Source organism: Parasphingopyxis lamellibrachiae, assembly GCF_003385775.1.
Taxonomy (GTDB): domain Bacteria; phylum Pseudomonadota; class Alphaproteobacteria; order Sphingomonadales; family Sphingomonadaceae; genus Parasphingopyxis; species Parasphingopyxis lamellibrachiae.
This window is the reverse complement of the sequence record NZ_QRDP01000004.1, coordinates 2435892-2546134: the sequence shown is the minus strand read 5'-3', so window position 1 is coordinate 2546134 and position 110243 is coordinate 2435892. Positions and strand designations below refer to the sequence as shown.

Annotated in this window: 122 protein-coding genes and 1 tRNA gene (2 of these 123 cut by a window edge); 73 read left to right on the top strand and 50 right to left on the bottom strand. The window is 60.1% G+C overall.

All coding sequences use genetic code 11. The features are described from left to right. Positions 1–449: the final stretch of a PQQ-dependent sugar dehydrogenase gene (locus DFR46_RS12770; RefSeq protein WP_116236783.1), read on the top strand. It extends 919 nt beyond the left edge of the window; only the last 449 of its 1368 coding nucleotides appear in the window; its start codon lies off the left edge, out of view; its stop codon occupies positions 447–449. On the opposite strand, the gene DFR46_RS12765 is transcribed toward DFR46_RS12770, so the two are convergent. Continuing rightward, positions 446–871 (bottom strand): VOC family protein, encoded by a 426-nt coding sequence (locus tag DFR46_RS12765; RefSeq protein WP_116237346.1) that lies wholly within the window; start codon positions 869–871, stop codon positions 446–448. The genes DFR46_RS12770 and DFR46_RS12765 overlap by 4 nt on opposite strands. An 88-nt stretch (positions 872–959) precedes the next feature. On the opposite strand from DFR46_RS12765, the gene lnt reads away from it, so the two are divergent. Together lnt and metK are read left to right on the top strand one after the other, a co-directional pair. Beyond that, positions 960–2492 carry an apolipoprotein N-acyltransferase gene (lnt, locus tag DFR46_RS12760; RefSeq protein WP_116236782.1) on the top strand — a complete coding sequence of 511 codons (1533 nt, stop codon included), beginning with the start codon at positions 960–962 and terminating at the stop codon, positions 2490–2492. An 82-nt stretch (positions 2493–2574) separates the two neighbouring features. Continuing rightward, the gene (gene metK, locus DFR46_RS12755) at positions 2575–3807 is read left to right on the top strand and encodes a methionine adenosyltransferase (protein WP_116236781.1); all 1233 of its coding nucleotides are present in this window, start codon (positions 2575–2577) and stop codon (positions 3805–3807) included. A gap of 18 nt (positions 3808–3825) precedes the next feature. Here the strand turns inward: metK and DFR46_RS12750 are convergent, their stop codons facing one another. Beyond that, entirely contained in the window at positions 3826–4506 is a 681-nt protein-coding gene (locus DFR46_RS12750; RefSeq protein WP_162843474.1) for an endonuclease/exonuclease/phosphatase family protein, read from the bottom strand. Between the two features lie 172 nt (positions 4507–4678). Between DFR46_RS12750 and DFR46_RS12745 the strand changes: the two genes are divergently transcribed. The 3 genes from DFR46_RS12745 to DFR46_RS14965 are packed head-to-tail and all read left to right on the top strand — an operon-like array spanning position 4679 to position 7229. Beyond that, the gene (locus DFR46_RS12745; protein WP_116236779.1) at positions 4679–6187 is read left to right on the top strand and encodes an AMP-binding protein; all 1509 of its coding nucleotides are present in this window, start codon (positions 4679–4681) and stop codon (positions 6185–6187) included. Then, positions 6187–6870 carry a tRNA (guanosine(46)-N7)-methyltransferase TrmB gene (gene trmB / locus DFR46_RS12740; protein ID WP_116236778.1) on the top strand — a complete coding sequence of 228 codons (684 nt, stop codon included), beginning with the start codon at positions 6187–6189 and terminating at the stop codon, positions 6868–6870. Before DFR46_RS12745 ends, trmB begins: the two co-directional genes overlap by 1 nt. Next, positions 6867–7229: a GFA family protein gene (locus DFR46_RS14965; protein WP_116236777.1), complete on the top strand. Its 363-nt coding sequence runs from the start codon at positions 6867–6869 to the stop codon at positions 7227–7229. Before trmB ends, DFR46_RS14965 begins: the two co-directional genes overlap by 4 nt. Positions 7230–7231: 2 nt before the next feature. Here the strand turns inward: DFR46_RS14965 and DFR46_RS14960 are convergent, their stop codons facing one another. Next, positions 7232–7888: a Rieske (2Fe-2S) protein gene (locus DFR46_RS14960; RefSeq protein WP_245953849.1), complete on the bottom strand. Its 657-nt coding sequence runs from the start codon at positions 7886–7888 to the stop codon at positions 7232–7234. Continuing rightward, entirely contained in the window at positions 7888–9030 is a 1143-nt protein-coding gene (locus tag DFR46_RS12725) for a PQQ-dependent sugar dehydrogenase (RefSeq protein ID WP_211306427.1), read from the bottom strand. The genes DFR46_RS14960 and DFR46_RS12725 overlap by 1 nt, the downstream gene beginning before the upstream one ends. 187 nt (positions 9031–9217) lie before the next feature. On the opposite strand from DFR46_RS12725, the gene rimP reads away from it, so the two are divergent. From rimP to DFR46_RS12690, 7 genes are all read left to right on the top strand, one after another. Further along, entirely contained in the window at positions 9218–9745 is a 528-nt protein-coding gene (gene rimP, locus DFR46_RS12720) for a ribosome maturation protein RimP (protein WP_116236775.1), read from the top strand. Positions 9746–9751: 6 nt separating this feature from the next. Continuing rightward, the gene (gene nusA, locus DFR46_RS12715) at positions 9752–11395 is read left to right on the top strand and encodes a transcription termination factor NusA (protein ID WP_116236774.1); all 1644 of its coding nucleotides are present in this window, start codon (positions 9752–9754) and stop codon (positions 11393–11395) included. Further along, positions 11382–12107, top strand: a complete 726-nt coding sequence (locus DFR46_RS12710) for a DUF448 domain-containing protein (RefSeq protein ID WP_116236773.1) — start codon at positions 11382–11384, stop codon at positions 12105–12107. The genes nusA and DFR46_RS12710 overlap by 14 nt, the downstream gene beginning before the upstream one ends. A 14-nt stretch (positions 12108–12121) precedes the next feature. Then, the gene (infB, locus tag DFR46_RS12705) at positions 12122–14659 is read left to right on the top strand and encodes a translation initiation factor IF-2 (protein WP_116236772.1); all 2538 of its coding nucleotides are present in this window, start codon (positions 12122–12124) and stop codon (positions 14657–14659) included. A 232-nt stretch (positions 14660–14891) separates the two neighbouring features. Continuing rightward, positions 14892–15275, top strand: coding sequence for a 30S ribosome-binding factor RbfA (gene rbfA / locus DFR46_RS12700; protein WP_116236771.1), 384 nt, complete (start codon positions 14892–14894; stop codon positions 15273–15275). Between the two features lie 76 nt (positions 15276–15351). Then, positions 15352–15861 carry a DUF2239 family protein gene (locus tag DFR46_RS12695; RefSeq protein WP_116236770.1) on the top strand — a complete coding sequence of 170 codons (510 nt, stop codon included), beginning with the start codon at positions 15352–15354 and terminating at the stop codon, positions 15859–15861. Positions 15862–15899: 38 nt separating this feature from the next. Continuing rightward, positions 15900–16496, top strand: a complete 597-nt coding sequence (locus DFR46_RS12690; protein WP_116236769.1) for a thymidine kinase — start codon at positions 15900–15902, stop codon at positions 16494–16496. Here DFR46_RS12690 and DFR46_RS12685 read toward each other — a convergent pair. After that, positions 16493–16915, bottom strand: coding sequence for a GNAT family N-acetyltransferase (locus tag DFR46_RS12685; RefSeq protein WP_116236768.1), 423 nt, complete (start codon positions 16913–16915; stop codon positions 16493–16495). The two genes, DFR46_RS12690 and DFR46_RS12685, sit on opposite strands and share 4 nt — an antisense overlap. Before the next feature lie 35 nt (positions 16916–16950). On the opposite strand from DFR46_RS12685, the gene DFR46_RS12680 reads away from it, so the two are divergent. The 9 genes from DFR46_RS12680 (at position 16951) to DFR46_RS12640 (ending at position 24456) form a co-directional block, all read left to right on the top strand. Beyond that, on the top strand, positions 16951–17535 hold the full coding sequence (locus DFR46_RS12680; RefSeq protein ID WP_116236767.1) for a GNAT family N-acetyltransferase: 585 nt from the start codon (positions 16951–16953) through the stop codon (positions 17533–17535). Further along, entirely contained in the window at positions 17493–18416 is a 924-nt protein-coding gene (gene truB / locus DFR46_RS12675) for a tRNA pseudouridine(55) synthase TruB (RefSeq protein WP_116236766.1), read from the top strand. The genes DFR46_RS12680 and truB overlap by 43 nt, the downstream gene beginning before the upstream one ends. 48 nt (positions 18417–18464) lie before the next feature. Next, positions 18465–18734 (top strand): 30S ribosomal protein S15, encoded by a 270-nt coding sequence (gene rpsO / locus DFR46_RS12670; protein ID WP_116236765.1) that lies wholly within the window; start codon positions 18465–18467, stop codon positions 18732–18734. A 177-nt stretch (positions 18735–18911) separates the two neighbouring features. After that, entirely contained in the window at positions 18912–21194 is a 2283-nt protein-coding gene (gene pnp, locus DFR46_RS12665; protein WP_116236764.1) for a polyribonucleotide nucleotidyltransferase, read from the top strand. 168 nt (positions 21195–21362) lie between these two features. Beyond that, complete coding sequence (locus tag DFR46_RS12660) at positions 21363–22076, top strand: LuxR family transcriptional regulator (protein WP_116236763.1); 714 nt, start codon at positions 21363–21365, stop codon at positions 22074–22076. A gap of 234 nt (positions 22077–22310) precedes the next feature. After that, positions 22311–22724, top strand: a complete 414-nt coding sequence (locus DFR46_RS12655; RefSeq protein WP_116236762.1) for a hypothetical protein — start codon at positions 22311–22313, stop codon at positions 22722–22724. A gap of 105 nt (positions 22725–22829) precedes the next feature. Then, the gene (locus DFR46_RS12650; protein ID WP_147297687.1) at positions 22830–23540 is read left to right on the top strand and encodes a peptidase; all 711 of its coding nucleotides are present in this window, start codon (positions 22830–22832) and stop codon (positions 23538–23540) included. Between the two features lie 105 nt (positions 23541–23645). After that, the gene (locus DFR46_RS12645; RefSeq protein WP_116236760.1) at positions 23646–23882 is read left to right on the top strand and encodes a hypothetical protein; all 237 of its coding nucleotides are present in this window, start codon (positions 23646–23648) and stop codon (positions 23880–23882) included. Between the two features lie 58 nt (positions 23883–23940). Then, complete coding sequence (locus DFR46_RS12640) at positions 23941–24456, top strand: retropepsin-like aspartic protease family protein (protein ID WP_116236759.1); 516 nt, start codon at positions 23941–23943, stop codon at positions 24454–24456. Between the two features lie 78 nt (positions 24457–24534). Here the strand turns inward: DFR46_RS12640 and DFR46_RS12635 are convergent, their stop codons facing one another. Both DFR46_RS12635 and DFR46_RS12630 read right to left on the bottom strand, forming a co-directional pair. After that, positions 24535–25503, bottom strand: a complete 969-nt coding sequence (locus DFR46_RS12635; RefSeq protein ID WP_245953848.1) for a cell wall hydrolase — start codon at positions 25501–25503, stop codon at positions 24535–24537. A 293-nt stretch (positions 25504–25796) separates the two neighbouring features. Beyond that, on the bottom strand, positions 25797–26708 hold the full coding sequence (locus DFR46_RS12630) for a peptidylprolyl isomerase (RefSeq protein WP_116236758.1): 912 nt from the start codon (positions 26706–26708) through the stop codon (positions 25797–25799). Between the two features lie 78 nt (positions 26709–26786). Here DFR46_RS12630 and DFR46_RS12625 point away from each other — a divergent pair. The 5 genes from DFR46_RS12625 (at position 26787) to DFR46_RS12610 (ending at position 29379) form a co-directional block, all read left to right on the top strand. Further along, positions 26787–26877 (top strand) — tRNA-Ser (locus DFR46_RS12625). A 115-nt stretch (positions 26878–26992) separates the two neighbouring features. Then, positions 26993–28204 carry a tyrosine-type recombinase/integrase gene (locus DFR46_RS12620; RefSeq protein WP_342769840.1) on the top strand — a complete coding sequence of 404 codons (1212 nt, stop codon included), beginning with the start codon at positions 26993–26995 and terminating at the stop codon, positions 28202–28204. Beyond that, positions 28201–28872, top strand: a complete 672-nt coding sequence (locus DFR46_RS14720) for a hypothetical protein (RefSeq protein WP_147297686.1) — start codon at positions 28201–28203, stop codon at positions 28870–28872. The genes DFR46_RS12620 and DFR46_RS14720 overlap by 4 nt, the downstream gene beginning before the upstream one ends. 88 nt (positions 28873–28960) lie before the next feature. Beyond that, positions 28961–29134, top strand: a complete 174-nt coding sequence (locus DFR46_RS12615) for an excisionase family DNA-binding protein (RefSeq protein ID WP_116237342.1) — start codon at positions 28961–28963, stop codon at positions 29132–29134. Further along, a complete protein-coding gene (locus tag DFR46_RS12610; protein WP_116236757.1) occupies positions 29128–29379 on the top strand; it encodes a PC4/YdbC family ssDNA-binding protein in 252 nt (83 codons plus the stop codon). Before DFR46_RS12615 ends, DFR46_RS12610 begins: the two co-directional genes overlap by 7 nt. Positions 29380–30199: 820 nt before the next feature. Here the strand turns inward: DFR46_RS12610 and DFR46_RS15050 are convergent. Together DFR46_RS15050 and DFR46_RS14710 are read right to left on the bottom strand one after the other, a co-directional pair. Next, positions 30200–30610 (bottom strand): surface-adhesin E family protein, encoded by a 411-nt coding sequence (locus tag DFR46_RS15050; RefSeq protein ID WP_147297685.1) that lies wholly within the window; start codon positions 30608–30610, stop codon positions 30200–30202. 172 nt (positions 30611–30782) lie between these two features. After that, positions 30783–31184, bottom strand: coding sequence for a hypothetical protein (locus tag DFR46_RS14710; RefSeq protein WP_147297684.1), 402 nt, complete (start codon positions 31182–31184; stop codon positions 30783–30785). A gap of 464 nt (positions 31185–31648) precedes the next feature. On the opposite strand from DFR46_RS14710, the gene DFR46_RS12600 reads away from it, so the two are divergent. Further along, positions 31649–31831: a hypothetical protein gene (locus DFR46_RS12600; protein WP_116236755.1), complete on the top strand. Its 183-nt coding sequence runs from the start codon at positions 31649–31651 to the stop codon at positions 31829–31831. A gap of 200 nt (positions 31832–32031) precedes the next feature. Then, a complete protein-coding gene (locus tag DFR46_RS12595; RefSeq protein ID WP_116236754.1) occupies positions 32032–34314 on the top strand; it encodes a hypothetical protein in 2283 nt (760 codons plus the stop codon). Between the two features lie 17 nt (positions 34315–34331). Here DFR46_RS12595 and DFR46_RS12590 read toward each other — a convergent pair whose 3' ends face one another. After that, positions 34332–38345 (bottom strand): NACHT domain-containing protein, encoded by a 4014-nt coding sequence (locus DFR46_RS12590; protein WP_116236753.1) that lies wholly within the window; start codon positions 38343–38345, stop codon positions 34332–34334. 335 nt (positions 38346–38680) lie between these two features. Between DFR46_RS12590 and DFR46_RS12585 the strand changes: the two genes are divergently transcribed. The 3 genes from DFR46_RS12585 (at position 38681) to DFR46_RS12575 (ending at position 40629) form a co-directional block, all read left to right on the top strand. Further along, entirely contained in the window at positions 38681–39388 is a 708-nt protein-coding gene (locus tag DFR46_RS12585) for an endonuclease/exonuclease/phosphatase family protein (RefSeq protein WP_116236752.1), read from the top strand. A 66-nt stretch (positions 39389–39454) separates the two neighbouring features. After that, positions 39455–39706 carry a nitrate/nitrite transporter NrtS gene (nrtS, locus tag DFR46_RS12580; RefSeq protein ID WP_170136938.1) on the top strand — a complete coding sequence of 84 codons (252 nt, stop codon included), beginning with the start codon at positions 39455–39457 and terminating at the stop codon, positions 39704–39706. Then, entirely contained in the window at positions 39703–40629 is a 927-nt protein-coding gene (locus DFR46_RS12575; RefSeq protein ID WP_116236751.1) for a formylglycine-generating enzyme family protein, read from the top strand. The genes nrtS and DFR46_RS12575 overlap by 4 nt, the downstream gene beginning before the upstream one ends. Here the strand turns inward: DFR46_RS12575 and DFR46_RS12570 are convergent. The 3 genes from DFR46_RS12570 to DFR46_RS12560 all read right to left on the bottom strand — a co-directional run bounded on the left by DFR46_RS12570 (position 40626) and on the right by DFR46_RS12560 (position 44073). Next, complete coding sequence (locus tag DFR46_RS12570; protein WP_116236750.1) at positions 40626–42176, bottom strand: ABC transporter permease/substrate-binding protein; 1551 nt, start codon at positions 42174–42176, stop codon at positions 40626–40628. The genes DFR46_RS12575 and DFR46_RS12570 overlap by 4 nt on opposite strands. Further along, positions 42173–42949, bottom strand: a complete 777-nt coding sequence (locus DFR46_RS12565) for an ATP-binding cassette domain-containing protein (RefSeq protein WP_116236749.1) — start codon at positions 42947–42949, stop codon at positions 42173–42175. The genes DFR46_RS12570 and DFR46_RS12565 overlap by 4 nt, the downstream gene beginning before the upstream one ends. Before the next feature lie 68 nt (positions 42950–43017). After that, on the bottom strand, positions 43018–44073 hold the full coding sequence (locus DFR46_RS12560) for a serine hydrolase domain-containing protein (protein WP_116236748.1): 1056 nt from the start codon (positions 44071–44073) through the stop codon (positions 43018–43020). Between the two features lie 191 nt (positions 44074–44264). Here DFR46_RS12560 and DFR46_RS12555 point away from each other — a divergent pair, with 191 nt between their 5' ends. Beyond that, on the top strand, positions 44265–45059 hold the full coding sequence (locus DFR46_RS12555) for an SDR family oxidoreductase (RefSeq protein WP_116237340.1): 795 nt from the start codon (positions 44265–44267) through the stop codon (positions 45057–45059). Positions 45060–45071: 12 nt separating this feature from the next. Here DFR46_RS12555 and DFR46_RS12550 read toward each other — a convergent pair whose 3' ends face one another. Further along, positions 45072–45362: a 4a-hydroxytetrahydrobiopterin dehydratase gene (locus tag DFR46_RS12550; RefSeq protein ID WP_116236747.1), complete on the bottom strand. Its 291-nt coding sequence runs from the start codon at positions 45360–45362 to the stop codon at positions 45072–45074. A gap of 56 nt (positions 45363–45418) precedes the next feature. Here DFR46_RS12550 and DFR46_RS12545 point away from each other — a divergent pair, with 56 nt between their 5' ends. The 3 genes from DFR46_RS12545 to DFR46_RS12535 all read left to right on the top strand — a co-directional run bounded on the left by DFR46_RS12545 (position 45419) and on the right by DFR46_RS12535 (position 47184). After that, positions 45419–45829, top strand: a complete 411-nt coding sequence (locus DFR46_RS12545; RefSeq protein WP_245953847.1) for a metallopeptidase family protein — start codon at positions 45419–45421, stop codon at positions 45827–45829. Positions 45830–45955: 126 nt separating this feature from the next. Beyond that, the gene (ccmA, locus tag DFR46_RS12540; protein WP_116236746.1) at positions 45956–46540 is read left to right on the top strand and encodes a heme ABC exporter ATP-binding protein CcmA; all 585 of its coding nucleotides are present in this window, start codon (positions 45956–45958) and stop codon (positions 46538–46540) included. Next, positions 46537–47184, top strand: a complete 648-nt coding sequence (locus DFR46_RS12535; protein WP_116236745.1) for a heme exporter protein CcmB — start codon at positions 46537–46539, stop codon at positions 47182–47184. The genes ccmA and DFR46_RS12535 overlap by 4 nt, the downstream gene beginning before the upstream one ends. A gap of 12 nt (positions 47185–47196) precedes the next feature. Here the strand turns inward: DFR46_RS12535 and DFR46_RS12530 are convergent, their stop codons facing one another. From DFR46_RS12530 to coxB, 12 genes are all read right to left on the bottom strand, one after another. Beyond that, on the bottom strand, positions 47197–47547 hold the full coding sequence (locus DFR46_RS12530) for a hypothetical protein (RefSeq protein WP_116236744.1): 351 nt from the start codon (positions 47545–47547) through the stop codon (positions 47197–47199). A 68-nt stretch (positions 47548–47615) separates the two neighbouring features. After that, positions 47616–48479: a class I SAM-dependent methyltransferase gene (locus DFR46_RS12525; protein ID WP_116236743.1), complete on the bottom strand. Its 864-nt coding sequence runs from the start codon at positions 48477–48479 to the stop codon at positions 47616–47618. Continuing rightward, a complete protein-coding gene (thrC, locus tag DFR46_RS12520) occupies positions 48476–49873 on the bottom strand; it encodes a threonine synthase (protein WP_116236742.1) in 1398 nt (465 codons plus the stop codon). Before thrC ends, DFR46_RS12525 begins: the two co-directional genes overlap by 4 nt. A gap of 11 nt (positions 49874–49884) precedes the next feature. Continuing rightward, a complete protein-coding gene (locus tag DFR46_RS12515; RefSeq protein WP_116236741.1) occupies positions 49885–50238 on the bottom strand; it encodes a hypothetical protein in 354 nt (117 codons plus the stop codon). Beyond that, a complete protein-coding gene (locus tag DFR46_RS12510) occupies positions 50238–50816 on the bottom strand; it encodes an SURF1 family protein (protein WP_116236740.1) in 579 nt (192 codons plus the stop codon). The genes DFR46_RS12515 and DFR46_RS12510 overlap by 1 nt, the downstream gene beginning before the upstream one ends. Beyond that, a complete protein-coding gene (locus tag DFR46_RS12505; RefSeq protein WP_116237338.1) occupies positions 50813–51202 on the bottom strand; it encodes a DUF983 domain-containing protein in 390 nt (129 codons plus the stop codon). Before DFR46_RS12505 ends, DFR46_RS12510 begins: the two co-directional genes overlap by 4 nt. Before the next feature lie 33 nt (positions 51203–51235). After that, entirely contained in the window at positions 51236–52048 is an 813-nt protein-coding gene (locus tag DFR46_RS12500) for a cytochrome c oxidase subunit 3 (protein ID WP_116236739.1), read from the bottom strand. A 46-nt stretch (positions 52049–52094) separates the two neighbouring features. Next, positions 52095–52646 carry a cytochrome c oxidase assembly protein gene (locus tag DFR46_RS12495; RefSeq protein WP_116236738.1) on the bottom strand — a complete coding sequence of 184 codons (552 nt, stop codon included), beginning with the start codon at positions 52644–52646 and terminating at the stop codon, positions 52095–52097. Next, positions 52643–52774, bottom strand: coding sequence for a hypothetical protein (locus DFR46_RS15015; RefSeq protein ID WP_281270033.1), 132 nt, complete (start codon positions 52772–52774; stop codon positions 52643–52645). The genes DFR46_RS12495 and DFR46_RS15015 overlap by 4 nt, the downstream gene beginning before the upstream one ends. After that, positions 52771–53721 (bottom strand): heme o synthase, encoded by a 951-nt coding sequence (locus DFR46_RS12490; RefSeq protein ID WP_116237337.1) that lies wholly within the window; start codon positions 53719–53721, stop codon positions 52771–52773. Before DFR46_RS12490 ends, DFR46_RS15015 begins: the two co-directional genes overlap by 4 nt. A gap of 51 nt (positions 53722–53772) precedes the next feature. Continuing rightward, positions 53773–55431 carry a cytochrome c oxidase subunit I gene (gene ctaD, locus DFR46_RS12485; protein WP_116236737.1) on the bottom strand — a complete coding sequence of 553 codons (1659 nt, stop codon included), beginning with the start codon at positions 55429–55431 and terminating at the stop codon, positions 53773–53775. Positions 55432–55443: 12 nt separating this feature from the next. Continuing rightward, on the bottom strand, positions 55444–56502 hold the full coding sequence (coxB, locus tag DFR46_RS12480; protein WP_116236736.1) for a cytochrome c oxidase subunit II: 1059 nt from the start codon (positions 56500–56502) through the stop codon (positions 55444–55446). 193 nt (positions 56503–56695) lie between these two features. Here coxB and pyrE point away from each other — a divergent pair, with 193 nt between their 5' ends. The 6 genes from pyrE (at position 56696) to DFR46_RS12450 (ending at position 61663) form a co-directional block, all read left to right on the top strand. After that, positions 56696–57277 carry an orotate phosphoribosyltransferase gene (gene pyrE, locus DFR46_RS12475; RefSeq protein WP_116236735.1) on the top strand — a complete coding sequence of 194 codons (582 nt, stop codon included), beginning with the start codon at positions 56696–56698 and terminating at the stop codon, positions 57275–57277. After that, positions 57277–58365: a serine hydrolase domain-containing protein gene (locus DFR46_RS12470; RefSeq protein WP_116236734.1), complete on the top strand. Its 1089-nt coding sequence runs from the start codon at positions 57277–57279 to the stop codon at positions 58363–58365. The genes pyrE and DFR46_RS12470 overlap by 1 nt, the downstream gene beginning before the upstream one ends. After that, a complete protein-coding gene (locus DFR46_RS12465; protein ID WP_116236733.1) occupies positions 58362–59093 on the top strand; it encodes a pyridoxine 5'-phosphate synthase in 732 nt (243 codons plus the stop codon). Before DFR46_RS12470 ends, DFR46_RS12465 begins: the two co-directional genes overlap by 4 nt. 90 nt (positions 59094–59183) lie before the next feature. After that, positions 59184–59585: a holo-ACP synthase gene (acpS, locus tag DFR46_RS12460; RefSeq protein ID WP_116236732.1), complete on the top strand. Its 402-nt coding sequence runs from the start codon at positions 59184–59186 to the stop codon at positions 59583–59585. Between the two features lie 27 nt (positions 59586–59612). After that, a complete protein-coding gene (gene lepB / locus DFR46_RS12455) occupies positions 59613–60548 on the top strand; it encodes a signal peptidase I (RefSeq protein WP_425453164.1) in 936 nt (311 codons plus the stop codon). After that, positions 60545–61663: an AI-2E family transporter gene (locus DFR46_RS12450; protein ID WP_116236731.1), complete on the top strand. Its 1119-nt coding sequence runs from the start codon at positions 60545–60547 to the stop codon at positions 61661–61663. Before lepB ends, DFR46_RS12450 begins: the two co-directional genes overlap by 4 nt. Positions 61664–61734: 71 nt before the next feature. Here the strand turns inward: DFR46_RS12450 and DFR46_RS12445 are convergent, their stop codons facing one another. From DFR46_RS12445 to panC, 3 genes are all read right to left on the bottom strand, one after another. Then, positions 61735–62325 carry an FKBP-type peptidyl-prolyl cis-trans isomerase gene (locus DFR46_RS12445; RefSeq protein ID WP_116236730.1) on the bottom strand — a complete coding sequence of 197 codons (591 nt, stop codon included), beginning with the start codon at positions 62323–62325 and terminating at the stop codon, positions 61735–61737. 119 nt (positions 62326–62444) lie between these two features. Further along, the gene (locus DFR46_RS12440; RefSeq protein WP_116236729.1) at positions 62445–62741 is read right to left on the bottom strand and encodes an SEL1-like repeat protein; all 297 of its coding nucleotides are present in this window, start codon (positions 62739–62741) and stop codon (positions 62445–62447) included. A 125-nt stretch (positions 62742–62866) separates the two neighbouring features. Further along, positions 62867–63712: a pantoate--beta-alanine ligase gene (gene panC / locus DFR46_RS12435; RefSeq protein WP_116236728.1), complete on the bottom strand. Its 846-nt coding sequence runs from the start codon at positions 63710–63712 to the stop codon at positions 62867–62869. A gap of 89 nt (positions 63713–63801) precedes the next feature. On the opposite strand from panC, the gene DFR46_RS12430 reads away from it, so the two are divergent. The 4 genes from DFR46_RS12430 (at position 63802) to DFR46_RS12415 (ending at position 67026) form a co-directional block, all read left to right on the top strand. Further along, complete coding sequence (locus DFR46_RS12430) at positions 63802–64593, top strand: division plane positioning ATPase MipZ (RefSeq protein WP_116236727.1); 792 nt, start codon at positions 63802–63804, stop codon at positions 64591–64593. A 7-nt stretch (positions 64594–64600) separates the two neighbouring features. Then, positions 64601–65017 (top strand): DnaJ domain-containing protein, encoded by a 417-nt coding sequence (locus DFR46_RS12425; protein ID WP_116236726.1) that lies wholly within the window; start codon positions 64601–64603, stop codon positions 65015–65017. 77 nt (positions 65018–65094) lie between these two features. Beyond that, positions 65095–66480 carry a phosphoglucomutase/phosphomannomutase PgmG gene (pgmG, locus tag DFR46_RS12420; RefSeq protein WP_116236725.1) on the top strand — a complete coding sequence of 462 codons (1386 nt, stop codon included), beginning with the start codon at positions 65095–65097 and terminating at the stop codon, positions 66478–66480. 51 nt (positions 66481–66531) lie between these two features. Continuing rightward, on the top strand, positions 66532–67026 hold the full coding sequence (locus tag DFR46_RS12415) for a PH domain-containing protein (RefSeq protein ID WP_116236724.1): 495 nt from the start codon (positions 66532–66534) through the stop codon (positions 67024–67026). A 229-nt stretch (positions 67027–67255) separates the two neighbouring features. On the opposite strand, the gene DFR46_RS12410 is transcribed toward DFR46_RS12415, so the two are convergent. After that, complete coding sequence (locus DFR46_RS12410) at positions 67256–68170, bottom strand: sulfotransferase domain-containing protein (RefSeq protein WP_116236723.1); 915 nt, start codon at positions 68168–68170, stop codon at positions 67256–67258. A 98-nt stretch (positions 68171–68268) separates the two neighbouring features. Here DFR46_RS12410 and DFR46_RS12405 point away from each other — a divergent pair, with 98 nt between their 5' ends. The 4 genes from DFR46_RS12405 (at position 68269) to DFR46_RS12390 (ending at position 74114) form a co-directional block, all read left to right on the top strand. Beyond that, on the top strand, positions 68269–70704 hold the full coding sequence (locus tag DFR46_RS12405; RefSeq protein ID WP_116236722.1) for a ligase-associated DNA damage response DEXH box helicase: 2436 nt from the start codon (positions 68269–68271) through the stop codon (positions 70702–70704). 188 nt (positions 70705–70892) lie between these two features. Then, positions 70893–71297, top strand: coding sequence for a hypothetical protein (locus tag DFR46_RS12400; RefSeq protein ID WP_116236721.1), 405 nt, complete (start codon positions 70893–70895; stop codon positions 71295–71297). Positions 71298–71463: 166 nt separating this feature from the next. Continuing rightward, positions 71464–72684 carry a dipeptidase gene (locus tag DFR46_RS12395; protein WP_116236720.1) on the top strand — a complete coding sequence of 407 codons (1221 nt, stop codon included), beginning with the start codon at positions 71464–71466 and terminating at the stop codon, positions 72682–72684. Between the two features lie 20 nt (positions 72685–72704). Beyond that, on the top strand, positions 72705–74114 hold the full coding sequence (locus tag DFR46_RS12390; protein ID WP_116236719.1) for an MFS transporter: 1410 nt from the start codon (positions 72705–72707) through the stop codon (positions 74112–74114). Here the strand turns inward: DFR46_RS12390 and DFR46_RS12385 are convergent, their stop codons facing one another. Next, complete coding sequence (locus DFR46_RS12385; protein WP_116236718.1) at positions 74115–74483, bottom strand: hypothetical protein; 369 nt, start codon at positions 74481–74483, stop codon at positions 74115–74117. 59 nt (positions 74484–74542) lie between these two features. On the opposite strand from DFR46_RS12385, the gene pdeM reads away from it, so the two are divergent. Next, positions 74543–75205 (top strand): ligase-associated DNA damage response endonuclease PdeM, encoded by a 663-nt coding sequence (gene pdeM / locus DFR46_RS12380; RefSeq protein ID WP_116236717.1) that lies wholly within the window; start codon positions 74543–74545, stop codon positions 75203–75205. Between the two features lie 70 nt (positions 75206–75275). Here pdeM and msrA read toward each other — a convergent pair whose 3' ends face one another. Together msrA and msrB are read right to left on the bottom strand one after the other, a co-directional pair. After that, a complete protein-coding gene (gene msrA / locus DFR46_RS12375) occupies positions 75276–75968 on the bottom strand; it encodes a peptide-methionine (S)-S-oxide reductase MsrA (protein WP_116236716.1) in 693 nt (230 codons plus the stop codon). 4 nt (positions 75969–75972) lie between these two features. Beyond that, positions 75973–76467: a peptide-methionine (R)-S-oxide reductase MsrB gene (msrB, locus tag DFR46_RS12370; RefSeq protein ID WP_116236715.1), complete on the bottom strand. Its 495-nt coding sequence runs from the start codon at positions 76465–76467 to the stop codon at positions 75973–75975. A 205-nt stretch (positions 76468–76672) separates the two neighbouring features. Here msrB and DFR46_RS12365 point away from each other — a divergent pair, with 205 nt between their 5' ends. The 4 genes from DFR46_RS12365 to DFR46_RS12350 are packed head-to-tail and all read left to right on the top strand — an operon-like array spanning position 76673 to position 80346. Next, on the top strand, positions 76673–77527 hold the full coding sequence (locus DFR46_RS12365; protein ID WP_116236714.1) for a prephenate dehydrogenase: 855 nt from the start codon (positions 76673–76675) through the stop codon (positions 77525–77527). Next, positions 77524–78417, top strand: coding sequence for a prephenate dehydratase (locus tag DFR46_RS12360; protein WP_116236713.1), 894 nt, complete (start codon positions 77524–77526; stop codon positions 78415–78417). Before DFR46_RS12365 ends, DFR46_RS12360 begins: the two co-directional genes overlap by 4 nt. Before the next feature lie 9 nt (positions 78418–78426). Continuing rightward, a complete protein-coding gene (locus tag DFR46_RS12355) occupies positions 78427–79605 on the top strand; it encodes an aromatic amino acid transaminase (protein ID WP_116236712.1) in 1179 nt (392 codons plus the stop codon). A gap of 9 nt (positions 79606–79614) precedes the next feature. Beyond that, entirely contained in the window at positions 79615–80346 is a 732-nt protein-coding gene (locus DFR46_RS12350) for a hypothetical protein (protein ID WP_116236711.1), read from the top strand. On the opposite strand, the gene pabB is transcribed toward DFR46_RS12350, so the two are convergent. After that, positions 80343–82022 (bottom strand): aminodeoxychorismate synthase component I, encoded by a 1680-nt coding sequence (gene pabB, locus DFR46_RS12345; protein WP_116237335.1) that lies wholly within the window; start codon positions 82020–82022, stop codon positions 80343–80345. The two genes, DFR46_RS12350 and pabB, sit on opposite strands and share 4 nt — an antisense overlap. 168 nt (positions 82023–82190) lie before the next feature. On the opposite strand from pabB, the gene DFR46_RS12340 reads away from it, so the two are divergent. Next, positions 82191–82850: an MBL fold metallo-hydrolase gene (locus DFR46_RS12340; RefSeq protein ID WP_116236710.1), complete on the top strand. Its 660-nt coding sequence runs from the start codon at positions 82191–82193 to the stop codon at positions 82848–82850. Positions 82851–82860: 10 nt separating this feature from the next. Here DFR46_RS12340 and DFR46_RS12335 read toward each other — a convergent pair whose 3' ends face one another. Next, positions 82861–83286 carry an MAPEG family protein gene (locus DFR46_RS12335; protein WP_116236709.1) on the bottom strand — a complete coding sequence of 142 codons (426 nt, stop codon included), beginning with the start codon at positions 83284–83286 and terminating at the stop codon, positions 82861–82863. A 198-nt stretch (positions 83287–83484) separates the two neighbouring features. Between DFR46_RS12335 and rpmF the strand changes: the two genes are divergently transcribed. The 5 genes from rpmF (at position 83485) to DFR46_RS12310 (ending at position 86442) form a co-directional block, all read left to right on the top strand. Beyond that, on the top strand, positions 83485–83664 hold the full coding sequence (rpmF, locus tag DFR46_RS12330) for a 50S ribosomal protein L32 (RefSeq protein WP_116236708.1): 180 nt from the start codon (positions 83485–83487) through the stop codon (positions 83662–83664). 21 nt (positions 83665–83685) lie between these two features. Further along, positions 83686–84732 (top strand): phosphate acyltransferase PlsX, encoded by a 1047-nt coding sequence (gene plsX, locus DFR46_RS12325; protein WP_116236707.1) that lies wholly within the window; start codon positions 83686–83688, stop codon positions 84730–84732. Next, entirely contained in the window at positions 84729–85688 is a 960-nt protein-coding gene (locus DFR46_RS12320; RefSeq protein WP_116236706.1) for a beta-ketoacyl-ACP synthase III, read from the top strand. Before plsX ends, DFR46_RS12320 begins: the two co-directional genes overlap by 4 nt. An 86-nt stretch (positions 85689–85774) precedes the next feature. After that, positions 85775–86074: an integration host factor subunit alpha gene (locus DFR46_RS12315; protein ID WP_116237334.1), complete on the top strand. Its 300-nt coding sequence runs from the start codon at positions 85775–85777 to the stop codon at positions 86072–86074. A gap of 11 nt (positions 86075–86085) precedes the next feature. Next, entirely contained in the window at positions 86086–86442 is a 357-nt protein-coding gene (locus DFR46_RS12310; RefSeq protein ID WP_116236705.1) for a MerR family transcriptional regulator, read from the top strand. 39 nt (positions 86443–86481) lie between these two features. Here the strand turns inward: DFR46_RS12310 and DFR46_RS12305 are convergent, their stop codons facing one another. Both DFR46_RS12305 and DFR46_RS12300 read right to left on the bottom strand, forming a co-directional pair. Continuing rightward, positions 86482–88083, bottom strand: a complete 1602-nt coding sequence (locus DFR46_RS12305; RefSeq protein WP_116236704.1) for a lysine--tRNA ligase — start codon at positions 88081–88083, stop codon at positions 86482–86484. A 110-nt stretch (positions 88084–88193) separates the two neighbouring features. Then, positions 88194–88622 (bottom strand): DUF983 domain-containing protein, encoded by a 429-nt coding sequence (locus DFR46_RS12300; protein WP_245953846.1) that lies wholly within the window; start codon positions 88620–88622, stop codon positions 88194–88196. Between the two features lie 80 nt (positions 88623–88702). Between DFR46_RS12300 and DFR46_RS12295 the strand changes: the two genes are divergently transcribed. From DFR46_RS12295 to DFR46_RS12285, 3 genes are all read left to right on the top strand, one after another. Continuing rightward, positions 88703–90097 (top strand): aminotransferase-like domain-containing protein, encoded by a 1395-nt coding sequence (locus DFR46_RS12295; protein WP_245953845.1) that lies wholly within the window; start codon positions 88703–88705, stop codon positions 90095–90097. Positions 90098–90159: 62 nt separating this feature from the next. Beyond that, positions 90160–92883, top strand: coding sequence for an ATP-dependent DNA helicase (locus DFR46_RS12290; protein ID WP_116236702.1), 2724 nt, complete (start codon positions 90160–90162; stop codon positions 92881–92883). Continuing rightward, the gene (locus tag DFR46_RS12285) at positions 92880–93422 is read left to right on the top strand and encodes a SixA phosphatase family protein (protein ID WP_116236701.1); all 543 of its coding nucleotides are present in this window, start codon (positions 92880–92882) and stop codon (positions 93420–93422) included. The genes DFR46_RS12290 and DFR46_RS12285 overlap by 4 nt, the downstream gene beginning before the upstream one ends. Before the next feature lie 18 nt (positions 93423–93440). Here the strand turns inward: DFR46_RS12285 and DFR46_RS12280 are convergent, their stop codons facing one another. The 6 genes from DFR46_RS12280 to DFR46_RS12255 all read right to left on the bottom strand — a co-directional run bounded on the left by DFR46_RS12280 (position 93441) and on the right by DFR46_RS12255 (position 100020). After that, complete coding sequence (locus DFR46_RS12280) at positions 93441–95312, bottom strand: DUF885 domain-containing protein (protein ID WP_116236700.1); 1872 nt, start codon at positions 95310–95312, stop codon at positions 93441–93443. A 160-nt stretch (positions 95313–95472) separates the two neighbouring features. Then, positions 95473–96153: a prolyl hydroxylase family protein gene (locus DFR46_RS12275; RefSeq protein WP_116236699.1), complete on the bottom strand. Its 681-nt coding sequence runs from the start codon at positions 96151–96153 to the stop codon at positions 95473–95475. Between the two features lie 58 nt (positions 96154–96211). Then, positions 96212–97486, bottom strand: coding sequence for a metal-dependent hydrolase family protein (locus DFR46_RS12270; RefSeq protein ID WP_116236698.1), 1275 nt, complete (start codon positions 97484–97486; stop codon positions 96212–96214). 128 nt (positions 97487–97614) lie between these two features. After that, the gene (locus tag DFR46_RS12265; protein ID WP_245953844.1) at positions 97615–98505 is read right to left on the bottom strand and encodes an RcnB family protein; all 891 of its coding nucleotides are present in this window, start codon (positions 98503–98505) and stop codon (positions 97615–97617) included. A gap of 141 nt (positions 98506–98646) precedes the next feature. Continuing rightward, positions 98647–99225, bottom strand: coding sequence for a (2Fe-2S)-binding protein (locus tag DFR46_RS12260; protein ID WP_116236697.1), 579 nt, complete (start codon positions 99223–99225; stop codon positions 98647–98649). A 30-nt stretch (positions 99226–99255) separates the two neighbouring features. Further along, positions 99256–100020 (bottom strand): class II aldolase/adducin family protein, encoded by a 765-nt coding sequence (locus DFR46_RS12255; protein ID WP_116237331.1) that lies wholly within the window; start codon positions 100018–100020, stop codon positions 99256–99258. Positions 100021–100255: 235 nt separating this feature from the next. Here DFR46_RS12255 and rpsU point away from each other — a divergent pair, with 235 nt between their 5' ends. After that, entirely contained in the window at positions 100256–100459 is a 204-nt protein-coding gene (gene rpsU, locus DFR46_RS12250; RefSeq protein ID WP_116237330.1) for a 30S ribosomal protein S21, read from the top strand. A gap of 74 nt (positions 100460–100533) precedes the next feature. On the opposite strand, the gene DFR46_RS12245 is transcribed toward rpsU, so the two are convergent. From DFR46_RS12245 to DFR46_RS12220, 6 genes are all read right to left on the bottom strand, one after another. Next, positions 100534–102594, bottom strand: a complete 2061-nt coding sequence (locus tag DFR46_RS12245) for a S9 family peptidase (protein WP_116236696.1) — start codon at positions 102592–102594, stop codon at positions 100534–100536. Positions 102595–102683: 89 nt separating this feature from the next. Continuing rightward, a complete protein-coding gene (locus DFR46_RS12240; RefSeq protein WP_116236695.1) occupies positions 102684–103832 on the bottom strand; it encodes a GNAT family N-acetyltransferase in 1149 nt (382 codons plus the stop codon). Beyond that, positions 103829–104548 (bottom strand): glycerophosphodiester phosphodiesterase family protein, encoded by a 720-nt coding sequence (locus tag DFR46_RS12235; RefSeq protein WP_116236694.1) that lies wholly within the window; start codon positions 104546–104548, stop codon positions 103829–103831. Before DFR46_RS12235 ends, DFR46_RS12240 begins: the two co-directional genes overlap by 4 nt. Next, positions 104541–105011, bottom strand: a complete 471-nt coding sequence (locus tag DFR46_RS12230; protein ID WP_116236693.1) for a RidA family protein — start codon at positions 105009–105011, stop codon at positions 104541–104543. Before DFR46_RS12230 ends, DFR46_RS12235 begins: the two co-directional genes overlap by 8 nt. Then, positions 105008–105631, bottom strand: a complete 624-nt coding sequence (locus DFR46_RS12225; RefSeq protein ID WP_116236692.1) for an HAD family hydrolase — start codon at positions 105629–105631, stop codon at positions 105008–105010. Before DFR46_RS12225 ends, DFR46_RS12230 begins: the two co-directional genes overlap by 4 nt. Then, entirely contained in the window at positions 105628–105909 is a 282-nt protein-coding gene (locus DFR46_RS12220; RefSeq protein WP_116236691.1) for a DUF3572 domain-containing protein, read from the bottom strand. Before DFR46_RS12220 ends, DFR46_RS12225 begins: the two co-directional genes overlap by 4 nt. Positions 105910–105948: 39 nt before the next feature. Between DFR46_RS12220 and DFR46_RS12215 the strand changes: the two genes are divergently transcribed. Then, positions 105949–106311: a response regulator gene (locus DFR46_RS12215; RefSeq protein WP_116236690.1), complete on the top strand. Its 363-nt coding sequence runs from the start codon at positions 105949–105951 to the stop codon at positions 106309–106311. Positions 106312–106376: 65 nt separating this feature from the next. Here DFR46_RS12215 and rpmG read toward each other — a convergent pair whose 3' ends face one another. Beyond that, positions 106377–106544 carry a 50S ribosomal protein L33 gene (gene rpmG / locus DFR46_RS12210; RefSeq protein ID WP_116236689.1) on the bottom strand — a complete coding sequence of 56 codons (168 nt, stop codon included), beginning with the start codon at positions 106542–106544 and terminating at the stop codon, positions 106377–106379. A 192-nt stretch (positions 106545–106736) separates the two neighbouring features. Between rpmG and DFR46_RS12205 the strand changes: the two genes are divergently transcribed. The 7 genes from DFR46_RS12205 to DFR46_RS12175 all read left to right on the top strand — a co-directional run. Then, positions 106737–107063 carry a hypothetical protein gene (locus DFR46_RS12205; RefSeq protein ID WP_116236688.1) on the top strand — a complete coding sequence of 109 codons (327 nt, stop codon included), beginning with the start codon at positions 106737–106739 and terminating at the stop codon, positions 107061–107063. 10 nt (positions 107064–107073) lie between these two features. After that, positions 107074–107640, top strand: coding sequence for a TMEM165/GDT1 family protein (locus DFR46_RS12200; protein WP_116236687.1), 567 nt, complete (start codon positions 107074–107076; stop codon positions 107638–107640). A gap of 116 nt (positions 107641–107756) precedes the next feature. Next, positions 107757–108248: a Dps family protein gene (locus tag DFR46_RS12195; RefSeq protein ID WP_116236686.1), complete on the top strand. Its 492-nt coding sequence runs from the start codon at positions 107757–107759 to the stop codon at positions 108246–108248. A gap of 132 nt (positions 108249–108380) precedes the next feature. Continuing rightward, positions 108381–108551 carry a DUF1328 family protein gene (locus DFR46_RS12190; RefSeq protein ID WP_116236685.1) on the top strand — a complete coding sequence of 57 codons (171 nt, stop codon included), beginning with the start codon at positions 108381–108383 and terminating at the stop codon, positions 108549–108551. 125 nt (positions 108552–108676) lie between these two features. Next, positions 108677–109171, top strand: a complete 495-nt coding sequence (locus DFR46_RS12185) for a DUF6265 family protein (protein ID WP_116236684.1) — start codon at positions 108677–108679, stop codon at positions 109169–109171. A gap of 70 nt (positions 109172–109241) precedes the next feature. Next, entirely contained in the window at positions 109242–110072 is an 831-nt protein-coding gene (locus DFR46_RS12180) for a DMT family transporter (RefSeq protein ID WP_116236683.1), read from the top strand. Positions 110073–110171: 99 nt separating this feature from the next. After that, on the top strand, positions 110172–110243 hold the start of the coding sequence (locus DFR46_RS12175) for a hypothetical protein (protein ID WP_116236682.1). It continues 732 nt past the right edge of the window; the window shows 72 of its 804 coding nt (coding positions 1–72); the start codon lies at positions 110172–110174; its stop codon lies beyond the right edge, outside the window.

Here is a 110243-nt window from a genome sequence, read left to right as displayed (position 1 = left end):
CCCATTTCGGCTGGCCCGGCGTTTACTGGGGCCGCTATCTGGATGAACGAGTGGTGCCAATGACACCGCGCATGCTCGAATATGCGCGGGTTCCCGATTATGCGCTCGGGCCACATACCGCATCGCTCGGACTGGAGTTTGCGGATCGCGCGAGGCTGGGCGAACAGTTCAGCAATGGTGCCTTTATCGGCCAGCATGGATCATGGAACCGCAGGCCGCGTTCCGGTTACAAAGTCGTGTTCGTACCCTTTGTAAATGGGCGCCCCGAAGGCGATATGGTCGATGTGCTGACCGGCTTTCTCAGCGAGGATGGCGAAGCGCGCGGGCGGCCTGTGGGTGTGATGACCGATGCGACAGGCGCGCTTCTGGTGGCTGACGATGTTGGAAACCGGATCTGGCGGGTCAGCAATCCGGCAGCGCGTCTGCAAACGAGCGACGACGAAGGCTAATCTTTGGCGAAAAGCTGATCGCGATTGCGAAAGGCCTTGAATTCCAGTGCATTGTTGCTGGGATCGAGAATGAACATGGTTGCCTGTTCTCCGGGTAGGCCCTCAAAGCGAATATAGGGCGGGATTACCCAGGGAATTTCCGCCTCCTCCAGCCGTACGCGCAGTGCCGCAAAACTATCCCAGTCCAGCACTGCGCCGAAATGCGGCACCGGCACATCATGCCCGTCCACCGGATTGCTGCTCCGCGTACGCCCGCCTTGCTCATCGAGATGCGTGACGATCTGATGCCCGAAAAAATCGAAATCGATCCAGCGATCCGATGACCGCCCCTCCGCGCAGCCGAGAATCTCGCCGTAAAATTTGCGGGCCGCGGCGAGATCGTGAACCGCAAAGGCCAGATGAAACGGAGGAAGTTCGCCCATAGGCGGATCATAGGGCAAGGCGGCCCCGGCTGGAACGCCCTTTTCGATAGCAATTGAAATCATCGCCCGCCCGCGCGATAGCGATGCCATGCGCGCCATGCTCCTTGCTTTTGCCGCCGGTGCGGTCTCGGCCACAGGCTTTGCGCCGCTCGGCCTCTGGCCGCTGACCCTGGCCGCCCTGGCCGTGCTGATGGCGCTGACACTGAATGTCGCGCGGATGCGGGGAGCCTTCGCCATCGGATATGCCTTCGGCTTTGGTCATTTCGGTATCGGGCTGAACTGGATCGCGACATCCTTCACCTATCAGGCGGCCATGCCGCCCTGGCTCGGCTGGATCGCAGTGGCGATCGCGGCGCTCTATCTGTCGCTGTTTCCCGCCCTGGCAACGGCGTCGGCATGGCGGGTTGGCAAGGGCATGCCTGTAACCTTCGTCCTGCTGTTCGCGGCCGCCTGGATCGTCACCGAATATCTGCGTGCCACAATATTGTTCAGCTTCGCCTGGAACCCGCTTGCGGCGATTACCGTCGGCGCGATGGGCAGCGATGGCCTGCTCGCGCCGAGCAGCCGGATCGTCGGATCCTACGGGCTTTCCGGCCTGCTGGTTTTGTTGTCTGGCGCGATATTCCTTATCGTTCGCGAACGCCGGTGGCCGGCGCTCGCCATGCTCGTTTCCATTCCGCTGGCTGTCAGCCTGGCCGGCGCATGGCCTTTCTCCCCTGCTGCTTCGCCTTCCGGTGACAGCGAAGATGATCGCCCCCTGATCCGGGTCATCCAGCCCAATATCGACCAGTCGGAAAAATGGGAGGCGGAATTCGCCGCCCGTAATTTTCAGCGGCTGGTGGAAACCACGGGCGAAACCGGCTCCGCGCCGCTCATGATCTTCTGGCCTGAAGCCGCTGTTCCGGACTTTATCGAAGACGAACCCCTGGCGCGGTTCCGCATAGCGGAACTGCTCGGCCCCGACGACATCCTGCTACTCGGCGCGACCAAATTGATCATCGAGACCGATCCGATCGGCAATCGCCGCGTCGTGGGCGCCCGCAACAGCCTCTATGCGATGAATGCGCAAGGCGAGATGGTCGGGCGCTATGACAAGGCGAATCTCGTGCATTTCGGCGAATATTTGCCGCTGCGGGGCTTTTTCGAAGCTTTGGGCATGTCGCGCCTGGCGCCTGGGGATCTCGATTTCTGGCCGGGGCCGGGGCCACGGACGATCGCCCTGCCCGGCTTTGGCTCGGTCGGCGGACAGATTTGCTATGAAATCAACTTTTCCGGGCAAGTCGTGGACCGCACCAATCGGCCCGACTTCATTTTCAATCCCTCCAACGATGCCTGGTTCGGCACATGGGGCCCGCCCCAGCATCTCGCCCAGGCGAGGCTGCGGGCGATCGAAGAGGGGCTGCCGGTGATTCGCTCAACACCGACCGGCATTTCGGCGGTGATCGACACCAGCGGGCAGGTGACCGAGCATATTCCCTATCGCGAGGCGGGAACGATTGATGCCCGGCTGCCCCGGGCCCAGCCGCCGACCCTTTTTGCCCGATACGGAAACAGCATCCCGCTCTTTTTCGCGCTGCTGTTGGCCGGATTGGCATTTGCACTCATGCGCCGGGCCCGCTAAGAGACATAAAGAATTCTTTATATGTGGACCGGACGTGCCGAATAGGCTTCGCCGGTCCTTCTCTATTTGATCGAGGAAAAGCATGCGCAGCACATATCTCTTCACGTCCGAAAGCGTTTCCGAAGGCCATCCGGACAAGGTTTCGGACCAGGTGTCCGACGCGATTGTCGATCTGATGCTTGCCAAAGATCCCGAGGCGCGAATCGCCTGCGAGACGATGACGACGACCCAGCGCGTCGTTCTGGCCGGGGAAATCCGCTGCAAGCCGATGTACGACCAGCAGTCATGGCCTGAAAATGGTGGCTGGGCGCCCGGCGCACGCGACGAGATCGAGCAGGCGGTGCGCCATACGATCCGCGAAATCGGTTATGAGCAGGACGGCTTCCACTGGGAAACCCTGGAGTTCGAGAACCATCTCCACGGCCAGTCGACGGAAATCGCGCAGGGCGTCGATGCCGGCGAAGAGGGCAGCAACAAGGACGAAGGCGCGGGCGACCAGGGCATCATGTTTGGTTTTGCCTGCGATGAAACGCCGGACCTGATGCCGGCGACGCTGGACTATTCCCACAAGATCCTCGAGCGCATGGCCGCCGACCGCAAAAGCGGCGCCGCGCCGTTCCTCGAGCCCGACAGCAAGAGCCAGGTGACGCTGCGGTTCGAGAATGGCAAGCCGGTCGCCTGCACGGCGATCGTCGTCTCGACCCAGCATGCCAAGGGCTATCATACAGGCGAGAAGGAGGCAGAGCTCAAGGCCTATGTCAAAGACGCCGTTGCAAAGGTTATCCCGGCCGAACTTCTGTCCGATCAGACCGTTTATCATATCAACCCGACCGGCGCGTTCGAAATCGGCGGCCCGGACGGCGATGCGGGGCTTACCGGCCGCAAGATCATCGTCGACACCTATGGCGGCGCAGCACCGCATGGCGGCGGTGCATTCAGCGGCAAGGATCCGACGAAAGTCGATCGCTCTGCCGCCTATATCACCCGCTATCTGGCGAAGAACATCGTCGCAGCCGGCCTTGCCAAGCGCTGCACGATCCAGCTTGCCTATGCGATCGGCGTTTCCGAGCCGCTCTCCCTCTATGTCGACACGCATGGCACAGGCACCGTCGACGATGCCGCCATCGAAAAGGCCATAATGAGCATAGAGACCCTGCGTGGACTAACCCCGCGTGGCATTCGCGAGCATCTGGGTCTCAACAAGCCGATCTACAAGAAATCCGCAGCCTATGGCCATTTCGGCCGCAAGGTCGAGGGTGACAGCTTCCCTTGGGAGAAAACCGATCTGGTCGATGCACTGAAGGCGGCAGTCTAAGGAAGCCGCCCTCTACCCTCAGATATCGAATATCACCGGATAGTGGTCGCTGAGCACAAGGCTGTCGACCACCGTCCCGGTGAAGGCGGCCGCGGTTCTGACCATATAATCCAGCTTCTTTTTCGATTTCCAGCGCGTCGGCTTGTCCGGCGGGCAGAGATTGCCGAACGGCGGTGCCCAGGGCGGCTCGCGATTATAGTCACCGGCTGCGACGAAGGCGTTGCCGCCGCCGACTGCAGCCTGGATATTGGTGACAAGGCCCGGGGCATCCGCCCCTCCCCCACTCTTCGCGTGCAATGAGAACATATCCTGCCCGGCCATCCGGACGCCGATAGCCGGGCGGCCATTGGCAGCGCCGGGCGCGGCGTACCAGAAGCCGGCGGGAAGCACCGTCGTCAACACCGCGATATTGACCCGGTTTCCACCGCCCCCGGTTTGCGCCCACAAGATGTAATAGGTGGTCTTGCCCGGCGTCCATGTATTGAAACTCCAGACCAGCCCGGCCGGCGGCGCGGCCAGCCATCCGGGCTGTGGCGGTGGCGGCGCATAAGGAGCGGCGATCGGGGGAAGCGGCCCGGCCTCCTGCAGGCACAGAATATCGGCCTTGGCCTGAGTAAGCAGCGGCTGTATCCCGTTATGCCATTTACTCTTCTGGTCGTGCGTTCCGCCTTCCATGTTCCAGGTGATCAATCGCGTCATATCGAAGCCCTTTCCCGGGTGGTTATACCGCCCCGAGATCATGATACGCGCAGGCAGCCCGAATTGGCCGGCAACTGCGTCCGGAACGGTTTGAACCCGAACATTGCAGGAGTGCACCGGATGACTTCGCGCCATGTCGACGCAACGGAATCGAGCGTGTAGAGCCCGCCGGATGAACGCCAATCTCTACTCCATGTTCGCCGAAACCGCGAACCGGGCAGGCAGCAAACCCCTGATTGTCGAGCGCGGCGAAACAGGGCTGCGCTTTGACGAACTCGATGCTGTAACCGCGCGCTGGGCGGCAACATTGTCGGCAACCGGCGCGCAACCCGGCGACCGGATCGTCGTGCAGGTTGAGAAATCGGTCGAGAATATTCTGCTTTACCTGGCGAGCTTGCGCGCCGGTCTCGTCTATGTTCCGCTCAACACCGCCTATACGCCCACCGAGCTTGAATATTTTGTCGGCGATGCGGAACCGGCAATCATCGTCTGCGATCCAGCAAATGCCGCGGCGATCGGCCCGCTGGCCGGGGCGGCAACCCTCCTCACGCTCGGCGCCAATGGCCGGGGCAGCCTAGCCGACCATGCCACGTCGCATGCGGCGGAATCTTTCGAAACGGTCGTTCGCCAGCCCGACGATCTCGCCGCCATCCTGTATACGTCCGGCACAACGGGCCTCTCCAAGGGCGCTATGCTGAGCCATGACAATCTCGCCTCCAACGCGCTCGTGCTGCAAGACTATTGGCGCTGGCGGGGCAATGACGTGCTGATCCACGCCCTCCCAATCTATCACGTCCACGGGCTGTTCGTGGCGCTGCATCTCGCATTGCTTGGCGGTTCGACGATCCGCTTTCACCGCGCGTTCGACGCTGACGCAATACTGGCCGACATGGCCGGCGCGACAGTATTGATGGGCGTTCCCACCTTTTATGTCCGTCTTGCCGATCACGCCGGCCTTACGCGTGGGGCATCGTCCACCATGCGCCTGTTCATCAGCGGCTCGGCCCCCCTCCTCGAAAGCACATTTGCCGCATTCGAAACGAAAACCGGGCACCGCATCCTCGAACGCTATGGCATGACCGAAGCAGGCATGATCACCTCAAACCCCTATGATGGGGAACGCATCCCCGGCACCGTAGGCTTTGCCCTGCCCGGCGTATCGGCGCGTATCGCCGACGATAGCGGCGCAGAGGTCGAGCGCGACACGCCCGGCATTCTCGAGATGAAAGGCCCGAACCTTTTCCGGGGCTATTGGAAAAAGCCGGACAAGACGGCCGAGGAGATGCGCCCCGACGGCTATTTCATAACCGGCGACATCGCGACAATGGATGCGGAAGGCCGGGTAGCCATCGTCGGCCGGGCGAAAGACCTGATTATTGCTGGCGGGCTCAACATCTATCCCAAGGAAATCGAACTCGCCCTGGATGCCGTATCGGGAGTGATCGAAAGCGCTGTAGTCGGCATCTCCCATCCCGATCTTGGAGAGGCTGTTGTCGCCGTGGTGGTGCGCGAAGACGAGACGCTGGAAAAGGCCGCCATTCTATCGGCAATTTCAGACCAGCTCGCCAGATTCAAACAGCCGAGGCACATCCTCTTCGCCGAAGCCCTTCCCCGCAACGCAATGGGCAAGGTGCAAAAGGCCAAACTGCGCGATCAGCATAGCGGATTGTTTGCAAGCTGATGTCCGTGGATCCCGCCACCATGCGCCGTCTCTATGGCCGCTCCAAAGGGCACAAGCTGCGCACGGGCCAGCAGGAAATGCTCGAAGCGATGCTGCCCGATATTGCCGTGTCGGAAGAAGGCCCACTCGACGCGCAAACCCTGTTCGGCGATACACGACCGCTCGAGTTCGAAATCGGTTTCGGATCGGGCGAGCACCTCGCCGCACAGGCGGAAGCCCGACCCGAAACCGGATTTATCGGCTGCGAGCATTTCGTGAACGGCGTGGTCGGCGCGCTCGGCCATATCCGCGATCGGGAGCTCTCCAATATCCGCATCCATATGGGCGACGCGCTGGACGCGCTGGAGCGCCTGCCCGACGGTTCACTAGAGCGATTATATCTGCTCCACCCCGACCCATGGCGCAAAGCGCGCCACGCCAAACGGCGGATGGTCAATCACGGGCCGCTCGACATGATCGCGGCCAAGCTGAAACCGGGCGGTGAATTCCGGCTGGGGACCGATCATCCCGTCTATTGCCGATGGGCGATGATGATCATGCGGCAACGCACCGATTTTGCATGGCAGGCCAAAACCCCTGCCGATTTCCTTAATCGCCCAGACGACTGGCCGGAAACACGCTATGAGAAAAAGGCCCGGCGCAAAGGCCATGAAGTCTGGTATTTCCGGTATCTGAAAACATGAGCAGCGCAATCGGCCCTCTCTCCGGCCAATGCCATTGCGGCAGTGTCTGCATTACGGTCGCCCGCGCGCCGGCTTATATCAACGAATGCAATTGCAGCCTGTGCCACAGCCTTGGTGCTTCATGGTGCTATTTCGCGTCGAGCGCAGTGGAGATTAGCGGCGATACGACGGGTTATGTCCGGGGCGATCTGCCCGTGGCGGAGCTTGCCGTACACCATTGCCCGACATGCGGGACCACAACCCATTGGGTTCCGCTGAAAGGCGGCCCCGATCCGCGGATGGGCGTCAACACGCGCTTGTTTGCGAACGAAGAGATGGACGGGGTGGAAATCCGGTACCCCGATGGGAAAAGCTGGTAGCGCTAAACGGCCCAGCCGCAAGCCGCTCCGCTGATGCATTTCCCGCTAGCAATATCGAAGCGATAGCCATGCCAGGGGCAGGTGATGGTGCCATCGCCGTCCGGCTCCGCATCGAGCGGCAGGCCAAGATGAGGGCAATAAAGCGGCACGCGCGCTTCGCCGCCATCTGCCAGCGCGACGGTGCGCCGCTCTCCCAAGGCCGCAAGGCCGCGTTGGACGGCATCTTCGCGAGCAATCATCATTGCTTCGTCTTCATCGTAGAGCATGGCGTAGAGCGCGGGATAATAGGCCGCGAACCCTTCGCGCTGCGCCGGATCGGCTTCGGGTAGCTGAAAGGAGATATCTACACGGCAGCCATCCGGCTCGGTCGCCGTTGCGTCGGTCACGATCCGGCCGATCAGCGTTTCGCCGGCAAAACTGTCGGTCGTCCAGCGGCCAATGTCGCGCTCAAGCTCCAGATCAATCAGCAGTTCGCCGCCGCCTGCCATCCCAACAGCGGCGCGCCAGCCGCTGGCCCGTTCCTCGACGATTGAGATGCTATCGAACGTCCGCGCATGGACATGGGGCAGATGCTCCCAGTCCAGCGCATTTTCGAACATCCGCTCCAGGCTCGCGCCGAGATCGCGACGATATTCGGCAACCTGTGTGAATGCAGGCATCACCCGCCTGCGGTTAACCGAATCAACCGGCCATCTTCGTCATCTTCAAGCACCCAGATCGTTCCGTCCGGCCCCTGCTCGATCTCGCGAATGCGATTGTCGAAGGTGAAGCGGCCCGCCTCTCGCGCGGTATCGCCGTCAATCTCGACATGGACGATGGCGTTGCTGGAAAGCCCGGCGATGAGGACATCGCCCGTCAGCTCGGGAAACATGTCGCCTGTGTAGAAAATCATACCGCCCGGTGCGATGACCGGCGTCCACCAGATCGCCGGAGCCCGAAAGCTGGCATCCGTATCGTGATCGGGAATGTCCGTCCCGTCATAATGCTCGCCATTGGAAACCAGCGGCCAGCCATAATTGGCGCCCGCCTCAACCCGGTTCAGCTCATCGCCGCCCGCCGGACCATGTTCCATATCCCAGAGCTGCCCGTCCGGGGCGAAAGCGAGGCCCAGAACGTTGCGGTGGCCATAGGACCAGATTTGTGCGGTTTCGGGGCTGGCTTCGCCATCCATCGGATTGTCGTCCGGCACACTGCCATCGTCATTGAGCCGTACGATGGTACCGAGCGTGTTGGAAAGATCCTGGGCCGGCGCCATGGCCTGCCGGTCGCCGGAACTGATGTAGAGATATCCGTCGGGGGAGAATGCGATGCGGTGGCTGTAATGGCCGCGCCCCTCCACTTTCGGCGCCTGCCGCCAGATGATTTCGACATCGTTGAGACTGGCGCTGTCATCGCCCGCGACGACCAATGCGCCGCGCGCCACGACTGCACCGCGCGTATCGCCGTCACCGGCTTCGGCATAGCTGAAATAGACGAGGCCGTTCTCGGCGAAATCGGGGTGGACGACGACATCGCCAAGGCCGCCCTGCCCGCCATAATCGACCTCCGGAATGCCGCGGACCTCGACAGGCGGCTGGTCCGGGCTCCACAGGTGCATCGTCCCGCCCTGTTCTGTGATGAGCGCCCGGCCATCCGGCAGGAAGGTCATCGCCCAGGGCTCGTTGAAGGTCGCGACTTCTTCGACCGAGAATGTTTCGGTCGCCGCCGCGATAACCGGCTCGCCGGTCTGCGCGGACACATCCTGCGGCGCGCTGCAGGAAACGAGCGCTAGAGCGGATAGGCTGGACAGTAAAATTCGCATGGCAATTCTCCCGGGGAACCAGATTGGCATTCAGATATTTTGCTTCGATCTTCTTTATGGTTTCTCTTGCCGGATATCAAAGCCCTGCCTATATAGCCCCTGCCTATCTCTACATCGGTAACGTTGCAGAGGCTGGTCCGAAGGTTCGGGCCGGCGGGGCTGAGACATATTATTGGACGGAGACCGCATGGCGGATATTGCCGCATTGACGCAGTTGATCGAACCCGAAGTCGAAAAGCTCGGCTTTGTACTCGTGCGCGTCAAGATGATGAGCGGCGAAGACGGCCCCGTGTTGCAGGTGATGGCCGAGCGCGAAGACACGCGCCAGCTCGTCATCGAGGATTGCGCCGCGATCTCGCGCGCTCTTTCCGAAATGCTCGACGAAAAAGATCCGATCGAAGACGCATACCGGCTCGAAGTCTCCTCGCCCGGTATCGATCGCCCGCTGACCCGCCTGACCGATTTCGACGACTGGGCCGGGCATGAGGCACGGTTCAACCTGATCGAACCCGTACTCGGCAAGAAACAGTTCAAGGGCGTGATTACGGACCGGGAAGGCGAAGCGATTCATGCCGCCGTTGCCGGCAAGGACGATCATGTTTTCGATTTCAAGAATATTCATTCGGCCAAGCTGGTCTTGACCGATAAACTCATTGCAGAAACCGCCCCGCTTTCTTCGGAAGGCGCGGACACCATCACGGAAGAAGAAGGATAACCGCTCATGGCCTCTGCCATTTCCGCCAATAAAGCTGAATTGCTCGCCATTGCCGATGCCGTGGCGCGCGAGAAGATCATCGACAAGGCGATCGTCATCGAGGCGATGGAGGACGCGATCCAGCGCGCCGCCCGTGCCCGTTACGGCGCCGAGAACGATATCCGCGCCAAGATTGACACGGAAACCGGCGATCTGCGCCTGTGGCGCGTCGTCGAGGTGGTCGAAGAGGTCGAGGATTATTTCAAACAGGTCGATCTCAAAGGCGCGCAGAAGCTCGACAAGAACGCGAAACTCGGCGATTTCATCGTCGATCCGCTCCCTCCGATCGAATTCGGCCGGATCGCCGCCCAGGCCTCCAAGCAGGTGATCTTCCAGAAGGTTCGCGAGGCAGAGCGCGAGCGCCAGTATGAAGAATTCAAGGACCGTGCGGGCGAGATCATCACCGGCGTCGTCAAGCGCGTCGAGTTCGGCCATGTCGTCGTCGATCTGGGCCGCGCCGAAGGCGTTATCCGCCGCGATGCACAAATCCCGCGCGAAATCGTACGCGTCGGCGATCGCATCCGCTCGCTGATCCTCAAGGTAGTGCGCGAAAATCGCGGACCGCAAATCTTCCTGTCGCGCGCGCATCCCGATTTCATGCGCAAGCTGTTCGCCCAGGAAGTTCCCGAAATTTATGACGGCATCATCGAGATCAAGGCCGCAGCCCGCGATCCGGGAAGCCGCGCCAAGATCGGCGTGATCAGCCATGACGGCTCGATCGACCCGGTCGGCGCCTGTGTCGGCATGAAGGGCAGCCGCGTCCAGGCCGTCGTTCAGGAAATGCATGGGGAGAAAATCGACATCATTCCCTGGTCCGACGATCTGGCAACCTTTGTCGTCAACGCGCTCCAGCCGGCGTCCGTCGCCCGCGTGGTGCTCGACGAGGAAGAAGAGCGGATCGAAGTCGTCGTACCGGACGACCAGCTTTCGCTCGCCATCGGCCGCCGCGGCCAGAATGTCCGGCTCGCATCGCAGCTTACCGGCTCGGCGATCGACATCATGACCGAGGATGAATCGAACGAGAAGCGGCAGGCGGAGTTCATGCAGCGCTCGGACATGTTCCAGGCCGAACTCGATGTCGACGAAACCCTCTCCCAGCTGCTTGTGGCCGAAGGGTTCAGCGAGTTGGAAGAGGTTGCCTATGTCGATCCGGCCGAGATCGCCGCGATCGAAGGCCTCGACGAGGAAATCGCCTCCGAGTTGCAGGCGCGCGCAGTCGAAGGTCTCGAAAAACGCGAGGAGGCCGCCCGCAATCGTCGCAAGGAGCTGGGCGTCGAAGACGATCTGGTCGATATGCCCTATCTGACCGAAGCCATGCTGGTCACGCTCGGCGAGGCCGGAATCAAGACGCTCGACGATCTTGCCGATCTTGCCACTGACGAACTGATCGAGAAGAAGCGCGCCGAACCGCGTCGCCGCGATCAGGCCGCACCTGCCCGTCCGCAGCCCAAAGGCGGCGTACTCGGCATGTATGGTTTCACCGAAGAACAGGGCAACGAGATCATCATGGCCGCCCGCGCCCACTGGTTCGAAGACGAAGACGGCGAGAACGAAGCGGCCGCACCTGCAGAGGCATCCGGGGAGGACGCAGCTGCGGATGGCGAGCAATGAGTCCTCGGACGGCCTGAAGCCGAACAAGCGCCCGGAGAAGAATGGCGCGCAGGAACCTGAAAGGAAATGCATCCTTTCGGGAGAAGTCCGCGCACGCGCATTGTTGATCCGCCTGGCGCTGTCGCCCGATGGAGAGATCCTTCCCGATGTGCGAGCCAAGGCGCCCGGTCGCGGGGCGTGGATCTCTCCCGATGGTGCGGCTTTTGCCGCGTCACTGGCAAAGGGCAAATTGAAGGGCGGCCTGGCCCGCGCTCTGAAGACCGGCGATTTCCGCATTCCGGATGATCTTGGCCAGCGCATCGCCGATGCCCTGGAACGCAACGCGCTTGACCGCCTGGGCCTTGAGGCTCGCGGCGGCAAGCTGATTACCGGCTCGGAAAAGCTGCGCGATGCCGCGCGGGCGGGCAAGGTGCATCTGTTGCTCCATGCCGCCGATGCAGCGGAAGATGGCTGCCGGAAACTGGACCAGGCATGGCGCGTCGGCATGGACGCCGAAGGTAGTGATATGAGGGGGTTGGTTATTCCGGCCAACCGCACCATATTGGCCGAGGCGCTGGGGCGAGAAAATGTTGTCCATATCGCGATTGTGGACGAACGGGCTGCAATACGTGTATCAGGCGCAATCTCGCGCTGGATGGAATTTTCTGGATCGAATGGCACGACCGGTCCCGGCGGGAACAGCCCGTTGGAATCGGACGATAATAAGTTGTAGAACAAAGGCTTAGAATGAGCGACGATAGTAAAAAGACACTTGGCACCCGGACACTCGGCGTAAAGCGCACCGTCGAGGGGAAAGTGCAGCAGCAGTTCAGCCATGGCCGCAAGAACACGGTCGTGGTCGAGCGCAAGAAACGTCGCGTGCTCACCAAGCCGGGCGAGACCCCCGCCCCTGCGCCCGTTGAGGTAGCCGAGGAAGCACCCGCTCCCGCCGCTCCTGCGCCCGCCGCACCTCCTCCTCCGCCGCCACCTCCGGCTGCCAAGAAGAAAAGCGAGGCCGACGAAACGCTGACTCGCAAGGAAAAGCAGGAAAAGCTGCTGCGCGAGGCCGAAGAGGCCCGGCTGGCACAGCTCGAAGATGCGCGCCGCCGGGAAGAACAGGCGAAAAAGGAGGCGAGTCAGGACGAAGCAAAACGCGCCAAGAGCAATCGCGAGGCCGAAGCCGCCCCCGATGTGCAGGAAGAGGAAAGCCCCGAGGCCGTAGAGATCGAAGAAGCGGCACCTGCGGCAGCCGAGCCGGAAGTTGGCAGGCCGAAGCGCGATCCGAACCAGCCTGCGCCGCGTACTTTCACGCCGGTGGCCAAGCCGAAGCGCCCGGAAAAGAAGAAAGAAGACAAGGGCAAGCCGAAACGCGCCAGCGACAAGCGCAAGGAGCGTTCAAAGCTGACCGTCAATCGCGCGCTGCGCGACGGCGATGGTAGCCCCCGCTCCCGCTCACTCGCCGCGCTGAAGCGCGCCCGCGAAAAGGACAAGGAAAAACGCGCGCATCAGGACGATGGCCCACAGGTCAAGCGCGTCCGCGATGTGGTCGTGCCGGAAGCCATCACCGTCAGCGAACTCGCCAAGCGGATGGAGGAACGGGGCGCGGATCTCGTCAAATCTCTGTTCAAAATGGGCATGCCAGTCACCGTCAACCAGACGATTGACCAGGATACGGCCGAATTGCTCGTCACCGAATTCGGGCACAACATCCAGCGCGTGTCTGAGTCGGACGTCGAACTCGGCATGGAAGGCGATGAAGACAAGCCCGAAGACATGAAGCCGCGGCCACCCGTGGTTACGGTCATGGGCCATGTCGACCATGGCAAGACGAGCGTGCTCGACGCGTTGCGCGGCAGCGCCGTCGTATCGGGAGAAGCCGGCGGCATCACCCAGCATATCGGTGCCTATCAGGTCGAGACCAAAAGCGGTCAGAAGGTCACCTTCCTCGACACGCCGGGCCATGCGGCCTTCAGCCAGATGCGGGCACGCGGCGCGAACGTTACCGACATCGTCATTCTGGTCGTTGCGGCCGATGACGGCATCATGCCGCAGACGATTGAGGCCATCAATCACACCAAGGCAGCCGGCGTTCCGATGATCGTTGCCATCAACAAGATGGATGTCGAAGGCGCCAATCCGCAGAAAGTGCGTGAACGGCTGCTCGAGCACGAGATCATCGTCGAGGCGATGTCCGGCGACGTTCAGGATGTCGAAGTATCGGCGCTCAAGGGCGATGGACTGGAAGAGCTGACCGAGAAAATCCTGCTCCAGGCCGAGCTTCTCGAACTGAAAGCCAATCCGGACCGCCAGGCGGAAGCCACGGTGGTTGAGGCCAAACTCGACAAGGGCCGCGGCCCTGTTGCAACCGTCCTCGTGAATCGCGGTACGCTGCGGACCGGCGACATCTTCGTTGTCGGCGCGGAAAGCGGCAAGGTACGCGCGATGGTCGATGACAAGGGCAAGCAGGTCAAGGAAGCCGGGCCATCGGTTCCGGTCGAAGTCCTGGGCCTGTCGGGCGTTCCGCGTGCCGGCGATCCTTTGACTGTGGTTCCGGACGAAGCCCGGGCGCGCGAAGTCGCCGAATATCGCCAGGGCGTGATCGATCGCGCGCGCACGACGCAGACGCCGACCAGCGTCGAGAACATGTTCTCGGCGATGGGCGAAGCGCAGGCGATCGAATTCCCACTGGTCATCAAGGGCGATGTGCAGGGGTCGGTCGAGGCGATTATCAGCTCGCTGGAGGAAATCTCCACCGACGATATCAAGGTCCGCGTGCTGCATTCAGGCGTTGGCGGGATCACCGAAAGCGATGTTACGCTGGCGGCCGCATCCAAGGCGCCGATTATCGGCTTCAATGTTCGCGGCAACGCGAAGGCTCGCGAAATCGCGAAACGCGATGGCGTCGAAATGCGCTATTACGACATCATCTATAACCTGCTCGACGAGATCAGAGCCGAAATGGCAGGCGAACTCGGCCCCGAGCGGATCGAGAATGTCGTTGGCCGGGCCGAGGTCAAGGAAGTTTTCCCGGCCGGCAAGAAAGACAAGGCCGCCGGCCTGCTCGTCACCGAGGGCCTCATCCGCAAGGGGCTGCATACGCGGCTCATGCGCGACGATGTCATCGTCAGTGCGACGACAATCGCATCGCTCCGGCGCTTCAAGGACGATGTCGAGGAAGTTCGCTCGGGTCTCGAATGCGGCGTAGTCCTGGAAAACACCAACGATGTGAAAGCTGGCGACACGCTCGAAGTCTTCGAAATTGAGGAACGCGAACGCACATTGTAGCTGTCATGAAAACCGCCTAGGCTTCACTCTCCAACAAAAGGGAGAGTGAAGATGGGCGACAAGAAAGATCCAGGCAAAGGCGGCGACAAGGGCGGCGACAAAGGAAAAGGCGGCGACAAAGGCGGCGACAAGGGCGGCTCCAAGAAATAAGTCGCCCCGAACGCTGATATCGGCGGTCTCGGCGCGGCCTTGATCATCAAGTCGCGACGAGACCACCGAAACGATATTGGCAATGAAAACCGAAGAAACACAATCTGTCAGGCTGCTGCGCGTCGGCGAACGCGTGCGCCATGTCCTGTCCGAAATCCTCGCTCGCGGCGACGTGCATGACGAGGTGCTGGCATCGCATATGATCAGCGTGACCGAAGTGCGCATGTCCCCCGATCTCAAACACGCCACCGTCTTTGTGAAGCCACTGCTCGGCGGCGACGAGGATGAGGTGCTGGCTGCGCTGAAAAAGAATGTCCGCTATCTGCGCGGCGAAGTCTCCAAACGCGTGAACACCAAATATGCCGCCGCGCTGAAATTCCTGCTCGACGAGAGCTTCGACGAAGGCGGCAAGATCGACACGCTGCTCCGCGATCCCAAAGTGGCGCAGGATCTGGGCGAAGAATAAGCCGGATAATTTTATCCGGGTATATTGACTCTTATTTTACCCGGGCATAAATAACCCTCCGTTCAGGAGGAAGACCATGACGAGCTATACCGCATTCGTGACCGACAGCTGGCTGGCGACGGGCCCCCGCAACCATATCGTGGAGACGTTGCGCGAGATGCCGCAGGTCGAGCGGGCTTCGGACATATTGGTGTTCGACGACGAGACCGGGCGGCAGATCGATTTTGACCTGCGCGAGCTGGAGGAGGAGCCCGCCGCGCCGAAACGCGGCCGCCCCAAACTCGGCGTTACCTCAAAGGAAGTCACCCTGCTCCCGCGCCACTGGGACTGGCTGGCCAAGCAGCCCGGCGGGGCGTCGGCGACCTTGCGCAAACTTGTCGAGCATGCGCGCAAGGCAGGCCTGCCTGACCGGGCGAAACGCGATGCCGCCTATCATTTCCTGAGCGCGATGGCCGGCGACTATCCGCACTATGAGGAAGCGATCCGCGCGCTTTACGACGATGACCGGGAACGGTTCGACACGCTCACCGCGAAATGGCCGGTCGCCGTCCGCGATCACGCAAAGGGGCTGGCCTGGGGGCAATAGGTTTGGCAGCCACAGGGCTTCGGCGCTAAGCCTGTTCGATGGCCAAGCTCTATTTCTACTATGCGTCGATGAATGCGGGCAAATCGACGACGCTGTTGCAGGCGGATTTCAACTATCGCGAGCGCGGCATGCGCACGATGCTGTGGACGGCGGAGATCGACGGGCGATACGAGGCGGGCAAGGTCGCATCGCGTATCGGCCTGGCCGCAGACGCTCATCTATTCGACCGCGATACGGATCTGTTCGCGGCCATCGCCGCTGCGCATAAGGCCGAGCCTCTCGATTGCGTGTTGGTCGACGAGGCGCAGTTCCTGGAGCGCGCTCAGGTGTTCGCGCTCGCCAAAATCTGCGACATACTGGGTATTCCCGTCCTCGCCTATGGCCTGAGAACCGATTTTCAGGCCGAACTTTTTCCCGGCAGCGCGCACCTGCTTGCGCTCGCCGACTCGCTCGTCGAGCTCAAGGCGGTGTGCGAGTGCGGGAAAAAGGCGACGATGAACCTGCGGATCGACGAAAGCGGCCGGGCGGTGCGCGCCGGAGAGCAGACCGAGATCGGCGGGAACGAGCGCTATATCGCGCTGTGCCGCAAGCATTTCATGGAGAAAATGGCGGAGCCGGACCGCCGCACGGCCTAACAGTAGAATTCGTACCAGACGCTTTTCTCATGGCGGTGCGCCTTGCGCTCGTACAGCGCCCGCGCGCCCTTATTGCCTTTCTCGGTGACCAGCCAATATTCGGCGATGCCGCGTTTCTTCCCCTCCGCGCCAACAGCCTCCATCAGCCCGGTCGCAACGCCCTGCCGCCGCCATTTCTTTGCGACGTCGATTTCCTCGATATAGGTTTCGGCCGGCTTCTCGGGAAAATGGAAGATATAAGCCTGCGCCTTCCCGACCACCGCACCATCGGCAACCGCGACGATAAGGAACTGATGGGGATTGGCCAGACAGGCGGCGAGAAAATCCTCTCGGACCGGGGCCTCGTAAACCCCTTTCGCAATCGTATCGAGAAGCGCCGCATTCTCCTCCGTGATCGAATGATACTCTATTTCGGCCATGATCTTGCCTCCTGGCTATGGTTATAGGCTAGCCCATGACCGACCCATTGGAAAAGCTTGCCCAGCCACTCGCCGAGGGCGATGTGCGCCTCGAATTGCGTACCGAAGCACATCGCGAAGGATTGCGTGCCGCTTGTGCCAAGGACCCCGATATCTGGGAGATTTACCCGATGTCGATGCTGGGCGAACATTTCGATACGGCATTCGACGCAATGGCAAGCTTCCACGCGACCAAGAACTGGGTCAATTATGCGGTGCTCGATGGCGAGCGGGTGGTTGGCATGACCAACTATATCAATGCTGATCCGATCAACCATGTGCTCGAAATTGGCGGCACCTATATCGCTCCAGAAGTGCGCGGCGGGCCTTTCAACAGCATGATGAAGCAGCTGATGATCGATCACGCCATTGTGTGCGGCTTTGCCCGGATCGAGTTTCGCATCGATACACGCAACGCACGCTCCATGACGGCGGTTCGCAAGCTGGGAGTCTCCCATGAAGGTACGCTGAGAAAAAACCGCATCACATGGACCGGATATGTTCGCGACACCGCCATTTTCGGTCTATTGGCGGACGAATGGACGAACCGGACGCAAAACCCGCCCTCCACGGCTGGCTGATCCTCGATAAACCTTTCGACATCGGCTCGACACCCTGTGTGTCGCGCGTCAAGCGCGCTCTGCGCGAAGGCGGCTATGCCAAGGCCAAGGTCGGCCATGGCGGCACGCTGGACCCGCTGGCAACCGGCGTTCTGCCGATTGCACTGGGCGAGGCGACCAAGCTGGCCGGACGGATGCTCGACAGCGACAAGATTTACGAGTTCACGGTCGGTTTTGGCGCGGAGACCGATACGCTGGACGGCGAAGGCGAGGTAACGGAAAGCTCGGATCGTCGCCCTGCCCTGGCCGATGTTGAAGCGGTCCTGCCGCGCTTCATCGGTTCGATCGAACAAATCCCGCCCAAATATTCGGCACTGAAGATCGACGGAAAACCGGCCTATGCCCGCGCCCGGGCTGGCGAAGATGTGGAGATGAAGCTACGCAGCGTGACGATTCACAAACTCACAACAACCCCGGCCGCCAACACGGAAAGCCTCGCCGAAATCACTCTTACCGCCCATGTTTCCAAGGGCACCTATATCCGCTCGCTCGCCCGCGATATCGCCCGGGCGTTGAACACGGTGGGTCATGTCACCATGTTAAGACGGATCAAGGCCGGACCTTTCACGCTGGAAGGCGCGATTTCGCTGGACAAACTGGACGAACTCGCTAAGAGCCGCTGCCTTGAACAGGCACTCTTGCCATTGGCGGCAGGGCTGGACGACATCCCGGCTCTTTCCGTCGCTCCCGATCAGGCAAGGCAGCTCCGCATGGGGCAGCGGGTGATCGGGGTTTCCGCCACTGCCGGGCTTTATCTTGCAACCGACCAGTCTGTTCCGGTTGCTCTCGTCGAATGCGACGGGGTGGAGCTGAAAGTAGTGCGGGGTTTTAACCTCCAGTGAGGCGTCCTTTTCAGGGGGCCCCACACATGAATTGAAAGGAATTATGCGATGTCGATTACTGCCGAACGCAAGCAGGAAGTCATCAAGGACCACGCCCGTGAAGAGGGCGACACCGGTTCCCCTGAAGTACAGGTCGCGATCCTCACCGAACGGATCACCAACCTTACCGACCATTTCAAAGGTCACCATAAAGACCATCATTCGCGCCGTGGGCTGCTGATGCTGGTCAACAAACGCCGCAACTTGCTCAGCTATCTGCGCAACGTGGATGAGACCCGGTATCAGGACCTCATCAAGAAGCTCGGCCTTCGTAAATAATTTGGGAAACGGCCTCATCGTTGGGGCCGTTTTCATATTTGGACTGGACGCAATTCGGCGTCCGGCCAAGCCAAAAGGGGGCGCGAAAGCTCCCAGACCGCGCAGGGCCGGTACTGCCCCTGCAAATGAGCGTTGATCGCATAGGGTGATCCTCGCAAAGAAAGTGAAGAAGAAAAGATGTTTGACGTAAAGAAAGTCGAAACAGAATGGGGCGGCCAGAAGCTGACCCTCGAAACGGGCCGCGTGGCTCGCCAGGCCGACGGCGCGGTTCTCGCGCAGCTCGGCGATACGGTTGTGCTGTGCGCAGTTACCGCCGCCAAATCCGTGCGCGAAGGGCAGGACTTCTTCCCGCTCACCGTGCATTATCAGGAAAAATATTCGGCCGCCGGGCGCATTCCGGGCGGCTTTTTCAAGCGCGAAGGCCGCGCCACGGAAAAAGAAACGCTGACATGCCGTCTTATCGACCGCCCGGTCCGCCCGCTTTTCCCGGAAGGCTTTTACAACGAGATCAACGTCATCGCCCAGGTGCTGAGCTATGACGGCGAGAACGAGCCGGACATCCTCGCGATGGTAGCCGCTTCGGCCGCGCTGACGATCTCCGGCCTGCCGTTCATGGGTCCAATCGCCGCAGCGCGCGTCGGTTACAAGGATGGCGAATATCAGCTCAACCCGAGCATGGAAGAGGTTGCCGAGGGCGAGCTCGATCTCGTGGTCGCCGGTACGCAGAACGCCGTTCTGATGGTGGAATCGGAAGCAAAAGAGCTTCCCGAAGACGTCATGCTCGGCGCCGTCATGTTCGCGCATGAGGAATCCAAGCCGGTGATCGACGCGATCATCGAGCTTGCCGAACAGGCCGCCAAGGAGCCCTGGGAACTGGCCCCGGCCGAAGACCAGGACGGCATGAAGAAGCAGCTTCGCGATCTGGTCGGCGACGATATCGCAGCCGCCTACAAGCTGACCGACAAGTCGGAACGCTCGGATGCGCTTAACGCCGCCCGCGCCAAAGCGAAGGAAGCCTTTGCCGAGGAAGATGGCCAGACGCAGATGACGGCCGGCAAGGTGGTCAAGAAGCTGGAAGCCGAAATCGTTCGCGGAGCCATCATCAAGGATGGCAGCCGTATCGACGGACGCAAGCTCGATCAGGTTCGCCCGATCGAAGCCATGGTCCACTTTCTGCCCCGCACGCATGGCTCGGCCCTTTTCACGCGCGGCGAGACCCAGGCCATCGTCACGACAACGCTCGGCACCAAGGACGCCGAGCAGATGATCGACGGCCTGACCGGCCTCTCCTATTCGCCGTTCATGCTCCACTATAACTTCCCGCCCTATTCGGTCGGCGAAGTGGGCCGCTTCGGCTTCACCAGCCGCCGCGAAACCGGCCATGGCAAGCTCGCCTGGCGCGCGCTCCACCCGGTCCTGCCCGATGCGGAGGAATTCCCGTATACGATCCGTGTGCTGTCCGACATCACCGAGTCCAACGGCTCGTCCTCGATGGCGACGGTCTGCGGCGGCAGCCTCGCGATGATGGATGCCGGTGTACCGCTCAAGCGGCCGGTATCCGGTATCGCCATGGGCCTGATCCTCGAAGGCGACGACTTCGCCGTTCTCTCCGACATTCTCGGCGACGAAGATCATCTCGGCGACATGGACTTCAAGGTCGCCGGTACCGAGAAGGGCATCACCTCGCTTCAGATGGACATCAAGATCGCCGGCATCACCGAAGAGATCATGAAAGTCGCTCTGGAACAGGCCAATGGCGGCCGCGCCCATATCCTGGGCGAGATGTCCAAGGCCCTCGACACGACGCGCACGGAATTGTCCGATTTCGCGCCGCGGATCGAGACGATGCAGATCGACAAGGAAAAGATCCGCGACGTTATCGGTACGGGTGGCAAAGTGATCCGCGAGATCGTCGCCGAAACTGGTGCCAAGGTCGATATCGACGACGAGGGCGTCATCAAGCTGTCCTCCTCGGACGTCAACGAGATCGAAGCCGCTCGCAAGTGGATCGAAGGCATTGTCGAGGAAGCAGAAGTCGGCAAGATCTATGACGGCAAGGTCGTCAATATCGTCGATTTCGGCGCATTCGTGAATTTCATGGGACAGAAGGACGGTCTCGTCCATGTCTCTGAAATCAAGAATGAGCGCGTCGAGAAAGTCGCCGACGAGCTTTCCGAAGGCCAGGAAGTAAAGGTCAAGGTGCTCGAGATCGACCAGCGCGGAAAGGTCCGCCTGTCGATGCGGGTTGTCGACCAGGAAACCGGCGAAGAGCTTGAAGACACCCGTCCCCCGCGCGAACCGCGTGGTGGTGGCGGCGGTCGTGGCGGCGATCGCGGTGGCCGTGGCGGCGGAGGCGGCCGTGGCCGCGGCCCGCGCCGTGATCGTGGCGACAGCAACGACGACAAAGGTGGCAAGGATTCCGAAGGCGGTGAACTTCCCGAGTTCATCACCAAGGACTAACCTCCACACGCTTGAACAAGGGAAAAGGGGCCTGCTTGCGGGCCCCTTTTTCTTTGCGACGCTCCGGAATGTCTCAGGCCGATTTCAGACTCGCCGGATAAAGTGCTATGACGCGGCTGGGAACGTTGGCCGTGGATCGCGCTACAGGCCGACTGCGGACATTTAGCAATGCAAAAATTCTTTGCCGCAATACGCAATGCGTCGGACATTCCCGAGCTCTGGGATGCATTTACCGGCTATTTCGAACAGCATCATATCGACCATCTGTGCCTGATCCACATCCCGCCGCCCGGCGCCCATGATTTCGGCAAGGTCATCATCGCCACCATCGGCTATCCCGATGCGTTTCGACGGCGTTATATCGAGGACAAACTCTATCTCGACGATCCCATTCCCGACCATGCACGGCACCATCCCATGCCGTTCCGCTGGTCCGAGATCGGAGAGATGCGGAAATTGACCTCCCCGCAGATCTCCTTTCTGAAGGAGGTCGAGCAACTTGGCATTGGCGACGGGCTGGCCATCCCGGTGTTCGGCCCGCATGGCCGCAACGGCTATGTCGGCCTGGCTCTCGGCCCGCATAACGAGGATACGTCGGATGAGCTGCTCCACGAATTCCAGGCGATCGCGCAGATGGCGCATCAGCGATATTGCGAGCTTCTCTCCACGGAGGAGACCGAAACGATCACTTTGTCCCCGCGCGAGAAGGAAGTTCTCGTATGGGTTGCGCGCGGAAAAAGCAACAATGCCATATCGAGCATTCTCGGTATTTCCGCGAATACCGTCGATACGCATTTGCGGCGGATCTACGATAAACTGGGCGTTTCGGACCGGACAACAGCTGCGATCCGTGGAATAGGGTGCGGCCTGATCGCACCCTGATCCCATATATCGGTCAAGCCGTGTCACGTAGCTGCGTGACGTGCATAGCCAAACGCAGCCCTATAGAGGCAGTCCGCAGGAACCAGTTGGCGCCCCCCCCACTCAACGCCAATTGGTTTCGCCTTTCATTTTTCAAAGTGACCGCGATGTTGGTTTTGCCGCTCGTCGATCGTTTCTTCGCGTCAAAGAAGCGCAATGACCGGCAGGATTCAAGCGTATCCAGGACAGCAACTCATGAACAACTCGACATGCAAGTCGCCCACCGCGCAAGTCGGCGATTTATCGCAGCCTGAAACGGAATCGAAACTGTTTTCAGGCCTCGGCCTCTCCCAATATCTGAGCAATCTCAACAAGTTGAGAGATATCTATATCGACAGTAGCCTGTTCCGCAATCCGGTATGGGAGATATTCCTTTCGCTCTACAACCAGCGCCAGGAACATCTCCAGGTTACACTGGTTTCGCTGAGCGCCGGCAACCGGTTGTCAGAGGCAGAATGCGCGAGCGCTGTCGAAAGTCTCGTGGATGCGGGGCTGGTCGTGCTCGGCACCAGCAAGGATCATAGCGGCCCCCAGGTCGTCGACCTCACGGAACAAGGCCGGCAACGCATGGCCGCTTTCCTCGGCAGTGCGGAACGCGCCCGGAACTGAACTGAATCGGGCCCGGGAACCAGCCGGTTCAGACAGCGTTCAATCTGTAATCGCTAGATTACCGCTCTCAAAACGGGGCTGAATTCCCGGTGCAGGAGCATAATCATGGGGCCAGTTAGCATTGTACGAATTCCGCTGTTGCTAGCGGCAGTCGCTGGCCTTTCGGCCTGCACTATCTATGATGGCTATGGCCCCGGCTATTATGGCGATGGCTATGCCAGAAATGACTATCCGGCCGAATGCTTTGACAAGGACGGCTATCTGTACGCAGATTGTGAAGATGCCGGTTATGTCGCGCGAAACGGCTATGGATATGGCAGCCTCTTTTACAATGATTACGGCCCCTATGGTTGGTATGACGGTTACTATTATCCCGGATATTCCTATTATATCTATGATCGACAGGGCCGCCGCCACAACTGGTCCGACCGGCATCGCCGGCACTGGGAAGGGCAACGCCGGGCCCGGCGCGGGCATGACGGCCGCCATGACTACAGGCGGCGCCATGACGGACGTGACCGCGACCGGCGTCGGAACCGCCGCGACAGCCGCGGCGACAACAGGCAGCCCTTTACGCCGGGCACCGGCAGGAGCGGCCCCTACCCGGCTTTGACGCCAGACACGCCGCGCCCGAACACCAATCGCGGCAATCGCAATCAGGTGCCCCAGGCCCAGCCCAATCGAGCACCCCGGAACGCGCCGCCGCGCAACGCAGCACCCCGCAACGCACCGCCTCGCGCAACTACACCGCCGCCGCGCAACGCCGCTCCGCCAGACCGCCCGCGCAATCGCAACCCGGACGAACATCCCGATTGATCTCCAAAGATGAACGGGAACCGGTGCTCTCGGTCACAGACAATTCATCTCAGTTCATCGATATTCGCACTCGTTCCATCGACAGGAACACTGAGGAGATAATCGATGTTTCACGACCATACTGCCTTTAATCCGGCCCGGTTGGGATTTCGCATCGTCTACCGTGCGAACGAAACCAACCATTGCCCCGGCTGCGGCCGTGCACACTGGATCGTCGGACGGATGAGCGCAGAATGCGCCTTTTGTGCAACGGCGCTTCCTCTGGAACGAGGCCTCACCATAGGCACCGGCCTGTTTCGCAACCGCGGTAAAACGGACGCTTTCGCGCCTATGGCCGCCTGATTTTTCGACGCTGGACGCCGGAAAGGGCTGTTTAACCTCCTTGCGCTAAGTAGGGCGTATGGAAAAGCTGCTCGCGATCATCGGCATGACCATGCTCGCCCTCGCCTTTCTGGGTGGCGGGCAAGAACCCGACCCTGTACCGGTAGCTCTGGCCTCGGCCGATGCCTCCGGCACCCGGGACAGCGGAATGCAGATCGCCGGCAACGGATCCGCAAGCTTCACCACCGCCCGCGCCGCCGACGGCCATTTCTATGCCGATGTCCGGATCAATGGCGCAACCAGCCGCATGCTGATCGATACGGGCGCAACCAGCGTCGTCCTGTCCCGCGCCGACGCGCAGCGTGCGGGTATACAGGCCCGGCCCGGCGAATTCACCGCCATCGCGCAGACCGCTGGCGGCCAGATCGCGCTCAAACCCGTTACGATAGACCGGATGGCCCTGGGGCCCGTCGACACGCGCAATGTTCGGGCGATGGTTGCGGAGAGCGACCTCCCGGTTTCACTGCTCGGCCAGAGCTTTCTCGAACGGGTCGGGACGGTGGAAATCAACGGAGATGAACTGCGATTGCGCTAGAGTTTATTATATGAGATTCCTTGGTAGCAAATCGCTGCCCAAGCCCGCCCAACCGATAGATTGAGTCTGACAAAACTCCTAACTGCCGATCCAGCGCCCGCTATCGCGATATTCGGGGCGAATCTGCGAGTCCGGAAGCGCATTTTCAATGGGCCGACTGCCGGGTAGGCTGTTGGGCTCCCGTCGGTTGCTCTCATTGACCGCCCCTTCCCGCAAGGCCGGCGCAGGCGGAAGGCGGTCGACAATTTCCACGACCGGTTCGACGGCCGGTTCAGCCGCAACCTCCGCTTCGTTCGCGCGCGGCTGCCAGGGCCGCGGCGACGGCTCGCGCCCCGCATAACGCAGGGTAAACGCACCCGGTCCGCCGGCCGATCCGCGCAGGCGATGGAACAGGTGGCGACCGATCATGTTGGTCATCGTCAACGTCCGCCCCCAATAGGGCCATACGTCAAGCGTGTGATAATGGGTGGCGTAGCCAACTTCCCCGAAAGCCCGTCCGTCGATCGCTTCGCGCGCATAGCGTTGGGCCCGCGCCCAGATATCGGCGACCGGCCGCCTTGCGAGCGCACCATCGCAGGTGAAGGTGAACTGGCACCCCGTGCTCCGCTCGCTGCCTTCATAGACGACCCCGCAAATACTGTTTGCATAGCCCGGATGGCGGACCCGGTTGAGCACCACCTGCGCAACGGCGCGCTGGCCGGCCTCGGGTTCCGTTCCGGCTTCATAATAGATGGCCTGTGTCATGCACTGGAGCGCGCGTTCCCGGTCGGCGCCACTCGCGGCGGGAAAGGCAAGCCCCGCCGGCACCGGGCCGTCATATCCCGAATGCTGGGCGAGCTCCGCCTCTATCGCGCTGCGGATCGCCTCCTGTTCGGCATCCGTCAAAACGATTGCCGAAGCGATGCCCTCCCCCTCGCCCGCCAGAGTGGTAAAGGGCGTTGCCGCCGGCAACCTCACGGTAAGCCCCGCTTCAGGTACGGCCAGCCCGGCAGCACTGAGTGTGAACAGCCCGGTCAAAGCCAGAAACATGGCGGCAAGCGCCGTCAAGGCCGGGCGCGCCCTGCGTGGCGGCGCTTGTACAACCCGGTCCAGAATCAGGTGCTCGGAGACTATGGCTTTTGGCTGGGCAGCCCGCGAAACAGACCCATGCTGCGTACCTGAAGCGCGCAGCGGAGCCCGATCCGCCCATGGCCCCTGCATCCAGCGGGGCAAAACTGTCCCGGCATCCGCCAAAGCGCCGCCCCTTTACCTGAAAGATTCCAGCTTTCCGGCTAAGCGAGTTTCAGGGGAAAGTACCGATAATAGGTGGTTAACCGCCCATCGGGGGGCGCTAAAGATACTTAATCCGCTTCAGCCCGCCGGATCGGGAGATTGACATTGCAGACATCGACCGCGCCTGCCGGGCGTATAAACCAGCCCGTGCGATTGGCGCGCGCGCGAACGAATGCACGAAAGGCCTCGGAATCTGTGCGCATCACTTCGAAAGCCGGCTGTTCCGCCTTGGGCATCTCGCTGGCGAGGCGTACACTGGCAATCGGCGCCCGCTGTTCGGCCTCTTCATAGAAGCCGAGCGGTCCCGTCCCGCGCGGCAGGCTGGACAGGGCTTCGATACCTTCCACTATCCGGCCGACCAGTGCGATATTGCGATCGAGGTGGCGCGGTGCATGGCCGATAACCGTGTAGAGCTCCGCCCCCGTTCCCGTATCAGGGTTATCGCCGCGCCCGACACCAACCATGCCATAGCAATGGATCAGCGTGCCGCTGCGCTGGCCGTCCTCGCGGGGAGCATGTGCAGCCGGCCAGCCTTCCAGATAGCCGGAATAGGGTTCGTAATTGCCCTGCTGCACGGTTTCGAAGTCTGCAATATGCGATTCCGTCATGGCGAATTCATATTCGGCCGGAGCGCTTCGATCGACGGTTTCCGGCAGCGGCTTGCGCTCACTCGCATCGCCCCATTGCACAACATAATTGTCCTGCACCCGGTTTATGCTGATGCCGTCATACCAGCCGGCCCGCGCCAGGTTGCGGATATTGGTGACATGGACGGGCGCAAAAATCGCCGCAAGCTCGATGTAAATCTCCTCACCCGTGCCCAGCGTCATAACCAGCAGATTTTCCGGCGCTATCGGCCGCCAGTCATCGGCGGTGGTTGCCGCGATAACTTCGCCGGGCGTCAATGGCTCGGCCAGCGGTTCGGCGGCCTGCGCGGCAAGGAGCAAAGGAGCGGCGGTAAGGAGGAATAGCTTTTTCATGACGGCCCTTTTGCCATGCTCCAACCCCTTGCGCCAGACCGCTGTCCGCTCTAGGTGCATCCGCTTGCCAGGATATGCGGAGCGGTGGCCGAGTGGTCGAAGGCGCACGCCTGGAAAGTGTGTATAGGGTAACCCCCTATCGTGGGTTCGAATCCCACCCGCTCCGCCATTCCATTATTTTCCGGCATCCGCCTTCTTCCACCCAATCCCCAGAAATATAAGGTTAGAGGGGATGTAGACCTCCACTGCCTTCCGTTGACATTCGCCTTCAATCGCACTTTAATGTGGGTAAGATTGATGGGAAGAATGATTGCGTCGTGGGAAAATTGAGTGCCACCAAGGTAAAAGCGCTTCGTGCGGCTGGGCGCTATGCTGATGGGTCAGGGTTGATCCTTAATGTAACTCCGAAAGGGTCAAAGAGCTGGATATTGCGTATCCAACACAACGGAAAACGGCACGATTACGGTCTCGGCTCTTGTTTGAATGTATCGTTAGCAGACGCTCGTGAAGAGGCTTTGCGTATCAGAAAGATGGTGCGGGACGGCAAAGACCCGCGCGCAGAACGGCGAAAAGAAAACGTTCGCAGCAAAACTTTTCGAGAAGCTGCAATTGAGTATCATGCTACACATCAAGAAAGCTGGAAGAACGGTAAACATCGCGCTCAGTGGCTTTCTACTCTGCAATCATATGCTTTCCCGCGATTGGGTGACTTAGCCCTCAATGCTATTGATGGACCGGTTATCCTCGACACACTTGATGGCATTTGGCTTGCAAAGCCTGAAACGGCACGGCGGGTGCGGCAACGGATCGGATCGGTTCTCGACTATGCCTATTCTCGCGGCTGGCGTGACACAGAAGCGCCTATGCGCTCAGTCTCGAAAGGTCTCCCTCGACAACCCACAAAACGGGGTCATTTTGCAGCTATGCCTTATTCCGATGTTCCCGATTTCATCAGGGAGCTAGGTGATCGTGAAAGCTATGGTCGATTGGCTCTAGAAGCACTAATTCTTACTGCTGTTCGTTCAGGTGAGATACGCGGCGCAATATGGAGTGAAGTGAATTTCGATGCGGCGCTTTGGACGATACCAGCCGAACGAATGAAGGCTGGCGAGGAACACATCGTTCCATTGTCTTCTTCTGCCTTACAGGTTTTCGAGCGAGCAAAGGAGTTGCGGATAGCAGGCACAGAGTTTGTTTTCCCGGGAACGAAATTGGGAAAGCCGCTGTCCGATATGACGCTCCTTAAAATTCTTCGTGATCTGAGCCTACCGTATACCGTCCATGGATTTCGCTCTTCTTTCAGAGATTGGGCAGCAGAACGATCAGCTTTACCTGGTGAGGTAGCTGAAGCGGCGTTGGCGCATCGCATTTCTGACAAGATAGTGGCTCACTACCTGAGGACAGACTTCTTAGACCAACGAAGGCATATGATGGCTGCATGGGGAAGTTGGTGCACGGGCGAGGTCGCCAATGGCGCTCAGCGGCGTTCAAAATGACGGACCGACGCTCCAGCCTATCCAAGACATTGTCATTTCTGAGGGAGCGCGAAAGTGAAATTTTGCGTAACACCCCGGATAATGTCGAAGAAATCGATCGCGAACTTGAACGCCTAGCTGCGGAGTTGATCGCGAACGATCCCGAACGGAGAACCGCTCAAAAGATCAGCGAACTTTTGGACCTGGCGAGCGAGTGGCAAAATGGGAACAACGCGGCTGGCACAGAGCTTGAGCGAACTCTTGAAGGATTAGTCGGAAGAAGAGCGGCAAGCCGATTGCTTGTTGCTGCTGCGCAAAAAAGCAACTCAAGATGGGTCATAAATGTGCGTCGTCGCAAGCCGGACGAGCTGGAAGACCAAGGCGAAAGTTATTCTCGTTCGAAATCTGCAGCGCGCGACGAATTGATTGCCCACCGAGTGCTTCTGCGAAAAAGGACTCTTGGCACGATCGGACGAGCGATTGCCGAGATAGACGATGAAGATATTTTCGGAATTAGAGAAGATGCAATCCGAAACGCATATTATCGGCATCTCCACCGGGCCGTCGATAATGGACTTTTGTTTCCTGGGCTTTCTGAAACGGTCGTGGATTTTCAACGCGGCGAAGATCCAATTACCGCCGCTGATTTACCCAAGCCAGGCAGACCAAAAATATGTATTTCGGATTAATCCTTGCTCCATTGTTTATTCGGTCCAGCGAGAGTCTTTTGGGATTTCCACGCACATCACGGTGCGTTGCAAACTCAGGAGATTCACCATGGACGCCATTTTTATTTCAATTCACGAGGCCGGTAAGGCACTCGGTATCGGTCGAAGCAAATGCTACGAACTGATTAGCGAAGGTAGGCTCGAAACCGCATATCTTGGTCGTCGTCGGCTCGTGAAGGTGGAAAGCGTAAAGGCGCTCGCCGAAGAGATTCAGTCATGTTGACGGGCGTGATTTTCGAGCATCGGCATCGCGGTAATGTATGGCGGCTTGAAGTTTCAGAACATGATGGCCGCACGTTTGCCAATTTTCGCCGTTGGTTCGAGAACGATCATGGCGAGCTATGTCCAACGAAAGATGGGTGCACTTTCCCCTTAGAACGGCTCCTAGACCTCAGTGTCGCTGTTTCAACATGGGCAACAACCAATGGTTTCGACATCCAAATCGATACCGTTCCGCCCGCAGGTTAATCCAGTGAAGCAGGGACGAGCAAACGAGGGTTCGATTGAGCCAGATGTTCAAACTTACGAAAACTCTGATTACCGGCATAAAGTCACCGACCACGAAGTTCATCGCGATATTGAAAATCAGCCAGTTTCTAAGGTTGGCACGGGAATTGCGCTTAAGACTAATACTAATGGTTGCACACGGTTCCCGCCCAAGCTCTGCCCTCCAAGTCCCACGGGTAACGGTAGGAGTGCCCATCTTACCAATAAGCAAGCGGTCAATTTGGCGCGGGCCGCTATCCACGCTTGGGAGATAAACCTGCCACTGAACCGATTACTCACCATCCACTGGGAAGCGGCTGGGGTGAAGGATGAGCAAGCTGGGAGGGCAACTAGCAAGATGATCAAATTGATCTCAGACTGGCTCTCCACGCGCGGTCTACAAACGGCATGGATTTGGGTGCGGGAGAATGGCTTGAGGGAGGGTAGTCATGTTCATATCGCAATACACGTCCCCATCGACACTTCGCTCGGCCCCAAGCAACAACGGTGGCTAAGGCGCATTACAGGAATTAAGTATCGAAAGGGTGTGATCAAAACCCGATGTATAGGGCGATCGGCTAAGGCGGCGTTTTCGGAACCAACGGGCTACAGTATCAACATGCTAAACGTCGTCGCGTATCTTTTGAAAGGAATCAACCCGACATCCGCCAAAGAGATAGGGTTGTTAAGGTGTAGCCCGACTGGGGTAATCGTCGGGAAACGATCTGCAACCTCCCAAAACGTCGGGACAAAAGCACGAAATTCTATCTCTTCCAGCAAGAGAACTTTGATCATTCAATCCTTATCGACTTCGCCCTTGAGCGCAAAGAGTATTCCAAAGCGCTTCGCCCATCGACTCAGGCACAATTGGTATGTTTTGAGAGTGCCATAAGCTACCGTCATAGGTGCCCAAAACAGAGCCATCAGGACCATAGCGCACGCTTCTGATCAATCTTGTGGTTCGTTGTTTGCAAGAAACATCATAGAGTTCACGGGTTGTCTGAGCGCTTGTAGACTGATCCGACGAATGATCGATATGCACCCATATTTGAACATCGTCGTTTTCGGCAGGCATATCCTCCGCGCGAATTGTCCAAACAGAGCCAGTCGAATTCTGGCCGATATAGACAGGTGCTTCGGCCCACTGCTGGGCATTCGCAGCGCTGACGTTGCCCAGAACTAGTAGTGCTACGCTGAGTCCTATTTGCTTCATTGCTGTGCACCTTCACCCTTGTCGTTCGCTTGTTGCCGTTTTCGAGTGACCACACGGAGCGTTCGCAACATACTCTCGGCCTTCCTGCGAGTTTCAGGATGTGCGCGAGGATCATTCGAGCCGACTTCTAGTAGTGTGAAGAGTTGGTCTCTTTCGCAATTGATTCGGCTCATTATTCAATCACGCCAACAAATGATCCGTCAGGTGCCATTCGGCAGCGGACACCGTAAACGAATGTGCCATCCGGGCACATGATCGTTGAGGGTTGCGGCCTGTAGGCAGGCGGCAATGGATGAGTCGATGCTGGCGGCAAGGGTTGTATCGGGGTCGCTTGTGCATTGGGTTGTGCGGCACCTGAGGCGGCAACACCCAAAAGCATCAGCGTCAAAGCATCTTGATTCGCTTGATGCTGCCGCGCCTGATCGGCGGCGATGTATTGCTCGACACAAGGCTGATAGCCTTTCATGCCATCGGCCAATCCCGCGCGCTCACAGTGATTTTCGGCCAAAGTCGTCACGCAGCCGCTTACGGCCAAGGCTGCGCACAGCATTCCAGCGCTCCCAATCTTTCGCATGGTCCATTCTCCCGTGTTCAAGGCCCGGCTGGAGCCGGGTGGTTCGTAACGTGCGAACACGGGTAAGCACGCCCCACGTATTCCCCGTGAGGGTATTATATTTCGCGGGCCGCCCGACAAAGACGGACCCGTGTTCAGCACGTTCTCGTGCATCGCCGCGGCTTACGAGACCGGAACGACCAGAAAACGTTATGACGGATTTTTCGGGAAGTCTATCGGGCGCATGGATTGCCAGTCCATTGACGATCGCCGGACAGCATTCGCTTCCGAACGAAGAACCGGCTCAATACATGATGTCATGTCATAAAAAGGGCTACGAAATGCGACTTGCTATTTGCATTCAATCTCGATCCACGGCGAGATTGTTTTGTCTCACATGCTCGCGATTTCATCTAGTAATATGAAACTGTCGATTGCGACGCGCGACAAGGCTATACTCGCGGCAATAGTGGAGGAGCGGAATTATGGACGTGGAAATTAGACGCTTAATGGCTTCGGCTATCCAAAATGCTAATATTGAAGATCCAATCATCGAGCCGGGCGTTACACGAGACAATCACTATAAGAACTCTGAAGAGACAGCCCATCTTGTCGATAGGATATGCTCAGCACTTGATGGCGCGGGATATAAGATCGTCAAAAAGTAATCTTGGAAGGCGAGATGTTGACAAGCTTATCAGCAAGGGTTCGGCTTCGTCCGACACGTATTGCACTCTTAACTCGTCCGACGGACTTGCCTTCAGTTAGGAAATTCATGCGGATCTGCGCGTGTCTATGGGGAGGAAGCTACAATCCGATAATTCCGGTTTTTAGGCAAACGCCTAAAGAATGGCGAGAAGATGCAAGGGTGAAGCGCAAGCCAAGCGAGGTAGTCCGGGGCTATGTCGAGTTCTTCGAACCGGATTGCTACGTAGAATCCCAATCCGGGCTACTCGAAGAAGCAGGACTTGGCGCGCTCTCTGACCATCGCCTGTCAGACAAGCGTTCGGTTCCACTTTCGCGGTTCTTGTCAGCTTACGGATCCCGCGATTGGATCGAACCAGTTTTTGGGCTTGGTATCGCGGATGTTCTTCAGCACGTCTATGAAGAAGAGCAACGCTTTCAACTCAAGAATCCGAATGAAGCGATATTGGTTCGACGACACGTCGGATCTGCACTTACGGAAGCAGTCTTTGGCATGTTTCCACAGGATGAAGGCGCGAGATATATCCCAGGCTCCTACCAAGCTGTCTTCAAGCCGGAGAGCCAGCCAGCCGACATTAATGCCTGGCGTCAGGTCTTTCGAAAAGGGGCCAATACGCCACTGAGGCTTACTACATACGGATTGGATGCAAGCCGGTCATGGCATCACGATATAGTGATATACGTTTTCGACCCAACCTGCGCACGAGACCTGATTGATCTTTGGAACATGAGATTGGAGCCTAGACCAATTTTGCCGGTGCCCATCGGATGGTGGGCAGATTTGATCGACGACATATGCGAAATCCTGGCGATTGAACATCGGCCAGTCCAAGGCAATCCACACGGCGTGATGCATCAAGGATTAATCGAATTTGCTCGCTCGATAGATGAAGAATCTGCAAAATCGTGCATCGAGATTCTAGGCGGAAAAATTTCTGCAGAAGCTGTCACAGTCAAGAATTGGCGTAACCCCATTTGGGAAAAGCAAACTGACGATCTCGTTCATCGCGACGGGCGTCTCAAAATTACAGCTGAAGAAAAGTGGGCGGATTTAACAATAGAAACAGCGAGCAATCCCTCGGCCAAATTTTCCTCGCTGAGTCCTGATTTTGCCGAACGATATGGGGGGCATAACGTTAGATGGGTGAACTGCGTAAGTTTTGGATCTTTGCAAAGCGAACGTGTTGCAACAACTCTTCCATTTAATGCGTTCGATCCATTTTGGCCCTCATTGAGCGGACCTGCTGAGCCGGTAACGGTCGGACGAGAAGGCTGGGTTTTTGGTCAAGAGTTTGGAGATTTTACGCAGCACATTGGACTTCTTTCCTCGGAAGAAGCGATCATCGGTTCTCTTGATCGACTTGGGATCACCGCCAAATTGTCTGAGCCTGGGCTTATCGCCAAACAGGTTCTTGAACATCTCGACGGGCTATGGGGTATTCATCTGCTGAAGGACGTTGAGACATTAGATATGCTCAACAAAATGGCGGGAGGGTTTCGTCGTAGGGGAGAAGGAGAGGACACGATCGAAGAAATCTTTGATCGCCGGTCGAAGTCAGTAAAGAACTGGACCGACTTGATTTCACGTCGAGTAGCCGAGCGTTCGTTGCCGCGTCTTTCCGTCGAAGATTTCACAAATCGCAATATCATTCGGCTAGGAGTCCAGACCGCATGTCCGCAATGCAAGGCTGGAAACTGGCATAATCTGACCGACGTAGATTACTCGATCTCGTGCGAGCGATGCCAGAAAGAGTATCCCTTTCCTCAAGCTAACTTGATGCAAAAAAACGGGAATTGGACTTTTCGCGTAGTTGGACCATTCGCCACACCTGATTATGCGCGGGGGTCTTATGGGGCGCTATTAGCGCTCAATGTCGTGAGAGGTTTCGGTGCATCATCTGACACTATGACATATGCCACCGCTCTATCGTTGAGTTTTGACGATGTTGAGGTTGAAGCTGATTTCGTCGCCTGGCGAGCTGCCGAACGATTTGAAGGGCAATCTTCTCCGGATCTCATACTGGGTGAAGCCAAATCTTTTGGGAACGGCGAGCTTATAAAGCGAGATGACTTGAATAAATTGCGCAAAATTGCGCGGAAGATTCCGACTGCATGCTTCGTTATCTCTGTGATGCGAGATCACTTCACTGACAGCGAAAAGAAACTGCTTGTGCCGTTCGTAAATTGGTGCAGACGGCCGAATTCCTTAGGCGAACCATCTCATCCCGTGCTTCTTCTAACAGCAAAGGAGCTGTTCTTCGATTTCTCAATTAGCTCGACATGGAGTGACTTGGGTGATCCGCATAGCTCATATTCGGGATTCCAGGAGACTAAAAACTTCCGCTCTTTCGCTGAATCAACCCAGGCGATTTACCTCGACCTGCCACCCTACCATGAACATCTGCATAACCTGCGACAGCAGAAACCCAAGCGGAGCGCCAACTAGGATACATAGGATCGCTCTTACTGGCGCGCGATTTTCATTTCGTCAGCCAGTTTTCGTATTTCAGGCAGCTCGTCCTTCATCAGCTCGTCCAGAGCAGGGTTGGCTTGTTCCATGGAAATGGCATCGGTCTTCAAAAGAGGAATCACCAGTTTTCGGATTTTCAGATCCGCGTCTTGCATCAACTTCAGAGCTTGAATGGCTTGTGGCTTTGTCAGCTTGACTGGTAGTTCGAAAAGCTCGCTGAGAGTGGCGCTAGTCCCTTCACCAGCCCCTAGATTTTCGAACACGAAATCCCGAAAAGCTGGCTCGTCGCGCCAACGCTTTGCCGCCAGAGTTGCGGCATTTGCGCGAACGTTCGAATTGGAATCGGTGAAAAAGCTCAATAGCTCTGAATTGGAGAGCGATACGTGGACGAGCATTGCTTTTGCAATATCCTCACACGGGCTAACCGGACGGGGCCAATCTGAAGGCTGACTTTCAATCTCAAGCCAAAGTTGCTGAGCCTCACGCAGTAAGGCTCCGATCATTTCTTCGTTCTTTGGAAGTTCAGCCGCAACCCGCGCAGCGGCAGCAGCCAGCTGCGGATTATTGGCCAACATGGTGTGCTCAAGAACATCAAAAAGAAGCGCACTGGGTTCAAGTGGGCAAACCTGAAAGATGCCAAAGAGATGTTCGCATCCAGCCTTTATTTCGCCGTTCAAGCGGATAAGCGTAGTTTCTACTGCCTCGTCATTTGGCAAATCACTGCAAAGGGAAGCGCCAGCCCAAAGGCTCGCTCCAGAAGCACTTTCGTATAGCCGGTCCACTATGGAACGACGTTGTTCCGTCGTTACGACAGCGTCTATAAGACTCGCAGCGAGTTGGACCAGATACACAGACCCTTGGTATAAGGCCTGCTCAAGCAGTGAGAGGTCCAGCTCGATCTCCGTCGCGCCGCTCCAATCAATTGCAGGAGCATCCACATGGACCGTGCGATTAAAGATCGCGCTGGAGTAGTGCCCGCGACTTTCTTCATATGCGGAGAGCAGCGCTGCTGCTTCATTGGCGATAGAGCTTCGGTCAGCATTTATCAGCTGCAAAGTCGCCCAAAGAACATGCTGCTCGGCGGCTACCCACTCTTCAGACTGCCACTGCCATAAGTCCTTGGGTTGGACTCGGCCCCATCCGGTCAGTTCGATAAACGCACTCAAGTTGACGAGAGGACGACTCGTATCAAGCTCCGAATTAGAATCGGACACTTCCGTCCCAGAAATGCCCGCTAGCAGACGAAGTTCGGCCTTTTCGTTTACCTCACCAAAGTCATCAATATTTGGCGCGTAGTCCCTTCCTCGGCTGTCTTTGAACCAATATTCGTGCATAGACCGGTAAAGATCTGCTCGATCCGCTTTTTTGAGAATCTGTTCTAGTTTGCTGGCAACTCCAAATTGGTCGAACGCGGGTTGCCTGAGGAGAGCAATCAGGGCTTCTTCGAACTTGGGGTCACATGATCCTGCAAGTCGGGAAGCAGCCGCCAATCCAAAGCTAACCAGCAGTGACCAATATGTCGTGTCCGGCAACGTGAAGCTGAGCACAGCGTGATTCGAATCTTTAGTGCTCTTCTTGTCCCGGTTTCCGTCTTTCTCTTGTCGAAAGCGCTTCATTGCATCAGCTAGGCGATCTGTTTTGCAAAGTGGGGAATCGGATTTTAGGGCGCACACCCAACCAACCAGCGCCACGCCATCGTGATCATCTTCGAGCGCGATGCCAGCGGACGACATCAATAATGAGGGATACATCTCACAGAGTTCCGAGAGAGATTCTCCCAGCGACTCCAGAGTTTCCCTATCTAGAGATCCAAGCAATTGAAAAGCTCTGGTAATCGTCGGTTCCAAATATCGATCGCCTAGCGGCGGATTGGATTGCCCAGCGATTGCTAGCACACGTTCGATTGATTCAACGGATTCTTGTGAAGGCGTTTGTTTCAAAACCGCATCTAGAGCATCTTCCGCCATGCCCAACGAAGCCGCGAATTGAAGGACTAGATCGGCCTCACATTGAGCCGCCTCGCGCATATCTTCAGCGACGGTATTCCGATCGGAATGATCGGCTATCTGTCGTGCCGCCGCGAACTCCGCAAAGGTCTTGTGCACGAACGTGAAGTAAGCAACATCATCGTGATGGATACGTTCGACCAACCCAACGTCACGCCAATATTCAACGGCTCTTTCACAACGATCTTTGGCATCTAGGGGCGCACACCCTATCGCATTTTCAAGACTTCGAGAGACCGAAGACTGAACCGCATCAGCGCTATCTGTGAGACGAGTTGTTATACGAAAACCAAGTAGGTTTATCGTGCGATCCAAGATCGCACTACTCAAGCCTTCGGCTTTCGCTTTAGCTGATGCGGCTTCCTGAATAAGCAGAAACATCTCTCGATAGATTTCTGGAATTGAATTCTTGACGCTCCCTCGCTTGTTCGCTGAAGCTATGGCCAAGCCCAATAAGAGCGGACTAGGTGCGATGGTTTTCCACGCCGCGCTGGCTTTCAACGCCGACGATATGGACTCTATTTTGTCATTGAGAGCCGGATCATGCGGAAGAACTGATGATATGATCGCCGATACGTGCTTTCGACAATCGTCTTCCGACAAGGGGTTGAGGGCATAGTGCCGCCAACTTTCTAAAGGCCCGGGAACATAACCAATAGGGCGCGATGTAACGATAACACGATATTCGGGATGTGCGATTGCAAAATCAGCCAGATCCTTTTGCACGGCTGACCGATACTTCCCGCACTCATCAAGACCGTCACACAAGATTACCCATTCACCAATCGATGCACTTCGACTCTCGCTCGCAGGTATTCCTGATTTGTCTAAGGCAAGATCAAACAAGCCTTCGGAGAACCCGCATCCGGTATTATGCATTCGCTCGACAAGTGATCTCAATCTAACTTGTAAAACGGGAAAGCCATTGCGCGAAAAATTTCGGGCCAGCCTTTGTAGTAGAATGCTTTTCCCCATGCCTGGGCCAGCAACCACGACGCATTGCTTAAAAAACCAACCTACTGTGCCAGCATGAATCGCTCTCGATGACGCTTCGCGCATCAATGAGTGAACGTCGTGGTAGGATGCCAGTGCATCGCTCAAGGACGGCGCTGAAGAGAAAGGGTGCTCAAGCACCGACGCAGATTGTTCTAGCCAAGCGGTGTCGATTGGAAGCTGATTTTCTAGCCCGATCACCCCAAAGTTAGCGCTTGTTTCATATGTCCAGTCGCGAAGTGCTGAGACTAACGCGGCTAAGCTGTCCGTCCTAACGTTTTTCTTGACGTTGATACCAGCTCTTTCAATACACCGGACAGCGGTTTCAATAGTTCTACGGCCCCGATGCTCGATCAACGACATTGAATCGCTTGCAAGCGCGTTCCAGGCGTTCGCAGCTTCGTATGGGCGGGATAGCAACTCACCCAGAGATCCTGTCGCTGCGGCGATCGACTGATTGTCTTCCGGTATGGCGCTTACGGTTACAATCCGAAGTTTGGCGCAAGTGTTTTCGGTCGGCAAGCCGCTCGAACGCAATCTAGTTACGAGATCTTTGGCAATTTCGCTCAGGCCATCTTCGCGACCGTCACCAAGGCGGCGCAAATCTCGTGCAAGATTGTGTTTGATTGTGCGACTTGAATCAGGTGAGATTGCAAGGATTCCGTATGAGATTGTTCCGTCTCGAATACCAGTCGCCAGAGAGATCAGCGGTTCCCAGAGATGCCTACCTCGTCGAAGTCCTCTTTTAACTTGAACTTCTACAATCTCATGATTCCGCAATGTGAATTGTAAATCGTCACCGGGTCCACCAGTTTCAACCGAAATTGCTATCGGCGTGTCATCGACTAAGTCATGAAGCCAACCCAGCCGCGTTTCACGCAACAGATGTATAGCGGCAATAGCGCAAACTGCCGCTTGGAAACTAAATCCTCCGCCAGCCGCACTGCCGCCGATCTGTTTTGGGCCTGATGGGTCATCCCCTTTTTGCAATTTTTTTCCAGCACTCATAAACTACAGCATAGCGTCTATTCGATCTCCAACACAGGCATCGAACGAAATCCCAATCGCAAACAAGAATGTGGGGAGAAGTGTGGGTAAAGACTGATCTAGAAAATAATAATAATTTCAAATCAATGTCTTAAAGATCATCTTTGGCGGACACCCGCTCCGCCATTTCAGAAGAACTCCGAATAGGACTGCCATCGGGATCAAGGCGGCAACCTTTTTTATATCTCCGCCAGGGTGGACGTAATCGCCCATTTTTACTCCATTGGCTCATGACCTTGGGCCAAGGCTGCCGTATAGCTGATTCGGCCATGTAAGGCTGGGATAGCCGGAACTCTATGAACTTGAAGACAGTGAAGGTTGCCAGTTACAATATGCACAAGGGTGTCGGTGCCGATCGGCGGCGCAATCCCGAGCGTATTGTAAAAGTGCTGAACGGGCTGGATGCCGACATTGTGGCCCTGCAGGAAGCCGACCGGCGTTTCGGCCGCCGATCGGCCGCCATACCGCCGCTCCTGCTTGAGCAGAATAGCGACTATCAACCGATCCCGCTCGACGTCCAGATCGATTCCATGGGGTGGCACGGCAACGCCATTCTGGCCCGGAAATCGGCGACGATCCATATGCATGACGTCGTACACATCCCCTGTCTGGAACCGCGCGGCGCGGTGATGGCGCAGATCGAGGTCAACGGCATCGCCCTGTGTGTATTCGGCATGCATCTGGACCTGTCCGGTCTGTGGCGGCGGAAACAGGCGCAGGCCGTTGTGAAGCTTGCCGAAGAATATGGCGCCGACATGCCGACCGTGCTGATGGGAGACCTCAACGAATGGAGCGCAGCAAGCGGTTGTCTGCGGGATTTCAGCCGCGCCTACGCCTTTGCCGATTGCGGCCGCAGCTTCCATGCGCGACGGCCAACCGCACGGCTCGACCGGATCATGCATTGCTCCCGGCTACAGGTGATCGAAAGCGGCGTGGATCGCTCGGCAATCGCCCGCAAAGCATCCGACCATCTTCCCGTCTGGGCCCGGATCACGCCTGCATAGCGATGGCCCGGCATTGTCCCGGCGGCTCCTTCCGGTCTAGGCATTGCCGGTGAGGAGGGGTTGCAAATGGATGATAGAAACGAACGGCCGAATGTTACCTTTTCGCGGTTCCTTGTGAGCCCAGTCGCCGTTTCGCGCGGGCTCAGGATCTCGGCGATCATCGGTACACTGCTGATCCTGATCAACCAGGGCGATGTGATGCTGGCCGGCGCGATGCCGGCGCTCTGGAAGATCCTCCTCACCTATCTCGTCCCTTATGGCGTCAGCAGCTATTCGACCGCCGCGCTGCTCTATGAGACAAAAAAGGCGGCGCGATGAGACGCTGGTTTGCCCTTATCCTCCCCTGCTTGTTGGGATGGGCCGGTGCTTGCAGCCAGACGCCTGCCGAACGGGCGGACGAAACGGCTGTGCCGGCGCCCTGTATCGATACCGTATCGAACAGGCGGATCGGGATCCCGGCAGGCCGTTTCGTGATGGGGGAGAATCCACGCTATCCCGAGGAAGGTCCGGCCCGCGAAATTACTGTCTCCGGCTTTGCGATGGACGCACATGAAGTAACCAATGCCGAGTTCGCGGCCTTTGTCGACGCCACCGGCTATGTGACGCTGGCCGAGCAGGATCCTCCGCCGATGCCTGGCGCGCCGCCGGAAATGCTGCAGCCCGGATCGGCCGTGTTCCAGGTGCCGTCGGCAGACAATCCCAGCTGGTGGCGCTGGGTCGTCGGTGCAAACTGGCGACGGCCCGAGGGGCCGGGCAGCTCCATCGAGGATCGCGAACACTATCCGGTCGTCCAGATCGCTTACCGGGATGCGCTGGCCTATGCCGAATGGGCGGGCGGTGCATTACCCAGTGAAAGCCAGTGGGAATATGCGGCGCGCGGAGGGCAGCACGCAGCCGATACGCCGCTCACCAGCGAAGGCGCACCCGCCGCCAATTATTATCAGGGCATATTCCCGCAACGCGATTTGGGCGAAGACGGCTATGACGGCCGCGCGCCCGCCGGCTGTTTCCCGCCCAATGGCTTCGGGCTTTACGACATGATCGGCAATGTCTGGGAATGGACGGCCGAAGCCGATCGGCGCGCGCCGGGCAGCGCCGTAATCAAGGGCGGATCCTTCCTGTGCGCCGCCAATTACTGTGCACGCTACCGGCCCTCGGCCCGCCAGTTTCAGGAGCGGGGGCTCGGCACCAACCATATCGGTTTCCGTCTCGTCTATCCGGCAGAGGGCAGAACAGGCTAGCGCGCGATCTGATCCGCCAGCCAGGCAGCCGCTTCGCCCGGGCTCGCCTTTTCCTCGTCGCGATCGACCATATAGTTGGCCTCCCGCATCGCCTCCACGGGAATGGCGTCGAGAAGCGGCGTCAGCGCCGTAACAAAAGGCTCGTCATCGGCCCGGCCCGGCGCAACGATGAGCACCGCATCGTAATTCGGGATCGCCCCGCGCGGATCGGAAAGCACGGCGAGGTTGCTGGCGGCGATGCGGCCATCGGACGAAAAGGCGGTAATCACATCGGCCCGACCGCTCTCGACGGCCCGGTACATGAATGTCGGCTGGTAGGATTGGGCGGCCCCGAAGGCGAGGCCATAGGCAGCGCGGATACTGGCCCATTCGGGCCGGTTCAGAAACTCAACATCGGTGCCCATGGTGAGCTGGGGCGCGACGCCGGCCAGATCGTCGATGCTCTCAAGCCCGTGTCGCCGGGCGGTTTCTTGCGTGACTGCAAAGGCGTATGTGTTTTCAAAACCCAGCCGTCCGAGCACACGCGCATCGCGGGTGTCGGCCACCCAGTCGGTCAGCTCGTCCAGCATCTCGTCCCGCGGAGGGTTGTCGTCGCGGCGCATCGCATTGGTCCAGAGCGTTCCGGTATAGTCTACATAGACATCGACATCGCCGCGCGCGAGCGCCTCGAAGGCGATCGCCGAACCAAGTCCCTCACGATAACGGATCTCATAACCCGCCCCCTCCAGCCGGTCGCCGATCAGACGCGCTAGGATATATTGCTCGCTGAAACCCTTGGCCCCTATCGTCACCACATCGGACCGGGACTGGGTCAGAATCAGCGGTGCCAGGGCGATGGCTACGCCAGTGAAAAGTGCGATCAGGCCGGTTCCGATCATCCACCGGCGGCGCTGCGCAATGCCGGTCTCGATCAGGCCCAGCAGCGCGTCCGCGGTCAGGGCGAGAGCGGCGGCGGCCAGGCAGCCCACCAGGACAAGCGTCCAGTTCTGCGTCTGGAGCCCGGCGAAAATCATGTCGCCCAGGCTGGACTGGCCGACCGTGGTCGACAGCGTCGCGGCGCCGATCGTCCAGACAGTGGCGGTACGGATTCCGGCCATCACGACGGGCGCGGCAAGCGGCGCCTCGACCAACCGCAATTTCTGCCGCGGGGTCATGCCTACACCGTCCGCGGCCTCGATAATCGCCGGATCGATGCCGACAATCCCGGTTACCGCATTGCGCAGGATCGGCAGCACCGCATAGAGACCGAGCGCCAGCAGAGCAGGCAGGAAACCGAGCGCCGGCAGCGCAACGCCCAGCGGAACCAGCGCCGAATTGAGCGCCAGCAACAGCGGGTAGAAAAGCGCCAGCAGCGCAAGACCCGGGATCGTCTGGACAAGGCTCGCCAGGCCAAGGGCGAACTGGCGGAGCCGGTCGCTGCGCGATGCACCGACGGCAAGCGGCAGGGCGACGACAAGCCCGAGCAACAGGGCCGCCGCCGACAACAGCACATGATCGGCCAGCAGCGACGGGACCTGGGCGAAGGCCTCCTGAAGCCGCGAATTCACGAGCGCGCCTCGAGCTGGCGAAGTTTCGCCATCTGGCCCTTGGGCACGGCGATCAGCGCATTGGCCTCGGCTCCGCCTTCGCCCGCCAGCAGGGCCTCGGGCGTGCCGTCGGCGGCAACCCGACCTTCGCTCATCACGAGGATACGATCGGCAATGAGCAAGGCCTCGGCCATGTCGTGCGTCACCATGATCGTGGTGAGCCCCAGCCGGTCATGCAGGGCGCGATAGGTCTCACCAAGCTGATCCCGGGTAACCGGATCGAGCGCGCCGAACGGCTCGTCCATCAGCATCAGGCCCGGCTCGCCGGCCAGCGCCCGGGCAACGCCGACACGCTGCTGCTGGCCGCCGGACAATTCGCTGGGCAGGCGATCTGCGACATCGCCTGGAAGGCCGACCAGTTCGAGCAGGTCGGGCACAGCGTTGACGATCCTGCCGTCGCCCAACCGGGGTATGATCATGATATTCTCCGCAACGCTCATATGCGGAAACAGACCAATATTCTGAAACACATAGCCGATATGCCGCCGCAAATCCGAAGAGGTTTGGTCGTCGACAGGCGTCGCTGCAATCGCGACGGTTCCTGTGCTCGGATCGACGAGCCGATTGATCATCTTGAGCAAGGTCGACTTGCCGGATCCGGATTCGCCGACCAGCGCGACGAACGATCCGCCGGCAATTTCGAGACTCAGGGGTTTCACGGCAAAGGTCGCGCCGCCGTCGAAACTTTTCGCTATGCCGTCAAAACTGACGGCGGGGCCGTTTTTCCTGTCCATCGCGCCCAAGCATCGCGGGGCGGGCCTGCCGGGTCAACCATGGCGGGTGGGAAACAGGGAAAGCAGCCTTATTCGGCGGTCAGAAACGCCATGATAGGGCGCGCGATCCGCAGGATCGAGCCCTCTTCCCCGCTCTCGTTGAGCATCACATAGGCTTGATCGCGGAAACCGTTGTCGGAGAAGCTGAACAGCTCAAAGCCGCGGTCGGAACCGTCCAGGCTCCCTCGCCGGCTCAGAAACAGCTCGGTATAGCGCGGCTCGAGAACGCCGCTCGTCGTGATATAGTCGTAGAACCGCCTGAGATCGCCAACCGTGGAGAACATGCCGCCACTACCCATGACGAGCCAGCTTGTCGGCCCCCAATTGGGCGGGATATTCGGCAAGCCTCGCTGAACGCCTCCCCCGGCGGCAAAATCCGTGAGCGCCAGATTCCGGCTTTCACCGTAATTGCCCGTTCGAGCCATACCCGCCGGATCGAAAAAATTCTCGCGCAAAAATGCCGAATAGCTTTGGCCGCTCACCCGTTCGACAATCGCAGCCAGCATGCCGAAGGCCCAATGCGAATGTTCGTCACCCTCTCCCGGCGCGAAGAGCAACGGCGCCGCCAGCGTCCGGCGCTCGAACTCGGCGCGGTCGATCCAGGCCAGATCGGCGTCCCAGTCGCTTGCATTCGCGGGAAAGTCCGGCAGGCCGGAAGCGCCGGTCATCATCTGCCGGATCGACATCCCGGCGCGGTCGGCCGGAACATTGTTCAGATAGTCGGCGAGCGTATCATCCTGGCTCAGCTCACCGCGCTGTTCGAGCAGGGAAATGGCCGCAATGGTGAAATCGATGGGCCGCGATCCGATGCCGAATACCGTGTCGAGATCGATCGGCACGCCGAGATCTTCGTGCGCCATGCCATAGGCCTTGTGGAGCAAGGTCTCGCCATCCACCGCGATGAACACCACGCCCGCATAGCCGGCATCGGCCATGAAATCGTCGATCTGGGTTTCCAATGTATCGCGGTGGAGCACGATAGCCGGTTCAGCGGCAAGTTCTTCGGCTTGGGCGAAAGCGGCCGCGGGCAACGCCATAAGCGGTAACAGTATCGAGGCAAATCGCAGAAAGAACCGGTATCGCATCCGCCATTGCTCCCTTCATTATGACAACAGTCGTAATTGTAGCGGAAATTCACCCGAAAACAAGGCATGGCCGGGCCGTTTCTACGTCCCTCGCCCGATCAGCACAGGCCGCCCCGATCGTCGGAAGAAAGTGTTTGCACTTGGGAGCGAGACTCGTTGTAAGTAGCAAAGAAAAACGGATGGGGATTCTCATGGCAGACAAATCGATATTCATCACCGGGGGCGCATCGGGCATTGGCCGGGCAGTGGCGCACTATTTCGGGGAGCGCGGCTGGTTTGTCGGGCTGGCCGATATCAACGAGCCGGGGATGGAGGAAACGGCAGCCGGGCTGCCAGCCGGGCAGTTCTCGATCCACCGGCTCGACGTGACGGACCGCGAACAATGGAAACAGGTTGTTGCGGCGTTCGGCGAGCGCACCGGCGGGCGGATGGATGTCCTGTTCAACAATGCGGGGATCGGCCTGGGCGGACCGCTCCAGGAGATGACCGACGACGAAATAGACCGCTCGATTGCGATCAACTTTACCGGCGTCGTCAGCGGCACACGCGCGGCCTTCGAAATGCTGCGAGATACCCCTGACAGCTGTATCCTCAACACCAGTTCGGCAGCCGGGATTTACGGCGCGGCAGGGCTGGTCGTGTATAGCGGAACGAAATTCGCGGTGCGCGCACTGACCGAGGGTCTGGATATCGAGTTCAAGCCTTATGGCATACGGTCGCGCGCGCTGATGCCGAGCTTTATCGAAACGCCGATCCTCGATGGCGGTTTGACCGGCGGTAATTCGTCCGTGCGCGACATGATCGCCGAGGCCGGGATGGAAATCACGCCGGTTTCCGCCGTCGCCGAAGCGGCATGGGAAGCCGTGCATGGCGAAAAACTGCACACAACCGTCGGCAAAACCGCCAAGAAGCTGGCCTTTGCTGCGCGTTGGATGCCGGGCCGTTTGCGGAAAAGCCTTGGCATGGCGCGCACCGTACCGGAATGACGCCAGGGCTGATCAGGCCGCAAACCCTTCCATCGCCGTCGCCATCCTCACGTCGCGCTCGGACAGTCCATCGCAATCATGGGTGGTCAGGGTGACGTCCACCCTGTTGTAGACATTGAACCATTCGGGATGGTGATCCATCTTTTCGGCTAGCAAGGCGGTGCGGGTCATGAAGGCGAAGGCTTCGCTGAAATCGGCGAACTGGAAGCGCCGCGAAATCGCATCGCGTTCAGGATCGTGCGTCCAGCCGGAAAGTGTCTCCAGAGCGGCTTTGCGACCATTGTCGCTCAATTTGTCGACCATTACCTGTAATCCTTCTGATCTTACCATACCGGGTTCGGCTTCCTATCTGCCTGAATATGCGGATTGACGAAAGCTTTGCAGCCCGAGCGCCCGATGCCGATGCGATGGAGGCGATGGCGCGCCGTTCGCTAGACGGTCTACCGCTCGAATTTCGCGAGCAAATGGGCAATGTGGTGCTGCGGGTCGAGGAATATGCCGACGCGGAATCGCTGAATGCTGTGGGCCTCACCCATCCGATGCAGCTTTCCGGCCTTTACACGGGCCGGCCGATCGAAACGAAGAGCGTTTCCGATTTCGGAACGCTTCCCGACATCATCCATCTTTACCGCCAGCCAATTCTTGCCGAAGCCGCGCAGCGTCGCATCAGCGTCGAACAGCTTGTCCATCATGTGCTGATCCACGAAGTCGGCCATCATTTTGGCTTCAGCGACGCCGATATGCACGCACTAGAGGACAGCGCGGACTAGTCGAGGCACACTCGTTAAGGTTTGAGCGCGGTCACGCCCTGCCCTATAGGCTGACGGACCCTGCATCGACCGAAAGCCTGTTTTGTATACCAACGCACCTTGCCGAGCCGGAATGCGCCAAACCTGATGGCGACGATGTTGCATCTTGTGGCGTTGGGCTGTGTCCGCGGCGATCGCGCGCTTTTCAGCGGGCTCGATCTGACCTTGGGACCCGGCGGCGCGGCGCTCGTGACCGGGCCAAACGGCGCAGGCAAGACCAGCCTGTTGCGGATAATCGCGGGATTGTTGCCGGCTCAGTCAGGCACGGTTGAGAAACAGGGGATGCTCGCCTTCGCCGGAGAGCAGGCTGCGCTGAGCCGGAACCAAACGCTTGAGCAGGCCTTGCTCTATTGGGCGCGGCTCGACGGGCAGGATGCGGCGGATGTGCATGCCGCGCTGGACTGGATGGCGCTCCGCGCTATCGCCGACATACCGGTTCGGATGCTCTCGACCGGCCAGACCAAACGGGCTGCGCTGGCCCGGGTTATCGCCGGCAAGGCCGATATCTGGCTGCTCGACGAACCGGCCAACGGCCTCGACACGGAATCCCGCGCGCAGCTGGAGGCGGCAATTTCCGAACATCGCTCTCAAGGCGGCATCGTGATCGCCGCAACGCATCAGCCCCTGGCAATGCCGGATGCTGTAGAACTGCCTATCGGTGCGGTAACGTGACGGCGGTATTCGCTATTGCCCGGCGCGATCTCGCGCAAACCTATTCCGGCTCCGGCTGGCTGATGCCGCTTGTGTTTTTCCTGCTGGTCGCCACGCTCTTTCCCTTCGCGATCGGCCCCGACCCCGCGATACTGGGCCGGGTCGGCGGCGGTGCGCTGTGGACGGCCGCACTCCTCGCCGCCCTGCTGCCGATCGACCGGCTGATCGCACCGGATCGCGACGCGGGCGTTCTCGATCAATATGCCATACGCGGAATCAGCGAGGAGATTGTCGCGGTCGCCAAGATCGGCGCGCACTGGATCGGATTCGGACCGCCGCTGATGCTCGCAGCACTGCCTGCCTCCGCGCTGCTCGGCATGGACGCCGACAGCCTGATCAGGCTTGAGCTCGGATTGGCGCTGGGCAGTATCGGCCTGGCGGCGCTGGCCGTCACTGTTGCTGCGCTCGTGGCGGGGCTACGGAGCGGCGGCGCGCTGGCCGGTTTGCTGATGCTGCCGCTTGCTGTGCCGATCCTCATCTTCGGCGCGGGCGCGCTCGATGACCTGCAACGCGGTGCCTATTTCCTGCTCGGGGCCTCGGCACTGTTACTGTTGGCGACAGCGCCATTCGCGACCGGCGCGGCAATCCGCATCATGCGGGAATAGCGGCACGCCCGCTCAGGGAGCGCCGGCCGCCATCGCCAATGATGGCCCTGTCGCCGGGGCATGGACCAGTCCCTCAAGCTTATATTCCAGCGGACCGACTTCGCGGACGACACGGTATGCGGGCACGCTGCCCGTCAGCCCCTCAAGCCGATACCCAAGAGCGACATGATCGGGCATGCGCTCATAGAGCAAACCGCTGACATCATAAGCGATCTGCGGGCCCGGCGATCGCATAGCAGACGGCGCGACCGTCTGTGACGGACCGAAACCGAAATTGGCGATGTCATAGGGCAGCTTCTCCGCCGCCGATGCGGGAAAGGCCATGGCGGCGGCGACAAGCGCGGAAACGACTCGGATAACCATGGGTTAACCATGAACGCGGACCGCGATTTTGTGGAGTCCGGCCGAAGCGCTGTCCTATCCGGGGACGGTTAGCGCGACCAGCGCGCAAAGATTGCCGTCGGCAGGGACAGGCCGCGCGCTTCTTCTCGCACCGCCATGTCCCCGCATTCGACCGTGCCGCCGAGATGGCCGAGCGACTGCGACACCAGCTCGCCGATCGCCAATGCAGACATGCGCACGGCATAGGCCGTCAGCACGAGAAACCTGCTGTCGCCGTCCAGCAGCTTCGCACAATCCTCGATCAGCCCGGGCAGCCCTTCTTCGAGCTGCCAGAGTTCCTTTTTCGGGCCGCGCCCCCATTTGGGCGGATCGAGCATGATCCCGTCATAGCGCCGTCCGCGCCGAACCTCTCGCGCGGCAAATTTCGCTGCGTCATCGACCATCCAGCGTATAGGCAGATCGCTCATACCCGAAAGCGCGGCGTTCGCTTTGCCGGCCTCGACGGATTTCTTGGATGCATCGACATGGGTGACCTTTGCGCCCCTGGAGGCAAGCGCGAGGCTGCCGACCCCGGTATAGCCGAACAGGTTCAGCGCTTCGCTTCCATCGCCCACATGTTCGCGCATCCAGCTCCAGTGCGAAGCCATGTCCGGAAAGAAAGCGAGATGGCGAAAGGGCGTACATTGCGCCTGAAAGCGGACATCTTCCCATGCCAGCGGCCAGCCTTCCTCCGGCACGCCCGCGTCCAGATGCCAGCGCCCACCGCCATCTTCATCAGACGCCGGAACAAACTCGCCATCGGCGCGCCAGTTTTCCGAGGACGGCGCCCACATGGCCTGGGGTTCGGGCCGGATGAAACGGAAGCGGCCATAGCGTTCAAGCTTGCGGCCATGGCCCGAGTCGACAAGCCCGTAATCGGCCCAGGGTTCGGCGATCAGGGTGGCGAACTTCACGTTTCCGTCGCGCGCTCGGCGATATAGGCTTCGATCGCCTGCAATTCGCCGGGCAACGTATCATAGCGTTCCTCACGCTCGAACAGCCCCGAAATGCGGGCGGGGAGCGCCGGTCGCTGGCCGGTTGCCCGCTCCACCGCATCGCGGAATTTGGCCGGATGCGCAGTCGCCAGCGTGACGATGGGAATATCTGGAGCAAGATCGGCACTGATCGCCGCCGAAAGACCGATCGCGGTATGCGGATCGATGATTTCGCCCATTTCCGAAGCGGCATGGCGCATCGCCATGGACATCGCATCATTGTCGATCCTCGCAGAGGAGAAGAGCTTGCCGATCCGGCTATGCGCCCGGTCGTCCAGCTTGAGCGCCCGGCTTGTCTCAAAACTGCTCATCACCGATGACAAGATATCGCCATCGCGGTCATACAGATCGAACAACAAGCGTTCAAAATTGGAGCTGACCTGAATATCCATCGACGGCGCCGGTGTCGGCGTCAGTTCGCCGACCGAATAATCGCCGGCCACCATTGCCCGATGGAGGATGTCGTTCACATTGGTCGCGACGATCAGCCGGGCCACTGGCAGACCCATTTGCGCAGCCGCATAGCCGGCAAAGACATCGCCGAAATTGCCTGTCGGCACGGAAAAGGCGATGGCCCGGTCCGGCGCGCCCAGCCGGACGGCGGAATAGAAATAATAGACGATCTGCGCCGCAAGCCGCGCCCAGTTTATCGAGTTGACCGCCGACAGCGTAAACCTGTCGGCGAATTGTGCATCCCCGAACATCGCCTTAACGAGCCGCTGGGCATCGTCGAAATTGCCCTCAATCGCAATATTATGGACATTGGGCGCTAGCACCGTTGTCATCTGCCGCCGCTGAACCTCAGACACTCGGCCTTTGGGATGCAGCATGAAGATATCGACCTTTTCGCGGCCTGCCAGCGCATCGATAGCCGCCGATCCGGTATCGCCCGACGTTGCCCCGACGACCGTCAGATGACGATCCTTGCCCGAAAGAAACCGCTCGAACAGAAGGCCCAGCAATTGCAGGGCTACATCCTTGAACGCCAGGGTCGGACCGTGGAACAGCTCAAGCAACCAGTTGCGTTCGTCGAGCTGGACAAGCGGCGTGACCGCCTTGTGTGAAAAGCGCCCATAAGCGGCTTCGCACAGGTCGCGCAGCTCCTCTTCGCTCAACGCGTCGCCGACAAAGGGCGCCAGCACCCGCACAGCGGTTTCGGCGTAGGACAAACCGGCAAGAGCCGCGATGTCAGCGCGCGAAAACTGCGGCCAGCTCTCCGGAACGTATAGCCCACCATCGGATGCGAGGCCGGCAAGCGTCGCTCCCTCAAAACCAAGCGCCTGTGCGCTACCCCTTGTACTGATATATTGCATGAGTGAGGGCCTTAGTCAGGGTCGACTGGCCCGGCAACATCGGATTGATCGGGAGCGGGAAGCGACGGCGGGCTCGTCCACAGGGCTTCATTGCCAAATCCGATCACCGGATCGTCAATCGTCGTAACCGACGCGATTGATTTCGCGACATAATCGCCATTGTACCAGGATAGACGCGGCGCGCCTTCCGGCTCGTTGGCCGATGGATCACGCGGCGGGCGGTTACCATCATCCTGCGACGGCGGAGGTTGTTGCAGTGGCGGAGGTGGCGGGGGTGAGCTTGGCTGTGGCGGCATTTGTAACGCGTTGCCCGGTGATCCGAGGAAGCAAAGCCCCAGGGCAATGATCGTCGCCCAGCCGCGCATCAGGCCAATTCGCGCAGTCTGCGCCTCAGGGCGAGCGCATAAATTATCCCTGCAGCGGCAGCGAAAAAGAACCATTGGATGGCATAGAGCAGATGATTGTTCGGAATATCTTCCGGCGACGGCAAGGCCACCGCCTGCAGACCCGCCACGGGTTCTTCCGAAACCAGCCGCAAACCGAATTCCGGATCCAGCGTGATGATTCCGGTTACTTCGCCACCATCCCAGCCTTCGGGCGAATTCACGGACTGCGACCAGCCCATCACCACCTGCATACCCGGGCCCTCGCCGCCGCCCGTGCGGCATGCTGCGATATGACGCCAGCCAACATCCCCCGCGCGGTTCTGACCGGCAATGGCACGCCAGCTCACCGGTTCCAGGCAAAAACCCGTCGCCCGGCGAAAGAGCAGATCCATATCGGGCGTTTCCGGCCAGGCGACCGGTGGCATGGTGGCGGCCTGAACATAGCGATCGAGCAAGGCTTCTTTTTCCGCCTTACGCTGCAGTTGCCAGACGCCAAGCCCAATCATGCAGGCCATGGCAGTCAGCACAAAGGCTGTAGGAATGAGCGGAAGCTTCATTCGCCCGGATCTCCATCGACAGGCTTGTCGTCTTCGATCCGGCCTTCCCGCGCCGCGTTACGATATTCCAGTGACAGCAACACACCTTTGCCGACCCGCAGACCGAACACCACGGCAGCCGCGGTAAACGGAACCCAAAGCAGGATATGCACCCAGAAGGGCGGCTTGAAGGAGAGTTCGACAGCCAGTGCCAACGCAACCACGAGGGCGCCGATGATGAGCGTCAGGAACGCCGCCGGCCCGTCACCGACATTGAAGCCCGCATAGTTCAGATTGCAGGCCCGGCAGCGCGCCGCGAAATGCACGGGGCCATCGAACACAGTCAGCGCGCCACAGCGCGGACACGCACCTGCTATTCCTGACTGGAGAGGGGTGGGTTCGCTCATCGCGCGCGCCCGCACCGCTCTTCCATGGGTCGATTAATGGATCTCGGCGCCCGCGCCGCCCCATACATAGATGGAGACGAAGAGGAACAACCATACGACATCGACGAAATGCCAGTACCAAGCCGCCGCCTCGAAGCCGAAATGCTGTTTCGGGGTGAAGTCGCCCTTATAGGTGCGAATGAGGCATACAGCGAGGAAGATGGTGCCGATGATGACGTGGAAACCATGGAAACCCGTCGCCATGAAGAAGGTGGCGCCATAGATATTGCCCGAGAAATCGAACGCAGCATGGGCATATTCATACGCCTGAATGCAGCTGAACAGGATGCCGAGCAGGATCGTAAGCCACAGGCCCGCCTTCAGGCCTTCGCGATCGCCGTTGAGCAGGCAGTGATGCGCCCAGGTAACCGTTGTGCCCGAGCAGAGCAGGATCAGCGTGTTAAGGAGCGGAAAGGTGAACGGATCGAAGACATGAACGCCTTCCGGAGGCCATGAGCCCCCCAGCGCCTCGTATGGAAAGAGCGCCGCGCCGAAAAAGGCCCAGAACCAACCGACAAAGAACATCACTTCCGAAGCGATGAACAGGATCATGCCATACCGCAGATGCAGCTGCACAACGGGCGTATGGTCGCCGCTATTGGCTTCGCGAATAACATCGACCCACCAGCTGAACATCGTGAAGAGAACGGCGCCAAGACCGGCAAAGAAGAGCCAGCCGCCATAGGGTTGTTCGTGCATCCACATGATGCCGCCGGCCGCCATGCCCAGCGCACTCATGGCACCGATAAACGGCCAGATGCTCGGATTGACGAGATGATAATCGTGTTCGGGGGCGGCTCCAGCCATTGCGCTCAAATCCCTTTAGTGAAGCGTGTGAATCAGGTCTCTAACCCTAGGATGCGTTTTCGTCCACGGGGTAGAAAGTATAAGAAAGCGTAATTTCCTCGACATCGCCGATATCGGGGTCGTCAAGAATCGCCGGGTCGACGAAATAGGTTACCGGCATCCGGACGGCTTCGCCCGGTTGCAGCGTCTGTTCAGTGAAGCAGAAACACTGTATTTTGTTGAAATACTGGCCCGCTTCCAGCGGCGTGACATTGAATGTCGCCGTGCCGGTCACTGGCCGCGCACCGAGATTTTCGGCGCGGTAAAAGGCAATCTGGCGTTCGCCGATCCCGATCCGGTTGGTGTGCCGTTCGGGCACGAAATTCCACGGCAGATTGCGCGACGTATTCGAGTCGAACCGAATCGTGACCATTTCGCCCGTGGCCACCATATCGCCAGCCATCGCCTCAACACGCTGGGTCGTGCCGCCGAATCCTGTCACCTGGCAGAAAATCCTGTAGAGCGGCACGGAAGCGAAACCGAGCGAAACCATCCCGGCAACCAGGAGCGCGGCCATAATCGCGCTGCGCCGATTTTTCCGCTGCAAGGCGAAACTCATGAAGCCACCATCAGCTTAGTCAGCGTGATGAGATAGAACAGCAATGCGAGCCCGCCCAGGATCAGCCCGGTGACGATCGCACGGCTGCGCTGGCGCTTCCGAACGGTTTTTTCTTCTTCCGGTGTCATCCACTTACTCCCATTGCCTGCCCGACAGGCACCCAGGCATCGATCACCAAGGCGCCGAACAGGGCGAACAGATAGAATATCGAAAAAAGGAACAGCCGCTTTTCGGGAACCATCCTGGCCGGTTTTGCCGACGGGTTGCGAACCACGGCAATTGTCAGCAGGAGGAAACCCGCACTCAGCAGCGTTGCTGTCACACCGTAGATCGGCCCGGCCAAGCCGAGCGGCCATGGTGCAATGGCGACAGCAATCATCGGCAGCGCATAGAGCAGCATCTGGCGGCGCGTGGAACGCGGGCCGGCGACAACCGTCATCATCGGAACGCCTGCGCGCGCATAATCCGCGTTAACGTATAGCGAGAGCGCCCAGAAATGGGGCGGCGTCCAGAGGAAAATCAGCGCAAAAAGCAGGATCGGCATCAGCGTTATGTCGCCCGTCGCCGCAGCCCAGCCAATCATGGGCGGAAAGGCCCCTGCCGCCCCACCGATCACGATATTCTGCGGCGTCCTGCGCTTGAGCCAGATCGTATAGACACAGACATAGAAGAGGATCGTCACGGCAAGCGTGGCGGCAGCCAGCCAGTTAGTCGCCAAGCCCATCAACAGGACCGAGAAGGCACTGAGACCGACCCCGAAATGCAGGGCCGTATCGCGATCCATCCTGCCGGCAGGAAGCGGGCGGTCTTCGGTGCGCTTCATCTTCGCATCGAGATCGGCTTCATACCATTGGTTGAGGGTTGCCGCTCCGCCATGGCCAAGTGCGATGGCAAGGATCGCCGTGAAGGCGAGAACCGGATGGAGCTGCACCGGTGCGGCCAGCATGCCGGCCAGTCCGGTGAAGACGACAAGCTTCATCACGCCGGGCTTGGTCAGCGCATAGAAATCGCGCCAATCGGCGATCACCGGCCCTGTGGCCGATGAAGCCGGGCGAGAGGCGGTCTGTGTCGTCATCTGTTCCATCCGGGTCTGCCGCCCGGCACAATGCTGGGCGGCAGGCGCGCTCTAGTCGATCTTCGGCAGCTTGTTGAACTGGTGATAAGGCGGCGGGCTCGACAGAGTCCATTCGAGCGTCGTTGCGCCTTCTCCCCAATAATTGTCCGCAGCCTTTTTACCGGCCACCAGCGACCAGGCCATGTTGACGAAGAAGATCAGCATACCGACCCCCATGATCACATAGCCATAGCTGGCGATCTCATTCCAATAGGCCTGGCTATCGGCATAATCCGGATAGCGGCGCGGCATGCCGTCCAGCCCCAGGAAATGCATCGGGAAGAACAGAATGTTCACACCGACGAAGAAAACCCAGAAATGGAGATGGCCGAGAAACTCGTTGTACATTTTCCCGAACATCTTGCCGAACCAGTAATACCAGCCGGCAAAAATGCCGAAAACGGCGCCAAGCGACAGCACATAGTGGAAATGGGCCACCACATAATAGGTGTCATGCACATAGTTGTCGAAGCCGCCATTGGCCAGCACGACGCCGGTCACGCCGCCGATCGTGAACATGAAAATGAAGCCCAGGGCCCACATCATCGGGGTTTTGAAGCTTACCGAACCACCCCACATGGTGGCGATCCAGCTGAAGATCTTGATGCCTGTCGGCACCGCGATCACCATTGTCGCGGCGGTGAAGTAGAGCTTCATGTTGAGCGACAGGCCCACGGTGAACATATGGTGCGCCCAGACGACGAAACCGACAACACCGATTGCGACCATGGCATAGGCCATGCCGAGATAGCCGAAGACAGGTTTCTTGCTGAACGTCGCCACGATCTGGCTGACCATGCCGAAGCCCGGCAGGATCATGATATACACTTCGGGATGGCCGAAGAACCAGAACAGATGCTGGTAGAGCAGCGGATCGCCGCCGCCAGCCGCATCAAAGAATACCGTTCCGAAATTACGGTCCGTGAGCAGCATCGTGATGGCCGCAGCCAGCACCGGAAGCGAGAGAAGCAGCAGGAAGGCCGTCACCAGCACCGACCAGACAAAGAGCGGCATTTTGTGCAGCGTCATGCCCGGCGCGCGCATGTTGAAGATTGTCGTGATGAAGTTCACCGCGCCAAGGATCGAGCTCGCACCGGCAAGATGGAGCGAAAGGATCGCCATATCCGTTGCCGGGCCGCCCGGCTGCGTCGATAACGGCGCATAAACCGTCCAGCCGGTACCCCCGCCAAGGCCGGTCGTTCCCATGACCTGGGTCGATCCCATCAGCAGCAGGAAGGCCGGAACCAGCAGCCAGAAGCTGATATTGTTCATCCGCGGAAAGGCCATGTCCGGCGCGCCGATCATCAGCGGCACGAACCAGTTGCCAAAGCCGCCGATCATTGCCGGCATGACCATGAAGAAAACCATGATCAGGCCATGCGCCGTGATCATCACATTCCAGAAATGGAGCGCGGCATTGCCGGTTTCGCCCGTCCAGGCCTCCAGATACTGGATGCCCGGCTCGGCGAGCTCCATGCGCATCATGCCAGAAATCGCGCCGCCGATGATACCGGCAACAATCGCGAAAATCAGGTAGAGGGTGCCGATATCCTTATGGTTGGTCGACATGAACCAGCGGACAAAGAAGCCCGGCTTGTGGTCGGCGTCATGATGCGCCTCGTCATGGCCTGCAGCGTCGAAATGAGCGGGGGTGGCTGTGGTGTCGGTCATCGGTACGAACCCTTAACTTGCTGCCGCGGCGGAATCGGCCGCTGCGGTTTCGGCGGCATCTTCAACCGCTTCTGTGTTGTCTTCTTCTGCAGCGTCGCTGCTGGCGTCTTCGCTGCCCGGCATTGAGCCGCCCTGAGAAATCACCCAGCGTTCAAACTGTTCCGGCGAAACGACTTCCACGGCAATCGGCATATAGCCATGCCGAGCGCCGCACAATTCGGAGCATTGCCCGAAATAGACGCCTTCACGATCGACCCGCGTCCAGCCTTCATTGAGGCGCCCGGGAACGGCATCGATCTTGGTCCAGAAAGCCGGCACGGCGAAGCTGTGCAACACGTCGCTGGCGGTCACGAGGAAGCGGACATTGACCCCTGCTGGGATGACCATCCGTTCGTCGGCAGCCAGGAGGCGCGGGCCGTCCGCATCCGTCCGGAACCGCGCGCCTTCGCCCTGTTCGCCTTCTTCTTCCAGCATGTTGGAAACAAGCAGGATATCGCCATGGTCCGGATATTCATAGGTCCAGTTCCACTGGTTGCCCGTGATCTTGACGGTAACCGTTTCGCCCTCCGGCAGATTATATTGCGCCTGCAGCAAACCAATCGACGGCACCGCGATAAACACGAGGATGAGGACCGGGACGAGCGTCCAGACCACTTCAAGCGTTGTATTGTGGGTCGTTTTAGACGCGGTCGGGTTTCTGCGGCGATTGAAGCGCACGACGATCCAGAGCAGCAGAGCGAGCACAAATAGCGAGATGATGGTGATGATCGGCATCAGCAGCGCGTCATGAAACCAGCGCGCCTGTTCGCCGACTTCGGAAACCTGTGGCTGGATGCCCAGGCCGCCGCTCGGCATGCCAATTCCTTCTGTCGGCGCTGCATACTCAAAAGCCGGAGCGGCATCGGCCGCCGACTCAGCCGCTTCTTCGACAGCGCCGGGTGCCGGTGCCAGTTCGGTCTGCGGTGCAGGCGCCAGTTCCGGCTGCGGTGCGGCAGCATTCGCCCCCGACGCTACGGAAAGCGAAGCAATGGCCAATCCAGCGGCCAGCATCAGATTCGTCAATATGCGCATTTTGTCCCCAATGATTCCGCCGCGGAGCGGTCGATAATGCCCAGGCAATGGTCTAACTTGCGCGCCTTATAGTCACGAGGTTTCAAGGCCTCAAGCTCCACGTCCCTGAAAAAGACAGGCGCGAATTAGCCGGGTTGAAGCCATTTGAACAGCACCCTATGTCGCGGACCGCAATCATGGGGCAATCGATGCAATGAACGAAGACGATATTCTTTCCGAATTTCGGGCCGCGCAGGCCCTTCTGGAAGGCCATTTCATCCTTTCATCGGGAAAGCGCAGCGCCCGCTATCTACAATGTGCGCGCGTCCTGATGGATCCGCTCAGGGCTTCACGTCTGGCCTCGTCGCTTGCCGCTCGCCTCCCACGCGAAATTCGCGGCGAGATCGAGGTCGTCGTTTCGCCAGCCATGGGCGGCGTTATTATCGGCCACGAAATGGGCCGTGCGCTCGGCCTGGAAGCCATGTTCCTCGAACGCCCGGAGGGCACATTCGAATTGCGACGCGGTTTTTCGCTGGAGCAGGGCCAGAAAGTCCTGATGGTCGAAGATGTGGTGACCACCGGTCTTTCCTCCCGCGAAGCCATCAAGGCTGTCGAAAAGGCGGGCGGCACGGTGATCGCCGAAGCGGCACTGGTCGACCGTTCGGGCGGAGCCATCGAACTCGGCGTGCCGTTCGTGCCGCTGTTGTCCCTCGATTTTCCGGTCTATGATCCGGACGATCTGCCGGAAGAGCTGGCCGCCATCCCGGCTATCAAACCGGGCAGCCGGGCCAGTTAGTGATCCGCTGGATCGCAGCGCTACTCGCCCTGTGCGGCTTTGCCGCAATCGGCTATGCCCAAAGCACCGACGCGATCCGCATCGATGCATCCCGTATCGATAATCTGGCCGAAGCCCGGAATTTCACCGGCGTCATACTGGTCTCGCGCGGCGATTCCATCGTTTATGCGCGCGCCTTTGGCGAGGTTCGGCCCGGAAGCGGCGACGCGCATAGGATCGATGCGCGCTGGCGTTGGGCCTCGATCACCAAACAGTTGATGGCAACCGTCACGATGCAGCAGGTTGAAGCCGGGCGGATGGAGCTCGACGCACCGATAAGTCGCTATTGGCCCGATTTTCCCAATGCGGCGCGCGATGTAATTACGAGCCGGCACCTGTTGCAACATCTGTCAGGCCTTCCCGATCCGGACGACACGCAGCGCCTGCCGAGCGGCCTACCCGCCTTTTATGGTGATGACTGGGCCGCCGATGCGTCTGCCGAAGGCTATTGCGCTGGGCCGTCCCGCCGGGAAGCTGGCGCAGAATATCAATACACAAATTGCGATTTCATCGTTCTTGGCGCAATTCTCGAGCGGGTAACCGGGCAGAATATCGATACGCTTGTGGGCGACCTGATCCCTGGAACACAGGCAATGTATCCAGAGGGCGAACCAACCGTAGCCGGCTTTCATTACGGACAAGCCGAGCCTGCGATCCGGTTCGAAACCTATGGCGCAGCAGGCGGGCTCAACGGGACGATCTTCGATTTGTGGCGGTTCGACCGCGCGCTGATGCGCGGCGATCTGCTCGAGCCGGAAACGCGCGAAGAAATGTGGACCGGCAATCCGGCAATCGGCTATGCGGCTCTTGGCCAATGGGTTTTTCCGGCGCAGCTCGCCGGATGCGAAACGTCCGTGCGGCTTGTCGAACGACCCGGCGCGATTGGCGGCGTGCAGGGTCGCAACTATATCCTGCCGGAACTGGACATGACCGTGATCACTTTCACCAATCGCAGCGAAACGGAATTCCCGCTCGGCAATATTGCCGGCGATCGCCACTTTGCGTTCGCCCTGCTCTCCGCCGCGATATGCCCGGAGCAGACGCAATGAACAGCGCAAAGCTGCGCCTCGGCGTCAATATCGATCATGTCGCGACGATCCGGAACGCGCGCGGCGGCGACCATCCCGACCCGGTCCGCGCGGCCGAAGATGCGGCGCGTGCCGGTGCGGACGGCATCACCGCCCATCTGCGCGAAGACCGGCGGCACATAACCGACGGCGATATCGACCGGCTGGCCGCCGCCCTGACCATTCCGCTCAACCTCGAAATGGCGGCCACCGATGAAATGCTGGGTATCGCGCTGCGCCATACACCGCACGCCGCCTGTATCGTCCCCGAAAAGCGAGAAGAACGGACCACCGAAGGCGGGCTGGATGCCGCCGGCGGCCACAATCATCTCGCGCCCTTCGTCAGAGAATTGAAAAACGCCAATATCCGGGTCAGCCTGTTTATCGAGCCCGACCCCGCGCAGGTGGAAGCAGCCATCCATCTCGGCGCACCTGTCGTTGAATTTCATACCGGCCGCTATGCCCATCTTGAAGGGGAAGCGCGCGCCGAAGAGTTACGCCGCATCGCCGACGCCGCCGCGCTGGCGGTGAAAAATGGCATCGAGCCGCATGCCGGCCATGGCCTGACCTTCGACAATGTCGGGCCAGTCGCTGCAATCCCGCAAATCGCCGAGCTCAATATCGGGCATTTCCTCGTCGGCGAGGCAATCTTTACGGGGCTGGAAGCAAGCGTGAAGCGGATGCGCGAACTGATGGATCTGGCGCGGTGAAGGAGTTTATCTGTCAGAACGTTGCTAACGCAACGTCGCCGCACCGGCCCGCTCAACCGCTAGGTTGAGTCTGAGAAACAGGAAAACGTCATGATTATCGGCATCGGCTCAGACCTCTGCAATATCGAACGGATCCGGAATTCGCTCGACCGGTTCGGCGAACGCTTCGAGCAGCGGGTTTTCACCGAGATCGAGCGTACCAAGGCGAAGAGACGCCCTTTCACGATCGCCGGAACATACGCCAAGCGCTTTGCGGCCAAGGAAGCCTTTTCAAAAGCCGTGGGAACCGGCTTTCGTCAGGGTGTGTTCATGCGGGATATTGGTGTAGTAAACGCGAAATCGGGAGCGCCGACGCTGAAGCTGGAGGGCGGCGCGAAAAAGCGGCTTGACGCGTTGACGCCGCCCGGCCACCGGCTGGAGGTGCATTTGACGATGACGGACGACCATCCTTGGGCGCAGGCTTTTGTTATCCTCTATGCCCGACCCGAATAATCGACCTATAGTAAGCGAGTGAGCGAATTGGATCAGGAACGCGCAAGCGACGAAGACGAGGCTCTGGTCTCTGCATTGCAGGCCAGCGAAGACAGCGCCGACGCTTCGGCCGACGCCGACGGCAAGAAACCGACCGACTGGTGGGGTGAGATCAAGGGTATTTTCTGGCTCGTGCTCGCCGTGCTGGGCTTTCACAGTTTCGTCGCCAAGCCTTTCTACATCCCTTCTGAATCGATGATGCCGGGCCTGATCGAGGGTGATCGGCTGGTCGTCACCAAATATCCCTATGGCTGGTCTTACGTCTCTCCATCCTTCCACCTTCTGCCGTTTATCGAAGGCCGCCTTTTCGGCCGGATGCCGGAACGCGGCGATATCGTGATTACCGTGCCGCGCGGCGGTAGCGCGGATTATATCAAGCGCGTGATCGGCCTGCCCGGCGATACGCTCGAAGTGCGCGGGGGCGTCGTTTTCCTGAACGGCACTGCGTTGCGCCGCGAACAGCGCGAACCGGCGATGATCCCGATGGATGCCAATATGACCTGCGGCGAAGGTCCTAATGACAGCGATTTCGATCTGCTGCTGGGCCGCTCCACCGTCGGAAGCGATGGCCTGCGCTACTGCCGCCTGCCGGTTTTCCGGGAATATACACCGGAAGGCCGCTATTATGACACGGTGGACCTGGGGTCTTCCCCGGCGGACTTTTATGGCCCGGTGACGATCGCCGAAGGCCATGTTTTCCTGATGGGCGACAATCGCGATCAGTCAGCCGACAGCCGCGCACCGCTCGCCAATGGCGGGCTGGGCGGGCCGGTTCCAATCGAAACCCTGGGCGGACGCGCGGAGTTCATCACCTTTTCACTCGATGGCACATCCCAATGGTATAACCCGATCAGCTGGTTCACGGCGATGCGCAGCGGTCGCGCCGGCACCGGCCTGCATCCGGGCCGCGTAGAGGCGGAATGAGCCAGCGGGACGAACTTCCCGGGCCTTATGACGGCCAGGCCGGTCCGGCGGAAGTTCGCGACCCCATCATCCGTCAGGAACTGAAACGCGCCATCGCCTGGGCGATGGTCGCCATTGTCGTGGTTCTTGTCTGGCAGCTTGCCCAGGCGCTGCTCCTGATCGTTGCCGGCCTCGTATTCGCGTCGCTGATCGATGGCGGAACGAAGCTGTTACGGCCCATCATTCCATACAGCCGCACCTTGCGACTGGTCGTGATAGTCATGCTGATCATTGGCGGCCTGGCCGGGATCGGCTGGCTGGCCGGGATCGAGATTGCCAATCAGGCCGAGGAACTGCGTGACACGCTGGCCGAACAGTCCTCGCGATTGCTCGCATCGCTGGACGAGCTTGGCATGATGCCGGGCGGGACCGAGATAACTCAGATATTCCGCGACGTGCTCGGCTCAGTCGGGAGCCTGACATCGGCGCTTGGATCGGCGGTCAGCGGTATCGCGACCCTCTTCCTCATAATGGTAATCGGCCTGTTCATTGCCATCGAACCGAATATCTACGACCGCGGTGTACAATGGATGCTGCCCCGGGGCAGCCGTCCGGAGTTCCGCCGGACAACGACCCGTATGGCCAAAACGCTGCAACGGCTGCTCGCTGGCCGCGTACTCGGCATGATTTTCGAGGGGTTCCTCACCTGGCTCTTGCTGACGATCGCCGGCGTTCCGATGGCCCTGCTGCTCGGTATTCTGGCCGGGCTATTGGCGTTTATCCCGAATATCGGCGCGTTCATTACCGGGGTGCTCATGGTGGCTGTCGGGCTCAGCGCGAGCCCCGAACTCGGTTTCTGGGCCTTTATCGTCTATCTTGTCGTGCAGACATTCGACGGTTACGTCGTCATTCCCATGGTCGCCAAACAGACGGTCGATCTGCCTCCGGCACTGACGCTTTCAGCCCAGATCCTGTTCGCCGCGCTGTTCGGGATTATCGGGCTGGCACTGGCGGACCCGATCATCGCGATGACCAAGGCCGCTCTTGAGCGCCGCTCCGAGCATAATGACGAGGAAGACGAAGAGGAAAGACGGCGTGCCGCAGAAGCCGGCGCCACGCCGACCGACCCGGGATAAAGCCCCGCAAGCAACTTTCCGGCATGCCAGATCCGGTGCGACAACCGAACGGGGCCGCGCTGGACGTCTCGTTACTGCCCGGGAGGGGCTAGGCCTTCGGGCAGCCCGCCCTGCTGCTGCATTTGCTGCATCTGCAGCTGCAACAGTTCTTCGCGCGAAATGAATTCGAGCAGCTCGACGTCGAACACCATCACCGCGTCCGGCCCGATCGGCGTACCCGGCCGGCCGTTTTCGCCATATCCGATCGCCGGCGGCAACCAGAAGCGATAGCGCGCACCGCGGCTCATCAGCTGGATGCCTTCGGACCAGCCGGGAACAACCGAATCCAGCGTGATGGGCTGCTGTTCGGCCGCATCGAAAACGGCGCCATCAAGCAGACGCCCCTCATAATTGACGATAACGCCGGCGCCCGGGCCGGGGCTGCCGGCTTCGTCGCCGGCTTCGAGTATTTTGTACTGGAGACCGCTGTCGGTTGTCACAACGCCGGACTGGCCGCCATTCCAGTTGAGGAAATCTTCCGAACTGCCGTTCATCGCGATCGGGCGCGCCGTGGAATACCAGGCGAAGGCGGCGGCGGCGGCGAGCAGCACGAAAACGCCAACCCACAATTTGGTCAATGTACCCTTCTCAATCGGACGGAGCGGAACGGTGGTGATCGACATGGATTTTTCCCAACAGGTTGCGCATGCAAAACGACAATGGGCCACCCCTATGGAGCAGCCCTGCAAAAATCCAGATGTAAATATTATGCCGGGAACATTGCCGCCCCGGCTTTGCGCCGTCAGGCAGCGCGGCGTTCGAGAGAAGAAAGCCAGGAACGCGCCTGTTTCTGCGCTTCGGCAATCTCACGCGCCGTCATTTCGTCCGATATCTCTGCACGGCAGCGCTGAGCTCTTTCATGTCCGCGCACTGCGGCGAGGTTGAACCATTTATGCGCCTCTATCAGATCCATATCGAGGCCGTCGGTTCCCGCCGAATAGGCGATACCCAGATCGAAATAGGCGTTCTCGTCGCCCGCTGCCGCATCTCTCAGACGGCTTTCGATCAGAAAATTCGCGGTTGCGGCACTGTGCGCCATGGCCCTGTTCCCCTTATTTGCTTTCGCTGGAAACAGGATTGGCGGCTTATGGATAATAAAAGGTTAACGGGAGGGGACGTTTTTTATCCGAAACTTTCGGACGAAGGTTTCTGACGTACAAAAACCTATCCCATCTCCACCGCGATATTGTCGATCAGCCGGGTCTTTCCGATCTGCGCCGCCGCGAGCAGCCGCGCCGGGCGTTCGAGTGTTTCGACCGGTTCCAATGTCTCCGCATCGCGCAGCTCTATATAGTCGACCGCCGAAAACCCAGCTTCGAACAGCCGCGCCTTGGCGGCAATAATCGCGAAGGATACGCTCTCCCCGCCCCGGATCGCCGCCGCTGCTTCGCGCATCGCGTCGGGCAGCGCCACGGCGCGGCTCCGCTCTTCCGCCGTGAGATAGGCATTGCGGGAGGACAAGGCCAGGCCGTCCGCTTCCCTCACGGTCGGCACGCCGATAATCTCGATATCGAAATCCATATCGCGCGCCATGCGCCGGATCAGGGCAAGCTGCTGATAGTCCTTCTCGCCGAACAGCGCATAATCGGGGGCAATCTGGTTGAAGAGCTTGGCGACGATCAACGCGACGCCGTCGAAATGGCCGGGGCGCGATGCTCCGCATAGCCCCTCTGAAACGCCCGAAACGCGGACGCTTGTAGAAAAGCCGGCCGGATAAATCTCGTCCGGCGTGGGTGCCCAGAGCAAATCGCAACCCGCCTCTTCGAGCTTCGCGCGGTCTGCCTCCTCCGGACGCGGATAGGAGTCCAGATCCTCGCCTTCGCCAAACTGGGTCGGGTTGACGAATATCGACGCGACTACATGATCGGCAACGGCGCGAGCGCGTGCAATCAGCGCAAGGTGGCCTTCATGCAGCGCGCCCATGGTGGGCACAAAAGCGATCGTTCCGCCATCCGCGCGCAAATTCCGCAGAGCTGCGCGAACCGCGATTAACTGTCTCTCCAATTGCACCTGCAGGATACCTCCGATATGTCAGCGGTGCTTTTGATCGGGCTGGGGCCCCGAATCAAGCGAGTTAACTTATTGGGGGACCTGCAGCCTTGGCCGATTGCCATTTCATCGTATTCGCCAATGAAAAGGGCGGCACCGGCAAGTCGACAACGGCCGTCCATGCCGCCGTCGCGCTTTCGTCCGCAGGGCGCAAGGTCGCCGTGCTTGATCTCGACAGCCGCCAGCGCACCACTACCCGCTACCTGGAAAATCGCGCGGCCAGCATGGCTCGCCTGAATTGCGAGCTGCCAACGCCTCGCTTCATGGTCAACGAAGCGGACAATCTTGTCGGTTTCGAACGCAGCCTCGATGCGCTTTGCGAAGACAGTGAATTCCTGATCATCGACACGCCGGGGCGCGACGATCCACTCGCCCGGATTTCCGCCGCCCGCGCAGACACCCTGGTCACCCCGCTCAATGACAGCTTTGTCGACCTGGACCTGATCGGCGAAGTGGATCCGGAAACCTATGCCATCCGCAAGCCGAGCTTCTATGCCGAAATCGTATGGGACGCGCGCAAGGCGAAAGCGCAGACCGGCGGCGAGGTCGACTGGGTCGTGCTGCGCAACCGGCTCCAGCATATCGAGGCCAAGAATATGCGGCGGGTGGCGCGCGCGCTGAACGATCTTTCCCGCCGGGTCGGCTTTCGGGTCATTCCCGGGCTGTCCGAGCGCGTCATCTATCGCGAGCTGTTTCCAAGCGGCCTGACCCTTCTCGATATCGACCATTTCGAAAATGTCGGACTCAGCCATATCGCCGCGCGCCAGGAGTTGCGCGAAATGGTTGCTGCGTTCCACCTCCCTGAAGAAGGGGTTACCCAAGACATGTTCGAGGCAGTATAGAAGAGCCATGCACATCGTCCTGATAGCCGCTGGCGCCATCGCCCTTTGGGCCTGGAAAACGGGCCGGCTCCGGGGCAGCGACAGCGGGGACTGGGCGGCCATAGCCGCAGTCCTGCTCGGCCTCAGATGGCTCTCGACCGGACAAGGTATATTGGCGCTGGTCTGTTTTTCCGGTGTTGCGATCTGGGCCGCCTATCGGTCCCAGCAATTCCGCCGGGCAAGGATGCCGGTAGCCGAAGCCCGCGAACTGCTCGGGGTAAGCGAGAATGCCGACCAGGCGTCCATCCGTAATGCCCACCGCCGCCTCATCGCCAAGGTTCATCCCGATGTCGGGGGATCCGCTGATCTCGCGCGCCGGGTCAATGCAGCGCGCGACATCCTGCTCAGCGAAGCCAGGAACCAGATGCCCAGCCATCGCAAATGAGAGCTTTGATCTTGCGAATAGATCGCAGTTAGGCAAAGGCGCGCTCTAACCCGACAGGCCAGCAACAAGGACTTTTCATGACCCATCGATTCCATCCCACAACCCTGCGAGAATATGACATTCGCGGCATAGTCGGAGAGACGCTTGGCGAGGACGATGCCCGGGCAATCGGGCGCGGGTTCGGAACGCTGGTCGCGCGCGCCGGCGGCAAAAGGGTCGCGGTCGGTTATGACGGGCGGACAAGTTCGCCGATGCTTGAGGCCGCCCTTGTCGAAGGGTTGAATGCCAGCGGCGTCGATGCGGTGCGGATCGGCCTGGGGCCGACGCCAATGCTTTACTTCGCCGAAGCGACGCTAGATCAGGTTGATGGCGGCATAGAGATAACCGGCAGCCATAATCCCGCCGATTATAACGGCTTCAAGATGGTCTTTCAGCGCGGACCGTTTTTCGGGGCGGATATCCAGCGGCTCGGGGAGATGGCTCTCGCCGGAGACTGGGAGTCCGGATCCGGAACCAGCGAGGAGATCGATATCGCCGACGCCTATGTCGACCGACTCCTCGCCGGTCTTGCCGGCGGCGAATACCGGATCGGCTGGGACGCCGGTAACGGCGCCGCAGGGGCGATCGTCGAGAAGCTCATCGCGCGACTGCCCGGCGAGCATTTTACCCTCTTCACCGATATCGACGGGTCTTTTCCCAACCATCATCCCGATCCCACTGACGAGGCGAATCTTGCAGACCTGAAAAAGCTCGTCGCCGACAACAATCTCGATTTCGGAGTGGCTTTCGACGGCGATGGCGACCGGATCGGCGCGATCGACGGCACAGGCCGCGTGATCTGGGGCGACCAGCTGCTGGCGATCTATGCCGAGCCGGTGCTGAGGAAGGAGCCTGGCGCAACGATTATCGCCGATGTGAAGGCCAGCCAGGCATTGTACGATCGGGTGGGCGAGCTGGGCGGCAACCCGTTGATGTGGAAGACCGGCCATTCCCTGATTAAGTCCAAAATGAAGGAAACGGGCTGTCCGCTCGCCGGAGAGATGAGCGGTCACGTCTTTTTCGCGCAGAATTATTACGGGTTCGACGACGCGCTATACGCAGCCGTCCAGCTGATTTCGGCAGCGCATATATTGGGCAAGAGCGTCACCGAATTGCGCAGCGCGATTCCCGACATGATCAACACGCCCGAAATGCGTTTTCAGGTCGACGAGAGCCGCAAATTCGCGGTGATCGACGAAGTGCTCGCGCGGCTCGGCGCGGAAGGCGCGGACGTCAACGACACGGACGGCGCACGGGTGAATACAGAGGATGGCTGGTGGCTGCTGCGCGCGTCGAACACCCAGGATGTGCTCGTGGCGCGCGCGGAAGCGAAGAGCGAAGCGGGACTGGGGCGCCTGATGGCCCAGATCGATACCCAGCTTGCCGCATCCGGGCTGGAGCGCGGGCCGCAGGCCGGCCACTAGATCAGCCGATATTTTGTGCTATCTTCGGCGCAACAAGGGGGATTGCCGCGCATGGAAGATGTTGTGGACGTGTTCAGGAGCAGCACCGAAAAATGGCTGTTCGGCAGTTTTTCCGGCTGGCTGACACTGATAGTCTGTTTCGGCGGCCTGGCGCTCGCGGCCTATTTCGAAATACCCTGGTTTCTGCTTCTCTCATTGGCCGGAGTGCTGAAAATCGGCCATAAATGGCTGACCTATATGGCCGCCAAATATGAGATTACGAGCCAGCGGCTGATCGTGAAACGCGGCATCATTTTCAAGAATATCGACGAGGTTGAACTCTATCGCGTCAAGGACGTGAAGGTGGAATTTTCTTTACTGAACCAGCTTCTCGACATCGGCAAGATTACGCTGATCTCGAGCGACCGAACATCGCGGGAAGGCCCGATCATTTTGCCCGATGTTCATCAGGCCCGCGATCGCAGGGAAATCCTGCGCGACCTCGTGCAAACAGAAAGAGTGCGCCGCGGCGTTCGCGAAATCGATTACGAGCCGGACGCGCTTTAAACCGGGACGGGTCGGGGCTGTTGTCATGTTCGTTAACTCTGCGCATTTACGGCTGCGATTTTTGCAATGCACAATTGTCTTTTCGCACTTGCAGCATTTCTTGCATCGCCGTAACAAGTCCCTGCCTTTTCAGGCATCCTCTCCAAACTTTGGGGCTGCTCCTAACAGGGCAGCCCTTTTTTTTGCCCTCAACTGATGCGACGCAGCAATGCGCGGTTCCGACCCGGCGTCAGGCCGAATTTCGGGCCCGGACAGCCAGGTCTAGTGCAGCATAGTCGGAAAATCCGGTTTCCGGCTCGACATGCTCCGCCCATGCTGCATCGATCGCAGCGCCGATCTCGGGCGGCAGCTCTTTCTTATGCCCGCCGACACCGCCTTTGCGCACCTTGGCCGAATCGCTGCCCGGCGCAAATCCGCAGCGTTTCTCCGACAGTTCGCGCAGCATCGGATCCGCGAATTTGTCCTTATGTTCAAGCATATAGGCCAGAGAAGATCGCTCAAGCGGCAGCGCGAGCAACCCATCATCAAGCGCTATACCGCAAAAATCTGCCAACAGCCGAACATGCGCTTCCGGCGCCTCGATCATATTCTCATAGGTGAGAAGCAGAACATCGGGATTGTCGCGTTGTCGCCACCAGCTCAGCAGATGGTGCCAATAGTCGTTTGCTTGCGGACCGGGCGTTATCCAGGCCTGGTAAAATTCCTCTATCGTCACACTGCCCGGTTCGATGAACCATCCTTCCATGAAGCGGAACATCGAAACAAAGGCATCTTTGGGATGGCGCAGCGAGACGACATAGCGAGCCCCCCTGGGGAGGGCGTCATAGGAGAGGTGGCTCTTGAATCCCCGTGGTTCGGCCTTTTGTTCGGCATTGATATCGAGCCCCAGGCTCGGTGCCGTCTCGATCCAGGGAACGACACGCGAAATATCGTCGAAATCCATATTGCCCCCGGTCCGCAACGTATGGAAGGTCTGCTGCAGCCATGTCGTGCCGCATTTGCCATAAGGGGAAATCACCACATCGGCTGGCTTCGGCTCGTAGGGAGTCAGCGCATTGGCTCCTTCGGCGGGCGCATGCAGGCGGCCCATCAGCTCGCCAAATTCCGTTAGTGTTTCCGCTCGACCGCTCAGCTTGTTCGCCATTCCCTCAATCTCCCCGCACCAGGCAAAAATTCTTGAACCACCAAAGACCAATCCGCAACTATGCTCGCATCGTCGGACGATGTGGTTAGATAGAAACAATGGCCGATACCGCTGCCCCAGCCCTGCCTCAACCGATAGCCGACTGGTTCGCCGCGCGAGGCTGGGCGCCCCGACGGCATCAGCACGACTTGCTGAGAGCGGCACGGGACGGGAAACATGCGCTGCTTGTCGCCCCGACGGGCGCGGGCAAGACGCTGGCCGGATTTCTTCCCAGCCTCGCCGCACTCGCCGAAACCCCCGGCGAGGGCCTGCATACCCTTTATGTTTCCCCGCTCAAGGCGCTGGCAGTCGACGTGCAGCGCAACCTCCTCGTGCCGATTGAGGAAATGGGTCTACCGATCCGGGTGGAAACCCGCTCCGGCGACACGCCGTCAAACCGCAAGAAACGGCAGAGGCAACGCCCTCCGCATATATTGCTGACGACACCGGAGTCTCTGAGCCTGCTCATTTCCTATGCAGACAGCGCCGCCCTGTTCGCGGACCTGAAAACCGTGATCATCGACGAGGTCCATGCCTTTGCGACGCAAAAACGCGGCGACCTTCTGAACCTTTCCATGGCAAGGCTGCAGCAACTTGCGCCGGGCCTGAGGCGGGTCGCACTGTCGGCCACTGTCGCCGATCCGGCGGCTTATGCGCGCTGGCTCGCACCCAATGGCGATGACAGCAGCGTCCGGATAATCAAAGGCGATCCGGGGGCCGATGCCGAAGTCTCGATCCTGCTGCCGGAAGGCCGGGTTCCCTGGTCCGGCCATTCGGGGAGTTATGCAACCGAGCAGGTGATGGGAATCATCGCCGCGCACAAGACCACGCTGATATTCTGCAACACGCGCGGGCTGGCGGAACTTATCTTCCAGCAATTGTGGAAGGTGAATGACGATGAGCTGCCGATCGGCATCCATCACGGATCCCTCTCTCGCGAGGCGCGCCGCAAGGTCGAATCGGCAATGGCGCGCGGCGCATTGCGCGGGCTGGTGGCGACCGCGAGCCTCGATCTCGGCGTCGACTGGGGCGATGTCGATTGCGTCGTGCAGATGGGCGCGCCCAAGGGCGCTTCGCGTCTGCTTCAACGCATCGGCCGCTCCAACCATCGGCTCGACGAACCGTCCAAGGCGATCCTCGTCCCGGGCAACCGGTTCGAATATCTGGAGGCGCGGGCGGCCCTCGATGCGGTTGCCGAACGCGAGCTCGACGCCGACATCTTCCGGCCCGGCAGCCTGGACGTGCTCGCCCAGCATATCATGGCCTGCGCTTGCGCCGGACCGTTCGAAGAGGCCGCGATGTTGGCCGAAATCCGGTCCGCCGCGCCTTATCGCGGCCTGCCTTCGGCCGAATTCGCCCGCGAACTCGATTATATTGCAAGCGGCGGCTATGCGCTGCGCGCCTATGACCGGTACAAGAGGCTGGCGAGCCGGGTCGACGAAGACGGCCAGACGATCTGGCGGGTCAGCCATCCTCGATTCGAGACGCAGCACCGGCTCAACGCGGGTATCATCGTCGATGCGCCGATCCTCGATGTGCGCTTCAAAAACGGCCGCAAGCTCGGAACGGTGGAAGAGCATTTCGGCGCGACCCTATCCCCCGGCGATACGTTTTTCTTTGCCGGCCTCAGCCTCGAGGTGCTTGGGGTAAAGGACACCGACCTTACCGTCCGCGCCTCGTCTCGCCCTGCCCGCATTCCCACCTATGGCGGCGCGCGCATGCCCCTTACCACCCATCTGGCGGACCGGGTTCGCGCTTTCCTCAACAACCCGGCCGAATGGGAAGCCTTTCCAGAAGATGTCGAGCAATGGCTGCGCGTCCAGTCGGAAAAGTCGGTACTGCCCAAACCCGGCGAATTGCTGGTCGAGACTTTCCCGCATGAGGACCGGCACTTTATGGTCGCCTATAGCTTCGAAGGCTGGAACGCCCATCAGTCGCTCGGCATGCTGGTGACCAGACGGATGGAAACGGCGGGACTGGGGCCCATCGGCTTTGTCGCCAACGATTACAGCTTCGCCACCTATTCGCTGGAGCGCGTACGTGATCCCGGCCCGCTCTTCTCCCCCGATATTCTCGAAGACGAGTTTGTCGACTGGGTACAGGGAAGCCACCTGCTGAAACGGGCCTTTCGCGAAGTCGCGGTGATCGGCGGACTGGTCGAGAGACAGCATCCGGGTAAACGCAAGACAGGCAAGCAGGTCACTTTCTCGACCGACCTGATCTACGATGTCTTGCGACGCTACGAACCCGACCATCTCCTGCTCAAGGCCGCCTGGGCCGATGCGCGGACCAAGCTCACCGATGTCGGCCGGCTTGCCAGCCTGCTCGACCGGGCGGCGCAGACGATGGTGCATGTCGATCTGCCGCGCGTTTCCCCGCTCGCCGTGCCCGTGCTCATCCTGATCGGGCGCGAGCATGTCGCGCAGGGCAGTGTCGACGATGCGCTGCTGATAGAAGCGGAAGCGCTTGCAGAAACGGCGATGAAAAGCGCATAAATATTACGATTCGCTCTAAAATCTGGCGTTTTATCGATAGTATTGCGACATTTGTCGTTACGAAACGGTTTATCGACATTTCCCGGTCGCTCGTCGAAACCCGGGCGACATTGCTGTATTGCATATCTAATACACCCCAACTCGCCCGATTCGAGGCGGGTCCAGTCAACTTGGTTCAGGAGTGTATTATGCTTACCAGAATATCCGCAAAAACCCGTCTCGTTCTTGCTGCTTTCGCGCTGCCTGCTGCGGGCATGGCCGTCATGGCCGCCCCTGCCTCCGCGCAGTCGGAAACGATGAGTGCACAGCAACGCGCCGAGGCGCTAGTTACCGCCCTTAACGGCAGCGGTGGAGAACGGTCTCGCTACGCCCGCGACAATTTCCTTTCCGATGGCTCCTACAGAATGCGCGTCCAGCAGTTCAACCAGCTCGCGCGGCGGACGGGACAGCTGACGCTCCTCAATGTCGCGGAAGCCGATAACGGCATGGTGATGCAGGTGCGCGACGAAGACGGCCGCACCAAGGCGATCAGCGTGGTCATGGACACCCGACGGCCGGACCGCATTCTCGGCATCGGCATGCGCGGGCTCTAAGACCCGTTTCAATCCCTGCATGGTCGCCGCTCCCGCGACCGAACCGGTCGCCCGGCCCGCATGCTGCGAAAGCATGCGGGTCGGGCGATCCGATCGTTTAGCCGGGACTTCACATGAAAACAGCGTTAGGACTGGCCCCCACCAACAGGATGGAAGGGATAAAGGCATGCGGGGATTCGGTATCGGATTGGGCGGCATAGCGCTGGCGATGGGGGCCGTATCCGCACCGCTCCCGGCGCAGGAAGCCGCTTCGAATATCCAGGAGCCGGCGGCCGTGCATAACCGCCTGCTGACCCTCGACACCCATCTCGACACCCCACTCCATATGATGCGGCCGGGCTGGGATATTGCCGAACGGCACGATTACATCACCGACAACAGCCAGGTCGATGTGCCGCGCATGATCGAGGGCGGCCTCGATGGCGGCTTCTTCGTCATCTGGACGCCACAGGGAGAATTGACGGAGCAAGGCTATGCCGGGGCCGCCGCAATGGCCGAGGCGCGGCAGCAGTCGATCCTCGCCATGATCGCCGCCAATCCAGAAACGGTCGAGCGCGCCGACCGGGCTGACGATGCGGCGCGGATCGCAGCGACCGGCCGCCGCTTCGTCTATCAAAGCATAGAAAATAGCTATCCCCTCGGAGAAGATATCGGTGCGCTGCAACGTTTCTACGACAACGGCGTGCGAATGGTGGGACCAGTTCATTCCTCAACCAACCAGTTCGCCGACAGCGCGACAGGCGAGGAACGTTGGGGGGGGCTGAGCCCGCTCGGCCGCGAACTGGTGGCCGAAATGAACAGGCTCGGTATTATCGTCGATGGTTCGCATGCGTCCGATGCGGCCTTCGACCAGATGCTCGAACTGTCCGCCACGCCGATCATACTCTCGCATTCGGGACCGAAAACGGCGTTCGACCACCCCCGCAACCTCGACGACGCACGGATTGCGCGACTTGCAGAGACGGGCGGCGTCATATCTGTCAACAGCATCTATCTCGCGCCGCGCGGAAGCTCCCCCGAATGGGAAGCGATCGGCGCGCGCTTCATGGAAATGTTCGCCGAGGATCCCGAAGTGCAGGCCGCCTATGTTCGCGACCTTCGCGCGCTCGAAGCCGTTACCCCGCGCGAGGATAGCGATTTCGAAATGTATATGGCGAGCCTTTTGCACCTGATCGCAGTCGCCGGGGTCGATCATGTCGGCTTCGGCGCGGACTGGGATGGCGGCGGCGGCGTGGAGGGCATGCGCGATATTACCGCCCTGCCCCGGGTAACCGCGCGCCTTCTCGCTGCCGGGCATAGCGAGGAGGATCTGGCCAAGATGTGGAGCGGCAATGTGCTGCGCTTGCTCCGGACCGCCGAAACCCATAGCGCGGCCCTGGTCGACTAGCCCATTCGGGCGCTGCGCCGATGGAGCTTGGCCCAACCGGAGAAGAGACCGCAAGCTGGCGCGAAACGCTGGCCGATGGACGCTGGCCGGCCTTCGCGCTGATCATGCTGGGCATCTGGCTGATGGCCGCCGACGCGCTCGTCACATCCACGATCATGCCCAGCGTGGGCCGCGATCTGGACGGCTATGCCTGGTTCGGCTGGGCGACATCGGGCTATCTGGTCGGCGTGGTCGCCGCTTCGTCCTGCGCCGGGTGGCTTTCCGACCGGATCGGGCTCCGGCCCGCCATGATCGGATCGGGGCTGCTGCTGGCGACAGGCTGCGCGATCAGCGCGCTCGGTGCGGACATGCCGGTCTTCGTCGCGGGCCGCATGGTTCAGGGCATAGGTGCAGGCTGGGTTGCCGGGTTTTGCTACGTCACCATCAATCTCGTGTTCGACGCGCGCTACCTGGCCCGGGTGTTTGCCGCCGCGACGGCCATCTGGGGCGTGGCGACCTTTGTCGGCCCCCTGGTCGGCGGCCTGTTCGCCGATGCCGGGAACTGGCGCGGGGTTTTCTGGCTGTTCGGCGCCCAGGCAATCCTCTTTGCGCTCGCCGCCGGCTGGCTGATCCCGGCCAGCAAGGGCAAGCCGGGCGAAGGCGGGCTGCCGCTGCTGCAGATCGCGCTGATCGTGATCGGGGTCAGCGCCCTGTCGAGCGCCGGCGTCGTCGAATCGGGCATGGTCCAGATACTGCTTGTCCCGGTCAGCCTTTTCCTGCTCGCTGCGGCTGTCATCCTGGACCGCCGGGCCCGGGCCAGGCTGCTCCCCCGCAACGCGGCGCGTTTCGGCACGTTGATCGGTGCAGCCTATGCGACCTATTTCCTGCTGCTCGCCGGGGAAGTCGGCTTTGCCATCTACGCGCCCGCCATCCTGCAATTCACGATCGGGCTCAGCGCGACCGAGGCCGGTTATGTGGTCGCCGCCGAAGCCTTTGCCTGGACCGTCGCCGCGCTCGCCGTATCCGGCTCCGGACCGGTCTGGCGGAGGCGCTGGATCGTTATCGGCGCCGCCTGTATTCCATCCGCTCTCCTGTTGTTGAGCGCCGTGCTGACGAGTGGCCTGCTTGTCCTGATCGTCGCCGGCGGCGCCCTTCTCGGATCGGGTTTCGGGCTCTCCTACAGCTTTATCAGCCGCACTGTGATGGCCTCTCTCGACGAAGATGAGCGCGCCACCGGGTCGGCGGGCATTGGCGCTGTCCGCGATGCCGGGGCCGCCACCGGCGCAGCAATCGCCGGCATAGTCGCGAACCTGACCGGCTTTGCCTCTGGCCTGACCGTGGAAAGCGTGGCGCTGGCCGGGTTCTGGGTTTGTGCGATCGGCGTGCCGATAGCGTGTCTCGGCTTGCTCGCCGCCATCCGGCTCACCAAGATTGCCAGAAAGTTTGCCTGATCAGGGCTGCGTTTCGGTTTCCTCGCGCGCCTGAATTTGCGCGCCGCGACGCTGCATGTCATCGCCGACAGTTTCCAGCTCGGCACCGCAGCGTGTCGCCGTCTCCTGAAGTGTGACGTTGGTCATGTCGCGCATCGCCTGTTCCAGGGGCTGGGTATAATCCGTGCCGCGCGCGGTGACCTTGCCGATGAAATACATGACCGATGCCATCGCCTGCGCTTCAGTCAATGCGTCTGAATTCTGCGAAATGATCAGCGTTGCGGCAAGGCATTCGATGTCGGAGGCTTCATCGTCCGCGATCTGGGCACCGGCGATCTGCGAACAAAGCAGCGCGGGGAGCGCAGCTCCCGCCAGAACAATCTTGCGCATCGAATTTCCCTTCACAAAAACCTTGCCGCTCTCTCTAGGCTGGCCGTATGGCAATGCAAATGGTTCGCTTTTCGTTCTCCGGTCACGAGCTTGTGGCACTGCCGCAGGCGGCACTGTACTGGCCAGCCCGCAAGGCGCTGCTGGTCGCCGACCTGCATTTCGAAAAGGCGAGCTGGTATGCCCGGTTCGGCCAGATGCTGCCGCCCTATGACAGCGAGGCAACGCTCGCCGATATCGAGGCGCTGGTCGCCGAGACGGATACGCGCGAACTGTGGTGCCTGGGCGACAGTTTCCACGACAGCGCCGGGAGCGAACGGCTCTCCCCGACCGCACGCGCGAAACTCGAAATGCTGACCACACAGCTGGACTGGACATGGATTACCGGCAATCACGACAGGGCAATCAACGGCGATTGCGGCGGCACGATCCTTGAAGAGGCTGAGGTGGACGGGCTCCTGCTGCGCCATGAAGCCGATCCCGCCGACGCGCGCCCCGAATTGTCCGGCCATTTCCATCCCAAATTGCGCATCCGGCTGCGGGGGAAAAGCGTCTCGCGCCGCTGTTTCGTCGCAACGGATACCAAACTGGTTCTGCCCGCTTTTGGCGCGCTGACCGGCGGGCTCGACGCCGGGCATGCGGAAATTGTCCGCGCGGTGGGGAAAGGCGCCGAAGCGCTTGTTCCCGTGAATGACCGGCTGTTGCGCTTTCCGGTCGCTGCTTAGCTTTAGTCAGAACCGTCCCGTCGAAAGTTCGCCGCACCGGCGCGCGGGCGTCAGTGAAAGCCTGACCGACTTACGCGGCCGGCGTGGCCGTAAACATCCGCGGGAACGTTGCCCTCAGATCTTCCACCTTCTCGACATCATGGGCAAGAATATAGGGGTGGCGGGGATTCCGGTTCATGAAGTTCTGGTGATAGTCCTCGGCCCGGTAGAAAGTGCCGTTCTCGATCTGGGTGGCAATCGGGCGCGCGAAACGGCCGGATACATTGAGCAGAGCGATATAGCGGCGCGCGACACTGCGCTGGGCTACGTTTCGCGGAAAAATCGCCGAACGGTAATCACTACCGACATCCGGCCCCTGACGGTTCACCTGCGTCGGATCATGCGCAACCGAGAAATAGATACGCAACAGCTGGCCGTAGGTCACAACGCTCGGATCATAGACGATACGCACCGCTTCGGCATGGCCCGTCCGCCCCGTGCCGACCTGATTGTAATGGGCTGTTTCTGCAGATCCCCCCGCATAGCCGGCCGTCACGCTGCGCACGCCGCTGACATGCTGGAACACGGCCTCCATGCCCCAGAAGCACCCGCCTGCGAAAACGGCAACCTGATTGCCTTGCGTCACAATGACATTCGTCGCCGGAGGCGGGATCAACACCGCCGCGTCCAGCCGTTCATGCGTTCCCGGCAGGGTGAGGGCGGCAATGGCGGCGACGACTGCACCGCCGCCCAGGACAAAGGAAACGAGTTTCTTCACAAACATGGGCCTAACTCCTTGCCGGAACGAAATCCATCGCCGTCCCGTTCATGCAATAGCGCAGCCCGGTCGGGCGCGGCCCGTCGCGGAAAACATGGCCGAGATGCCCGCCGCAATCGGCGCAATGAACCTCGGTGCGGGTCATGCCGAGCGAGGTATCGACGGTGGTTCCGACCCCACCCGCAAGCGGCCGGTAAAAGCTCGGCCAGCCCGTGCCGCTGTCGAACTTGGTTGCCGAACTGAACAGCCGGTTGTTGCAGCCTGCACAGATAAAGGTGCCGCGGCGATGCTCGTCGTCCAGCGGGCTGGAAAAGGGCCGCTCCGTGCCATGCCCGCGCAAGATGCGAAATTCGGCGGGTGTCAGACGTTCACGCCATTGGGCTTCGCTGTAGCGGACAGGGAACACGCCACCTTCGGTCGCCTCGGCCCGGCCGCTGCAACCGGCCATAATCGCCAGCGCGCCGGTCGCGCCGCCAGCCAACAGGGATCGCCTATCGATCTGCATATATCATTCCTTCGTTCGTGCGGCTCCCGGACCGGACTATGGCCCAACTGGACTGAACCAGCGCTGAAACCGATATCGCTCGCCCCACTCAGTCGTTCGGAGGGAAAGCAAATTTTGTTACAGACAAAGCCTATTCTGTTTGCATTTGTGCCGTGAAGCGGCTTTTGAGCAGTGCCATGCAGCACATGTTTTGCCTGTCCGCGCGATGAGCATTCGCGATTTCCAGAATATCGGCCTTGTCGGAGCAGGGCTGATCGGCGGCGCCGTCGCAGCCCGGCTGGCGCGCGTGATGCCGGATGTGACCCTGCACGTGCACGATATAAGCGCCGGCAATGCCGCCTATGTGGCGGAGCGCCATCCCAAGGCCCGGATCGCGACCGAGGTTGCTGACCTTGCGAGTTGCGATGCGATTTTCGTGGCGACGCCGGTCGCCACGATCGCCCGGCAGGTTGTCGCCCTTCTGGAGCTGCCGGGTTGCACCGCGCTCATCATCGATACGGGATCCGTAAAACAGGCGGTTGTGGACGCTGCGGAAAACTCGCATGCCGACGCCAGCCGATTTGTTCCCGGCCATCCGCTGGCCGGCGGTATTTCTGCCGGGCCCGGCCGCTCCAGCGGCGATATCGTGACGACGCGCCCTTTCGTGCTCACGCCAACCGAAAAGACCGCTCCCGAAGCGCTTGCCGACGCACGGGAGCTGCTGGAACGGCTCGGCGCGACGGTGAGCGAGATGAAGCCCGATGCCCATGACCGGGCGCTGGCACTGGGATCTCATCTTCCGCATCTGATTGCCTATGCGCTTGCCGGCCTTGGCGCCGAAGAACCGGCTACGCTGTTGCCGACCTCCTATCGCAGCATTGCCGCTTTTGCCGGATCGGATCCGCAAATGTGGGCGGACATATTCCGTACCAACGGCCCCGAACTCAAAGCCGTGCTCGAAGAATTCAAAAAACGGCTTGATCTGATCGCCGCCATGGCCGACGAGCCTGATCCCGACCCGTTGCTGGACTCGTTGAGCGAGGCAAAGGACCGGATCGAAGCGCTGGAGAATGATGGATGACCGCTGACACAATCGCCTATCTCGGATCGCCGGGCACCTATAGCTATCAGGCGGCGGTCGGCATGTTTCCCGATGCCGAGCATGTCGGCTTGCGCACTTTCGGCGAAATCATGGAAACGGTGGAAGCCGGCGAGCGCAAGACGGCTGTTATCCCGATCGAGAATTCGACCAGCGGACGCATTCCGGACGTCCATCGCCTGATGCTCTCGACGGAAATGGCCATCGTCCAGGAACGGATGCAACGGATCGAACATTGCCTGATCCAGGCGCATTCGGGCCCGCAGCCCGTGTCCGAACTCGGCAGTATCACTCGCATCCTGAGCCATCGCCAGGGATTCCTCCAGAGCTCCGGTTTTATCGAAGCGCATTGCCGGGACGCCGAGCAGATCGAAACGGTCGATACCGCCTCTGCGGTTAAACAGGTGGCCGAGCTTGGCGATCCGCATGTTGCAGCGATCGGCTCGTCGGTTGCGGCTCAGGTTTTCGGCGGCGTGGTGATCGAACGGGACATTGCCGACCAGAAGAATAACTACACCCGCTTCCTCGCCCTTGAGAAACCGTCGCTCGACCCGGATTATTCCGACGCGACGATCACCACGTTGATCTTTCAGATCGATCACCAGCCGGGTGCATTGATCGAGGCGCTCGCCGTGTTTCGCGACGCCGGCATCAATATCACGACGCTCGAAACCTATACGATATCCGAAGAAACGGCGCTGCCGACTTTCTATATCGATATCGGCGGCGGGCTGGAGGATGATGCTGTGCAGTCCGCTTTGCGTGCGCTTGAAGAAAAGGCCCGCTACGTCAAACTGCTCGGCAGCTATGTCGCAAGCGACGTCCGTAACGCCAATTCGGGCTTCCTGCCCGTCAAATCGGTCAAACTTTAAGGGAAACCCATGTTCGACAATGCCGTCGCCCGCCCGCTCGACCAAATCATTGCCATCAGCCGCGCCTATCAGGCCGATCCGCGCGAAGACAAGGTCGATTTCGGGATCGGCGTCTATAAGGACGAAACCGGCCTGACACCGATCATGCGCGCCGTAAAGGCCGCCGAACAGAAGCTGATCGATACGCAGACGACGAAAACCTATGTCGGCGTCGGCGGCGATCAGGCTTTTGTCGAGCTGTTGGCGAAGGAAGTGCTGCCCGACCATGTCTATGGGACGGATATGGTCGGTATCCAGTCGATTGGCGGCTCCGGAGCCGTTCGCGTACTGGCCGAACTGGCGCTGAGCCTCAATCCCGGCGCCAGTTTCTGGATACCCGATCCGAGCTGGCCGAACCATCGGGCGATCTTCGGCGCGGTCGGCGCCCGGATTGCAACCTATCCCTATCCGAAATTCACCGCGGATTCCGGAATCGATGCGATCCTCGAAGCGCTGGATGCCGCCTCGCCCGGCGACGTCGTTGTTATCCATGGCGGTTGCCACAATCCCACCGGGATCGATCCCGACCTTGAGGAACTGGCAAAACTTGCGGAAGGCGTAGTTGCGCGGGGGCTGATCCCCTTTGTCGATTCCGCTTATCTGGGTTTCGGCAGGGGCTGGAAGGAAGACGCCGAACGGGTTGCCGTTGTCGCCGATAAAGCGCCGGAAATGCTGCTCGCGCTGAGCTGCTCGAAAAATTTCGGCATCTATCGCGAACGCACGGGCGCGGCCCTGCTGGTTGGCAAGGGACACACCAATCTGGCGGCCGCCAATTCCAACCTTCTCGCTCTTGCGCGCGCCAATTATTCGATGCCACCCGATCATGGCGCCGCCATCGTCCGGACCATTTTTCAGGACCCGGCGCTCAAGGCCGACTGGCTCGCTGAGCTCAAGGAGATCCGCGAAACGATCAACACCGCACGCGGTGCACTGGCCCTTGCACTGGCGCGTGCCAAACAGGATCGCGACTGGACCTATATCGACAAGGGTATGGGCATGTTCTCGCTGATCGACGTCACGCCAGAAGCGGCCGCCGCGCTGCGCGAGGAGCAGGGCGTTTATATCATTCCCGATGGGCGGATGAATGTTGCCGGCATAGATATTACCAAGATCGACGAAATCGCCGCCAAGCTCGTAACGGCACTATAGGAGCGCCCCATGGCCTCGCTTCCCAACGTTCCCAACCTGTTTCTCGACAGTGAAAAGACCGAGTTCGATACCGCTATCGGTGATATCGCGTCAGGCGAAGCCAGCGTCTTTGCACTGCGCTGCCACAATCTGCCCGCCAGTGCCGACCTGACCGAGACACTGGCTGCTGCATTCCTCTTTACCAATGCGATCCTCATGGCCCGCTCACGGCGCAAAATCGTCAAATTGGTTACTCTTGATGTAGCAGAAGAACCGTTGCGGTACAGTTATGCGAACAGCTTCCGGGCATTGTTCAACAGCGAATTTTCGAGCCTCGACAATATCGATCGCTGGCACAGTTATCTCGAAGAACGCCAGCATATTGCTGTCGGCGCGCGTGAAGATGCGCAAAAGGCGGTCGAATTTTTCCGGCATGCCGGAATCAGCCGGTCTGCCAGCGCCCTGCACCGGGCGGATGTTTTCATGGGTATGGAGAATGTCTCGGCGGCCGACAGCGCAGGCGGCCAATTCTCGTTCGATGACAGCAATATCTATGCCCCGAAACTTGTCGGCGCAAACGGCGGTACGGCCATCGCACTCAAAAGCGTGTTCTTGGCCGATGGTGTGAAAGTGCGTACCGGACGGCGCGGACAGAATGTCGTGATTGAGCTCGATTGCGCCCGCGCCAATGACGGCATCCGGGAGTGGCTCGGCCATATCGAACGAATACTGGCGCTCGATTTTTACCGCTTGGGCGTCTAGGCAAGCCGCGCTTTAAGCAGACCGCGCACCGCATTGCCGATCAGGAAACCCCCGGCAAGATCATCGCGCACCAGATCCTGCTCGACAGCGCGCCCGTCCTCGATCAGCGCTTCGCGTAAGATACCGGGCAGCAGGCCGCGGGATAGCGGCGGCGTCAGCAACCGCCCCTCCCGCTCGACGAACAGGGACGTGAAGCAGCCCTCGGTGAGAAAACCCTCGCCGTCTTCGAGCAGAGTTTCGAAAGTCCCGCGCCCGACCATCGCCTCGTCATATACCGACCGGGCGGTCGTCTTGTGGCTAAGCCTGAAGTCCAGCGGATCGGCGTTGCGAGAAGCGATCGCCACAACCACCGGTTCGGCGGCGTACTCAGGCAATGGCCGCACTTCGATCGCGAACCGCCCGTGCCGTGACAGCAGCACGCGGACTTTCGACAGCGCCTTTACCCTGAACGTTGCCGCCTGCAGCTCGTTGCGCGCGGTGTGCCGGTCAAACGTAAATCCCAATGCCCTAGCGCTCGCTTTCATGCGTGCAAGATGCCGTTCGAGTTGCTCGATCCCCGCAACCGGGTCAAAGCGCATCGTTTCGACAAGATCGAAGCGTGGCTGCCCCTCAGTCACAAAAGCCCCCTTGGCCAGGCATTCGCGCCATTCGTCCCCCATCAGGCTATCCGCGACTATGCCCGAGCCCAGGCCAAGCGTCGCACTGCTGGCGCCATCTTCGAGCACCAGCGTGCGAATGGCAACGTTGAACGCCGCATCGCCTGACGGATCGATCCAGCCGATCGAACCTGTATAGGGTCCGCGCGGCGCCGCCTCCAGTTCGTCGATGATCTCCATGGCCCGGATTTTGGGCGCGCCGGTGATCGAGCCGCAGGGATAGATGGTTCGGATGATATCGATTGGCGATGCGCCCGGCGATATCTCCGCGGTAACCGTGGAAGTCATCTGATGGACGGTCGGATAGGATTCGACATGAAACAGGGACGGCACATCGACACTGCCGGGAGCGGCCACCCGCGAAAGATCGTTTCGGAGCAGGTCGACGATCATCAGATTTTCTGCTCGCTGCTTGGGATCGCCCTGCAATTCCTCTCGTGCAGCATTATCCGCCGCAGGATCGCCCTGCCGGACCGCCGTCCCCTTCATGGGCCGGGCCGTGATCCGGCCATCGGCGAGCGAGAAGAAGAGTTCCGGCGACAGCGACAGCAGCCAGTGCGCACCGGTCCAGACGACACCGCCATAGCCGGCCAGCGACCCCGCCCTCAGCCGCGCATAGATGGCGAGCGGATGGCCCGCGATCTTTACATCGCAGCCAAAGGTGAGGTTGGTCTGATAAATATCGCCGGATGAAATATAGGTCTGCGCCTGTGCGAAAGCCTTTTCATAGCCGCTTTCCGTAACGCGCGGCAGAGGCGCCCCGGCCCAGCCGCCGGCGGGATCCGGCAGCATTGCCGGCACTGCATCGGCATCGATCCGCTCCATCTCTTCGAACAGGCCGAACCACAGCAGTGGCGACGAGCCGGCCTCAAGCTCGCGCCGCAACGGCTCCAGCCGGTCCTCCAGCGCCAGGCCGGCTTCGTAGCCGATGAAACCGGCAACATGGAGGCCATTCTCTCTTGCGCGTTCCAGCCGGCCCAGAGCCATCTCGACCTGATCGTGCGACCGCGCTTCGACCATGGCGACCGGCCGCGTAAACAACCGCGCCGACGCACCGTCGACCCGTGCATCGTCGAGGAGCACGAAAGGCGTTTCATGGGCGATTGCGTCTGTCACCCCCGCCCCATGCCAAGCCTTGGCGCACTTCGCCAGTTGCAAGCGTGCCGAGCAATTGCCATGTCACCCGCCATGACAGACACCGCCCCCCTCAAAGCCGCGATCATTCCGGTGACGCCGCTCCAGCAGAACAGCACCCTGATCTGGTGCACCAAGACGATGCGCGGCGCCTTTACCGATCCTGGCGGGGATCTCGACAAACTGAAGGCCGCTGCCAAGCAGATGGGCGTGACCATCGAAAAACTGCTCGTGACGCACGGCCATCTCGATCATTGCGGACAGACCAAGATCCTTGCCGAAGAACTGGGCGTGCCGATCGAAGGGCCGCATGAAGCGGACCGGTTCTGGATTTCCAAGCTTGAGGATGATGGCAGGAAATGGGGCATGGAGGGCAAGGTTTTCGAACCCGATCGCTGGCTCGACAATGGCGATCAGGTAACGGTGGGTGAGCTGACCCTCGATGTCTATCACTGCCCCGGTCACACACCCGGCCATATCGTGTTCCATCACCCCGAATCGAAATTCGCAATTGTCGGAGACGTGCTCTTCCAGGGCTCTATCGGTCGCACCGATTTCCCGATGAGCAACCATCAGGACCTGATCGACGCGATCACGCAGAAGCTGTGGCCGCTCGGGGGCGAAACGGCGTTCGTTCCCGGGCATGGGCCGATGTCGACCTTCGCCCGTGAACGGCAGACCAATGCCTTTGTTTCGGATGCCGCGCTGGGCTGAATTTGATCTTCTAGGCCGCGATGGAGGTTGTCGTTTCGGTCCCCGTGAAAACGGTTCCCGAATAGGCAATGAAAAGCGCATAGAGAGCCAGGCCGAGCAGGATTAGCATCGTCATCATCACGCCGAACGGACGCAGCTTGCTGTCCCTGTCCATACCAAAGGCATGGGCTATGCGCGCGATAACGAAGAGAAGCGAGACGCCCCACAGCCAGATGCTGGAACCGCTCGCCAGTTCGATAACCGCCAGCAGAACGAGGAAGAAGGGCGCATTTTCGATGAAATTGGCGTGCGCACGCATACGGCGAATCACCGCCTCATTGCCTCCATCGCCGACAAAAACCTTCTCCGCCAACCGCACCCGGCCGACGCGGATGGAGAGCCAGAGGTTGAGCAATACCGCCGCCGCCGCAACGACAAGTGTGATTTCGAGTTTCATGATGCCCCCTTTTTTCGTTCGGGGCCTGACCTCGCATGCACTTACAAAGGTTGCAAGCCGCTGCGAATTCGCTATATGCGCCGGTCTTCACCGCTTATCGGTATCGAGAGAATGCGGCAGCCTTGATGGTCGCCGGAGAAGCTCGTAATGCCGTGGGTGAGACAGTTTTTGGCAATTGCTAGCTATTAAGGTGCCGACATGGCCGTTCCGAAGAGAAAAGTATCGCCCTCCCGCCGTGGCAATCGCCGCGCGCATGATGCGCTGAAGGTTGAAGCCTTTGGCGAATGCCCAAATTGCGGCGAATTGAAGCGTCCCCATCACATGTGTCAGGCATGTGGCCATTATAATGGCCGCGAAATCCTTCCGGTCGACGCCTAAGCAGGAACCGGAGGTAACCGGATGACACAAGCGCCGCGGATCGCCATCGATGCGATGGGCGGCGATGTGGGTCCGGAAGTGATGGTGGGAGGCGCGGCTGCTGCACGCGCCGATTTCCCAGATCTCCGTTTCGTCTTTTTCGGCGATGAAGCCGTGATCCGGAACGAAATCGCCAAGCACAAGACACTGGCCGACAATGTCGAGCTGGTTCATACCGACAGCGTAATCTCTGGCGAGGACAAGCCCAGCCAGGCGCTCAGGCGCTCCAAGGATTCGTCCATGGGCATGGCCATCGCCGCCGTGAAGGCAGGCGAAGCCGAAGCGGTGCTTTCGGCCGGCAATACAGGCGCGCTGATGGCCATCGCCAAGGTAGCCCTGCGCACCATGGAGGGCATTGAGCGGCCGGCTATTTCCGCACTCCTGCCGACACTCGGCAAAACCGATGTCGTAATGCTCGATCTGGGCGCCAACGCCGAATGCGATGCTGAAAACCTCGTCCAGTTTGCCGTCATGGGCGCCGCCTATGCCCGCACCGTCCTCGATATCCCGCGACCGCGCACAGCCTTGCTCAATATCGGGACCGAAGAACTGAAAGGCACGGGCATCCTGCAGGACGCAGCAGCCCGGCTGCGCGCCGCCGATGCGCTGCCGCTCGAATTTACCGGCTTTATCGAAGGCGACCGTCTCTCGCGCGGTCATGTCGATGTGATCGTTACGGACGGTTTTTCGGGCAATATCGCCCTGAAGACGATCGAAGGTACCGCACGGTTCGTGGCGGACCTGATCCGCAATGCCTTTACGAGCTCGCTCCGTTCCAAATTCGGCTTCCTGCTGTCGCGCCCAGCGGCGAACCTTCTGAAACGGACGCTCGACCCCAACAACCATAATGGCGGCGTCTTCCTGGGGCTGAACGGCCTTGTAGTGAAAAGCCATGGCGGTGCCGATTCAAACGGCGTGCGCAACGCGATCGGGGTTGCTGCAAAGATGGCGAAAGCCGATATCATCCGGAAAATATCGAACGACCTCGAAAATTTTCCCAACAAAGCAATCGAGGACGCAGCTGAATGACTTTGAAATCGGCAATTCTGGGCACCGGTTCAGCCCTTCCTGAGAGGCGCGTCAGCAACGAGGAATTGACGGAAACGGTAGACACATCGGATGAGTGGATCGTCGAACGTACCGGCATTCGCTTCCGCCATATCGCCGACGACAGCGAAACGACGGCCAGCCTTGGCACACTCGCGGCGCAAAGGGCGCTCGACGACGCCGGAATGGAGGCCGGCGATCTCGATTTGATCGTTCTTGCAACCTCCACGCCGAACCAGACTTTCCCGGCCACAGCCACAATCATTCAAACCAGTCTCGGAATCGATGATTGCGTTGCCTTCGATGTGCAGGCCGTATGTTCCGGTTTTCTCTATGCGCTCACCGTTGCCGACAATATGATCCGTGGCGGCTCCGCATCGAAAGCGCTCGTAATCGGCTCGGAAACCTTCAGCCGAATTCTCGACTGGGAGGACCGCGGGACCTGCGTTCTGTTCGGGGACGGCGCGGGCGCCGTGATACTCGGAGCCGAAGAGGGCGACCGGGGCATACTTGCATCGAAACTCCACGCCGATGGGCGACACAATCAGCTGCTTTACGTCGATGGCGGCCCTTCGACGACCGGCACAGTGGGCAAACTGCGCATGAAGGGTCGAGAAGTTTTCCGCCACGCGGTGGTCAATCTCGCCAATGTGCTGAACGAAACCCTGGACGCGGCCGGTCTCGACGCCTCGGCGGTCGACTGGGTCGTCCCGCATCAGGCCAATCGCCGCATCCTTGATGCCACAGCCAAGAAACTCGGCCTGTCGCCGGAAAAGATCGTCATTACGGTCGACCAGCATGCCAATACGTCGGCGGCCTCGGTTCCCCTGGCGCTCGATACGGCGATACGCGACGGACGGATCAAGCGCGGCGACGTACTGGCGCTGGAGGCCATGGGCGGCGGCTTCACCTGGGGCGCCTCCATCGTCCGGTATTGATACAGGGCCCGGCGCTGCGGGATTTGCTCCTTTGTCCGTGCTCAGTTAAGGATTGTCACAGGAAAAGAACGATAAGGGGGATGTTGATGAGCGACGCAGGGACTTTGACCCGGGCAGATTTGGCAGATTCCGTCCATGAATCGCTGGGACTCTCGCGCGCCGATTCGGCTCAGCTGGTAGAATCGGTACTCGGGCATATGTGCGATTCGCTGGCCGATGGGGAGAATGTCAAAATTTCCGGATTTGGAAGTTTCATCCTCCGCGACAAAGGCGAGCGCATTGGCCGCAATCCGAAGACCGGTGTCGAAGTGCCGATCGCACCGCGCCGCGTACTGACATTCCGGGCCAGCCAGTCGATGCGCGAAACAATCGCCCAGGGAAGCTGAATTCGGATCTGATGGCAAAGGACGCAGACGCCTTTCGCACTATCGGAGAGCTTTCCGGCCAGCTTGGCGTTGCGCAACATATCCTGCGCTATTGGGAAACCCGTTTCCCGCAACTTCAACCGCTGACGCGGGCGGGAAATCGCCGCTATTACCGGCCCGAAGATGTGGCGCTCGTCGAACGCATAAACCGATTGCTCAACGAGGACGGCTATACGATCCGCGGAGTGCAGAAAGTGCTGGCGGGCAAGACCGAAGAACGCGGATCCGCGCCGGCAAAACCGGAAACCGGCGCTGTTCGCCTTCCGCCCGACCTGCTCGCCGAACTGAAAACGCTCAGAAGCAATCTCGCCGACGCGCTTGCCGAATAGGCCCTGCCCTTCCCGCGTATGCGGGCTGACAAGCGAGACTTAGTCCGCAGCCGCCGCCAATGCCCCGGCAATCAGTTTACGCACATTGTCGATTCCATAGAGCGCAGCGAAGCTGCCCATGCGCGGCCCCTGGCTTGTACCTAAAAGTGTTTCGTACAGGGCCTTGAACCAATCGCGCAGCGGCTCGAATTCGTGCCGTTTACCTATCTCGAACACGGCATTCTGGATCGTCTCCGCATCGGCATCACCCGACATTGCCGCCAGCGCCTGGTCCAGGTCGCGCAACGCGGCCGCTTCGCGCTCATCAGGCGCGCGCCGTTCGAGCGTATCGGCTACGAAATCGCGGAAATAGGCAAGGGCATGGCCGATCAGCGCATCGAGCTCGGGATGGCTTTCCGGGCTGGCTTCCGGCGCGTAACGCCGGACAAAACCCCAGATCAGATCCTTGTCGTCGGTGCTCGCCACGCCAACCAGGTTGAGGAGCAGCGCAAAGCTGATCGGCATATGCGGCGCAGGCGGAGTGCCGGCATGGACATGATGCACGGGGTTCGGCAGCCGCTGCTCGATCGGCTGCTCCGGATAGGCGCCGAGGAAGCGATGATACTCGTCCACTGCCTTGGGGATCACTCCGAAGCTTAGCTGTTTTGCCTTTTTCGGATCGCGATAAATGTAGAAGCTCAACGACTCCTCGGGCGCATAGGTGAGCCATTCATCGATAGTCACGCCATTGCCCCTGGTCTTTGAAATCTTCTGGCCACTTTCGTCGAGGAAAAGTTCGTAATTGAACCCCTCTGGCGGTTTTGCACCCAGGACGCGCGTGATCTTCGAACTCTGCGTTACCGAATCGATCAGGTCCTTGCCGGCCATCTCATAATCAACGCCAAGCGCCGTCCAGCGGAGCGCCCAATCGACTTTCCACTGGAGCTTGGCCTGACCGCCCAGAATGCAATGCTCGATGGCCTCGTCGGTCGCCGGATCGACGAACCGCACAAGCCCGTCCGCCGGATCGACAACCTCGACCGGCACCTGCAACACCTTGCCGCTCACCGGCGAAATCGGCAGCACGGGCGAATAGGTGGCGCGCCGTTCCTCGCCGAGAGTCGGCAGCATGACATCCATGATCTTGCCATAGCGCGCAAGAACGAGACGAAGCGAATCGTCGAACCGCCCAGAATGATAGCACTCCGAAGAAGCCATGAACTCGTAGTCGAAACCGAAACGATCGAGAAATTCGCACAGGATCGCGTTGTTGTGCGCGGCAAAACTCTCATGTCCGGTATCGAAGGGATTGGGTACGCGGCAAAGGGGCTCGTCCAGATGTTCGGCCAGCATGTCGCGGTTGGGAAGATTCTCGGCGACCTTGCGCATGCCGTCCATATCGTCGGAAAAGGCGATGAGTTTGGTCGGTGTGTCGCTCAGCTCAGCAAAGGCGTGACGAACCATTTCGGTGCGTGCAACTTCCTGAAATGTACCAAGATGGGGTAAGCCGCTGGGCCCATAGCCGGTTTCGAAGAGTATCGGCGATCCGTCCGGCTTGCCGTCGGGATAGCGTTTCAACAGCTTGCGCGCCTCCTCATAGGGCCAGGCCTTGGAGTTGAGGGCTGCGTCGCGCAGGGCAGAAGATATGGAGCTGTCGTTCATCGCCGGGGCTTTAGCGGAAAGAGCAGGTAGGGGGAACTCCCCACAGGCGCCAGAATAATCAGGAAGCGGGCGGGTAGAAATTGCCGCACGATGCGCGCGGGTTTCGCGACCTAACTCTCCTCATTCTCCGCCTTGGCATGCAAATCCCCCCAGATCTTGGCGGTGCCGGCTTCCTGAGCCTTGTTCACATACTGCGAGGCCACCAGCCACCCCTTTATGAGCTGCAGCGGCACGATACACCCGATCACCATGAACGGGACGGAAGTGAGAAAATGCACCCAGACCGGCGGATTGAACGCTATCTGGATCCAGACCACGAAGAAGATGAGCGGAAAGGCGACGATGCACAGGGAGAAGAATGCTGGCCCGTCATCCGGAGCAGCAAAATTATAGTTGAGCCCGCACGCAGGACATGTGTCGATCAGTTTCAGCCACCGGTAAAACATCTTGCCTTCGCCGCAATGCGGGCAGCGATTCTTCCAGCCGCAGTGGAAAATCCAGTGCAATTTGTCATCCGGATCGAATTTCGCGTCGGACATAACGCACCTCGCATTTGTTCAAGCATCGCGCTGCGATTCGCAGCCTTGCTTCATATGGGTTTTGTATGCATACAAAGTCAATGCAATCAGCCGGACAAAAATGGGTCCCCGAGATCGCCACACATGACGGGCCGATATATCTTTCGATAAGCGGCGCACTGGCCCATGACATAGAGAGCGGACGGCTGCGCCCGGGAGACCGACTGCCTCCACAGCGGGACCTTGCCGAAACGCTTGGCGTTGACCTGGGCACGGTCACACGCGCTTATTCCGAGGCGCGCAGACTGGGCCTGATCGATGCAGCGGGCCGGCGCGGCAGCTTTGTCCGGGATGGTACAAACCCAAAGATCCTCGCCGAAATTGCGCCCTTTGACACCGGGATGAACCTGCCGCCAATTCCGGCGAACAGCTCCCTGGCCGATCGCTATTCAGCCGCCATCCAGAGCATATTGCAGGGCGACGCCGCGGCCAACCGGCTGCAGTATCAACCCAGCGGCGGAGCACCGGCCGACCGCCAGGCCGGAGCTGGATGGCTCTCGGAGCAGGGCATGGAAGCATCCGAAGACACAGTCCTAGTCGTCAGCGGCGCGCAAACCGGCCTCCACGCCATCGCCAATTCGCTCCTGGAAGAGGGAGAGACTGTTTGTTGCGGACCGTCCGTCTATCCCGGCTGGCTCTCCATATGCAGGCGGCGAAAACTGCAAATCGCCCCCCTTGCAGCAGACGAACATGGCATCGACCCGGAATCTTTCAGCCGGGCCTGCACGACTTCGGACATTCGCGCCCTTTATACCGTGCCGACAAATGACAATCCGACAACCGCCACCCTGCCCCAAGACCGGCGCGAACGGATCGTTGCTATTGCCCGCGAGCACGATGTCGCGATCATCGAGGATGCGCCCTATTGCAGCCTCGCAACCGACAGGCTTCCCTCTTTCGCCCAGCTTGCGCCCGAGCGGACATGGCATGTCAGCAGCCTGTCCAAGATCATATCGCCGGCATTGCGTATCGCCTATCTGCGCGCGCCCACACTTCGCGAAGCCCTGCTCCTGACCGCCGATGCGCACGAAACGACCATCATGCCGCCGCCGCTCAACATGGCGGCATGTACGCAATGGCTGCTCGACGGGAGCTGGAGGGAACTGGTGAACGAGATTCGAACCGAGTGCCTGGCCCGGCAGGAGATCGTCGACGGCATCCTTCCGCCGGGCAGCTACCGGGCGGCGCGCGCAGGCTATCATCTCTGGATTCCGGTGAAGGAAGGGACATCGCCTTTCGAGCTGGTGAATGCCTTGCAACCCCTGGGAGTTTCCGCCGTGTCGGGCGAAGCCTTTTGGGCCCAACCGGGGATCGGCGAACGGGCCATCCGCCTTTCTATTGGCGGCAGTCTCGGCCGGGATCGGCTCGAACGCGCCCTGACCATGCTGGACGCCATGCTGCATCATCGCGCGGGGCGCGCGAGCCCGCTCGTGTAGGAAAAGTCGAGGCAGGCAGCAGCCTTGTTGCCCTTTCGTTCCCGGTGCGCGATGAGACGCACATGGATCCGCTCCCCTATAGCGCCCTTCACGCCACCCATGGCGGGATCTGGATAGCTTCGCCCGATGGCGAGATTCGTGAAAGCGGGCGCGGCGAGGCCATCTCGGCCGCTGCCGAAACACCGATGATCCTGTTGAACGCGCCGATGACCGGTCAGCGGCTGGGCTATCCGGAACTTTCCGGCCTCGACCTTCTAGAGCTGTTTGCCTTTGTCCACCCGGCGCGTTTCACCGTACCGACTCCGGCCGGTATCGCCCGGACACTTGGCCTGACCGTCCCCGAGAGTGACGAAGATGCGGCGATGCTGCTGCTCGAAGCGGCACAACATTTGCTCGATACATTGCAGTGGAAGGAATGGGGCGAGCGCGAGGGTGCCTGGAGCGCTGCCCAAAGCCTGTTCCGGTTGCGCTGGCCATGGGCCGCGGCGGTGGCGGAACGGATCGCCAAGCCGGACAAGGCCGAACGCTGGCTCTTTTCCCGGCTTCCGGAATGGGAGGATCAGCCACCCCGCCCTGCCCCGCGAACGGTGACGCTGGACGAAGACCGCGCGATCGACCGGCTCGAAAATCTGGTCGGGACCGACGCCGAACGACGGGAGGGACAGCGCGATTATGCCCGTGCCGCCGCTCGCGCCTTCAAACCGCGCGCGGCCACAGGCCAGCCGAACATGCTGATCGCGGAAGCCGGAACCGGGATCGGCAAAACGCTCGGCTATCTGGCGCCGGCATCGCTCTGGGCGGAGGAAGCCGACGGCGCGGTCTGGCTTTCAACCTATACCAAGGCCCTGCAACGCCAGCTCGACCGCGAAACGGAGAAGCTGTTTCCCGACCCGGCCGAGCGGCGCGAAAAAGTCGTGGTTCGCAAGGGCCGCGAAAATTATCTCTGCCTGCTCAATCTGGAAGATGCGCTTCAGGGCGGGTTTGCCGGGCGGGCTGCGGTGCTGGCCCAACTCGTCGCGCGCTGGGCCGCCTATAGCAAGGATGGCGACATGGTCGGCGGCGATCTGCCGGGCTGGCTGGCAACCCTGTTCCGCCGTGCAGGCGCCACCGCTCTCACCGACCGGCGCGGCGAATGCGTCTATGCCGGTTGCCCGCACTATCGCAAATGTTTCATCGAACGCTCGGCCCGTGCAGCCGAAGGCGCAGACCTCGTCATCGCGAACCATGCGCTGGTGATGATCATGGCCGAACGGCGGCGGGAAGACAGTTCGGCGTTGACGCGCATTGTCTTCGATGAGGGGCATCATCTGTTCGATGCTGCCGATTCCACATTCTCCGCCGCGCTGACCGGGCAGGAAGCGATCGAACTCCGGCGCTGGATCATCGGCCCCGAGGGCAAGCATCGCGGGCGGCGGCGGGGGCTTTCCGCCCGGCTCATGGATGTCGCCTCCTATGACGAGGCGGGCGGCGAAGCGATCGAGGCAGCCAGCGCAGCGGCATCCGCGTTGCCGGGCGATGGCTGGCTCGGCCGGGTCGCCGAGGGCATGCCGCTGGGCCCTATCGAAAAACTTCTCGCCGCCGTGCGCGGCACGGTCTTCGCCCGGGCCAGTGCACAGGATGCAGGCTATGGGCTCGAGACGGAAGCGGCCGAATTGGACGGCGCGCTGATCGCCGCCGTAGGAGTGGCCGCGGAGGCGCTGGAAGCGCTGCACCGGCCGCTGACCGTTCTTCGCCAGCGGCTGGAAGCCGTGCTCGAAGATGCGCCCGACTGGCTGGACACGCAGGCGCGCGCACGGATCGAAGGGGCGATGATGGGCCTGATGACACGCGGCCAGATGCTCGCCGCCTGGATTTCGCTCCTTGCACGGCTGGGCGGTCCTGCAGACCTCGACTTCGTCGACTGGCTGGCTATCGACCGTTTTGACGGGCGCGAATATGATATCGGCCTGCATCGCCACTGGCTGGACCCGACCAAGCCGCTTGCCGAAACCGTCATCAAGCCAGCGCACGGCCTGATCGTCACGTCGGCAACCCTGAAAGGCGGTGAAGGCTGGGCTTCCGCCGAAGCGCGTGCAGGAGCGCAGCATCTCGACTTTGCGCCTAGGCGCTTCGAGGCCGCAAGCCCGTTCGACTATGAGAACAACAGCGAAGTGCTGATCGTCAACGATCTGAAAAAGGGCGACCTGCCTGCGCTGGCGGGTGCCTATGCCCGGCTGACGGAAGCCGCCAATGGCGGGACGCTGGGCCTGTTTACGGCGATTGCGCGGCTAAAGGCCGTCCATGCGCGGATCGCCGACCGCCTCGCGCGCAACGGCCTTCCCCTGTACAGCCAGCACGTTGATCCGATCGACACGGGTACGCTGATCGATATTTTCCGCGACGACGCACATGCATCCCTGCTGGGTACGGACGCTCTCAGAGACGGCGTCGATGTGCCGGGAGACTCGCTGCGCCTTGTTGTGCTGGAAACCGTTCCCTGGCCACGCCCGACGGTGCTCCATGCCGCACGAAAACTGGCCAATGGCGGCAATGCCTATGTCGACAGGGTCGTGCGCGCACGATTGGCCCAGGCCTTTGGTCGCCTGATCCGCCGCAAGGATGATACCGGCATGTTCGTTCTTTTGTCCGCCGCCACGCCTTCGCGCCTGCTGACGGCTTTTCCGGAAGGTACAGCCGTGTCGCGCGTTCCTCTCGATGAGGCGGTAGCCCGTGTATCGGCACGTCTTTCTTCTGTCGCCGAAATCGGGCAACAGGTTGCAAAATCACGTGTCATGGAGAGTAAATGAAGCGCCTGATCCTCTTGCGTCACGCCAAATCGAGCTGGGACGATCCCGTCGAACGCGATTTCGACCGCCCCCTAAATGCCAAGGGCAAGCGCGCCGCCACCACGATGGGTGAGCATATGCAGGAAGAGGGCGTGCTGTTCGATTCCGCGATCGCATCGCCTGCCGTCCGGGTTGTCGAAACGCTGGAAAGCGTTGCCCAAGGGTATGGCGAAGCGATCGAACCCGAATGGGACCGCCGCGTCTATCTCGCCTCCAACATGACATTACTCGATATCGTGCATGAGGTTGATGACAGCATCGGCTCCCTGCTGCTCGCAGGCCACAATTCGGGGCTTGAGGATCTGGTTTTGCTGCTCGTGCCGGACAGCAAGGGGGACAAGGCGCGGGCCGAGGTCGAGGAGAAATTCCCGACCTGCAGCCTCGCCGAAATGGAATTCGATGTGGAAAGCTGGGAAGATCTCGCGCCCGGCACGGGGAAGCTTCTCCGCTTCGTCCGACCGCGCGATCTCGACAGTGAGCTCGGCCCCGACGACTATTAGCCGCCGAGGCCGGTTCGATTAGTCGGCCGAACCGTGTACGGCCATCATGTCGACGCCGCTCGGGCGTTCGCCGCCATTGGCTTCGATCCAGTCATAGATTTTCGTCTCCAGCACCGCCATGGGGAGTGCGCCGGTGCTGAGCACCTGGGCATGGAAACCCTGAATGTCAAAATTATCGCCAAGCGCCGCTTCGGCCTGCGCGCGCAACGCCTGAATGGTGAGCGCGCCAACCTTATAGGCCAGAGCCTGGCTTGGAATGGCAATATAGCGTTCAACCTCCGAAGTAGCCTCGACGTTGGTCATGCCCGAATTGGCGAGCATATAGGCAATCGATTCATCGCGGGTCCAACCTTTCGAATGAAGCCCGGTATCGACGACCAGCCGCATAGCGCGGAGCATCTCGTCATTGAGCGTCCCGAACCGCTGATAGGGATCGTCGAACATCTCCATCTCATAGCCCAGCGTTTCGGCATAAAGGGCCCAGCCTTCGACAAAGGCCGTATTGCCGCCGAAGCGCATGAAGTTTGGCAGTTCCGCATTTTCCTGGGCGAGGCTGATCTGGAAATGATGGCCGGGGGCGCCCTCATGCAGGTACAGTGTCGTCATGCCGGGCGTCAGGCGTTCCGGCAAATTATAGGCGTTGAAATAGAATACGCCGGGACGCGACCCGTCCGGTGTACCGGAATTGTATGATCCACCTGCCTCAAACTGTTCGCGGAACGGTTCATAAGGACGAATTTCCAGTGGGCTCTGCGGCAGCAGAGAGAAGAGCGGCGCGATTCGCTCATCGACCGTTTCGCCAATCTCATAATAGCGCTGGGTCAGCCATTCGCGCGATTCGGGTTTGAACTGGTCGTCCGTCCGGAGAAATTCGAAAAACTCCTGCAGCGTACCGTCGAAACCCACTTCGTCCCTGACCGCTTCCATCGCCGCCGTGATCCGCGCGACTTCGCTGAGGCCGAGATCGTGAATATAGTCCGGCGTAACGTCGAGCGTCGTCGTATCGCGCACCATCTGCGCGTACAGCATATCGCCGCCCTGCATATGGACGAGACCAACGCCATCGCGGGCAACCGGCAGATATTCGTCGCGCAGGAAATCGCGCATCCGGGTATTGGCCGCGTAAAGCTCTTCCGTGCCCCTGCGATAGGCTTCGGTCAGCCGCGTCTGATCTTCTGCAGAAATATCTTCCGGGAAGTTGAGGACAGGGCGATAATAAGGCGAATCCTCAATATCCCCGGCAAGCTGGGTGTCGAGCTGGCTGATCACATTGTTAATCGTCATCTTGGTTTCGACAACGCCCGATTCCATGCCCTCGCGGAACCGGCCGATCGCCCGGTCGCTTATCGTGATGTAATCGCGGTGCCGTAGGAGGTTGTTTTCATAATCCTCGACCGTGTTGAACGGCGCGGCGCCCTGCCCCGAGGCAAATGTCGGGTAGAATGTGTGAAAGCCCGTGAAATGATTGACCGGGCGAACAACCGTCAGCGCCATCAGTTCGGGAGTCAGATCGCGCAGGCTCTCTTCCTGATCGAGCTCGAAAATATCGTAGGCGATCTGGTTGGTCTGGTTCAGCGCCTCGCGATCGATGGCATGCAGGGCCGCCAGATTTGCCGTCGCGGCTGCGCGCTCGGCATCGAAATATTCGTCGGTGATGAAATCGCCGATCCGGTCTGCATAGCGCATGTCACCGCGGAAAATGGCCCCGATCGGGTTGCGGCGCAGATTGTCTTCATCGCTTGCAGCAAACAGCGCGCGCAAACGCTGGTCTTCAGTCATTTCGGCATCGGATGCCTCGGCAGCCGGCGCTTCGTGGTGATCGGCATAGGCCGGGATCGCAGTGGTCGAAAAGACGGCGGCTGTTGCAAGCAGGATGAGTTTGCGGGTCATTGAACTGTATCTCCGGAGGAAGTCATGTGGTCGATGTGTATTAGCTGCATAATACAGAGTATTGGCGGATGCAATCATGCGTGTGTCGACAAATGTCCATCGCTCTTAGACGAGCAGACAAAGGCCTTCCACGAAATGCAGCAAGATCCGGTTTCAACCGCTAATATTGGCTCGGCTGGCCGCCCGGGGTCCAGGGCAACTCACGAAACCATTTCGTGATGATATATTTGACGCCCTTGCGAACTTTCATCCCCTGGTGAAGCGACCATTCATTGGGATCGCCCTCTGAAGTCAGGTTGTTCCAGCACAACAGCTTGCCCTTTTCGGCGTGAAACATCTTGCCGAGCCGCTTGAACCGGGTCGCGCCGCCAACTTGGGCATCGTTGAGGAAAACCATGGCCGTCCAGATGCGCTGGCCGCCCTGTGTTTTCTCGGTCTTCCAATAATCCTGATTTTCGTAGAACCAGTCATTATGGGGCTTGAACTGCTGGCCGACTTCATAGCGCTGACCCTGGATCGTTTCGCCATTTTCCTTGGCAATTCCCATGAAGCGGGTGATCTTTTCTTCGATCGCGTCGATCGCCGGTTCCTGCCGATTGAAATCGGTGCTGGAGCTTGTCCGGAATTCTGTATCGTCGGTGCTCGACAACAATGTCGATGGACGCGCATCGCGGTCGATCTTTTCGACCAGCAACTGGCACTCGGCATCGTCCAGGAAATTGCGACAGACATAGGCATCGATATTCCGTGTCGGCACGCGCTGCACATTGGGATGGGCTTGAATATGCGCAATGATTTCGCGGTTGCGCGCGGCAAGAACGGACTTGTCGGTAATGCTCATGCCTGAAGCGCTATCAAAAAGGGTGATTCGTGCAAAGCCCGGATCGACAAGGCGGCCGTTATTCGATCGGCCGTCCGCGAACCATCACATAGCCGACGTCGCCGAGCACGGCGATATCCGCCTGCGGATCGCCCGATACCGCAATGAGATCGGCCGAATAGCCCGGGGCAAGCCGGCCAATCTCGCCTTCCATTCCGACAAGCTCCGCGGCATCGACGGTCGCCGAACGCAATACCTCTGCAGGCGTCATGCCGAGGATATCCACATACATGGCCAGTTCTTCGGCATTACGGCCATGCTCGAACACACCAGCGTCCGTACCAAAAACAACCGTGATGCCCCGCTCATGCGCGCGCCGGGCCGCCTGCCCAACCACCGCCAGCGTTTCGCGGATTTTCTGCTCGACCTGGGCAGTATACACGCCTGTGCCGAGCCGCTCGCGGATGCCAGTATAGGCCATCAGCGTCGGCACGAAGACGGTTCCGTTTTCGCGCATCGCCGCGAGTGCCGCATCATCGGCAAAGGTGCCATGTTCGATGGAATCCACACCCGCCCGCGCCGCCGCCTCGATGCCGCGCGCGCCATGGGCATGGGCTGCAACATGCATGCCGAGGCCATGCGCCGTGCTGACAATGGCGCGCATTTCCTCATCCGTGAAATGCTGATCGAGACCGCGGGCCTGCTGGCTGAGCACGCCGCCGGTTGCGGTGATCTTGATGAAATCGCTCCCGCGCCTGCCCGCTTCGCGGACGCGCGCCGCACATTCTGTCGGCCCGGTGCAGGTATTATGGCCATCAAGAACCGCATTCACATCTTCTCGGAAGCCCGAAACATCGCCATGCCCGCCAATGATCGACAGGCCATGGCCGGAAGATAGAATGCGCGGACCGGGAAGGCTGCCTTCGGCGGTCGCCCTGCGCAATGCCGCACCGACATCGTTGCCAATGCCCGGCACCCGAACGGTGGTGAAACCGGCCCGCGCGGTGGTGGCCATATTCCTGACGCCGATAACGACGCCCCATTCATCTGAGTCGACCGCTTCATTGCGGTAATCGCCGCCGGGATCGCCGGCGAGATGCGAATGCGTTTCGATAAGGCCCGGCAACAGGGTGCGGTTGGAAAGATCGACGAATTCGGCACCGGCTTCCGGTGGCACAATGCCTTCCGATACGCTGACAATCCGGCCATCGCGGATCGTGATTGTCGACGGCCCGAGCGCTGGCATGCCTGCTTCGGTGATGACTCTTCCGGCATGGATGACGGTCGTCGCTTCCTGTGCAAGCGCAGCGCTGGACAGCGACATCAGAGTAAAGAACGAAAACAGGCGTAGCATGGTGATCTCCCCAGAGGTCAGGACCTATCCAGCCATGCTGCTGCCTCACCGGCATTGTTGCAAGCCAAAAGAAAACGGCTCCGGGCATTTTTGCCCGGAGCCGTTCGGTTTTCTCCCCCGCATGAATTCTAGTAGAAGAACTCATAGATCACATCGACGACATAGCCGTTGCGTGTATCGATCAAGAGGACATCGTCATAATAACGGATCCAGCGATACGGACCGTAGGCAGCCGGCAGGCGATACTGCCAGGGATCGTTGATCCAGTAGCGCGATCCGAAAAAGGCGGCGCCGATATACAGGCCAACATCGAATCTCCGATAGCGATAGCCGCGATACGGCGAGTAGTAGCGCCCGGAACGATAGAGATTGCGATTGTAGCGTCGATACTGCCGCCAGTCATAGCGGCGATCATTGCGCCATGCGCGGCGATCCCAGCGACGTTCGAAGCGACGCTGCGCCCGTCGATCCTGGCGGCGCTCATAGCGACGCTCGGCCCGGCGATCCTGACGGCGCTCATAGCGGCGCTCTGCCCTGCGATTCTGCCGACGTTCTACCCGGCGCTCTGCCCTACGCTGCTGACGCCGGTCAGCGCGGCGATCCTGGCGACGCTCATAACGGCGCTCTGCCCGACGGTCCTGACGACGATCAACGCGCCGTTGAGCTCGCCGTTCCTGACGGCGATCCGCGCGCCGTTCGGCCCGGCGCTGCTGGCGATTGGCCTGATTGCCACGATTTGCGCGACGCTCCTGACGATTGGCCCGATTGCCATTATTCTGCGCGCGATTTGCACGGCGTTGCCGGCGGTCGGCTCTATTGCCGGAACGCTGTCCGCGATTGGCGCGGCGCTCGCCACGGTTCGCACGTCGGCCGTCACGCTGAAGCACTGCCACTTCGGGCAGGGCCGTCTCGACTGCGCGCGAGCCACCTTCTCTGAAATTCTGGGCTTGCGCCGGGGCTATGAGGGCCGGTGTTCCCGCACTCGCCGCCAGCAACAGAGCGATCATCTTGATCCGCATTGTTACATCTCCATCCATGGCGGCACGGGAATGGCCACCTCTGAGGCCCTTCTAGAGGGGCCGCGATGAGGCGATCCTGAACTCGTGAGTCAGGAAATAGCAAGTTTTCATTAACGACAGCGTCGAAAGTGCAAAACCGGCCTAATCCGTCACAATTCGACCTGGATCGTCGTCGGCGTCTTCGTCCGGCGGTGTCAGGGCGGCGACATGCGCCGCCGCATCGCCGGGATCAATTCCCGGCGGCGGAGCCGCGGCCAGCCGCTCCTCACCGCGCGAAACGCGTGCCGCAAGCCGAATCGCCTCGCGCATTCGCGGATAGGTGCCGCAGCGGCAGATATTGGTGACAGCCTCGTCGATCTCGTCATCGCTGGGATTGGCGTTTCCGTCGATCAGGGCCGCAACGGCCATGATGACCCCCGACTGACAATATCCGCATTGCGGGACCATTTTCTCGATCCACGCCTGCTGAACCGGATGGTCGCGAGAGCGTGACAGCGCTTCGATGGTCGTGATGAATGCCCCTTCGGCATCGGCGATGCTGATCTGGCAGGAACGAACCGCCCGGCCATCGAGATTGACTGTGCAGGCACCGCACATCCCGATACCGCAACCATATTTGGTGCCGGTCAGGTTGGACGCATCGCGCAGCGCCCACAGCAACGGTGTGCGCGGATCCATCCGATAGTGAACGGGCTGGCCGTTGACGGTCATACGAGTCATTGCGGCATCCTTATAGAAGGCAAGGCCGTGCTATTCCCGCCAACTCGTATCGATCTTATCCACCTGACGCACCCATGCATCGAATTCGGCTTTGCCCGGCTCGGCCGAAGCCTGCGCCATGAAGAGATCGCGCTGATGCACGTCGATCACATCCTGCGATACGACAATGGGATCCCCGGCCCGCATCGTTTCGAGCTGGATCTCGCACGCGCGTTGCAGCGCCCAATACTGGATTACCGCAATCGGCAATGTCGGTGCAATCACAACCGGGCCATGATTCTTGAGCATCAGGATCCGGTTGCTACCGAGATTTTCGAGCAGGCGTTCGCCCTCCTCCTCGCGCACAGTGACCCCTTCGAAATCATGATAGGAGAGTTTGCCGGCGAAGTTGCAGGCGTAGAAATTCACCGGCTGCAGCCCGCCCTCCATAGAGCAGACCGCCGCCGTTGCCGTCGTGTGCGTGTGGATGATGCAATGGGCATCGTGCAGATGGCGATGAAAGAGACTGTGCTGGACGAAGCCAGCCTTGTTGACTCCATAATCGCTCTCGCTGAGCTTGTTGCCGTCGATATCGATCTTGATCAGGTTCGAGGCTTTCACCTCGGAAAAATGAAGTCCGAAGGGGTTGATCAGGAACGCGCCATCCTCACCCGGGACCTTCACGGTAATATGGTTGAAGATCGCTTCATCCCAGCCCATCATCGCGAAGATTCGATACGTGGCTGCGAGCTGCTGCCGGGCCTGCCATTCTTCGTCGGTCATTTCATGATTTGACTTAGCAAGTGTCGTGGCCATCACGCTCTCCATTCGAAATAGGGGATTGGGTGCAGTTTCGCCCATAGCTGCGCGAATGTCGAGTGCCGGACCATGTGCTTTTTGCTTGAAATCGGCTGCGCCGGTTGCTAGCTGCCCATCTGAAGCGCTGCGGAATGCGATTCTGCGGCCATATTGCATTGATGCTAAGAGATTTATGTCCGCCGGCGTAATCGGCTCGCGGAACGAGATGGTTCGATTGGAGACGTACGGGTTTATGCAAGTTTCAGTTCGCGATAACAATGTCGATCAGGCGCTCCGCGCGCTCAAGAAGAAGCTGCAGCGCGAGGGTGTGTATCGCGAAATGAAGCTGCGCCGGCACTATGAAAAGCCGTCCGAAAAGCGCGCGCGCGAACGCGCCGCCGCCGTCCGCCGCGCCCGCAAGCTTGAGCGTAAGCGCCTGGAACGCGACGGAAGCTAGATCGCTTCAACCGATATGAATTTGAGAAAGGCTGCCTGCGGGCGGCCTTTTTTGTGTCAGACCCACAGATGCCCTCACTCCATGATATCGTTCGGCGCATTCCGGTAGCGATCGAACCAGGCGAGAATCGCGGAGGCCTTGGCGGCACTTTGCGATGGCCGGGCGGCGAGCCCGCCATGGCTGGCACCGGGCACACGGATCAGGGTGGTTGGTACGCCTTCCATGCGCAAAGCCATATAATATTGCTCAGCTTCGCTAACCGGGGTGCGTTCATCTTCACCGCCCACGAGAACCAGCGTCGGCGTCTCAACATTGCCAACAAGCGAGAGCGGGGAGCGCGACCAATAGGATTGCTGGTCTTCCCAGGGCAGCGCGCCGAACCAGTAATTGGCGACGAACACGGGGATATCGGAAATCAGCGCCTGGGTCGTCCAGTTGATGACCGGCTTTTGGGTTGCCGCCGCGCGGAATCGGTTCGTGTTCCCCACGATCCAGCTGGTCAACACGCCGCCGCCAGAACCGCCTGTCACGAACAATTGGTCCGGGTCGGCAAAGCCTGCCGCAATCACGCCGTCCACCGCGCTCATCAGATCATGATAGTCATTGCCCGGATAGGCATGGTGGATCAGGTTGGCGAATTCGGTACCGTATGAGGTGGATCCGCGCGGATTGACGGAAAGCACAGCATAGCCTGCCGCTGCATAGAGCTGGTTGTCGGTCGAAAAGTGGGGCCCGTAAGCGGCAAAGGGCCCACCATGAATTTCGAGGATCAGTGGATGGCGCTGCCCCTCGACATGGCCCGGTGGCAAGGTCAGCCAGGATTCGATCGGCCGGCCATCGAAAGTCGAAGCGGTTTCCATGCGCCGGACTTCGCCCATTACCTTGTGGCCGAGCAGATCGTCGTTCAGGTGGGTAAGCTGCCGCCGGTTGCTACCGCGGACAAGCACAATATCGGCCGGGCTTGTCGCCGGGCCGCTGGTAATCGCAAGCGTACCATCGCGCGCGACACTGAAACTTCCGCCCGAATAGGGCCGGTCGAGCGATGCGCCGTTGAGCCCCTCGGCAACCGTCGTGATACTGCCCGAAAGCGAAACGCGCGCGACCTTCGTCTGTCCGTGGTCGTCGTAGGAAACATAGACTGCACGGCTATTGGCCGACCAAATGGCGGTATTGATGCTACGGTCGAGGGCGCCGGTAAGCACCCGCTGATTTGAGCCGTCGCTATCAGAAACATGAAGCAACACATTCTCATAGCCGCGCCGCTGATCGTCGAAACCAAGCCAGGCGATATGACGTCCGTCGGGCGAGACAACGGGATTTACATCGGGCCCGTTACGATCGGTAAGCGGGGTGATTGCGCTTGTCGTAACGTCCAGCGAATAGATTTCTCCCTCGACCGGATCCATTTCCCAGTCAGGCGTGAGATCGCCACTAAACAGAATGGCACGACCATCCGGCGTCCAGGACAGCGGCCCGCCATGATGATAGTCTCCGAAACTCAGCTGGCGAGCAGTGCCGCCATCGGCGGGAACCACGAAGATCTGGTTGAAGCCGGGTCGCAAATAACCCTGCCCGTCCGCGCGATAGCCAACCGCCGTGGTCACATCCAGCGGGTCCGCCCATTCCGCCCCTTCCGGGGCATCGGGCGCTGAACCGAGCCCGGCCGATTCGCCGGGGATCAGCATGGAATAGGCTATTCTGGTGCCATCCGGCGACCAAGCGATGCTGCCCGGCGCGTAGGGAAGGTTCGTCAGGCGAACCGCCTCTCCGCTCTCCATCCAGCGCACGAAGATTTGTGTAGTCCCGCCCTCTGCTGAAGAAATATAGGCAAGCCTGCTGCCATCCGGCGACCAGCGCGGGCTGAAATGCCCCCCCGGCCCCGCGGCAATCGGTGTCTGCTCGCTCGAACGCGTATCGACAAGCCAGATGGTCGAGCGAAACTGGTCGGTCATGATATCGCCTGAGCGCCGGACATAGGCGACCTGGCTTCCATCGGGGCTGATCTGCGGATCGGCAGCGACTTCAAGCGAAAAAAGGTCGGCGCCAGTAAAGTGCCGTTCCGGTCCAGTTGCCTGTATGGCGAAAGCAGGAACAGAAAAGACCAGTAAAATGGCCGCACAGAGTCGCTTGAGCATGGATAACCCCCTTGGCTTGAAGTGGAAATCTAAAGCATATTGCCGGGCTGCGGACCATAGCGTTTCGATCTGTGGCACAAAGCCTCCGATCAACTGGATTTTTTGAACGGCGTCATCTCTCCCAGAAATTCGATCTCACGTTCAACGGCATGGCGTTCGGCGACAAGGAACTCGGCTACGGCGTCGCGGAAACCGAGGTCAGGGAAATAGTGGGCCGACCATGTCAGGACCGGCCGATAGCCGCGCGCCAGTTTATGCGCGCCCTGTGCGCCCGCTTCCACGCGCCTCAGCCCGCGGGCAATCGCAGCGTCGATCGCCTGGTAATAGCAGAGCTCGAAATGGAGAAAGGGAATATCCTCCAAACATCCCCAATAGCGGCCATAGAGTGTATCGGCGCCGATCAGGTTGAGCGCTCCGGCTATCGCCTCGCCATCGCGCAGCGCAAGAATCAACAAAGTCTGCTCACCCAGCCGATCGCCCAACAACGAAAAGAACTCGCGCGTCAGATAGGGCTGCCCCCATTTGCGCATCCCGGTATCCTGATAAAATTCCCAGAAGATATCCCAATGGTCTTCGGTCAGCTCCGCACCGGTGATGTGCCGAACCTCCAGGCCTTTGACAGCCTTGCGCCGTTCCTTTCGGATTGCCTTGCGCTTGCGCGACGACAGCGCTTCCAGAAAATCGTCAAACTCTGCAAAGCCGTCATTCTCCCAATGGAACTGGCTGCCCTCGCGGATCAGCCAGCCGGCATTTTCGAACCAGGCGATCTCATCCTCGGCAATGAAGGTCGCATGGGCAGAGGAAAGGCCATTGTCGCGCGTGATCGTTTCCAGGGTCGCAATCAGCGCAGGGATGTGGAGCGAATCGCGCGCCAGCAAACGCCGCCCGGGCACCGGCGTGAACGGCACGGCGACCTGCAATTTCGGATAATAGTGCCCGCCGGCCCGCTCCCAGGCATCCGCCCAGGCATGATCGAACACATATTCGCCCTGGCTATGGCCCTTTACATAGGCCGGGGCGACGGCTTCGAGCGCGCCGCCGGGGCCTGCAATCGAAACCGGTACGGGCTGCCAGCCTGTCCGGGACGAGACGCTGCCGGATTCTTCGAGGATCGACAAAAAGGCGTGGCTGAGAAAAGGATTGCCGGGCCCCGCACAGGCGTCCCAATCGGCAGCGTCGATCGATCCAACGCCTTCTGAAATCCGCGCCACAACTGGCTCGGGATCGCCCTCGCTCATGGATTTTCGTAGATGATCTGGTCGGCGCCCTCGGCCGCCGACACCCGCTCTCCATCCGTTCGCACTGTCCATGTCACGACCGGCACATTTTTGGCGCGCAGAGAGTCCGCAAAGGCCGAAGGCAGGTCCCGCACATCATAGGCCAGGAAATCGGGCTCTGCGCGCAACACGGACAGCGATCGTTGCATCGCGCCCTTGAGCCGGGCCGCCAGCGAAACTTCATCATGCTCTGTCACGACCAGGCCGCGAACAATGTCTGGCGCATGTTTGGCGAACCAACGGCCAACTTCTGGGTTGAAGGACATAACGGCCGCTTCGCCGTCATAAGCGGAGAGCGCGTCGGCAACCGAACGGCAGAGCTTCTTCACCTTACGACTCTTTGCTTTCAGTTCGATCAGAATCGGCGCACGACCGTCAACGAGATCGAGCATCTCGGTCAGCCGGGGAATGGTCTCGTCACCGTTCCTGAATCTGATCTTCTCGAGCTTCGCCGCCTTGCGGTCGATCACGGGACCGCTCTTGCGCGTCAGGCGGTCCAGTTCATAATCATGGAAAACCATCGCCACGCCATCTTTGCTGGCCTGAACATCGGTTTCGACACCGTGCCCGGCCGCTATCGCGGCCTCGAAGGCGGCGCGGCTATTCTCGACCACGTCAACCCCGTGCAGCCCGCGATGGGCAAAGGGCGTGCGCGTCAGGAAAGCCAGATCAGCCATCGGACACCGCAACTATGGCGTCGATCTCCACAGCAACGCCGAGAGGCAGGACCGGCGTCGCGACGGCGCTTCGCGCATGGCGGCCCGGATCGCCGAAAACTTCCTGCATCAACTCAGACGCGCCATTGGCCACTTGAGCCTGATCGGTGAAGTTCGATGCGGAATTGACGAACACGCCGAGCTTCACGACCCGTTCGACCCGGTCGAGATCGCCCAGTGCCGCCTTCATCTGCGCGACAAGCATGACGCCGCACGCCCGCGCGGCCTGCTCGCCGAAAGCGATATCGCGATCTTCGCCCAGACGGCCCACCATCAGATCGCCATTTTCATCAAACGGCAGCTGACCGGAAATGTGGAGAAAACCATTCTGTTCCACTGCCGGTACATAAGCAGCGACCGGCGCCGCGGGCTCGGGAAGCGAAAGACCGATCTCCGCCAGCTTTGTCTCGATCAATCCGCTCATGCCGATTCTCCTTCCGTAATCCGATCAATAATCCAGTGCTGGGCCTCATGCCAATCGTCGATCCGCGCATGGGCATGGGTGGCGGGCGGAACATTGGGTGCGAGGCTGGGTTCGGCGATCATGTGAAGCCGCCAGACTTTCGGAGTGCTGCGCGCGACCGATTCGTGGTGGACGCCAAGATCGTCGACGAAAAGAGCAAGCGAGGGCGCATGGGCGGCCAGAAGTTCCTGGACCTTGTTCCCCTTGCCACCCTGATTGGTATGAACCGGGAAATCGATTCCGAATTTCTGGAGCTGCCTTGCCCGCGCGGTGCGAAACTCGTCCTGCAGATTGGTGAGGATCACAATCTCGGCATGTTCGGAAATCGAAACCAGTGCCTCGCTGGCGCCGGGCACGATCGTCTGGCGATCCATCTCGGTATCGAAAAAGCCATTGAGCAGCGGCCATATCTCCTCACCCTTGAGCGCCGGGCTGCCATCGCGCGGGCGCACGGCATCGATAAAATTGCCGCCCTCCAGAACGAAATCCAGGTCATGGGCTTCATCCAGCCAGTCTCCGAAATGGCTGACCATGTGCAGCAGCACTTCATCGCAGTCGCAAATGACGAGCGGTTGGCTCATGCTTCCAATTCCCTTCGCGCGGTTACAAGGTTCTGAGGTGAGGTTCCGATCGCCTCAGCGCAAGAGATCAGATCCGGTTCATAGGCTTCCAGAAACTTTATAACGGCCGCGAGCACAGGCGGCTGCCCGATTGCGACGCGCAGGTGATCGGCGGTCAGCCCGGTCAGCGCCAGCAGTCGCTGCGCGCGATCTTCCTCGCCCAGGGTCCAGGCGAGGGCGCGGAGAGCCAACGCTTCGGAGTCATAATCCGCATCGCCATTTGTATCGTGGTTCCGCATCGCCTAGATATTTCCCGAACAATCTTACCGGGGTGGGACGTGGCGAAAAAGGTGCTCGTTGTCGAGGATAACGATCTCAACAGAAAACTTTTCTGCGATCTGTTGCGCGCTCATGATTATGTGGCGGAGCCGGTTGCAGACGGCCGCGAGGCACTGGCTGCGGCCCAGGCCCAGTCTCCCGATCTGATCATCATGGATATCCAGATGCCACATGTCAGCGGGCTGGATCTGATCGACGCGCTCAAGAAGGACGATGCACTCAAGGCCATCCCGATCATGGCCGTGACGGCCTATGCGGCAAAGGGCGACGAGGAGAGAATTCGCGCCGCCGGGGCGGAAAGCTATGTCTCCAAGCCCATATCGGTCATGAAATTTGTCGAGGAAGTGCGCAATCTGATTTGATCGGCATCCGGGTAGGCGCAGCGCGCGACCGGCCGGGCGGCAAACCCCGGCGATATCACCAAAGCCTATTTGATTTTGGCTTCTTTGAACTCGACATGCTTGCGCGCGACGGGATCATATTTCCGCATGACCATCTTTTCCGTCAGGTTGCGGGGGTTTTTCTTCGTTACGTAGAAGAAGCCCGTACCTTCGGAGCTGACGAGTTTAATTTTCACGGTCGCCGGTTTGGCCATGACCCTAACCTTTTCATCAAAAGAGCTGTCTGGGGCGCGGTGACTGTAAAGATGCCATCGCCTGCCCGAAGCGCGCGCAGATGCCCGCGATCGCGCCGATTGTCAACCAGAACATCGTCGGTCAGCCCCTATTAACGCTTTGCTAACCATAATGGCGCACAAATGGGATCGCGATATTAAGGAGCCTGGACAATGCAGCTTCGCGAGGATTCCCGCCTACCGATTTGCGCCGATCTCTATGCCCAGATCGAGCAACTGGAACTTAATTGCCGGGCGATGACTTTGCCCGCGCTGCACGAAGCCATTGATGAAATCCGATCCAAGGCCGACGCATACGACCTGCTCGCCGTGGAGGGTATCGCCCACGCTTTTGAAAGATCGATTGCCCGCAACCGGCAGGCCACTGCTTTCGGCCTGTATTTCGACCAGCTCAAACTGGCCACCGGATGCGCCGAGGTTCACGATGCACAAGCCCGCGACGCGATGCTGGCAGCTATCTCGGTACGGTTGACGGGTTAGCCCCACCTCAATGGATTCCTTTTTCCTGCCCCTGGTTGCCGCTGCGCTGGCCGAATGGGGCGACAAGACTCAGATTCTGGCGATGATGCTCGGCGTGCGGTTTGGGAAACCCGTGCCGGTGTTCATCGGCGTCGGCATAGCCGCGGCGATCAATATGGGTCTTGCGGCTTTTGGCGGATCCCTGATCGCCTCGATGATCTCGCCCGATGCTGCCTTGCTGTTCCTGACGCTTGGCTTCGCTTTTGCTGCTGTCGGTGCCTTTGTCCCCTTCAGCGATACCGATGCCGATGCCATTTGGGGGATCGGAGCGATCACGACGAGCGCGATCGGGTTTCTCCTCATCGAACTTGGCGACAAGACCCAGTTCATTACAGCCGGGTTCGGCGCCGTATCACCAAATTGGATATTGACCGCGATCGGCGCGACCCTGGGCGTCATGATTGGTTGCGCGCCGGCAATCATCCTTGGTCAGACCCTGAGGGAGCGCGCGCCGCTTACCTCCGTTCGCCGGTCGATCGGTGTATTATTTGCGTTCGTATCATCGGTTTTAGCAATCAATGCATTTTCATTGATCTAATTATCCGATTACAGCAATTGAGGATATTCCCCCGAAACCCGGCGATTGTGTGGATCCGATAGGCTATACGGGCGTTGATATCATATCGACACACGCAAAACTGGAGGACCATCATAATGGCCAATGCAAACCTCGCGACCCCGACCGATCTCAACGACAATAAAGTAAAGAATGTCGCCGAAGCCCTGAACGGCATTCTTGCCGACAGCTTCGCGCTCTACCTCAAGACGAAGAATTTTCACTGGCACGTTTCCGGTCCCCATTTCCGGGACTATCACCTGATGCTCGACGAGCAGGCGGCAGCCATCCTTGCCACGACAGATGTCATTGCTGAACGCGTCCGCAAGACCGGTGGAACGACCCTGCGTTCGATCGGGGATATCGCCCGTCATCAGACGATCAGCGATAACGACCAGGACTATGTCAGCGCCGCAGACATGCTGGCGGAATTGCGCCGAGACAACCTCGCGCTCGTCGAGACGCTCCGCGCGGCAAAAGAAGCTGCGGAAGCTGCCGGCGACAACGCGACCGACGGGCTGCTCGACGATTGGACCGACCAGGCCGAAGAAAGGGCATGGTTCCTGTTTGAGGCAGGCCGCACGGGCTGACGCATCGCGGATCGATGATGAAGAGGGCCGGTCCGTTGGACTGGCCCTTCTTTTCTTTTTTGCACTATCCCCGACCGGACGGAACCAAGCGCGATTTCATTTGTTTACTCCTTATTAACAAGGGAGAAAAACATGTTTCGTTGGGCACTTATCTTTCTGGTCATCGGCCTGGTGATGGCCGTTCTGGGCTTTGGCGGGATTGGCGGCGCCTTTATCGGTATCGCCAAGATCCTGTTCTATATTGCGGTAGCAATCTTCCTGATTTTCCTCATCCTGCACCTGGTAGGTGCGCGAAGGATATAGCTATCCTGACCCCGAAATGCGGGCGATCCGCATTATCGAAACTGGGCCGGTCCTTTGGGGTCGGCCCTTTTTTGTTTCGGGCCGCCAGACTTCATGGTATAAAATAAAGACCGAAGGAGTCAGCCATGCGCCTGATCATGATCGCCGCCCTTTTATTACCCTCGCAGCTCGCAGCGCAGGATGTCCGGTCGCTGGGCGATGCCGCATCTCCGCCCGCAACGCTCGATCAGGTCGCCTGGCTCGCTGGCAGCTGGCGGGGAACCGGCCTTGGCGGGGAAAGCCATGAAAGCTGGTTGCCCCCCGTACATGGGCAGATGGCCGGTATCTTTCACCAGGGCAGCGACAGCCAGCTACAATTCTACGAGATACTCCAGATGGTGGAGCGTGACGGATCGCTTGTCCTCAGGCTTAAGCATTTCAATGGCGATCTTTCCGGCTGGGAGGACAATGGTGCCGAGTCTGCTCTCGAATTTCCGCTCGTCGCGATCGAAAACGATACCGCCTACTTCTCTGGCCTAACCTATGAACGCATCGGCGACGACCAACTGCTCGTCCATCTGCGCCTGCGCAGTAACGGCGAAACGAGGATCGAGACGTTCGACTTCACGCGAATTGACTGAAGGAAGGCCACGGGCAGGCTGCCTAGTTGCAAGTGTTGCGGACGAAGGTTGACTGGGCAATAGCGCCGCAATGTCTGCCCTGCCTCTTGCCGCCCTGTTGATGATCGTTTCCGGAAGCCTCCACGCGACCGTCAATGCGTTGATAAAGAGCAGCGGCGATCGGTATCTTCATGCCGCGCTGATGTCTTTCACCAGCGGCCTGATCGCCCTGCCCCTGCTCTTTTTCGTGCCGTTACCGCGCGAAGGCTGGGGCTGGCTGGCGATCGCGACCTGCCTGCATCTGGTTTATTTCGTCCTGCTCGCGCGAACCCTGGACAAGGGCCAATTGTCTGCAGCCTACCCCATCTATAGGGGAAGTGCGCCGTTCCTCACCGCCCTGATCGCGATCGGAATACTCGGAGACCCGACCACGGCTGGCGCGCTTGCCGGGATCGCGCTTATCGGCGGCGGGATATTGCTTATGCTGCAGGGCCGGCATGCCAGCCGCGAGGTTGTGCTGCTTTCCCTCGCGACCGGGGCGCTAACTGCGGCCTATACGATTGTCGGAGCCGAGGGTGTGCGCGCTGTCGCCAATCCGCTGAGCTTTATCCTCTGGCTTTTCCTCTTCATGGGCATCGGCAACATGATGCTGCTTCCGCGCTTCACATCCAACCGGCTGGGCGAAGCCGCCCGCGCCTATGGCCGAAGCGCAGCACTGGCCGGGGTCTTGTCTCTTGGGACATTCGGCCTGGCGCTCTATGCCCTGTCTCTCGGCCCCACCGCAGAGCTTGCGGCGTTGCGCGAAACCGGCATGATCACCGCGACAGTGATCTCCGTCACCCTATTCGGAGAGCGCGCGACTATAAGCCGGATCGTCGCCATGTCGGCGATACTGGCGGGCGCACTACTGATTTTACTTTAAACCGTTCATCGTTCATAAAGAACGCTTCGTCGATAGCCATCCTCGGGTCGTGGAGATGAAGGGGAGCCGAGCCGCTCCGATATCACAGGGAGAATTCGAATGCAGATTCAGTTGTCAAAAATTGCCCTCGCAGCCGCGCTTGCCGCTGCACTCTCGCCAGCCGCCATTGCG

Bases quoted from the DNA above. Each gene is read 5' to 3' on its own strand.
- DFR46_RS12765 (WP_116237346.1), bottom strand. From the start codon at position 871: ATGGGCGAACTTCCTCCGTTTCATCTGGCCTTTGCGGTTCACGATCTC.
- lnt (WP_116236782.1), top strand. From the start codon at position 960: ATGCGCGCCATGCTCCTTGCTTTTGCCGCCGGTGCGGTCTCGGCCACA.
- metK (WP_116236781.1), top strand. From the start codon at position 2,575: ATGCGCAGCACATATCTCTTCACGTCCGAAAGCGTTTCCGAAGGCCAT.
- DFR46_RS12750 (WP_162843474.1), bottom strand. From the start codon at position 4,506: ATGACGCGATTGATCACCTGGAACATGGAAGGCGGAACGCACGACCAG.
- DFR46_RS12745 (WP_116236779.1), top strand. From the start codon at position 4,679: ATGAACGCCAATCTCTACTCCATGTTCGCCGAAACCGCGAACCGGGCA.
- trmB (WP_116236778.1), top strand. From the start codon at position 6,187: ATGTCCGTGGATCCCGCCACCATGCGCCGTCTCTATGGCCGCTCCAAA.
- DFR46_RS14965 (WP_116236777.1), top strand. From the start codon at position 6,867: ATGAGCAGCGCAATCGGCCCTCTCTCCGGCCAATGCCATTGCGGCAGT.
- DFR46_RS14960 (WP_245953849.1), bottom strand. From the start codon at position 7,888: ATGCCTGCATTCACACAGGTTGCCGAATATCGTCGCGATCTCGGCGCG.
- DFR46_RS12725 (WP_211306427.1), bottom strand. From the start codon at position 9,030: ATGCGAATTTTACTGTCCAGCCTATCCGCTCTAGCGCTCGTTTCCTGC.
- rimP (WP_116236775.1), top strand. From the start codon at position 9,218: ATGGCGGATATTGCCGCATTGACGCAGTTGATCGAACCCGAAGTCGAA.
- nusA (WP_116236774.1), top strand. From the start codon at position 9,752: ATGGCCTCTGCCATTTCCGCCAATAAAGCTGAATTGCTCGCCATTGCC.
- DFR46_RS12710 (WP_116236773.1), top strand. From the start codon at position 11,382: ATGGCGAGCAATGAGTCCTCGGACGGCCTGAAGCCGAACAAGCGCCCG.
- infB (WP_116236772.1), top strand. From the start codon at position 12,122: ATGAGCGACGATAGTAAAAAGACACTTGGCACCCGGACACTCGGCGTA.
- rbfA (WP_116236771.1), top strand. From the start codon at position 14,892: ATGAAAACCGAAGAAACACAATCTGTCAGGCTGCTGCGCGTCGGCGAA.
- DFR46_RS12695 (WP_116236770.1), top strand. From the start codon at position 15,352: ATGACGAGCTATACCGCATTCGTGACCGACAGCTGGCTGGCGACGGGC.
- DFR46_RS12690 (WP_116236769.1), top strand. From the start codon at position 15,900: ATGGCCAAGCTCTATTTCTACTATGCGTCGATGAATGCGGGCAAATCG.
- DFR46_RS12685 (WP_116236768.1), bottom strand. From the start codon at position 16,915: ATGGCCGAAATAGAGTATCATTCGATCACGGAGGAGAATGCGGCGCTT.
- DFR46_RS12680 (WP_116236767.1), top strand. From the start codon at position 16,951: ATGACCGACCCATTGGAAAAGCTTGCCCAGCCACTCGCCGAGGGCGAT.
- truB (WP_116236766.1), top strand. From the start codon at position 17,493: ATGGACGAACCGGACGCAAAACCCGCCCTCCACGGCTGGCTGATCCTC.
- rpsO (WP_116236765.1), top strand. From the start codon at position 18,465: ATGTCGATTACTGCCGAACGCAAGCAGGAAGTCATCAAGGACCACGCC.
- pnp (WP_116236764.1), top strand. From the start codon at position 18,912: ATGTTTGACGTAAAGAAAGTCGAAACAGAATGGGGCGGCCAGAAGCTG.
- DFR46_RS12660 (WP_116236763.1), top strand. From the start codon at position 21,363: ATGCAAAAATTCTTTGCCGCAATACGCAATGCGTCGGACATTCCCGAG.
- DFR46_RS12655 (WP_116236762.1), top strand. From the start codon at position 22,311: ATGAACAACTCGACATGCAAGTCGCCCACCGCGCAAGTCGGCGATTTA.
- DFR46_RS12650 (WP_147297687.1), top strand. From the start codon at position 22,830: ATGGGGCCAGTTAGCATTGTACGAATTCCGCTGTTGCTAGCGGCAGTC.
- DFR46_RS12645 (WP_116236760.1), top strand. From the start codon at position 23,646: ATGTTTCACGACCATACTGCCTTTAATCCGGCCCGGTTGGGATTTCGC.
- DFR46_RS12640 (WP_116236759.1), top strand. From the start codon at position 23,941: ATGGAAAAGCTGCTCGCGATCATCGGCATGACCATGCTCGCCCTCGCC.
- DFR46_RS12630 (WP_116236758.1), bottom strand. From the start codon at position 26,708: ATGAAAAAGCTATTCCTCCTTACCGCCGCTCCTTTGCTCCTTGCCGCG.
- DFR46_RS14720 (WP_147297686.1), top strand. From the start codon at position 28,201: ATGACGGACCGACGCTCCAGCCTATCCAAGACATTGTCATTTCTGAGG.
- DFR46_RS12615 (WP_116237342.1), top strand. From the start codon at position 28,961: ATGGACGCCATTTTTATTTCAATTCACGAGGCCGGTAAGGCACTCGGT.
- DFR46_RS12610 (WP_116236757.1), top strand. From the start codon at position 29,128: ATGTTGACGGGCGTGATTTTCGAGCATCGGCATCGCGGTAATGTATGG.
- DFR46_RS15050 (WP_147297685.1), bottom strand. From the start codon at position 30,610: ATGAAGCAAATAGGACTCAGCGTAGCACTACTAGTTCTGGGCAACGTC.
- DFR46_RS14710 (WP_147297684.1), bottom strand. From the start codon at position 31,184: ATGCGAAAGATTGGGAGCGCTGGAATGCTGTGCGCAGCCTTGGCCGTA.
- DFR46_RS12600 (WP_116236755.1), top strand. From the start codon at position 31,649: ATGGACGTGGAAATTAGACGCTTAATGGCTTCGGCTATCCAAAATGCT.
- DFR46_RS12590 (WP_116236753.1), bottom strand. From the start codon at position 38,345: ATGAGTGCTGGAAAAAAATTGCAAAAAGGGGATGACCCATCAGGCCCA.
- DFR46_RS12585 (WP_116236752.1), top strand. From the start codon at position 38,681: ATGAACTTGAAGACAGTGAAGGTTGCCAGTTACAATATGCACAAGGGT.
- nrtS (WP_170136938.1), top strand. From the start codon at position 39,455: ATGGATGATAGAAACGAACGGCCGAATGTTACCTTTTCGCGGTTCCTT.
- DFR46_RS12575 (WP_116236751.1), top strand. From the start codon at position 39,703: ATGAGACGCTGGTTTGCCCTTATCCTCCCCTGCTTGTTGGGATGGGCC.
- DFR46_RS12565 (WP_116236749.1), bottom strand. From the start codon at position 42,949: ATGGACAGGAAAAACGGCCCCGCCGTCAGTTTTGACGGCATAGCGAAA.
- DFR46_RS12560 (WP_116236748.1), bottom strand. From the start codon at position 44,073: ATGCGATACCGGTTCTTTCTGCGATTTGCCTCGATACTGTTACCGCTT.
- DFR46_RS12555 (WP_116237340.1), top strand. From the start codon at position 44,265: ATGGCAGACAAATCGATATTCATCACCGGGGGCGCATCGGGCATTGGC.
- DFR46_RS12550 (WP_116236747.1), bottom strand. From the start codon at position 45,362: ATGGTCGACAAATTGAGCGACAATGGTCGCAAAGCCGCTCTGGAGACA.
- DFR46_RS12545 (WP_245953847.1), top strand. From the start codon at position 45,419: ATGCGGATTGACGAAAGCTTTGCAGCCCGAGCGCCCGATGCCGATGCG.
- ccmA (WP_116236746.1), top strand. From the start codon at position 45,956: ATGGCGACGATGTTGCATCTTGTGGCGTTGGGCTGTGTCCGCGGCGAT.
- DFR46_RS12530 (WP_116236744.1), bottom strand. From the start codon at position 47,547: ATGGTTATCCGAGTCGTTTCCGCGCTTGTCGCCGCCGCCATGGCCTTT.
- thrC (WP_116236742.1), bottom strand. From the start codon at position 49,873: ATGCAATATATCAGTACAAGGGGTAGCGCACAGGCGCTTGGTTTTGAG.
- DFR46_RS12515 (WP_116236741.1), bottom strand. From the start codon at position 50,238: ATGCGCGGCTGGGCGACGATCATTGCCCTGGGGCTTTGCTTCCTCGGA.
- DFR46_RS12510 (WP_116236740.1), bottom strand. From the start codon at position 50,816: ATGAAGCTTCCGCTCATTCCTACAGCCTTTGTGCTGACTGCCATGGCC.
- DFR46_RS12505 (WP_116237338.1), bottom strand. From the start codon at position 51,202: ATGAGCGAACCCACCCCTCTCCAGTCAGGAATAGCAGGTGCGTGTCCG.
- DFR46_RS12500 (WP_116236739.1), bottom strand. From the start codon at position 52,048: ATGGCTGGAGCCGCCCCCGAACACGATTATCATCTCGTCAATCCGAGC.
- DFR46_RS12495 (WP_116236738.1), bottom strand. From the start codon at position 52,646: ATGAGTTTCGCCTTGCAGCGGAAAAATCGGCGCAGCGCGATTATGGCC.
- DFR46_RS15015 (WP_281270033.1), bottom strand. From the start codon at position 52,774: ATGACACCGGAAGAAGAAAAAACCGTTCGGAAGCGCCAGCGCAGCCGT.
- DFR46_RS12490 (WP_116237337.1), bottom strand. From the start codon at position 53,721: ATGACGACACAGACCGCCTCTCGCCCGGCTTCATCGGCCACAGGGCCG.
- ctaD (WP_116236737.1), bottom strand. From the start codon at position 55,431: ATGACCGACACCACAGCCACCCCCGCTCATTTCGACGCTGCAGGCCAT.
- coxB (WP_116236736.1), bottom strand. From the start codon at position 56,502: ATGCGCATATTGACGAATCTGATGCTGGCCGCTGGATTGGCCATTGCT.
- pyrE (WP_116236735.1), top strand. From the start codon at position 56,696: ATGAACGAAGACGATATTCTTTCCGAATTTCGGGCCGCGCAGGCCCTT.
- DFR46_RS12465 (WP_116236733.1), top strand. From the start codon at position 58,362: ATGAACAGCGCAAAGCTGCGCCTCGGCGTCAATATCGATCATGTCGCG.
- acpS (WP_116236732.1), top strand. From the start codon at position 59,184: ATGATTATCGGCATCGGCTCAGACCTCTGCAATATCGAACGGATCCGG.
- DFR46_RS12450 (WP_116236731.1), top strand. From the start codon at position 60,545: ATGAGCCAGCGGGACGAACTTCCCGGGCCTTATGACGGCCAGGCCGGT.
- DFR46_RS12445 (WP_116236730.1), bottom strand. From the start codon at position 62,325: ATGTCGATCACCACCGTTCCGCTCCGTCCGATTGAGAAGGGTACATTG.
- DFR46_RS12440 (WP_116236729.1), bottom strand. From the start codon at position 62,741: ATGGCGCACAGTGCCGCAACCGCGAATTTTCTGATCGAAAGCCGTCTG.
- DFR46_RS12425 (WP_116236726.1), top strand. From the start codon at position 64,601: ATGCACATCGTCCTGATAGCCGCTGGCGCCATCGCCCTTTGGGCCTGG.
- pgmG (WP_116236725.1), top strand. From the start codon at position 65,095: ATGACCCATCGATTCCATCCCACAACCCTGCGAGAATATGACATTCGC.
- DFR46_RS12415 (WP_116236724.1), top strand. From the start codon at position 66,532: ATGGAAGATGTTGTGGACGTGTTCAGGAGCAGCACCGAAAAATGGCTG.
- DFR46_RS12410 (WP_116236723.1), bottom strand. From the start codon at position 68,170: ATGGCGAACAAGCTGAGCGGTCGAGCGGAAACACTAACGGAATTTGGC.
- DFR46_RS12405 (WP_116236722.1), top strand. From the start codon at position 68,269: ATGGCCGATACCGCTGCCCCAGCCCTGCCTCAACCGATAGCCGACTGG.
- DFR46_RS12400 (WP_116236721.1), top strand. From the start codon at position 70,893: ATGCTTACCAGAATATCCGCAAAAACCCGTCTCGTTCTTGCTGCTTTC.
- DFR46_RS12395 (WP_116236720.1), top strand. From the start codon at position 71,464: ATGCGGGGATTCGGTATCGGATTGGGCGGCATAGCGCTGGCGATGGGG.
- DFR46_RS12390 (WP_116236719.1), top strand. From the start codon at position 72,705: ATGGAGCTTGGCCCAACCGGAGAAGAGACCGCAAGCTGGCGCGAAACG.
- DFR46_RS12385 (WP_116236718.1), bottom strand. From the start codon at position 74,483: ATGCGCAAGATTGTTCTGGCGGGAGCTGCGCTCCCCGCGCTGCTTTGT.
- pdeM (WP_116236717.1), top strand. From the start codon at position 74,543: ATGGTTCGCTTTTCGTTCTCCGGTCACGAGCTTGTGGCACTGCCGCAG.
- msrA (WP_116236716.1), bottom strand. From the start codon at position 75,968: ATGTTTGTGAAGAAACTCGTTTCCTTTGTCCTGGGCGGCGGTGCAGTC.
- msrB (WP_116236715.1), bottom strand. From the start codon at position 76,467: ATGCAGATCGATAGGCGATCCCTGTTGGCTGGCGGCGCGACCGGCGCG.
- DFR46_RS12365 (WP_116236714.1), top strand. From the start codon at position 76,673: ATGAGCATTCGCGATTTCCAGAATATCGGCCTTGTCGGAGCAGGGCTG.
- DFR46_RS12360 (WP_116236713.1), top strand. From the start codon at position 77,524: ATGACCGCTGACACAATCGCCTATCTCGGATCGCCGGGCACCTATAGC.
- DFR46_RS12355 (WP_116236712.1), top strand. From the start codon at position 78,427: ATGTTCGACAATGCCGTCGCCCGCCCGCTCGACCAAATCATTGCCATC.
- DFR46_RS12350 (WP_116236711.1), top strand. From the start codon at position 79,615: ATGGCCTCGCTTCCCAACGTTCCCAACCTGTTTCTCGACAGTGAAAAG.
- pabB (WP_116237335.1), bottom strand. From the start codon at position 82,022: ATGGTCGAAGCGCGGTCGCACGATCAGGTCGAGATGGCTCTGGGCCGG.
- DFR46_RS12340 (WP_116236710.1), top strand. From the start codon at position 82,191: ATGACAGACACCGCCCCCCTCAAAGCCGCGATCATTCCGGTGACGCCG.
- DFR46_RS12335 (WP_116236709.1), bottom strand. From the start codon at position 83,286: ATGAAACTCGAAATCACACTTGTCGTTGCGGCGGCGGCGGTATTGCTC.
- rpmF (WP_116236708.1), top strand. From the start codon at position 83,485: ATGGCCGTTCCGAAGAGAAAAGTATCGCCCTCCCGCCGTGGCAATCGC.
- plsX (WP_116236707.1), top strand. From the start codon at position 83,686: ATGACACAAGCGCCGCGGATCGCCATCGATGCGATGGGCGGCGATGTG.
- DFR46_RS12320 (WP_116236706.1), top strand. From the start codon at position 84,729: ATGACTTTGAAATCGGCAATTCTGGGCACCGGTTCAGCCCTTCCTGAG.
- DFR46_RS12315 (WP_116237334.1), top strand. From the start codon at position 85,775: ATGAGCGACGCAGGGACTTTGACCCGGGCAGATTTGGCAGATTCCGTC.
- DFR46_RS12310 (WP_116236705.1), top strand. From the start codon at position 86,086: ATGGCAAAGGACGCAGACGCCTTTCGCACTATCGGAGAGCTTTCCGGC.
- DFR46_RS12305 (WP_116236704.1), bottom strand. From the start codon at position 88,083: ATGAACGACAGCTCCATATCTTCTGCCCTGCGCGACGCAGCCCTCAAC.
- DFR46_RS12300 (WP_245953846.1), bottom strand. From the start codon at position 88,622: ATGTCCGACGCGAAATTCGATCCGGATGACAAATTGCACTGGATTTTC.
- DFR46_RS12295 (WP_245953845.1), top strand. From the start codon at position 88,703: ATGCAATCAGCCGGACAAAAATGGGTCCCCGAGATCGCCACACATGAC.
- DFR46_RS12290 (WP_116236702.1), top strand. From the start codon at position 90,160: ATGGATCCGCTCCCCTATAGCGCCCTTCACGCCACCCATGGCGGGATC.
- DFR46_RS12285 (WP_116236701.1), top strand. From the start codon at position 92,880: ATGAAGCGCCTGATCCTCTTGCGTCACGCCAAATCGAGCTGGGACGAT.
- DFR46_RS12280 (WP_116236700.1), bottom strand. From the start codon at position 95,312: ATGACCCGCAAACTCATCCTGCTTGCAACAGCCGCCGTCTTTTCGACC.
- DFR46_RS12275 (WP_116236699.1), bottom strand. From the start codon at position 96,153: ATGAGCATTACCGACAAGTCCGTTCTTGCCGCGCGCAACCGCGAAATC.
- DFR46_RS12270 (WP_116236698.1), bottom strand. From the start codon at position 97,486: ATGCTACGCCTGTTTTCGTTCTTTACTCTGATGTCGCTGTCCAGCGCT.
- DFR46_RS12265 (WP_245953844.1), bottom strand. From the start codon at position 98,505: ATGCGGATCAAGATGATCGCTCTGTTGCTGGCGGCGAGTGCGGGAACA.
- DFR46_RS12260 (WP_116236697.1), bottom strand. From the start codon at position 99,225: ATGACTCGTATGACCGTCAACGGCCAGCCCGTTCACTATCGGATGGAT.
- DFR46_RS12255 (WP_116237331.1), bottom strand. From the start codon at position 100,020: ATGGCCACGACACTTGCTAAGTCAAATCATGAAATGACCGACGAAGAA.
- rpsU (WP_116237330.1), top strand. From the start codon at position 100,256: ATGCAAGTTTCAGTTCGCGATAACAATGTCGATCAGGCGCTCCGCGCG.
- DFR46_RS12245 (WP_116236696.1), bottom strand. From the start codon at position 102,594: ATGCTCAAGCGACTCTGTGCGGCCATTTTACTGGTCTTTTCTGTTCCT.
- DFR46_RS12240 (WP_116236695.1), bottom strand. From the start codon at position 103,832: ATGAGCGAGGGCGATCCCGAGCCAGTTGTGGCGCGGATTTCAGAAGGC.
- DFR46_RS12235 (WP_116236694.1), bottom strand. From the start codon at position 104,548: ATGGCTGATCTGGCTTTCCTGACGCGCACGCCCTTTGCCCATCGCGGG.
- DFR46_RS12230 (WP_116236693.1), bottom strand. From the start codon at position 105,011: ATGAGCGGATTGATCGAGACAAAGCTGGCGGAGATCGGTCTTTCGCTT.
- DFR46_RS12225 (WP_116236692.1), bottom strand. From the start codon at position 105,631: ATGAGCCAACCGCTCGTCATTTGCGACTGCGATGAAGTGCTGCTGCAC.
- DFR46_RS12220 (WP_116236691.1), bottom strand. From the start codon at position 105,909: ATGCGGAACCACGATACAAATGGCGATGCGGATTATGACTCCGAAGCG.
- rpmG (WP_116236689.1), bottom strand. From the start codon at position 106,544: ATGGCCAAACCGGCGACCGTGAAAATTAAACTCGTCAGCTCCGAAGGT.
- DFR46_RS12205 (WP_116236688.1), top strand. From the start codon at position 106,737: ATGCAGCTTCGCGAGGATTCCCGCCTACCGATTTGCGCCGATCTCTAT.
- DFR46_RS12200 (WP_116236687.1), top strand. From the start codon at position 107,074: ATGGATTCCTTTTTCCTGCCCCTGGTTGCCGCTGCGCTGGCCGAATGG.
- DFR46_RS12195 (WP_116236686.1), top strand. From the start codon at position 107,757: ATGGCCAATGCAAACCTCGCGACCCCGACCGATCTCAACGACAATAAA.
- DFR46_RS12190 (WP_116236685.1), top strand. From the start codon at position 108,381: ATGTTTCGTTGGGCACTTATCTTTCTGGTCATCGGCCTGGTGATGGCC.
- DFR46_RS12185 (WP_116236684.1), top strand. From the start codon at position 108,677: ATGCGCCTGATCATGATCGCCGCCCTTTTATTACCCTCGCAGCTCGCA.
- DFR46_RS12180 (WP_116236683.1), top strand. From the start codon at position 109,242: ATGTCTGCCCTGCCTCTTGCCGCCCTGTTGATGATCGTTTCCGGAAGC.